This window comes from Dasania sp. GY-MA-18 (genome assembly GCF_024734385.1).
Lineage (GTDB): Bacteria > Pseudomonadota > Gammaproteobacteria > Pseudomonadales > Dasaniaceae > Dasania > Dasania phycosphaerae.
In genome coordinates this window covers 115,344-230,686 of the sequence record NZ_JANHAP010000002.1, presented here as the reverse complement: position 1 = coordinate 230,686, position 115,343 = coordinate 115,344, and the positions used below count along the sequence as shown (strand labels likewise).

General features: G+C 48.2%; 100 protein-coding genes, 1 tRNA gene and 1 other RNA gene (2 of these 102 cut by a window edge). 36 read left to right on the top strand and 66 right to left on the bottom strand.

The annotated features are described in order from the left end of the window. From purB to NO559_RS03480, 4 genes are all read left to right on the top strand, one after another. On the top strand, positions 1-724 hold the 3' portion of the coding sequence (gene purB / locus NO559_RS03495; protein ID WP_258330403.1) for an adenylosuccinate lyase. It extends 641 nt beyond the left edge of the window; the window shows 724 of its 1,365 coding nt (coding positions 642-1,365); its start codon lies beyond the left edge, outside the window; its stop codon occupies positions 722-724. Positions 725-834: 110 nt separating this feature from the next. Next, positions 835-1,995, top strand: a complete 1,161-nt coding sequence (locus NO559_RS03490) for a cupin domain-containing protein (RefSeq protein ID WP_258330402.1) — start codon at positions 835-837, stop codon at positions 1,993-1,995. Further along, a complete protein-coding gene (locus tag NO559_RS03485; RefSeq protein ID WP_258330401.1) occupies positions 1,976-2,893 on the top strand; it encodes a GNAT family N-acetyltransferase in 918 nt (305 codons plus the stop codon). Before NO559_RS03490 ends, NO559_RS03485 begins: the two co-directional genes overlap by 20 nt. Positions 2,894-2,951: 58 nt before the next feature. Continuing rightward, on the top strand, positions 2,952-3,575 hold the full coding sequence (locus NO559_RS03480) for a hypothetical protein (protein WP_258330400.1): 624 nt from the start codon (positions 2,952-2,954) through the stop codon (positions 3,573-3,575). A gap of 3 nt (positions 3,576-3,578) precedes the next feature. On the opposite strand, the gene NO559_RS03475 is transcribed toward NO559_RS03480, so the two are convergent. Next, entirely contained in the window at positions 3,579-3,890 is a 312-nt protein-coding gene (locus NO559_RS03475; protein ID WP_258330399.1) for a Rieske (2Fe-2S) protein, read from the bottom strand. Positions 3,891-3,972: 82 nt separating this feature from the next. On the opposite strand from NO559_RS03475, the gene NO559_RS03470 reads away from it, so the two are divergent. Beyond that, positions 3,973-5,127, top strand: a complete 1,155-nt coding sequence (locus NO559_RS03470) for a patatin-like phospholipase family protein (RefSeq protein WP_258330398.1) — start codon at positions 3,973-3,975, stop codon at positions 5,125-5,127. Positions 5,128-5,130: 3 nt separating this feature from the next. Here the strand turns inward: NO559_RS03470 and NO559_RS03465 are convergent, their stop codons facing one another. Next, the gene (locus NO559_RS03465; RefSeq protein WP_258330397.1) at positions 5,131-6,210 is read right to left on the bottom strand and encodes a DUF2806 domain-containing protein; all 1,080 of its coding nucleotides are present in this window, start codon (positions 6,208-6,210) and stop codon (positions 5,131-5,133) included. Positions 6,211-6,558: 348 nt separating this feature from the next. Between NO559_RS03465 and NO559_RS03460 the strand changes: the two genes are divergently transcribed. Both NO559_RS03460 and ylqF read left to right on the top strand, forming a co-directional pair. Then, positions 6,559-8,994: an EAL domain-containing protein gene (locus NO559_RS03460; protein ID WP_258330396.1), complete on the top strand. Its 2,436-nt coding sequence runs from the start codon at positions 6,559-6,561 to the stop codon at positions 8,992-8,994. Positions 8,995-9,015: 21 nt separating this feature from the next. Continuing rightward, positions 9,016-9,948: a ribosome biogenesis GTPase YlqF gene (gene ylqF, locus NO559_RS03455; RefSeq protein WP_258330395.1), complete on the top strand. Its 933-nt coding sequence runs from the start codon at positions 9,016-9,018 to the stop codon at positions 9,946-9,948. Between the two features lie 36 nt (positions 9,949-9,984). Here ylqF and NO559_RS03450 read toward each other — a convergent pair whose 3' ends face one another. Together NO559_RS03450 and NO559_RS03445 are read right to left on the bottom strand one after the other, a co-directional pair. Beyond that, positions 9,985-11,184 (bottom strand): NAD(P)/FAD-dependent oxidoreductase, encoded by a 1,200-nt coding sequence (locus NO559_RS03450; protein ID WP_258330394.1) that lies wholly within the window; start codon positions 11,182-11,184, stop codon positions 9,985-9,987. 12 nt (positions 11,185-11,196) lie between these two features. Beyond that, complete coding sequence (locus NO559_RS03445; protein ID WP_258330393.1) at positions 11,197-12,495, bottom strand: DEAD/DEAH box helicase; 1,299 nt, start codon at positions 12,493-12,495, stop codon at positions 11,197-11,199. A 112-nt stretch (positions 12,496-12,607) separates the two neighbouring features. On the opposite strand from NO559_RS03445, the gene mtnA reads away from it, so the two are divergent. After that, positions 12,608-13,693, top strand: coding sequence for an S-methyl-5-thioribose-1-phosphate isomerase (gene mtnA / locus NO559_RS03440; protein WP_309149056.1), 1,086 nt, complete (start codon positions 12,608-12,610; stop codon positions 13,691-13,693). After that, positions 13,690-14,334 (top strand): class II aldolase/adducin family protein, encoded by a 645-nt coding sequence (locus NO559_RS03435; protein WP_258330392.1) that lies wholly within the window; start codon positions 13,690-13,692, stop codon positions 14,332-14,334. The genes mtnA and NO559_RS03435 overlap by 4 nt, the downstream gene beginning before the upstream one ends. Here the strand turns inward: NO559_RS03435 and NO559_RS03430 are convergent, their stop codons facing one another. Next, the gene (locus NO559_RS03430) at positions 14,335-14,637 is read right to left on the bottom strand and encodes a hypothetical protein (RefSeq protein ID WP_258330391.1); all 303 of its coding nucleotides are present in this window, start codon (positions 14,635-14,637) and stop codon (positions 14,335-14,337) included. It abuts the gene before it with no gap. Between the two features lie 124 nt (positions 14,638-14,761). Here NO559_RS03430 and gspD (NO559_RS03425) point away from each other — a divergent pair, with 124 nt between their 5' ends. Continuing rightward, entirely contained in the window at positions 14,762-16,585 is a 1,824-nt protein-coding gene (gene gspD, locus NO559_RS03425; protein WP_258330390.1) for a type II secretion system secretin GspD, read from the top strand. A 166-nt stretch (positions 16,586-16,751) separates the two neighbouring features. Here the strand turns inward: gspD (NO559_RS03425) and NO559_RS03420 are convergent, their stop codons facing one another. From NO559_RS03420 to gspE, 13 genes are all read right to left on the bottom strand, one after another. Next, complete coding sequence (locus NO559_RS03420; RefSeq protein WP_258330389.1) at positions 16,752-17,570, bottom strand: universal stress protein; 819 nt, start codon at positions 17,568-17,570, stop codon at positions 16,752-16,754. A 99-nt stretch (positions 17,571-17,669) separates the two neighbouring features. After that, the gene (locus NO559_RS03415; RefSeq protein WP_258330388.1) at positions 17,670-18,623 is read right to left on the bottom strand and encodes a D-2-hydroxyacid dehydrogenase; all 954 of its coding nucleotides are present in this window, start codon (positions 18,621-18,623) and stop codon (positions 17,670-17,672) included. A 74-nt stretch (positions 18,624-18,697) separates the two neighbouring features. Next, a complete protein-coding gene (locus NO559_RS03410; protein ID WP_258330387.1) occupies positions 18,698-19,267 on the bottom strand; it encodes a general secretion pathway protein GspB in 570 nt (189 codons plus the stop codon). Beyond that, complete coding sequence (locus tag NO559_RS03405; RefSeq protein WP_258330386.1) at positions 19,267-20,247, bottom strand: ExeA family protein; 981 nt, start codon at positions 20,245-20,247, stop codon at positions 19,267-19,269. The genes NO559_RS03410 and NO559_RS03405 overlap by 1 nt, the downstream gene beginning before the upstream one ends. A 2-nt stretch (positions 20,248-20,249) precedes the next feature. Beyond that, positions 20,250-20,750 carry a type II secretion system protein M gene (locus tag NO559_RS03400; protein ID WP_258330385.1) on the bottom strand — a complete coding sequence of 167 codons (501 nt, stop codon included), beginning with the start codon at positions 20,748-20,750 and terminating at the stop codon, positions 20,250-20,252. After that, on the bottom strand, positions 20,747-22,024 hold the full coding sequence (gene gspL / locus NO559_RS03395; RefSeq protein ID WP_258330384.1) for a type II secretion system protein GspL: 1,278 nt from the start codon (positions 22,022-22,024) through the stop codon (positions 20,747-20,749). Before gspL ends, NO559_RS03400 begins: the two co-directional genes overlap by 4 nt. Continuing rightward, positions 22,014-22,952: a type II secretion system minor pseudopilin GspK gene (gspK, locus tag NO559_RS03390; RefSeq protein WP_258330383.1), complete on the bottom strand. Its 939-nt coding sequence runs from the start codon at positions 22,950-22,952 to the stop codon at positions 22,014-22,016. Before gspK ends, gspL begins: the two co-directional genes overlap by 11 nt. Continuing rightward, positions 22,952-23,605 carry a type II secretion system minor pseudopilin GspJ gene (gspJ, locus tag NO559_RS03385; RefSeq protein WP_258330382.1) on the bottom strand — a complete coding sequence of 218 codons (654 nt, stop codon included), beginning with the start codon at positions 23,603-23,605 and terminating at the stop codon, positions 22,952-22,954. The genes gspK and gspJ overlap by 1 nt, the downstream gene beginning before the upstream one ends. Next, on the bottom strand, positions 23,605-23,970 hold the full coding sequence (gene gspI, locus NO559_RS03380) for a type II secretion system minor pseudopilin GspI (RefSeq protein WP_258330381.1): 366 nt from the start codon (positions 23,968-23,970) through the stop codon (positions 23,605-23,607). Before gspI ends, gspJ begins: the two co-directional genes overlap by 1 nt. Next, positions 23,967-24,527: a type II secretion system minor pseudopilin GspH gene (gene gspH, locus NO559_RS03375; protein ID WP_258330380.1), complete on the bottom strand. Its 561-nt coding sequence runs from the start codon at positions 24,525-24,527 to the stop codon at positions 23,967-23,969. Before gspH ends, gspI begins: the two co-directional genes overlap by 4 nt. Next, a complete protein-coding gene (gspG, locus tag NO559_RS03370) occupies positions 24,524-24,955 on the bottom strand; it encodes a type II secretion system major pseudopilin GspG (protein WP_258330379.1) in 432 nt (143 codons plus the stop codon). The genes gspH and gspG overlap by 4 nt, the downstream gene beginning before the upstream one ends. A 24-nt stretch (positions 24,956-24,979) precedes the next feature. Continuing rightward, entirely contained in the window at positions 24,980-26,194 is a 1,215-nt protein-coding gene (gspF, locus tag NO559_RS03365) for a type II secretion system inner membrane protein GspF (RefSeq protein ID WP_258330378.1), read from the bottom strand. A gap of 2 nt (positions 26,195-26,196) precedes the next feature. After that, entirely contained in the window at positions 26,197-27,684 is a 1,488-nt protein-coding gene (gene gspE / locus NO559_RS03360) for a type II secretion system ATPase GspE (RefSeq protein WP_258330377.1), read from the bottom strand. Positions 27,685-27,973: 289 nt separating this feature from the next. Here gspE and NO559_RS03355 point away from each other — a divergent pair, with 289 nt between their 5' ends. The 3 genes from NO559_RS03355 to NO559_RS03345 all read left to right on the top strand — a co-directional run bounded on the left by NO559_RS03355 (position 27,974) and on the right by NO559_RS03345 (position 31,391). After that, the gene (locus NO559_RS03355; RefSeq protein ID WP_258330376.1) at positions 27,974-28,582 is read left to right on the top strand and encodes a type II secretion system protein N; all 609 of its coding nucleotides are present in this window, start codon (positions 27,974-27,976) and stop codon (positions 28,580-28,582) included. 15 nt (positions 28,583-28,597) lie between these two features. After that, positions 28,598-30,460 carry a type II secretion system secretin GspD gene (gspD, locus tag NO559_RS03350; RefSeq protein WP_258330375.1) on the top strand — a complete coding sequence of 621 codons (1,863 nt, stop codon included), beginning with the start codon at positions 28,598-28,600 and terminating at the stop codon, positions 30,458-30,460. A gap of 139 nt (positions 30,461-30,599) precedes the next feature. Continuing rightward, positions 30,600-31,391, top strand: a complete 792-nt coding sequence (locus NO559_RS03345; protein WP_258330374.1) for an ABC transporter substrate-binding protein — start codon at positions 30,600-30,602, stop codon at positions 31,389-31,391. Between the two features lie 3 nt (positions 31,392-31,394). Here NO559_RS03345 and sohB read toward each other — a convergent pair whose 3' ends face one another. The 3 genes from sohB to NO559_RS03330 form a co-directional block, all read right to left on the bottom strand. Then, positions 31,395-32,435 carry a protease SohB gene (sohB, locus tag NO559_RS03340; RefSeq protein ID WP_258330373.1) on the bottom strand — a complete coding sequence of 347 codons (1,041 nt, stop codon included), beginning with the start codon at positions 32,433-32,435 and terminating at the stop codon, positions 31,395-31,397. 109 nt (positions 32,436-32,544) lie between these two features. Further along, positions 32,545-33,198, bottom strand: a complete 654-nt coding sequence (locus NO559_RS03335) for a cation/multidrug efflux pump (protein WP_258330372.1) — start codon at positions 33,196-33,198, stop codon at positions 32,545-32,547. Between the two features lie 49 nt (positions 33,199-33,247). Further along, positions 33,248-34,960, bottom strand: a complete 1,713-nt coding sequence (locus NO559_RS03330; protein WP_258330371.1) for a hypothetical protein — start codon at positions 34,958-34,960, stop codon at positions 33,248-33,250. A 398-nt stretch (positions 34,961-35,358) separates the two neighbouring features. On the opposite strand from NO559_RS03330, the gene nhaB reads away from it, so the two are divergent. Together nhaB and NO559_RS03320 are read left to right on the top strand one after the other, a co-directional pair. Beyond that, positions 35,359-36,861: a sodium/proton antiporter NhaB gene (gene nhaB / locus NO559_RS03325; protein WP_258330370.1), complete on the top strand. Its 1,503-nt coding sequence runs from the start codon at positions 35,359-35,361 to the stop codon at positions 36,859-36,861. A gap of 80 nt (positions 36,862-36,941) precedes the next feature. Beyond that, positions 36,942-39,197 (top strand): hypothetical protein, encoded by a 2,256-nt coding sequence (locus NO559_RS03320; RefSeq protein WP_258330369.1) that lies wholly within the window; start codon positions 36,942-36,944, stop codon positions 39,195-39,197. A gap of 25 nt (positions 39,198-39,222) precedes the next feature. Here the strand turns inward: NO559_RS03320 and dnaQ are convergent, their stop codons facing one another. The 3 genes from dnaQ to NO559_RS03305 are packed head-to-tail and all read right to left on the bottom strand — an operon-like array spanning position 39,223 to position 41,241. Beyond that, entirely contained in the window at positions 39,223-39,930 is a 708-nt protein-coding gene (dnaQ, locus tag NO559_RS03315) for a DNA polymerase III subunit epsilon (protein ID WP_258330368.1), read from the bottom strand. Between the two features lie 12 nt (positions 39,931-39,942). After that, positions 39,943-40,374 carry a ribonuclease HI gene (gene rnhA, locus NO559_RS03310; protein ID WP_258330367.1) on the bottom strand — a complete coding sequence of 144 codons (432 nt, stop codon included), beginning with the start codon at positions 40,372-40,374 and terminating at the stop codon, positions 39,943-39,945. A 27-nt stretch (positions 40,375-40,401) separates the two neighbouring features. Continuing rightward, positions 40,402-41,241, bottom strand: coding sequence for a class I SAM-dependent methyltransferase (locus tag NO559_RS03305; RefSeq protein WP_258330366.1), 840 nt, complete (start codon positions 41,239-41,241; stop codon positions 40,402-40,404). Positions 41,242-41,402: 161 nt separating this feature from the next. Between NO559_RS03305 and gloB the strand changes: the two genes are divergently transcribed. Continuing rightward, positions 41,403-42,182, top strand: a complete 780-nt coding sequence (gene gloB / locus NO559_RS03300) for a hydroxyacylglutathione hydrolase (RefSeq protein WP_258330365.1) — start codon at positions 41,403-41,405, stop codon at positions 42,180-42,182. Between the two features lie 141 nt (positions 42,183-42,323). Further along, a complete protein-coding gene (locus NO559_RS03295) occupies positions 42,324-43,925 on the top strand; it encodes a LysM peptidoglycan-binding domain-containing protein (protein WP_258330364.1) in 1,602 nt (533 codons plus the stop codon). Here the strand turns inward: NO559_RS03295 and NO559_RS03290 are convergent. Continuing rightward, positions 43,922-45,460, bottom strand: a complete 1,539-nt coding sequence (locus NO559_RS03290; protein WP_258330363.1) for an HDOD domain-containing protein — start codon at positions 45,458-45,460, stop codon at positions 43,922-43,924. The genes NO559_RS03295 and NO559_RS03290 overlap by 4 nt on opposite strands. 200 nt (positions 45,461-45,660) lie before the next feature. On the opposite strand from NO559_RS03290, the gene NO559_RS03285 reads away from it, so the two are divergent. From NO559_RS03285 to NO559_RS03255, 7 genes are all read left to right on the top strand, one after another. Then, entirely contained in the window at positions 45,661-47,511 is a 1,851-nt protein-coding gene (locus NO559_RS03285; protein ID WP_258330362.1) for an extracellular solute-binding protein, read from the top strand. Next, on the top strand, positions 47,511-48,572 hold the full coding sequence (locus NO559_RS03280; protein WP_258330361.1) for a microcin C ABC transporter permease YejB: 1,062 nt from the start codon (positions 47,511-47,513) through the stop codon (positions 48,570-48,572). The genes NO559_RS03285 and NO559_RS03280 overlap by 1 nt, the downstream gene beginning before the upstream one ends. Positions 48,573-48,584: 12 nt before the next feature. Continuing rightward, positions 48,585-49,622, top strand: coding sequence for an ABC transporter permease (locus tag NO559_RS03275; RefSeq protein ID WP_258330360.1), 1,038 nt, complete (start codon positions 48,585-48,587; stop codon positions 49,620-49,622). Further along, on the top strand, positions 49,619-51,205 hold the full coding sequence (locus NO559_RS03270) for an ABC transporter ATP-binding protein (protein ID WP_258330359.1): 1,587 nt from the start codon (positions 49,619-49,621) through the stop codon (positions 51,203-51,205). The genes NO559_RS03275 and NO559_RS03270 overlap by 4 nt, the downstream gene beginning before the upstream one ends. Positions 51,206-51,207: 2 nt before the next feature. Continuing rightward, a complete protein-coding gene (locus NO559_RS03265) occupies positions 51,208-52,362 on the top strand; it encodes a methyltransferase (protein WP_258330358.1) in 1,155 nt (384 codons plus the stop codon). A gap of 146 nt (positions 52,363-52,508) precedes the next feature. Then, positions 52,509-53,036 carry a hypothetical protein gene (locus tag NO559_RS03260; RefSeq protein WP_258330357.1) on the top strand — a complete coding sequence of 176 codons (528 nt, stop codon included), beginning with the start codon at positions 52,509-52,511 and terminating at the stop codon, positions 53,034-53,036. Positions 53,037-53,122: 86 nt separating this feature from the next. Further along, positions 53,123-53,308 (top strand): hypothetical protein, encoded by a 186-nt coding sequence (locus tag NO559_RS03255; protein ID WP_258330356.1) that lies wholly within the window; start codon positions 53,123-53,125, stop codon positions 53,306-53,308. Between the two features lie 69 nt (positions 53,309-53,377). Here NO559_RS03255 and rlmD read toward each other — a convergent pair whose 3' ends face one another. The 4 genes from rlmD to NO559_RS03235 are packed head-to-tail and all read right to left on the bottom strand — an operon-like array spanning position 53,378 to position 61,180. Continuing rightward, the gene (gene rlmD / locus NO559_RS03250) at positions 53,378-54,724 is read right to left on the bottom strand and encodes a 23S rRNA (uracil(1939)-C(5))-methyltransferase RlmD (protein WP_258330355.1); all 1,347 of its coding nucleotides are present in this window, start codon (positions 54,722-54,724) and stop codon (positions 53,378-53,380) included. 8 nt (positions 54,725-54,732) lie between these two features. Next, positions 54,733-54,990 (bottom strand): hypothetical protein, encoded by a 258-nt coding sequence (locus NO559_RS03245; RefSeq protein WP_258330354.1) that lies wholly within the window; start codon positions 54,988-54,990, stop codon positions 54,733-54,735. Next, positions 54,990-58,412 carry an exodeoxyribonuclease V subunit beta gene (locus tag NO559_RS03240; protein WP_258330353.1) on the bottom strand — a complete coding sequence of 1,141 codons (3,423 nt, stop codon included), beginning with the start codon at positions 58,410-58,412 and terminating at the stop codon, positions 54,990-54,992. Before NO559_RS03240 ends, NO559_RS03245 begins: the two co-directional genes overlap by 1 nt. After that, positions 58,409-61,180 carry a PD-(D/E)XK nuclease family protein gene (locus NO559_RS03235; RefSeq protein ID WP_258330352.1) on the bottom strand — a complete coding sequence of 924 codons (2,772 nt, stop codon included), beginning with the start codon at positions 61,178-61,180 and terminating at the stop codon, positions 58,409-58,411. The genes NO559_RS03240 and NO559_RS03235 overlap by 4 nt, the downstream gene beginning before the upstream one ends. Positions 61,181-61,450: 270 nt before the next feature. Between NO559_RS03235 and NO559_RS03230 the strand changes: the two genes are divergently transcribed. Next, positions 61,451-62,524 carry a 3-deoxy-7-phosphoheptulonate synthase gene (locus tag NO559_RS03230; RefSeq protein ID WP_258330351.1) on the top strand — a complete coding sequence of 358 codons (1,074 nt, stop codon included), beginning with the start codon at positions 61,451-61,453 and terminating at the stop codon, positions 62,522-62,524. 882 nt (positions 62,525-63,406) lie between these two features. Here the strand turns inward: NO559_RS03230 and nfuA are convergent. Beyond that, a complete protein-coding gene (gene nfuA, locus NO559_RS03225; RefSeq protein WP_258330350.1) occupies positions 63,407-64,021 on the bottom strand; it encodes a Fe-S biogenesis protein NfuA in 615 nt (204 codons plus the stop codon). Positions 64,022-64,206: 185 nt separating this feature from the next. Between nfuA and metH the strand changes: the two genes are divergently transcribed. From metH to NO559_RS03210, 3 genes are all read left to right on the top strand, one after another. After that, the gene (metH, locus tag NO559_RS03220; RefSeq protein ID WP_258330349.1) at positions 64,207-67,902 is read left to right on the top strand and encodes a methionine synthase; all 3,696 of its coding nucleotides are present in this window, start codon (positions 64,207-64,209) and stop codon (positions 67,900-67,902) included. Between the two features lie 16 nt (positions 67,903-67,918). Further along, a complete protein-coding gene (locus NO559_RS03215; RefSeq protein ID WP_258330348.1) occupies positions 67,919-68,158 on the top strand; it encodes a DUF2970 domain-containing protein in 240 nt (79 codons plus the stop codon). A 340-nt stretch (positions 68,159-68,498) separates the two neighbouring features. Further along, positions 68,499-69,668: a cation:proton antiporter gene (locus NO559_RS03210; protein WP_258330347.1), complete on the top strand. Its 1,170-nt coding sequence runs from the start codon at positions 68,499-68,501 to the stop codon at positions 69,666-69,668. A gap of 854 nt (positions 69,669-70,522) precedes the next feature. Here NO559_RS03210 and NO559_RS03205 read toward each other — a convergent pair. Beyond that, positions 70,523-71,452 carry an electron transfer flavoprotein subunit alpha/FixB family protein gene (locus tag NO559_RS03205; protein WP_258330346.1) on the bottom strand — a complete coding sequence of 310 codons (930 nt, stop codon included), beginning with the start codon at positions 71,450-71,452 and terminating at the stop codon, positions 70,523-70,525. Then, complete coding sequence (locus tag NO559_RS03200; protein ID WP_258330345.1) at positions 71,452-72,201, bottom strand: electron transfer flavoprotein subunit beta/FixA family protein; 750 nt, start codon at positions 72,199-72,201, stop codon at positions 71,452-71,454. The genes NO559_RS03205 and NO559_RS03200 overlap by 1 nt, the downstream gene beginning before the upstream one ends. Before the next feature lie 290 nt (positions 72,202-72,491). On the opposite strand from NO559_RS03200, the gene NO559_RS03195 reads away from it, so the two are divergent. Further along, a complete protein-coding gene (locus NO559_RS03195; RefSeq protein ID WP_258330344.1) occupies positions 72,492-74,147 on the top strand; it encodes an electron transfer flavoprotein-ubiquinone oxidoreductase in 1,656 nt (551 codons plus the stop codon). Between the two features lie 1,044 nt (positions 74,148-75,191). Here the strand turns inward: NO559_RS03195 and NO559_RS03190 are convergent. From NO559_RS03190 to NO559_RS03170, 5 genes are all read right to left on the bottom strand, one after another. Beyond that, complete coding sequence (locus NO559_RS03190; protein WP_258330343.1) at positions 75,192-75,443, bottom strand: hypothetical protein; 252 nt, start codon at positions 75,441-75,443, stop codon at positions 75,192-75,194. A 56-nt stretch (positions 75,444-75,499) separates the two neighbouring features. Further along, positions 75,500-75,997, bottom strand: a complete 498-nt coding sequence (locus NO559_RS03185) for a DUF6586 family protein (protein ID WP_258330342.1) — start codon at positions 75,995-75,997, stop codon at positions 75,500-75,502. Between the two features lie 3 nt (positions 75,998-76,000). Then, positions 76,001-78,655, bottom strand: a complete 2,655-nt coding sequence (gene topA, locus NO559_RS03180; RefSeq protein ID WP_258330341.1) for a type I DNA topoisomerase — start codon at positions 78,653-78,655, stop codon at positions 76,001-76,003. Positions 78,656-78,817: 162 nt separating this feature from the next. Further along, positions 78,818-79,057, bottom strand: a complete 240-nt coding sequence (locus tag NO559_RS03175) for a DUF1653 domain-containing protein (RefSeq protein WP_258330340.1) — start codon at positions 79,055-79,057, stop codon at positions 78,818-78,820. Next, positions 79,054-79,566, bottom strand: coding sequence for a hypothetical protein (locus NO559_RS03170; RefSeq protein WP_258330339.1), 513 nt, complete (start codon positions 79,564-79,566; stop codon positions 79,054-79,056). The genes NO559_RS03175 and NO559_RS03170 overlap by 4 nt, the downstream gene beginning before the upstream one ends. A 108-nt stretch (positions 79,567-79,674) precedes the next feature. Here NO559_RS03170 and NO559_RS03165 point away from each other — a divergent pair, with 108 nt between their 5' ends. Beyond that, positions 79,675-80,112 (top strand): universal stress protein, encoded by a 438-nt coding sequence (locus NO559_RS03165; protein ID WP_258330338.1) that lies wholly within the window; start codon positions 79,675-79,677, stop codon positions 80,110-80,112. On the opposite strand, the gene NO559_RS03160 is transcribed toward NO559_RS03165, so the two are convergent. Continuing rightward, positions 80,109-82,010, bottom strand: coding sequence for an ATP-binding cassette domain-containing protein (locus tag NO559_RS03160; RefSeq protein ID WP_258330337.1), 1,902 nt, complete (start codon positions 82,008-82,010; stop codon positions 80,109-80,111). The two genes, NO559_RS03165 and NO559_RS03160, sit on opposite strands and share 4 nt — an antisense overlap. Before the next feature lie 186 nt (positions 82,011-82,196). Here NO559_RS03160 and NO559_RS03155 point away from each other — a divergent pair, with 186 nt between their 5' ends. Further along, entirely contained in the window at positions 82,197-84,221 is a 2,025-nt protein-coding gene (locus NO559_RS03155; RefSeq protein WP_258330336.1) for a transglycosylase SLT domain-containing protein, read from the top strand. Position 84,222: 1 nt separating this feature from the next. Here the strand turns inward: NO559_RS03155 and NO559_RS03150 are convergent, their stop codons facing one another. After that, positions 84,223-85,164 (bottom strand): chemotaxis protein CheV, encoded by a 942-nt coding sequence (locus tag NO559_RS03150; protein ID WP_258330335.1) that lies wholly within the window; start codon positions 85,162-85,164, stop codon positions 84,223-84,225. A 226-nt stretch (positions 85,165-85,390) separates the two neighbouring features. Between NO559_RS03150 and NO559_RS03145 the strand changes: the two genes are divergently transcribed. Next, positions 85,391-86,248, top strand: a complete 858-nt coding sequence (locus tag NO559_RS03145) for a TatD family hydrolase (protein WP_258330334.1) — start codon at positions 85,391-85,393, stop codon at positions 86,246-86,248. On the opposite strand, the gene NO559_RS03140 is transcribed toward NO559_RS03145, so the two are convergent. Both NO559_RS03140 and NO559_RS03135 read right to left on the bottom strand, forming a co-directional pair. Next, positions 86,229-86,480, bottom strand: a complete 252-nt coding sequence (locus NO559_RS03140; RefSeq protein ID WP_258330333.1) for a glutaredoxin family protein — start codon at positions 86,478-86,480, stop codon at positions 86,229-86,231. The two genes, NO559_RS03145 and NO559_RS03140, sit on opposite strands and share 20 nt — an antisense overlap. 8 nt (positions 86,481-86,488) lie before the next feature. Beyond that, positions 86,489-87,055, bottom strand: coding sequence for a YjaG family protein (locus tag NO559_RS03135; protein WP_258330332.1), 567 nt, complete (start codon positions 87,053-87,055; stop codon positions 86,489-86,491). Positions 87,056-87,193: 138 nt separating this feature from the next. Between NO559_RS03135 and NO559_RS03130 the strand changes: the two genes are divergently transcribed. The 3 genes from NO559_RS03130 to NO559_RS03120 are packed head-to-tail and all read left to right on the top strand — an operon-like array spanning position 87,194 to position 90,344. Continuing rightward, positions 87,194-88,837, top strand: a complete 1,644-nt coding sequence (locus tag NO559_RS03130) for a tetratricopeptide repeat-containing response regulator (RefSeq protein ID WP_258330331.1) — start codon at positions 87,194-87,196, stop codon at positions 88,835-88,837. Between the two features lie 13 nt (positions 88,838-88,850). Further along, positions 88,851-89,528 carry a sensor histidine kinase KdpD gene (locus NO559_RS03125; RefSeq protein ID WP_258330330.1) on the top strand — a complete coding sequence of 226 codons (678 nt, stop codon included), beginning with the start codon at positions 88,851-88,853 and terminating at the stop codon, positions 89,526-89,528. A 30-nt stretch (positions 89,529-89,558) separates the two neighbouring features. Beyond that, complete coding sequence (locus tag NO559_RS03120) at positions 89,559-90,344, top strand: RNA methyltransferase (protein WP_258330329.1); 786 nt, start codon at positions 89,559-89,561, stop codon at positions 90,342-90,344. A gap of 69 nt (positions 90,345-90,413) precedes the next feature. On the opposite strand, the gene NO559_RS03115 is transcribed toward NO559_RS03120, so the two are convergent. From NO559_RS03115 to NO559_RS03045, 15 genes are all read right to left on the bottom strand, one after another. Further along, positions 90,414-90,944, bottom strand: coding sequence for a PEP-CTERM sorting domain-containing protein (locus NO559_RS03115; protein WP_258330328.1), 531 nt, complete (start codon positions 90,942-90,944; stop codon positions 90,414-90,416). A 162-nt stretch (positions 90,945-91,106) separates the two neighbouring features. After that, positions 91,107-92,282 carry a VWA domain-containing protein gene (locus NO559_RS03110; protein ID WP_258330327.1) on the bottom strand — a complete coding sequence of 392 codons (1,176 nt, stop codon included), beginning with the start codon at positions 92,280-92,282 and terminating at the stop codon, positions 91,107-91,109. Beyond that, the gene (locus NO559_RS03105; protein ID WP_258330326.1) at positions 92,282-93,127 is read right to left on the bottom strand and encodes a MoxR family ATPase; all 846 of its coding nucleotides are present in this window, start codon (positions 93,125-93,127) and stop codon (positions 92,282-92,284) included. Before NO559_RS03105 ends, NO559_RS03110 begins: the two co-directional genes overlap by 1 nt. Positions 93,128-93,273: 146 nt before the next feature. Continuing rightward, complete coding sequence (locus NO559_RS03100; protein ID WP_258330325.1) at positions 93,274-95,421, bottom strand: VWA domain-containing protein; 2,148 nt, start codon at positions 95,419-95,421, stop codon at positions 93,274-93,276. A 152-nt stretch (positions 95,422-95,573) separates the two neighbouring features. Next, the gene (locus tag NO559_RS03095) at positions 95,574-95,918 is read right to left on the bottom strand and encodes a hypothetical protein (RefSeq protein ID WP_258330324.1); all 345 of its coding nucleotides are present in this window, start codon (positions 95,916-95,918) and stop codon (positions 95,574-95,576) included. Between the two features lie 28 nt (positions 95,919-95,946). Further along, entirely contained in the window at positions 95,947-96,390 is a 444-nt protein-coding gene (locus tag NO559_RS03090; protein ID WP_258330323.1) for a YcgN family cysteine cluster protein, read from the bottom strand. Beyond that, entirely contained in the window at positions 96,390-96,683 is a 294-nt protein-coding gene (locus NO559_RS03085) for a YcgL domain-containing protein (protein WP_258330322.1), read from the bottom strand. The genes NO559_RS03090 and NO559_RS03085 overlap by 1 nt, the downstream gene beginning before the upstream one ends. 14 nt (positions 96,684-96,697) lie before the next feature. Continuing rightward, complete coding sequence (gene rnd / locus NO559_RS03080) at positions 96,698-97,819, bottom strand: ribonuclease D (protein ID WP_258330321.1); 1,122 nt, start codon at positions 97,817-97,819, stop codon at positions 96,698-96,700. A 1-nt stretch (position 97,820) separates the two neighbouring features. After that, positions 97,821-98,420 (bottom strand): recombination mediator RecR, encoded by a 600-nt coding sequence (gene recR, locus NO559_RS03075; protein WP_258330320.1) that lies wholly within the window; start codon positions 98,418-98,420, stop codon positions 97,821-97,823. Between the two features lie 5 nt (positions 98,421-98,425). Beyond that, entirely contained in the window at positions 98,426-98,746 is a 321-nt protein-coding gene (locus tag NO559_RS03070; RefSeq protein ID WP_258330319.1) for a YbaB/EbfC family nucleoid-associated protein, read from the bottom strand. 49 nt (positions 98,747-98,795) lie between these two features. Beyond that, positions 98,796-100,964, bottom strand: a complete 2,169-nt coding sequence (gene dnaX, locus NO559_RS03065) for a DNA polymerase III subunit gamma/tau (protein WP_258330318.1) — start codon at positions 100,962-100,964, stop codon at positions 98,796-98,798. Between the two features lie 164 nt (positions 100,965-101,128). Continuing rightward, positions 101,129-101,225: signal recognition particle sRNA small type (gene ffs / locus NO559_RS03060), an RNA gene on the bottom strand. A gap of 73 nt (positions 101,226-101,298) precedes the next feature. Next, complete coding sequence (locus tag NO559_RS03055) at positions 101,299-101,862, bottom strand: DUF4136 domain-containing protein (RefSeq protein WP_258330317.1); 564 nt, start codon at positions 101,860-101,862, stop codon at positions 101,299-101,301. Positions 101,863-101,943: 81 nt separating this feature from the next. Next, a complete protein-coding gene (locus NO559_RS03050) occupies positions 101,944-102,996 on the bottom strand; it encodes a hypothetical protein (RefSeq protein ID WP_258330316.1) in 1,053 nt (350 codons plus the stop codon). Between the two features lie 57 nt (positions 102,997-103,053). After that, a complete protein-coding gene (locus NO559_RS03045; protein WP_309149055.1) occupies positions 103,054-103,719 on the bottom strand; it encodes an MBL fold metallo-hydrolase in 666 nt (221 codons plus the stop codon). A gap of 162 nt (positions 103,720-103,881) precedes the next feature. Between NO559_RS03045 and NO559_RS03040 the strand changes: the two genes are divergently transcribed. Further along, positions 103,882-103,967: transfer RNA gene (locus NO559_RS03040), tRNA-Ser, on the top strand. Between the two features lie 421 nt (positions 103,968-104,388). Here NO559_RS03040 and NO559_RS03035 read toward each other — a convergent pair. The 10 genes from NO559_RS03035 to accD form a co-directional block, all read right to left on the bottom strand. Then, positions 104,389-105,267 carry a DMT family transporter gene (locus NO559_RS03035; RefSeq protein ID WP_258330315.1) on the bottom strand — a complete coding sequence of 293 codons (879 nt, stop codon included), beginning with the start codon at positions 105,265-105,267 and terminating at the stop codon, positions 104,389-104,391. Positions 105,268-105,431: 164 nt separating this feature from the next. Further along, on the bottom strand, positions 105,432-107,459 hold the full coding sequence (locus NO559_RS03030; protein WP_258330314.1) for a DUF3488 and transglutaminase-like domain-containing protein: 2,028 nt from the start codon (positions 107,457-107,459) through the stop codon (positions 105,432-105,434). Continuing rightward, complete coding sequence (locus tag NO559_RS03025) at positions 107,449-108,426, bottom strand: DUF58 domain-containing protein (protein ID WP_258330313.1); 978 nt, start codon at positions 108,424-108,426, stop codon at positions 107,449-107,451. Before NO559_RS03025 ends, NO559_RS03030 begins: the two co-directional genes overlap by 11 nt. Before the next feature lie 54 nt (positions 108,427-108,480). Beyond that, positions 108,481-109,398 carry a MoxR family ATPase gene (locus NO559_RS03020; protein ID WP_258330312.1) on the bottom strand — a complete coding sequence of 306 codons (918 nt, stop codon included), beginning with the start codon at positions 109,396-109,398 and terminating at the stop codon, positions 108,481-108,483. A gap of 50 nt (positions 109,399-109,448) precedes the next feature. Then, entirely contained in the window at positions 109,449-110,654 is a 1,206-nt protein-coding gene (locus tag NO559_RS03015) for an O-succinylhomoserine sulfhydrylase (RefSeq protein WP_258330311.1), read from the bottom strand. 42 nt (positions 110,655-110,696) lie between these two features. Beyond that, positions 110,697-112,220 carry an amidophosphoribosyltransferase gene (gene purF / locus NO559_RS03010; RefSeq protein ID WP_258330310.1) on the bottom strand — a complete coding sequence of 508 codons (1,524 nt, stop codon included), beginning with the start codon at positions 112,218-112,220 and terminating at the stop codon, positions 110,697-110,699. Positions 112,221-112,310: 90 nt separating this feature from the next. Then, the gene (locus NO559_RS03005) at positions 112,311-112,820 is read right to left on the bottom strand and encodes a CvpA family protein (RefSeq protein WP_258330309.1); all 510 of its coding nucleotides are present in this window, start codon (positions 112,818-112,820) and stop codon (positions 112,311-112,313) included. 30 nt (positions 112,821-112,850) lie between these two features. Next, the gene (locus NO559_RS03000) at positions 112,851-113,435 is read right to left on the bottom strand and encodes an SPOR domain-containing protein (protein WP_258330308.1); all 585 of its coding nucleotides are present in this window, start codon (positions 113,433-113,435) and stop codon (positions 112,851-112,853) included. After that, positions 113,435-114,733 (bottom strand): bifunctional tetrahydrofolate synthase/dihydrofolate synthase, encoded by a 1,299-nt coding sequence (gene folC, locus NO559_RS02995; RefSeq protein WP_258330307.1) that lies wholly within the window; start codon positions 114,731-114,733, stop codon positions 113,435-113,437. Before folC ends, NO559_RS03000 begins: the two co-directional genes overlap by 1 nt. A 21-nt stretch (positions 114,734-114,754) precedes the next feature. Continuing rightward, a protein-coding gene (gene accD, locus NO559_RS02990; RefSeq protein ID WP_258330306.1) for an acetyl-CoA carboxylase, carboxyltransferase subunit beta crosses the window boundary here: on the bottom strand, positions 114,755-115,343 show its 3' portion. The gene runs 275 nt beyond the window's last position; the window shows 589 of its 864 coding nt (coding positions 276-864); its start codon lies off the right edge, out of view; it ends in the stop codon at positions 114,755-114,757.

Genomic DNA, 115,343 nt, shown 5'->3' with positions numbered 1-115,343 from the left:
CGCCCACCTTTCCGCCTACCCCGATATAGACTGGGAAGAAAACGCCAAAAGCTTTATCGAAAGCCTAGGCCTAAGCTTCAACCCCTATACCACCCAAATCGAGCCACACGATTATATCGCCGAGCTATTTGATGCCCAGGCTCGCTTTAACACTATATTAATTGACTTGGATCGCGACATTTGGGGCTACATCTCTTTAGGTTACTTCAAGCAAAAAGTAGTAGCCGGTGAAGTAGGCTCATCCACTATGCCGCACAAAGTTAACCCCATAGATTTTGAAAACTCAGAGGGCAACCTAGGCCTAGCCAACGCCATGCTGTCACATATGGCTAGCAAACTGCCCATCTCGCGCTGGCAGCGCGACCTTACCGACTCTACCGTATTGCGCAATATGGGGGTAGGTATGGCTTACAGCCTTATCGCCTATGCCGCCACCTTAAAAGGCCTGGGCAAACTAGAACTTAACGCCCAACGCCTAGCAGAAGACCTGGAAAACAGCTGGGAAATTTTAGCCGAACCCATACAAACCGTCATGCGCCGCTACAACATAGAAGAACCTTATGAAAAGCTAAAAGCGCTAACCCGCGGCCAGGCTATCAACCAGCAAACCATAGCCGCCTTTATAGAAACACTGGATATGCCCGAAGAAGCCAAAGCTGGCCTACGCGCATTAACCCCGGCCAACTATATAGGCAACGCCATAGCCCAGGCAGAGCGCATTTAATAACGCATTATCTTTTTCAGCCTCGCATAGCGGGGCTTTTTTTTAAATGACTTTTTTAAGTGACTTGTTAGCTTACTTTTTTTAGATTATTTGTTCACGAAGCCACCACTATGACGCTAAGCAATTTTGACAAAGACGACTTCTTAAAAAACTACTGGCAAAAAAAGCCCTTGCTCATACGCAATGCCCTGCCAGATTTTCACAGCCCGCTCTCACCTGATGAGCTGGCGGGCCTGGCTTGCGAAGAAGACATAGAGTCACGCTTAATCGTAGGCGCCGATCAACAGTGGCAGCTCACCCACGGCCCCTTAGAGGACCATCATTTTGAAGCACTGCCCGAGCGCGAGTGGACATTACTGGTACAGGCGGTAGATCACTGGATGCCCGAGGTGGCCAGCTTGATTGATAACTTTAATTTTATCCCCTACTGGCGCATAGACGACATCATGGTCAGCTATGCTGCCGATGGCGGCTCGGTAGGCCCACACTACGACAACTACGATGTTTTTTTAGTGCAGGGCTTAGGGCAAAGGCGCTGGCAGCTGGGTCAATACTGCCATGACAGTGAAGCCCATATCCCCCATGAACAACTCAAAATCCTGCAACACTTTGATAGCCAACAAGAGTGGCTGCTCAACCCTGGCGATATACTCTATGTACCTCCGCGCTACGCGCACTGGGGTGTGGGAGCAGGTGAAGACTGCATGACTTACTCGGTGGGCTTTCGCGCCCCCAGCCACAGCGAAATACTGTCGCATTTTTGCGATTTTCAATTAGCTCAGCTCAACCAGCAGCAGCGTTTTCAAGATCCAGCCATAGCCTCCAACCAGCCGCCCGGTGAAATCAATGCTGCCAGCATTGAATATATACAGGCAGTGTTGCAGCAACAACTTAACAACCCCGCCGCCATCGCTCAGTGGTTTGGCCAGTATATGACTGAACCCAAATACCCACAGCTGCACGAAGACGAAAGCCTGGACCTGAGCCTCAGCGAATTAAATAACCAGCTAACTACTCAGCCCTACGCCTACAAAAACCCAGCCTCTAGGCTGGCCTATACCAGTACCGCGCAGGGCTTAGCGTTTTTTGTCGATGGCAAGCATATTGCCAGCAGCCCAGCCAGCGCCGAGTTAATACAGCTGCTGTGTAATCAACAGCACTACCCCAGCAGCAGCCTCAGCGATATGCTGAACAGCGAAGAAAATAAAGCTTTAATATTGTCACTTTTTAATAGCGGCGTATTATATTTTTATGACGACGATACTGATTAAACAAGTCAGCTGGCAACAACATCAGCCCGAGCTACAAGCACTGCGCCAGCAAGTATTTGTAGTCGAACAAAAAGTGCCTGCAGAGTTAGAGTGGCAAGCTGATGACGAAGACGCTTATCACTGGTTAGCCTACGGCCCACAACAACAAGTATTAGGCTGCGCCCGCCTGCTCAAAACCGGCACCCTAGGGCGCATGGCCATTGCTAAAACTGCCCGCGGGCAAAATATTGGTTTGCGACTATTACAAGCCGCTATGGATTTTGCCCAACAACAACTGGGCCTTGCCGAAGTACATTTATCTGCACAAACCCACGCCTTGGGCTTTTACCAAAAAGCGGGGTTTGTCAGCGAGGGGGCCGAATACCACGAGGCGGGCATCCCCCACATCCACATGCGCAAAAAGCTTAGCCCGCAGCCGCAGCTGGGTATCAGTAACGGTAAATTTTTTGTGTCGCAACACAAAAACACCGTGCTCACTATGGCTCAGCAGTGCCGCAGGCAGCTACGAATTTTGGATTACAACTTAAATCCCGCCGTTTTTGACAACCAAGCCTTGGTCGATGCCGTCTCTGCGCTGGCTCGCCGGCACCGTAACAGCAGCATCAAACTTTTACTGATAGATAGCCAAGCTGTAATTAAACGTGGCCACGGTTTATTAAAACTGCAGCGTAAACTATCCTCATCCATAGCTATTAAACAGCTCAGCGATGATACGGGCGTCAGTGATAATTTAGTGCTGGCCGATGACTGCGGGGTGATAGTCCAATCGCTGGTAAACCCCGAAACGATTTGGGCTGACTTTAATAATAAGCCGGTTGCGCAAAGCAAAATTGACCACTTTGAAATACTATGGGGGCAGGCCAATGCCAATAACGACTTTAGATTGTTGGATTTATAAAGCCGCTAGGCTGAACCACCTTATAGTTATTGCCCTATTGCTATGCAACCAATGGGTGATGGCTGCAAGCACAACCGTCATCTACGAGCCCCAACACAGCCATGCGCAACAGCTGCAACAACGCATAGAGCAACTCTACCCGCAAGCACGGGTTAGCAGCCAGCAACAACAGCTAGTGGTACGCGCTGCCAGCGCAGAGCAAGCCAGCGAAATAGCTGAACTACTGGCCATTATGGATAAACCCATACAACAATTTATCGTCACCCTTAGCAGCAGCCCACAACAAGCCAATCACAGCAGTTACTCCACCCGCAGCAATAAGCTCGCCCAGCGCTATAGCTTGGCCAGCGATGAAACCTTGACCGTTGAGTATGCTCAGCAACACCGAGATGTGGTGGCAGTACACCGCTATTACGGCGCTTTACACGGGGCTCATCTGGCAAACCAAGACCATAAGCATCACAGCCTCAGCATACAGCTGCGCAGCTTGGGCCCACAGCAGGTACAGTTAGACTACAAGCTCTACCAATTACAAAACGGTGAGCGTAGCCGTATCAGCAACAGCCGTATTGTCAATTTAGATGAGTGGTTGGCTTTAGAAGGGCAACACGCGCAACAGCCGGGCACCATCAGCACACGCAGCGGCAACGCTATCTACATACTGATACAAAATGCTAACTAATGCCTACAGCCAAACCCCCAACTCATTACCTTGATGGCTAAGCTCATAGGTTTTTAACGCCCTACAAGGCTCTTCACTGTAGTGCAGTAACCGCCCCCCGGCGATGGCAAACTCATAACCATGTAAGGGGCAGCGTATTTTATCGGTACTGATATCCGACTCCGATAAGGGGTGGCCGCGATGCGGACATAGGCTCTCTAACAAATAGACCGTGCCAGCATTTTGTATTAACAGCAGATTATGATGGTCGATTTTTATTTGTTTTCTATAACCGTCATGCAAGTTAATAAGTTTTTCTAAGGAGTAAAATTGCATAGAGCAGCACTCAAATTCATGGCAAACTGGTTAATTATTAGTACACTGTTAGTCATAATCAGAATTAAACCGAGTATAGTCTTTGCCCAAATCAATTAACACCAAACAAACTGCCCTATTAATGCCCGGTGGCGGTGCCCGTGCGGCTTATCAAGTGGGCGTAATCAAAGCACTGGCCACCATCATACCGACCAGCCAAAGCCGCGACCCCTTTCCCATCTTATGTGGCACCAGTGCTGGGGCACTTAATGCCATAGGTCTAGCCAGCAGAACCGACGGCTTTGTTAATGCCAGTGCCTGGTTGGAAAACTTATGGTTAGAGCTAAGCCATCAACATGTATACCGCAGCGACCTCATCGGCTTAAGCTTTAATGCCTGGCGCCTGGCCTTATCCCTATTCAACGCCGGTATCGCCGTGGGTAGGCCTGTAGCGCTATTGGATAATGCCCCGCTGCGTAAACTGCTAAAAAGAAAAATCAATTTCGCCGGCATCAGCGAAAATATCCACCAGGGTAATATTACCGCCGCCTGCGTAACCGCCATGAATTATACCGAGGGCAGCTCCGATAGTTTTTTCCAAGGTGGACCCGCCAATTGCGAATGGCAGCGCTGGCGCCGCCAGGGTATACCCACCCCACTGCAGCTACCACACTTGCTAGCCTCCTCAGCCATACCCACCATATTCCCTCCGCAGCGTATACGCCGCAATTACTATGGTGATGGTGCGCTACGGCAAATGAACCCTATCAGCCCGGCGCTGCATTTAGGCGCCGATAAAATATTGATTATTTCCGCCAATGGCCATAAAAAAATCTATGACAAGCCACCTAGGCGCGTGCACTCACCCGCTTTTGGCCAAGTGCTAGGCCACTTACTTAACAGCGCTTTTGTGGATAGTTTAGAGAACGATATAGAAAACCTAGAGACCATCAACCGCCTAGTGGATAACTGCAGCGACGCCCGCGGCCATTCGCCCGAGCATAAACTAAGAAAAGTGAGATCCTTTGTTATCTCGCCCTCACAAGATATAGACGCCATGGCTACAGAGCATATTAATGAGCTACCGGCAACAGTGCGCTTTTTTCTTAAGATGTCGGGCAGTGGCAGGAATGATGGCGGCGTCAATATTGCGAGCTATTTATTATTTACTGAGCAGTTTTCCCGCGACTTAATCAAAATGGGCTTTAAGGACACGCTGGATCAAGCCGATAAGGTGTTAAACTTTTTAAACGATTAGACTTTACAGGGGCATTTTTTCATCAAAATGCTCACCACTGCGATCAACCTTCCACTCCCCCAGGGCCACAGTAAAGCCCTGGCGCTTGATAAAAGCTGCCACTTCAAATAAGTAGGCTAAATCGGTAGTCGTAGAGTGCAATGACATCAGCTCCCTACCTGCGCGGCTAACCTTAAAGATAGGTAAAGACAAACTTTTATCAGCCTGCTCGGCCTGCACCCGCATAGCTTTGTTACCACAGGGTAAAAAAGCCTCAAAATAATGGGGGCTTTGTGATTTGACCTGTTTCAGCATGGGCTCCATGCCATAACCTGAAATCAAGCCCAAATCGTCCATACTCTCCAGTAGTTTATGGTATAGCTCGGCGTCAAAATAGCCTTGCGAGGCGTTAAAGATAAACTGGCCAAAACTAAACTTACTCAATATGGCCAGCATTTCCAAATCATCGGCATTGAGCTGACGTAGCATATAAATACTGCTCATAGCGTAGCTGTTGGGCTGAGCAATTTCCTGTATTAGCATGCGTGCTAGGATAGTTTGCATCTCGGGGTTGAATACATCTTGAGCGATGCTTTTCCAACAAATCATCCACTCTGCCGAAACACTAAACTGACTAACAGGCCGATCATCGGCCGCATAGATTTCAGCCTCAGCTAGCAATATGATTTTGCGCAGGTTCAAGGCGCGCTCCAAATCCCTGATACCCACCTCTTTGGCGGCGGACTCCAACATGGAGGCAGATGACTGCTTACCCACATCGGTAAACTCATCTATGCTACTATTTTCTATAATTGAGTGAGTAGCCACCGTATCAATACGCGGGGTATCGATGAGCTTGCCGCGGCTATCAATACACTTTAGGCCTTGATGAATTAAGTTTACATCTTGCTCGGCCTCAAAAATGGCCGCCATCTCCAACTTTCTCACCTCATGTCTATTGCGATGTTCACGCCGGATCTGGCCAGGACTAAGCAGTCCGCTATCCTCGCCATCAAACAAATGCTGCCAGAGCTTATCCAGCCACTGCTGTTTGATACGGCCACTAATAACATCGGTTTGCATAGAAAGTTCTGGCTGCATCATAGTTATCACATGCTTATTAACTGGGTAGGCTAACAACTAAACAAACGTGGTAGTTCATAGGACTTATTAGCCCCGGCAACCACAGGCGGTTTATTGATCACCCAGGCTTTAGTACCGGCTAATTTGGCCGACAAATACTAGTTTTATTATAGCGCTTAGCGAGTAAACGATTGATCAGCTAAAGCTTACTGCGTATTTCTACTATAAACAAATACTTAAGCAATACTTTAAAACTGAATAATTAGCTTTTATCGTCTATAATCGCTGTAGCTATACCAGCATACACCCAATAATACAGCATCAGTGGCCGCCCACGTGATAACTAAAACTAGCCTGTAGTATCATTGAATGAAGCGACTAAATTTTATTAACAACCAGCCGCTAGCGGTCAAACTTACTGCAGCCTGCCTAACGACCAGTATTATTAGCCTAATCATCGCTATGATTGCGCTTAATATTTACGACAAAAACACCTATAAATCATTACTGCGTGATGAAGTCAGCTTACTAGCCTCGGTGATTAGCAACCGCAGTGTAGAATCGGTTTTATTTAACGACAAGCAATCTGCCCTAAACAATCTCAACCCACTATCCTATCGCAGCAGTATTATAGGTGCCTGTATTTATCGGGTTAATACCCCTCCTCAACCCGCCACCAGCACCCTAGCCAGCTACCCCAATGACAAAATTTTTTGCCCTAGCACACAACCCAAGGCCATTAAAATTATTGAGCCCAGCCACGGCCGCTTTATAGACTTTATTCACCCAATTAAAGCCGATAAAGAGATAATTGGTTATCTGTATGTCAAAACGTCACTATCTGAGCTAAGCACCAGAACCCAACAGAGCTTTAAAGTATTTCTAGTGATTATTATTGTCGCCAGTTTTATCGCTTTGTGGCTGTCCAAAATTATTTCTTTCAAACTTATTAGCCCCTTGCGCGACCTGGGGCTTACTGCCAGAAAAGTTGCCCAAGTTGATGATTACTCTTTGCGGGCAAAAAAAATTAATGACGATGAAATTGGCGGCGTAGTCGACTCCTTTAACCATATGCTCAATGTTATTGAACATGAGCACGATAGACTGCGCGAGAGTGAAGAAAAGTTTCGGCTAATCAGCGCCTCATCAAAAGTAGGTATTTTTCAGCTCAACCCACAGGGCGAATGCACCTTTGCCAACGAAGAAATGTCTTACATCACCGGCCTGCCCATTACCCAAATATTAAAAGAATCCTGGTTATCGGTGGTTGAACCTGAAGACCGTGCAGCCTTAAAAGCACAATTCAACACCATGATGAGCACCCATATTCCCATTAATATTAACTGCAGCATCAATGGCATAGAAAAAAAATGGATTAGCGGCCATGTCGGTGTGTTACGCGGCAACAGTGATGAGATTTTAGGCTATTTAGGCTCTATCAATGATGTAACAGAGATACGGCAGGCACAAACTCAATTAGAACACATGGCCTTTTATGACACCCTTACAGGCCTAGCTAATAGACGTTTATTTAGAAACCGTTTAGAACATGTTTTAAACAATCTGTCGCGCAGTAAGCACAGCCTAGGCTTGATCCTACTAGACCTTGATCACTTCAAAGAGATTAACGACTCTATGGGGCACGACGCTGGTGATAGGCTACTAACTATTATTTCCGAGCGCTTACAACAGTGCGTTAGGTCCAGTGATACGGTCGCGCGCCTAGGCGGCGATGAGTTCGCTATTATTTTACCCATAGTGCACGACAGCATAGTCATTTCTACTATTGCCGAGAAAATTATTGAGGCTATACACCGCCCCATACAGCTACAAGAAAACGAGTTTAGAATTTCTGCCAGCTTGGGTATAGCTATGGCCCCGGACGATAGCAGCCAAGCTGAAGAACTCATCAAACAGGCCGATATGGCCCTGTACAAAGCCAAGGATACCGGCAGGAACAATTACCAGTTCTTTACCGATGATATTAATCAAAAATTAGTCACTCACTTGGATTTAGTACGCGACCTGCGCTTAGCCATTAGCAATGAAGAATTCCACCTAGTGTTTCAGCCTCAACTCTGCCTTAACAGCTATAAGTTAACAGGTTTTGAAGCGCTAATACGCTGGACCTGCCCCAAGCGCGGCTTTGTCCCCCCCGACCAGTTTATCAACACCGCAGAAGATACCGGCTTAATTATCCCCATAGGCCGCTTAGTGATTAGCAAAGCCTGTGAGCAATTAAAAAGCCTAATACAGGAGCAGCTGGTTGCTGACAATGTAGTCATGACGGTTAATATTTCCGCCAAGCAATTTCAAGACGAAAGCCTCATCAGCCATATAAAAGATGAACTGCAGCGCAACAATATACCAGCCCATCAGTTTGAAATAGAACTAACCGAGTCCATCTTAATGGAGAACATTGATGAGGTAATCATCAAGCTCAAGCAAATCCAACAGCTAGGCATACTGATCTCCATAGATGACTTTGGCACTGGTTATTCTTCGCTGGGCTACCTTAAGCAGCTGCCGGTTAATATCATCAAAGTCGATCGCTCCTTTGTCTCTGATATACCCGAAAGCAAAGACGATATGGAAATTACCGCCGCAGTGATTGCTATGGCGCATAAACTTAATTATCTCGTGGTCGCCGAGGGCGTAGAAACCCAGGAACAACTAAACTTTTTACGCAGTTGTAAATGCAATTACGGTCAAGGCTACTTATTCAGCAAGCCTCTGGCCAGCCAAGACCTGCTAGCGTTTTGCAAAAACTATAGCGCCACCAGTATTAGCCAGCAATACAGCTAACCCCTAATCTTAGAGTTATTTATGTCTATACATTGGTACCCCGGTCACATGCACAAAGCCAGTAAAGAAATGGCCGAAGTGCTACCGCAGGTGGATATTATTATTGAGCTACTCGATGCTCGCATCCCCTATAGCAGCTCCAATCCCACCATAGAAAGTCTGCGTAAAGATAAACCCTCAATAAAACTATTGAGCAAAAGCGACCTGGCGGATCCAGAAATCACCCAGCAATGGCAAAACTACTACGAGGCCCAAGAGCAAACTAAAACCTTAGCCATCAGCACTGAGCAGCTAGATAGAAATCAACAAATTATTAATCTCTGCCGCAAGTTAGCTCCTCACAAAGAGCACAAAGCCAAAGATATATTGGCCATGATTACCGGCATACCCAATGTGGGTAAATCCACTTTAATTAATAGCCTAGCAGGCCGCGCCGTCGCCAAAACCGGCAACGAACCCGCCATCACCAAAGGTCAGCAGCGTATCAACCTACGCAATGGCATTATGCTATTAGATACCCCAGGTATACTGTGGCCCAAAGTTGACAATGAAAACAGCAGCTACAGGTTGGCAACCACAGGCGCGATTAAAGACACCGCCATGAGCTACGATGACGTAGCTTTTTTTGCCGCCGATTATTTAATCAAACACTATCCCGACAGGCTGCTAGAGCGCTATAAACTAAAACAAGTGCCCAGTTCCGAGCTGGATTTTCTAGAACAGCTAGGCGCCCAACGCGGCTGCTTACGAGCTGGTGGCCAAGTTGACCTAGAGCGCGTCTCTACTATTTTTCTCAATGAATTACGGGCTGGCACACTGGGGGGCATCAGCTTAGAAACGCCTACTATGGTAGAACAAGAAAAGCTACAGGTTCAGGCTATGTTAGCAGCCAAAGCGGCCAAGAAAAAACAACGGCTGGAAGAGAGTAAAAATAAAAGAAAACGAAAACGCTAAGTGATACTTTTAGCGATTACTGTTATTTAAATAGCACTATAAATACTGGGCCGCGGCATAGGCCGAAGCCCAGGCCCACTGAAAGTTAAAGCCCCCCAAATGCCCGGTCACATCCACTACCTCACCTATAAAAAATAAGCCCGGCTGATTTTTACTGGCCATGGTTTTAGACGACAACTCATCGGTGTTAACACCACCCAAAGTTACTTCAGCGGTACGGTAGCCCTCGGTGCCTGAGGGCTTTAACTGCCAAGCGGATAAGTTTTCAGCTACCGTTTTTAATACCGCATCGGGTATTTCCGCCATAGCTGTATCAGCATATTGCGGCCAAAACAAGGTCTGCAGCTCGGCCACCAAGGCTTTGGCTAAATGCTGAGATAATAAATTGCGCAATAAGCTTTTAGCATGCTGGCTTTTATAGTTCAGCAATAAAGCCGCTATATCGCTATCCGGCAATAAGTTCATAGTAATAAGCGCGCCGGGCTGCCAGTAGTTGGACAACTGTAAAACCACCGGGCCACTTAAACCACGGTGTGTAAACAACACATTTTCTCTAAAACTGGTATTGGCCGTAGATAATTCCACGTCAACAGCCAAACCCGACAGGCGCTCAGAAATACCTTTAATATGATCGCTAAAAGTAAAAGGCACCAGTCCTGCGGTTCGGGGTAATAAGCTGTGACCAAACTGCTGGGCCAGCTCATAGCCAAAGCCCGTTGCTCCCATGGTTGGTATAGATAAACCGCCGCTGGCTACTACCAGCGATTTGGCGCTAAATGAACCTAGCGATGTGACTAAGTTAAAACCCTGCTCAGACTGATGACTTACCGTATTAATAGTGCAGCGAGTTTTAATAGCCACCTGCCCCAACTCACATTCGGCCAAGAGCATATTCAGTATGTCTTTAGCGCTATCATCACAAAATAATTCACCGTGCTTGCGTTCGTGATAAGGGATTTGATAACGCTCTACCAGCTCTATAAATTGCCACTGGTTATAGCTAGACAAAGCCGACTTGGGAAAATGCGGGTTTTGGCATAAATAATTATCGGGCGTGACGTATAAATTAGTGAAGTTACAGCGGCCACCGCCAGACATCAGAATTTTTTTGCCCACTTTATTGCTGCTATCAAGCACCAATACCCGTAAGCCACGCTGACCCGCCAAGCCCGCACAAAACAGCCCCGAGGCGCCGCCACCAATAATTATGGCATCGTAATGATTAACTAGACTCACAACTAGACGCGCTTATTTTTTCTTTTTCATGGGCGCAAAACCGTCCATAGGTTTTGATGGCCTGGGACCGGTTTTTTTCTTCTTCTTTTTCTTTTTGGGGTCGGCAGCCTTGGTTTTAGTGCGCTTAGTGGTGCTGGCGATTTTACCCGAGCTTTTTAATTTTTTAGGCCCTTTGTACTTGCCCGCCAGGGGCTTAATAGTACGTTTTTCAAAGCTCACCGTAATATAACGCTCTATAGCCGCCATAAGATTCCACTCACGGGCGGTGATAAAACTAATCGCTAAACCTTTTTGCTCTACCCTACCGGTGCGACCTATGCGGTGTATATAGTCATCGCCGTTGCGAGCCATATCAAAATTAATCACTAGGTCTATATCGTTAATATCTATGCCCCGCGAGGCCACATCGGTAGCGACTAAAATTTGGGTGGCACCACTGCGAAAGCTGGTCATGGTTGCCGTTCTATCTTCCTGCGACATATCGCTGTTAATCGACGCGGCGCGGTATTTTTTACCACGTAAAAAACCTCTAACACGATTAGAGTCGGTTTTGGTATTGGTAAACACCAGCGCCTTGCCATAGGTTTCATTACTCAGCAACCAGTGCAATAAGTTCTTTTTATGATCGTAATCATCCGCCAAAATCACTTGCTGCTGAATATTTTTATGCTGCTGCCTATGGCTGTCTACCTGTATAGTTTCAGGCTCAGACAAAATATCGGCAGATAGCTCAGCTATGCCTCGGCGCTCTAGCGTAGCTGAAAATAACAAGGTTTGACGCTGCTCACTGCTGTGGCCTGCGATAGCAGTAACATCATCAAAAAAGCCCAGCTCTAGCATTTTGTCGGCTTCGTCCAGCACTAAAAACTCTAGCTGTGATAATAGCGCCGAACCTTTTTGCAAATGCTCTAATAAGCGTCCCGGTGTGGCGATGATAATTTCCGGGTCCTTGCGCAGTAAGGCTTGTTGATATTTAAAGTCTTCACCACCAATAATTAGCGCCGTTTTTAAATAGCTATAACGACACAGGCTTTTACAGGTTTTAAAAATTTGCTTGGCCAGCTCGCGGGTAGGCGCCAAAATCACGCAACGGCTGCCCTCGCTAATAGCCGCCTTGCCCTCAAACATGGGCTGTAATACTGGCACCAAAAAGGCAATGGTTTTGCCCGTGCCTGTTGCTGCACTCACCCGTAAATCTTTACCAGCCAAAGCGGCAGGTATGGCCTGCTGCTGCACTTCGGTAGGAGTTTTTATGTTTAGCTCTTGTAACGCTCTTAATAAACGCTCATTTAATGGCATTGCTGAGAACATAGGGACGTAAAACCTGAGATAATAAGGTGAGTTCGTCTAGGCACTGCTGCCATATTGACGAAAACGCGGATATTAACAAAAATATCAGGCCATGGCTTGTTAAGAGGTTTTTATTATTACTGCCCCCACCGTTCACTCTGGCGCTACCACGCTAGATTATGACCCCAGTAGCCAATCGGTATGGATTATCGATCAAACCCTGCTGCCCCACCACTACCAACGCGTACAGCTGTTAGAGCTAGAGGATTTTTGCCTAGCTATTGCCAGCATGCAGGTACGTGGCGCACCGCTAATAGGCATTACCGCAGCCTTTGGCTTGGCTTTATCGCTCAACCGCCCCCAGGCCAATGCTGAACAGGCCTATCAAGCACTACTGGCCACCCGCCCTACAGCTATTAACCTGCAATGGGCCTTAGATAAGGTCATGCAGGCCATTACAGCGCAGCCCGCGACCGCTTTTGCTGCCGCCCTAGCTATGGCCCAGAGCCTGCGCGAGCAAGACATAGCCCACTGCTCAACTATAGGCGAGCACGGTGTGGCGCTGATTCAACAGCAGTATCAGCAAAAACAGCGCTGCATCAATATACTCACCCACTGCAACGCCGGCTGGCTGGCCACCATACAATGGGGCACCGCCCTAGCGCCTATTTATAAGGCTCAGCAACTAGGTATACCCGTACATGTATGGGTGGATGAAACCCGCCCCCGCAATCAGGGAGCGCATCTCACCGCTTGGGAGCTGCAGCAAGCGGGTATAGCCCACACTATTATTTGCGACAATACCGGCGGCCACCTAATGCAACAGGGCATGGTCGATATGTGTATAGTAGGTAGCGACCGCACCAGCGCCAATGGCGATGTGTGTAATAAAATAGGCACCTACCTCAAAGCCTTGGCCGCCCACGATAACCACATCCCCTTTTATGCCGCGGTACCCAGCTCCACCATAGACTGGCAAATCGACGATGGTGTTCAACAAATTCCCATAGAGCAACGCGATAGTGCTGAGGTGTTAAGTATTAGCGGCCTGGATGAGCAAGGTATTAGCCGCACAGTTACTGTTAATAGACACTCACCCGCCGCCAACTATGGCTTTGATGTCACCCCGGCTCGGCTGGTCAGCGCCATTATCACTGAGCTAGGCGTTGTGCAGGCCAACAGCAAGGCCTTAGCCAGCTTGCGGGAGCAATTACCATGAGTGAAACAGAGCAACGTCAACAGCTGCTGCACTACGCCCAGCAGCTCAACAGTAGCGGCCTCAGCCTAGGTAAATCGGGTAATATCAGCCTGCGTTGCGAGCAGGGCTTGCTAATCACCCCCTCAGCTGTGGCCTATGATCAGTTGCAGCCACAAGACTTAGTAAAAATTGATTATCAGGGGCAGGCTATAGGCAACAATAACTATCCACCCTCTTCAGAATGGCATTTTCATGCCGCACTGTATCAGCAACGGCCTGAGCATAAGGCTATAGTCCACGCCCACCCCAGTTACTGCACCGCATTAGCCTGCACCCAACGCAACATCCCCGCCTTTCACTATATGGTGGCCATTGCCGGGGGTAGTGAAATCCCCTTAGTGCCTTACGCCCTATTTGGCAGCGAGCAACTGGCGCAACAAATATTGGCAGGTATGCAGCACTACCGTGCCTGCCTATTAGCCAACCATGGCATGATAGCCTGCGGTGAAAACTTAAGCTCGGCGTTTGCCTTAGCCATAGAGGTGGAAGCACTAGCTCAACAATATGTGCTGGCGCTGAGTATAGGTGAGGTAAATTATCTAACCGAGCAACAAATAGCTGCCGCCATAGAGCAATTTAAAAGCTATGGCAAAAGGGATTAACTACAGCGGCTGGGCAAACTCCGCTTCGATTTTATCTTGCAGCTGTTTTCTGCTGGTACCCTGTAATTTCAAGGAAGCTTTCAGGCTGCTGGCACGTTTAGCCTGCCTGGCCAGACGCAAGCAGTGCTGAAACCAGCGCACATCCCGTTGCCCGGCGATCAAGCCCTTAATTAAATCCAGCTCTATACCGGTGCGGTAGGCTATGCGAACGGGGTGTATGCGGTAAACATGAAACTCAGCAACGACTGCGATTTGCTCACGCAAAGGCTTATCACATTGTTTTGCTGCAAGTGGCGCCGACATAGATTAAACCTTGATTAACTAACTTTAATAAACAATGACTAATACAAAAACCCCTGCAATAATAACAACAGCTATAACGATAAATAAAGCGGCCCACAGCATTAACTGATAAACACCCAGCCTTATGAACCCACGCTACTACCGGTTGTTAGTTTTTATTTGCCTTATCACCCTGTGCAATTACAGTACAGCGCAAGATACTGTGGCTGATAACAACAGCCCGGCAGCCAACAGCGATCAGCTGATCACCCTCAATATGCGCGAGGCAGAGATAGTCTCGGTAATACAGTGGATGGCTGAACAGACCCAAAAAAAAATCATTATCGACCCAAGAGTTAGCGGCAAGGTAAGTATATTAGCCAATGTACCCATGAGCCTAGAGCAGGCCTACCATGTGTTTTTAGCCATGCTCAATGTTTATGGCTACGCTGCCGTCGAAAGCGGTGGCATTGTTCGCATTATTCCCAGCGCCGCCGCAAAAACCACAGCGGGCAGTGTTATTAGTAATTTTCAAAATAACCAAGGCAGCCAACAGGCTTTATATGTATACCAAAGCCAAGCACTAAACAGCGAGAAACTACAAAACGCCCTGCGCCCCTTGGTTAGCAGTAGCGGTCACCTTAGCGCCATACCCGGCAGCAACAAGCTGATTATTGCCGATGCCTACGACAACATACACCGCTTAGTGGCCTTGATACAGCAACTCGATCAAGACCAAGAGCTGCAAATACAAACCTTAAAATTACAATACGCCTCGGCCAATACCGTGGCCGCGGTAATCAACTCGCTAATTGCCAGTGACAATAACAGCAGCTTTACCATAGCCAGCGACCAGCGCTCTAATAGCATTTTAATGACCGGTGATCCACTTATTGAAAAACGCGTTAAACAACTGATCGCCCAACTAGACAAACCGATTAGCAGCACCGATAACACCAAGGTTATATACCTGCATTACACCGATGCCGATGAAATGCTGCCCATATTACAAAATATGGCCAAGGCCTTAGCAACCGATAATAAAAATCACAATATCCAAGGCCAAACCATCAATGTCGCAGCCAGTGCCACCACCAACGCTTTAATCGTCACCGCGCCGCCCGATATTTTATACGCTATGGAAAAAGTGGTAGCGCAAATTGACATACGCCGCGCCCAAGTCTTAGTAGAGGCCATTATTGTTGAAGTCAGTGAAGATGTTTCACAAAGGCTAGGCGTAGAGTGGAACACCAGCTTTGACGCCGGTACTGGCACCGAAGCCGCCACCAGTTTTGGTTTAAAACAGTTAAATATAAGCACCGGTGAGGTCTTATTATCAGGTGGGCTATCCGTAGGCTACTACAGCGGCGGCAGCTTGCGCGCCTTAATCAATGCGCTAGCCTCAGAGGTAGATGCCAATATACTCTCCACCCCATCACTAGTGACTCTGGACAACCAAGAGGCCGAGGTATTGGTAGGCTCTAACGTGCCTTTTATTACCGGCCAGGCACTCACCAACAATAATACTAGCGACAACCCCTTCACCACTATAGAAAGGCAAGACATAGGCCTGAGCCTAAAAGTCACCCCACAAATTAACAACGGCAACACCGTTACTCTGGATATAGTGCAAGAGTTAGAAACCATTAGTGACAGCAGCTCAGCAGCCACCGATATAGTCACCAATAAACGCAGTATTAAAACCAAAGTACAAGTACAAAACGACGGCATCTTGGTTTTAGGTGGTTTGATTAGTGATGAGCAAACCGAAAGAGTAGATAAAGTACCTTTACTGGGTGACCTACCCATATTAGGTGCCCTGTTTACCAGCACCAGCACCCAAACACTGCAGCGCAATTTAATGATTTTTATACACCCTAAAATCCTCGCTAATGATATAGAGAGTGAGGCGTTGTCTGGGGAAAAATATCAGCAGATGCAGGATTTGCGAGAACAGTATAAAAGGTAACGGGGATAGTTTTAACACCGCCTATTTGCTGGATATGACAAGCAAGCTAGCTGTTTACGGCGCGTCTTAGCAATAACGGCCTTGCTCCCCACCCAAAACGAACCCATTAACAAGAAAACAAAAAGGGGCGATAAAATCGCCCCTTTTGATCATTTCATTCACAATATTAGTTAACCACAATAGTATCCACATCCAAGTTAGCAATAACCCGCTCTGCGGTATTACCGCGGCGAGTTTTCACCTTACCTGTTTGCCCTAGCGTACCCATCACCACCACATCGGCGTTAACCTTGGTCGCTACCTCGGCAACCACCTCATCGGTGTAACCTTGTAGCACATGTATTTTATCGCTAGCCACACCTGATTTTTTCACCAAATTACCACGGTCAGGGTACTTCATAGAATCTCTATAACCGTTCACCAAGTGCAGGTTGGCGCCATAGGATTCAGCTATCCACTTAGCCCTTTCGATAATGCGAGCATTAAGCGCTTTGTGATCTTCATCTTCAGCTTGGAAATTAACCGCAGCCAATACCACCTTGCGCTCAGTTTTAGCATCAGGACGCACTAACACCACTGGGCAGTTAGCCGTTTTTAACAAGTCCCACTTGTTTTCACTAAAAGTGAAACGACGCTTATTGGTTTTTTTCTGCACTGGCAAATAAATAGTTTCGGCACCAAAATGCTTAGCCTCTTGCAAGATGGACTCTTGCCACTCTAAAGACCAAGAAAAAGACACGCTATAGCTTAAACCAGCAGCCTCTAGCGGCTCTTTGATCGTTTCTATATACCAATTTTGATCGCGGTGCAGGTTGTCGTTATTAGCACGCATATTGGCCGACTCAGAATCCACGCCAACAAACACCTGAATTTGTACCGCATCTTTATCTCTGTAGTGAGAGGTGATAATAGCCCGCTCTAACGCCACCTGCTTATCAATACTGGGGTCTACCACCACAAACACTTTAGTAATACTGCTGGACATAACACACTCCTGTTAACAAGCCGGTAAGAAAGAATAGCAGTGTAAAACAATACCCCTAAAAAAGTGCTGACACAAATCAATTTCTCAATGATTCATAAGCTAAACCTGCTGTATAGGGTCACCCGCTTTATAGGCACTGACTATAGCGGCCAACTGATCAACCAAACGCTGCCTAGAGCCCCGGCTGGCCCAAGCACTATGTGGTGTAATAATCAGATTGGGTATATCTTTTTGCAGTAAAACACTATCTTCCGCAGGAGGCTCGGTGGCCAATACATCCATGGCCGCGCCTGCTATAACACCGCTTTTAAGTGCCTGCGCCAAAGCGGACTCGTCGACTATGCCACCTCTAGCGGTGTTGATTAATAAGGCTGTGCTTTTCATTAGCGCCAGCTGCTGGTCAGTGATCAAATTGCGGGTATGTTCACTCAAAGGACAATGCAAGCTAATGATATCGGCCTGCGCCAATACCGTATTGAGCGGCAACCTGCCGGGCTGGCTTTTATCGCCGGTTAAACTCTCGGCTATGATAATCTCCATATCAAAGGCCTGGGCTATAGCTGCAACTTTTTTCGCCAAGTTACCATAGCCGATTAGCCCCAAGGTTTTACCAGCCAACTCCTGTATGGGGTAATCCAATAAACAAAAGAAGTGGTTTTTAGACCAAGCCCCCTGCTGCACAGCCTGATGGTAATCCAATAAACGGGTACTTAGGGCCAGCATTAAGGTGATAGTGTGTTGCGCCACACTGGCGGTGGAATAAGCACGGGCATTGCAAACCACTATGCCCTGGGCCTTGGCCTGTGCTACCGCAATATGGTCAGTGCCAGTAGCCATAGCCGCTATGAGTTTTAATTGCGGATTTTGCTTTATCGTCTCAGCATCGAGTCTTACCTTATTGCTCAACACCACCTCGGCTGCCGCTATGCGCTCTTGCACTTGCTCGGGACTGGTACTGGGGTAAATTGACCAATCATCCAACTGCGCCATTAACTCACTTAACTGCAAATCCTCTGCGGCTAGCGTATCAAAATCTAGAATTACGCCTTTCATAACAACTCATCAACTGTAAAAAATAAAAAGAACTAGCTCGGCTTAGTAAAGGCCGCAGCAACATCACGAGTGGTTTACCAGGATTCAACCACATCAATACTAAATCGTACTCGGTTTTGCCAAATTAACACCACACCCTGTGGTGTAATCTCTTCTAACTGCAAATCTTTTTCCACCAAGGCCCCCTCCTTGACCCGACGGTTATTAATAATAATCGTGCGCAGGCTGGGGTTGTCGGAATAAACATGAAAAGAAAAGGTTAACCCAGGTATGGCTGTACGGGTATTAGCATCCAAGTCATTAAAGCGTATAGCCGATGCGTTTAAAGACGTAACCGGAGGCTGCTCAACCACGGCCACCGTTTCAGCCTGGGGTAGCGGGCTACTGGCAACCGAGGGCTTTGCCGCTGGCTCACTCACAGCCTGCGGATCAAGTACGGCCATAGACTTATTGGCATAGAAAAAATACCAAGCACCAGCCACCGCCAGCGCAAACAGCAATAACAGCAGTAAAGACAGTATCAACTTGAGTAAGGGGCTGTCGCTGCTGACCAACACAGGGCGATGTATGGTTTGCAAGCTAGGGCCTGCACCCTGCTGGCGCTGCTGATCAGATTTTTTTAAGGCATCTAAAATATACGACATTATAAAGCCTCAACCTGTTCGCTAGGCTGAGGGTTGGCCACAGCGTTGCTTAAGCTAGCATTACCCACACTAACCGCCAGATAGTTGTTTTTGATGAGAAAGGTCAATAGCAAAATCATTAGCGCCATTACCGAGGCGTACACTAAAGGCCTAGGCCACGATTTTTTTAGCCTGTGATGGCTGAAGATTTCATTGGCCGCTTTGTTAACCACCTTGCCATCCACTATTGCCGCATTGCTGGAATACACACCCAGCATACAGCGATCACAGATTAAATTAATTAAGCGTGGCACCCCACCGCTAAACTTATAGATTTTTTTTATGGCTGCCGCCGAAAAAATCTCACTATGGCACTTCGCCACAGATAAGCGGTGCTGTATATATTCGGCCACTTCCGTTTTAGATAAGGGTGATAAATGATGCCTAGCCGTAATGCGTTGCGCTAACTGACGCATATCGTCGCGAGCGAGAATATCGTTTAACTCAGGCTGACCCAATAACACTAGCTGCAGTAATTTTTTTTCATCAGTTTCTAAATTAGTCAGCAGGCGCAGCTGCTCTAATATATCTACTGCCAGGTTTTGCGCCTCATCAATAATTAAAATAGTGTTGCGGCCTTCGGCATGGGCACCCAGCAAATAGGCATTAAGCCTATCTATCATGGCCTTGCTGGTCATACCTTCGCGATAGGGAATGCTAAGTTCTGAAAAAATCGACTGCAGCAACTGATTAATGCTTTGCCGCGGATTGATTATAAAAGCGATATTAGCGTTCTCTGGCAACTGCTGTAACACCGAGCGGCACACCGTGGTTTTACCGGTGCCCACCTCGCCGGTTAGCACTACAAAACCACCCTGGTCACCCACCCCGTAAATTAAATGCGCCAGCGCTTCTCTATGCTTGTCGCTCATATAGAGGTAGCTGGGGTCAGGCGCTATAGAAAATGGCAGCTCGCTTAGGCCAAAATACTCTTTATACATAGCTAACCTTTAATCACCACGCGGGCATTAACATAGGCGGGGTTGCCCTGCTGCTCTATATTAATATTGGACAAACTAATACCGTGTTGTTTTTCTAAATACTCTAACCACAGCACTAAGTTTTTAAACAACACCCGCTCTATATTGATGCGCAGGGTATTTTCATCCTGTGCATCGTAGCGCTGAAACTCTATATAATATTTTTTAGCACTGGAACTGGCTATGCCCAAAATAGACTCGTTGGGATTACGGCGGGGTGCGGTAGCTAAATTGGCAGGGGTGTTGGTTTTCATCCACTGTAAATCGGCTTGCGCTTGCTGATACTGTTGTTTAGCGCTGGCGCTATAGTCTATGCAGGGAACTATCACCCCGTAAACTATTACAATAATAAATAAGAAAACGCTTAATATTTTTACTGCCAGCTGATCTCGCTCTGATAATTGCTGGTAGCGATGCATGCAGGCTTGCACTAGCGGCAGGCTATACCAATCTGCAAGGTTCATGGCTGTGCCTCCACCGTCATATTACTGATCACCGTATTTTCTTGCGCACGGGCGGAACCTATTACCGCTTTAATGCCTATAGCGGATAACTGCTGCTTTAAGCTATCCAGCTGCTCTATGGTTTGGCTACTTAATTCAAAGCGCAATAAATGATTATCCTGTGTATAGGCCAATTGTTTTACTGCAATCTGTCCAGTCTGAGTATAGGGTTTGAATTCTGCTGAGATGGCAGCCAGGGTAGACAAAAAAGCCCCGCCCTCGCCGCTGCTAATTAAACGCAAATGGTTTTGCAATTGCCGTTTAGGGCTAACCACCCGCCGCTCGTTAGGGAATAATTGCTTATAGTAACTAATGCTTTCTTGGCGCAATTGCTCAGCCTGCCAGGAAAAATACCAGGCGCTGGCTAAATGACTGATAACAAACAACAGCAAGCTGGCTGCCGCCGCGATAAATGTAGGCCGCCACAATTCAAAGCCCCCACTCTCTTGTTTGCCCTGCTTATAACCGCCCTGCAATAAATTAATCTGTTCAGCACCCTGCTTAAGTAAATTAGCGGCTAAAATTTCACTAGCCGCCTCTTTATAAAAGCTTTCTTTAACAGCGCCTTGATAGTTTAGGCTAGCCTCTGCTTCAGACTCTGCCTGACTGTAAACACACTGTAAAACAGGTGCGTTATCTTCAGTAAAATTTTCTGCGATTAGCTGGCTATAGATAGCATTAAAGCTGGCTCTTTCGCAGCTCACACCATGGTATAAACCTAAACGTAACAAAACCTGCTCGCCATCGATTAACACGCTGTGCTGTTGCGGCTCTATAGGCACACAAAGCGTGTCTATCACCATGGTTTGTGGGCTGAGCTGATGATGGTGCAATAAATCCAACCATGAAATTAACAGGCTGTGCTCAATAATAGCTACATCTATTTGCTCATGGCTGGGGTCCAGCTGCTGCGGCATAGCCATATGCACTTTTTCTAAGTCTTGGGCGATAAACTCTTCTATGGCAAACGGTAGGGCTTGTTTAATATGGCGCTGGTTGCGGCTGGGTATATTCACCCTCGCCAACAACACGGCATCATTGGGCACTATCACATGTATGGCAACCTCGGCCCTAATCGCAGCGGGCAAGGCTTCCTTGATAGACGCCAAAGCATCACAACCTTTTTGTATTAACTGCTGTGAGTGATCAAATAAAAACCACTGCAACTCACTATCTTGATTTATAGCGAGTGTGGTGATGCGTATGATCAGGCTATGCTGAGAATTATTGATCATGGTGACGTTTCATTATGCGAATTTCGCTCTTATTAGCATTGCGATGTAGCGTTGTGCTTAGCAGGGCAACCCGTCCATCATAAAGGCTTTTTACCCTGACCTCAAAGTACTCACTGCTCACCGAAAACAAGCTTGCCTGGCTTTTAAGTTTGGCAGCAAAAGGCTTATTGAACCATGCCGCTGTGCTCTCTAGACCACCTTGATTTTGTAATTGTTCTATCTGGCTCAGTTCGCTGGCACTTAATGCCGGAACCAAGGCTTTTAACACCGTACCAGTCACCGTATTGAGATTAATTTTACTACCCTGCGGTAACACACTGACATGTTCGGCCAATTCATTATAGGCCTCATAGCTTAAGCCCTCTAACAGGAGCAGCTCGGTTTTATCGTAAAGCGCTCGATTAGCGGCCAAATAGGGCCTAGTCTTATTGCTATAGGCTAAATCTTCAGCGCCGCCAGCACTTAGCTGCTGATTACTATCCAACCAATCCACCAACGCTGGCGCGATGCTGGGCTGAGTGTCTAGTTGATCCTGCAGCTGCTTAAAAGCCTGTAAATAAACGGGGTCAGCCGCATCGTTACTGCTCAGCAAATTATTAATATTAAAACGGCTTTGTAAATCGATAATCTCTATGGTCATCGTGCCCTCGTTAATATTATAACTCTCCAATGGCTGCGCCCAGGTATCTTTAAAGCCATCACTTTTATTAGTACTGCTGGCCATATCTCGGTATAGCAACTGCCTGGCCAGTGACTCCCCACCCAGCGCATAATAATAGGCCTGCTTACTGCTGAATTGATGCTGTGTTTTTTTAATGTCGCGATAATTTACCGCCAATATTTCACTGGCAATCACAGTGATTAAGGCAAACACCAATAACACGCTGACCAGGGCTACCCCCTGCTGTTGAGCCACCCGCCTAGCCATTAGTTAAACCTGTAGACGCGAGATAATAACGCCGTATCTTTCAGTGTAATGCTCATCGCTAAGCCTTTAAGCTCAGGTACATCTTGGGACTGACTGTTTAGCTTTATAGGCCATTGTTTGTGGCTGCCCTGATCGCTAATCGCCTGAGCATCAAAAGCAATTACATTAGCCATTAACAGCTGGGTAATGGGCGATTGGCTGCGCTCTACCCTATCTAAGTGAGGCCAATAATGGCGACGTAAATAGCGCACATTGCTCTGATAATGAGGGCTGCTAGCATCATCGCGCTGCGGGTGATAGCCCACATCATAAGCCACGCGCTGTAACTGGCTGCGCTCTAACATCAGGGGGTTACGCCAGCCCGCACGGGTTAATTCCAAACTATAATCCTCGGCCAAAACCAAGCTGGCCAATTGATCAGCCCCGGCGCGTATGGGCCTATCAGCAAAAAATTGTAAATCGCGGTCTATCACGCTCATGCTGCGCTGCAAGCTGGCCAGCTGCTGCGAGTGCTCTTGGTTTATTTGTTGTGAGCTTATGACTGTACTCAGTAAACGCCCAGAGCCCAGCCCGATTAAAGCGAATATGCTTAAGGCAATAAGCACCTCGATTAACGTCAGGCCTTGCTGACCCAGCTTTAACCGCGCCCGCATTAGTAGCGGCCTCTATAGGCGACCAAGCTAACTAAATCGCCAGCCTTGCCCGCCATGCGTATCTTGATATTTATTTGCCGCAACCAGGGCTCCGAGGTAGCGGCCACCTCACGCTCTAGCTGCCAATCCAAACCGCCCCATTGCAGGGTATTTTCTTCGCGCCCCAGTGCTGGCCAATGTTCGCTCAGCATCAGCGTGGCCAATTCATTCTCGGCAATTATCATGGCGGTCGTTTTATAGGCCAGTTGTTGCTGATGACTGTGGCCATTAGCTATTTGCCTACTAATAGCCATGGCCGAGATGGCTAATATAGCCAAGGCCACTAACACCTCTAATAAGGTAAAACCGCGCCAGCGCAACCTCATCGCAACGCCACTCCATTAAAGCCATCACTATAAACAATACTTTCGCTATTGATGGCAGCCGAGCTTAGGCGCAACTCAAAGGCAGTGATTTCGCCACTGCTTAACAACACAATGACCGGGACAGGCAGCTCATTGCGCTGCTGTTTTTTTAGTTTTTGTAATTGCTGGCGCTCAGTATCGCTAAGGGCTTGGTCCTGTAAACTTAGCTGCAAACTTATAGCACTGGGTAGTTGATAGGCCTTAAATGCCTTATCTTCCAAGGCCTGCCATGCTGATTTTTGCGGGTTAAACCCCAGTATTTGATAGCCCTGCTCGGGCAGCGCTAAGGCCAGTTCCTGGCCTTGCATAACCGCCTCATCAGCTGCAAATTGCAACACGGCCTGTAGCCGTTTGGCTTCGCGATTTAGTTGCTGTTGCGGGCTGGGGCTTAAGTTGGCGCTAAACAAGCCCAGTAGTATACCCAGCAGGGCCAATACTAATAAGATTTCGATTAAGCTAAAGCCCTGCGACTTTTGGCTAATGCCGACGCTATGCCTCACTGGCGCGAGCTGGCTCACGGCGTATCCCAATTCCCTATATCAGCATCATAACCCTCACCGCCCTCTCTGCCATCGGCACCGTGGGAATACAGGTCATAGGCTCCGCTGCTACCGGGGCTAAGATATTGATACTCACCGCCCCAGGGGTCTTGCGGCAACTGCGATTTTTTTAAGTAACCCTCAGGCCGCCAAGACTTAGCCTGAGGCTCACCGCTGGGTTTAACCACTAATGCCTGCAAGCCTTGGTCGGTACTGGGGTAATGGTGGTTATCTAATTTATACATATCTAAGGCCTGCTCCAAGGTGGCGATATCGGCCCTGGCAGCGGTCACCCGAGCTTCATCCACCCGCCCTAAAATATTAGGCGCGACCAGACCTATCAGCACGCTGATGATCACCACTACCACCATGATTTCTATTAATGTAAAACCCTTTTGTAAGCCCACAGGCCACCTCCGCGATGTGTAACGCTAAATCAAAGTATTGAGATCAAAAATAGGCTGCAGTATAGCGACGACTATCAATAACACCGCACAGCCCATAAACAACAACATGGCAGGCTCAAAAAAGCCCACCAAGGTGGCGATTAAATTATCCAGCTCTTTTTGCTGATGCTCTGCCACCCGGCCCAGCATAGTGTCCAGCTCACCACTAAGCTCACCACTGGCTATCATATGCACCATCATAGGAGGGAAATAGCCGCACTGCTCCAAGGCCCGGTGCAAACTGCCCCCTTCGCGCACCTGCTGGGCCGCAGCCACCACCCGCTGCTTTAAAAAACTATTGGCCATAACCTGCGCCGCAATTTGCATGGCCTCTACCAAGGGCACACCGCTGGTGGTTAATATCGATAAAGTGCTGGCATAGCGCGCACAGTTACCGCCGCGGGTTAGCCGCCCCAGCAATGGCAGATGCAGCAATTGCTTATCTACCCACAGGCGAAAACCAGCGTTATTCAACGCAGCTTTGAAAGCTATGATCGCCGCGATCAGCGCCACTAGCATGAACAAACCGTAGTCCACCACAAAATTACTGCAGGCAATTAAGCCGCTAGTAAGTGCAGGCAGCGCCTGCCCCTGGCCGACAAACACCTCTACTACATCGGGCACCACAAAGGCCATTAGCCCCGCCACTATGGCTACCGCCATAATAAATAGCAGTATGGGGTATAGCAGCGCCAACATGGCTTTTTGCCTAGAGGCATAGCTGTTTTCACAATAATCAGCCAGTTTATTTAACACCAGATCTAAATGTCCGGCATGCTCACCGGCCGCGATGGTGGCGCGAAACAAAGCGGGGAAGGCATTGGGGAACTCCGCCATGCTGGAAGCTAAGTTATGGCCCTCTAACACTTTTGAGCGCACCGATAAAATAATGCCCCGCACCTTGGCACGCTCACTTTGCTTGGCAACGGTATTGAGCGCCTCTTCTAACGGTAAGCTGGCCTGCACCAGGGTGGCTAGCTGCCTAGTCAGCATGGCCAAATCCGCGACGCTGAGTTTAGGGCTGCGGCTCAGCCTTTTGGCGGGGGTTGCAGTGTTATCGTTTACCAGCGGTTTAACCTCTAAGGGGGTTAACTGCTGCTCACGCAGTTGCTGGCGAATTTGCCTGGTACTATCGCCCTCTAATACGCCTTTAGATTGCTTGCCTTGCGGAGTTAATGCCAGATAGGAAAAGGCCGCCATGCTTATTCCTCGTGGGTGACGCGAATCACTTCTTCTACGGTGGTAATACCTGCCAACACCCGCTGGCGACCGTCGCTGCGTATGCTGGGTGAGTGCTGGCGCAGCTGCTTAATCAGCTCTGATTCGTTGGCATCGGCGTGTATCAGTTCGCGCAGAGCCTCATCCACTACCAATAATTCATAGATACCTTGGCGGCCACTGTAGCCCAAATGATTACATTCATCGCAACCTACAGGCGCATATAAAATGGTGTCGGGGGTTAATAACTCCCCCAAAAACTCACGCTCTAACACGCTGGGTTGTTGCTGCTGCTTGCAGTGTGGGCACAGCACCCGCACCAGGCGCTGCGAGATAACCCCCACTAAGCTCGAGGCCAACAGAAAAGACTCTATGCCCATATCCCGCAGCCGGGTAATCGCCCCTACGGCGGTATTGGTGTGCAAAGTAGAGAGCACTAAGTGGCCGGTAAGACTGGCCTGCACAGCTATTTCGGCAGTCTCTAGATCGCGTATCTCACCCACCATCACTACGTCTGGGTCTTGCCGCAGCATGGCACGCAGGCCGCGAGCAAAAGTCATATCGGCTTTAACATTTACCTGGGTTTGGCCTATGCCCTCCAGGTTGTATTCTATGGGGTCTTCGACGGTGAGTATGTTGCGAGAGGCATCGTTAATCTCGGCCAGACCCGCGTACAAGGTGGTGGTTTTACCGGAACCGGTAGGCCCCGTCACCAAGATAATGCCGTGAGGCTTACGCAATAAGTGGGCGGTATTTTTGTGTAAATATTTAGGCATGCCCAAGGATTTTAAATTTAAGCGCCCGGCTTGCTTGTCCAGTAAACGCAGCACGACTCGCTCGCCATTGCTGGAGGGCATGGTGGATACCCGCACATCTATCTCGCGGCCACCTACTCGCAACGAGATGCGACCATCCTGGGGGATGCGCTTCTCGGCTATATCTAGCTTGGCCATAACCTTTAAGCGCGACACCAACAACGGGGCCAATTCTCGTTTCGGCTCGACCGCTTCGCGCAGCACACCGTCTATGCGAAAACGTATCACTAAACGTTTTTCAAAACTCTCTATATGAATATCAGAGGCATTTTCTTTCACCGCCTCGGCCAGCACTGCGTTAATGAGGCGAATAATAGGGGCATCACCTTCCTGCTCAAGCAAATCCTCAGCCTCGGGCACGGCATCGGCTATGCTGGCCAAGTCTATCTCGTCACCCAGGTTCTCAACCATTTGCATGGCTTCGGAGGAGTCGCGCTCATAGGCGGCTGCTAATTGCTGATCAAAATCGGCACTATTGAGCAAGGTAGATTGAAAGCTGCCGCCAAAATAACGCCGCAGCTCAGCGTAAACCATTAAGGGCAAAGGATTTTTATGACAAACCTGAGCTTGCTGGCCAGCCCCGGCCTTAACAAAAACAGCATTCTTTTTTGCATAGGCAAAGGGGATGTTTTGAAAAGCCGAATTCTGATCTGCCATGTTTTGTTCCCATGTCACAGTATTACGTGGACATGCTGGTTAAAATTTAAGGTTATTGTTAGCGTAACCGTTAAGGCAACTGCTACTACATTGTGACCGATAATAAAGATAGTTCAACAAGCTGTAAAATACGTTAAGAAACTTCGCTAAGTCACTGCTACAATTAACAACATTAATACCCATACAAGCATGCCACTGGCCAGCGCTTTGGGGTATAGTGGCTACATAATAATAGCGCTGGGTATAGCCAGTTATGCACATGATCAGGCAACAAGGTGGTTTAACCGCTGTGAACATCAAACTTCAACATTACCTAGCCAGTATCAACCAAAAAACCTTGGCTAGATACTGCGCAGGCCTATTGTTGCTACTGGCCCTATTAGCCATGGGGCTCGAGGCATACAGCGCCCTGCAGTTGACTAAGCCCAGCACTGCTAACAACACGCCAGTAAAACCCAGTAAACCGTTAAGCCTAACTAACTATAGCGCCTATATTGTGGATGCTGCCTTGTTTGGCAGCAGCAACGCTACTCAGCTTAGCGATATAGAGCTACCTAAAACCAAACTGCAGCTGGTTTTAAGAGGTGCATTTACCGCCAGCGACCCCAGTAAGGCGTCCGCCATTATTGAAGGCGTCGATCAAAAAGCCAAGCACTATAAAATTGGCAGTGTATTATTTGGCCAAACCGAATTAAAAGCGGTGTACAGTGACAGGGTGATACTCTCTACCAATGACAATCTTGAAACCCTGTATTTTCCCAGCAGCGCTACTGACAGCCTAAGCTCTACCACGACAGCGGCCACCGAGCAGAACAACAGCACACAGCTTAGTGACGAAAAAAGAAAGCAATTAATACAACAAAGGCTACAAGAATTACGCAAACGCGTAAGCCGATAAGGAATAGCTACCCCCATGTTTAATTACCGCTCACAGCTCTATGCCCTGCTTTGCTGCCTACTAATGATTAACAGCAGCTGGGCAGACGACAAGTTGCGCATGAATATGCGAGACGCCGATATACGTGCATTAATCCAATGGGTTGCTGACAATACCGGCAAAAACATCGTGGTGCACAAAGAAGTACAGGGCAATGTGACGGTTATCTCGCCGGAACCGCTATCGCGCAAAGACGCCTATCAGGTTTTTTTATCGGTGCTGGACGTGCATGGCTACGCCGCAATAGAGACCGAGCAGGCGCTAAAGATCATCCCTAAAAATATTGCCACCAGCGGCTTAACGCTGGCCAAAAACAGCGGCCAAAATGCCGACATGGTGGTGAGCGTCGTCAAAGTCCAACATATATCCGCGCAAAAGCTAGTCGCTAACCTACGGCCATTAATCAGCAAAGAGGCAGTGCTCAGCGCCAACCCCGAAAGTAACAGCCTGATTATTGCCGACCGCTACAACAATATTAATCACATACGAAAACTCATCACCGAATTAGACCAATCCGGCGACAGTGAAATTGAATTAATCAAACTCAAGTACGCCAACGCTGCCGATATATTAAATAGCCTGCAAAGCTTAATCCCAGCCAATAGCGGCAACGACAGCCAGCAGCTGAGCCTGTCTATGGATGAGCGCAGCAACAGTTTGTTAGTCGCTGGCGAGGCCAGTAAACGTGCGCAAATTAAAAAATTGGTGGCCCAACTTGATACCGAATTAATGGGTGATGGCAATACTCAGGTTATTTACCTGCATTATGTCGACGCCAAGGAATTAGTGCCCATATTAAAAAGCCTATCCAGCAGCATACAAAGTGACAAAAAAGAAACCACCTCCGCTATCAGCATAGAGTCTAGCGCCACCACCAATGCGCTGATTATCAATGCGCCCCCCGCCATGCTTAACACCATGAAGCGAGTTATCCAGCAAGTAGACATACGCCGCGCCCAGGTATTGGTTGAGGCGCTGGTAGTAGAAGTGAGCGGTGATGTAGGTGAAGATCTGGGCATCTCTTGGGTAAGCGAAGATTTAAGCAATGTCGGTGACGGTGTAGCTGGCGCCGTGAATACGCTGGGGGATTTAACCGCCGGTGGCGAAATCGATGGCCAGTTTGTTCCCGGCCGTGGTTTAACTTTCGGCTATTTTGATAATGGCGACTTACAGGCCGCCATACGTGCACTAGACGCCACCACTAAAGCCAATATTTTATCCACCCCTACCGTGGTGGCTATAGATAACGAAGAGGCCTCGTTGTTAGTAGGTCAAAACGTGCCTTTTATTACCGGCCAGGCTACTGGTAGCTCCTCTTCCACTAATGACCCCTTTACCACCATAGAGCGTCAAGATGTGGGGATCTCATTAGTGGTTACACCGCGAATTAACCGCGGTGACTCCATCACCCTAGAGATCAAACAAAAAACTGAAAGCATAGCCCCTTCCTTGGCTACCGCCTCAGACCTTATTACCAATAAACGTGAAATCATTACCAAGGCACTGATTAAAGACGGCCAAATGCTGGTGCTGGGAGGCTTAATCAGCGATGAACTCACCGAAAAAGAAGAAAGAGTACCTGTGCTGGGCAGCATCCCCATCTTGGGCGCACTGTTTAGCAGCAGTAGTACCGATCATGTTAAAAAGAATTTGATGGTGTTTATACACCCCATTATTTTAAAAGATGATCAGCACATCAACGAAGTTACCCAGCGCCGTTATCAGTTTATGCAGGAGCTCAGAGCCCGCTCACAAAAACAACAATGGCAGCATGAAATAAAGAGCAACACCAAGATGGAAGACTATTCCACCTATACCCCCGCCGCCGCAACTATGTAAGGGCAAATACCTATGCTATTCCCTGCCTCCAAAGGCTAGGATGAGCGGCTAATCGCACTAATAATGACAATAACCGTGAATTACCCCATTGCTCAACAGCAGCTGAGCCATGAGACTTATTTACCGAGATAAAAACTCGATGCGAAAACAGCGTCTCCCAATCATACTACTGCTAGCCTATAGCTTAATGGCCGTAGGCGGCGTAGCTGATGAGGTTACAATCGTCTCTGACCGCTGGTACCCCTTCAACGGCATACCCAATGCCCCTGACCCCGGCTACATGATAGAAATGGCACGCTATGGACTAGAGCAAGGCGGCCACAGCCTCAACTACCAAATTATGTCCTGGCAACACTCCATAGACCTAGTACGCCAAGGCAAAAAAAATTGTATAGTGGGCGCCTATAAGAGTGATGCCCCGGATTTTATTTTTTCAGACCAGCATCACGCCGTCGATCAAATGGCTTTTTATACCCGTATAAACGAGCCCTGGCGCTATCAGCATGTGGACTCATTGGCGCAGCAGCGCCTAGGCGTAATCAACGGCTACGCTTATAAAAATGATATTGATGCTTATATTAAAGCCAATAGAACTAGCGACCGGGTGATCGCCGCAAAAGGTAAATATGCCCTGGAGAATAACCTTTTAGCATTAATGCAGGGCAAACTTGATGTGGTATTAGGCTCACGTACCGTGATTACGCAAGTACTAGCCAAGCAACAATGGCAAGATAAGTTGCAAATAGCAGGTTACGCCAACACTATGAGCAAAATATATATTGCCTGTTCCCCTAACAACCCCAAGTCTATACAGTACATAACATTAATTAACGCTGGCATAGAACAACTAAGAAAAACTGGCCAGCTACAGGCGCTGTTAGACAAATATCAAGTGGCCGACTGGCAACATATAGAAGCGGTTGATAACTAAACCCTAACGCTGCTGGTTAGGGTTAGCATGGCTCCACAATTTCATCAACGTCCTATCAACTACCGCCTCAGCCGCTAAACCTAGCTTTTCTTGCAAGGTCTTTTTGTGAGTGAAGTTAATCTCATAAATATCACAATCATTACGCAGCGACAGTAAGTACTCGTCACTGGTTTGCAAACTATCGACTAAATTACGCTCTAGCGCCCGGCTGCCATACCAGATTTCACCGGTAGCAACATCATCTATAGCCACTTGTGGGCGATTGTCGGCAACAAAGCTTTTAAACAAGGCGTGGGTATCTTCCAGCTCTTCAGTAAACTTGGCCTTACCCTTCTCGGTATTTTCACCAAACATAGTGACTGTGCGTTTATGCTCACCGGCGGTGAACAACTCAAAATCTATATCGTTTTTCTTGAGTAAGCGATGAAAATTGGGCAGCTGCGCCAGTACCCCTATAGAACCAATCACCGCAAAAGGCGCCGCTAATATTTTATCGCCTACGCAGGCCATCATATAGCCGCCACTGGCTGCCACTGAATCAACAGCAATGGTCAAGGGTATGGATTTGTTTTTAATACGCATTAATTGCGAGGCCGCCAAGCCATAGCTGTGCACCAAACCGCCAGGGCTTTCTAAACGCAGCACCACTTCATCTTCGGGTTTGGCCATAGTCAACAGAGCAGTAATTTCTTCCCTGAGGTTTTCCACCGCAGAGGCTTTCATATCACCGTCGAAATTAAGCACGTAGACTCGTTTTTTAGTATCAGCCTCGGGGTTTTTCTTGCGCGCCTTGGCCTGCTCTTTATCGATTTTCTTTTGTGCTTTATGCTCAGCCTTAAGCTGATCGTGGCTTAACACTGCCTCTTTGATAATTTCTTCCATATCATCAAAGCTATCATTTAAAGCCTCGACCTCTATAGAGCCGCTGGCTTCTTTTTTGCTTTTGCTGCTAATCGCAATCAGCCCTGCCACTGCAATCAATAACAACACCACAAAGGTAACTGATTTTGCCAGGAATAGTCCGTAACTGGTTAAAAACTCCAAAAAACACCTCTATATACTAGATAATAAAAAGGCCCGCCTAGCGAGCCTGGGTAGTGTGTCTGCGGTGCTGCGGCAAGTCAAGATAGTATTTCAACCGCTTTGCTAGCCGCTATTGCCAGTTGGCTATAGCCTGTTTGGCCCTGTCATTTAAGGGGCTGGCGGCCAAGCCATTAGGGGTAAGTTTGACAGCATATAAGGCACCATCCTTCATAGGCAAATAGGTGGCGCTGCCGTAACTACTTTCCAGCAATGAGAAATTCTTGCCGTATTCATGTAACAAGGCCCATACATCCAAACCTGAATCACTTTGCCATAGCGAATGCACGGTTCTTGGCGAGAACTTCTCTTCCTCTAGCGAAACGTAACGGCCACTTAAGCGGTCTAAGCGGTAGCCCGGCAGTAAGCCCATGCGCGCAAAAGTTTTAGACCAAGTTAATAAGCGCACATCCAGCTGCCAAAGATCACCTCTCAATTCATAGCTGTGCTCTACCCCATCATCCCCTATCAGTGAGGCCTTGAAATGCTGAGGCGCTAACTCGCTAAAACTAACATTGGCAATCGCTTTATTCTTTTCGTATTGACGGTAGCTGTATATATCTAATGCCGACAACACCATAAGCGCAGCTAGCAGCAGCAATAGCAAACCACCACTGCCGCGCAACCAACCCAGTAACCAGCTGCGTTTAAACAGGGTCTTAGCTGCGATAACGGCAATGGTGATCGCAATAATCACTATGCCTGCCGTTAATGCCATATAAACCATATAGATTCCTAATCGCTATTTATTGTTGTTATTTTACCGCCGCCAGCAGCTATGAAACGGCTTCTACTTCGAAACCCAAAGCCGCCAAGCTCTCTTCGGCCACGCTTAATATTTTATCATTAACCTTGTGGCCACTGGCCACCTCTCCCAAATAGTATTCCATACTGATCAAGGCATCCGCCAGAGTTTCCAGCAGCTGGTGCCGGTGAGCACTGGCGTTTTTATTGTGTATATGGCTATCAATAAACGCGCCACAGCTTTTTAATATGGCAGCTGCGCGGCTGTAGTTTAATACCAACAAGCCTCCACGCACAGTATTGAGGGTAACAGCTATATTGGCGATATGGCCGGCGTCAAAATTGGACTCCACATAAGAACTAATGGCTCGCTTAGACAAAGCTATTCCAGCCTCGGCCTCTTCCAATACCACGCGCTGCGCCTCTGCTAAATGGCTTTCGGCAATAATTTTTTTGCGGGTATCGTCACCGGCATTATTTAACTCGTCAACAGTAATTTCCCGCCGCTCTAAGCTGGATAAAGCCCCTTCGATAAATAACAAGGTATCGGCGGTATTGTGAAAAGCTGCACTCTCGCCACCATCAGACTGCTGCGACCAGCTCTTAATATGCTCTAGCTCCTGCTGCAGTAACGCCCTGGGACCGGAGAGGTTTAACATACTCAGGGTGTCGGCAATACGCGTGACTAGCTCTTGCAAACTTTGGTGGTCATCTGGCTGAATGGCGTGATTTTGTGAGGCGATTTCCAGTATATCCTTGGTGTGCCTGATTTCCTCCTTAATAACTTTAACCACCGACTCCATAGTGTCTAAGCTGGGGCCGTACATGCGCTCACGCTGCTCAGCAAGCTGGGCATTACTCATGGTCATGGCTGGCAAAGCATAGGCCTGCTTAATCGCCTGCACGCAGGCATCATCCGTGTCCGTGTTGGCTATGATAAACAGCAAGTCTTTTTTCAACTGGGCGTTATCCTGGCTTAGCGCCTCTTCGCCCTTGGCAAGCAATTGCCTGAACTGCCCTTCTATGGCTGACAGTATTCGTTTTCTATTGAGGGTTGGCTCTAGCGGGCTGGCCGCCCAACAGCTGGCAAAGCCCTTGGCTAAATACCATAATTCACGCCCTTGATGCCCTACTAACATGGCATCCACACGGGATAGAGCGCGCAATATTAACTGGGCAAAATAAGGGCTGGGGCGCTTTTCGCTGATTAAGCCCAGGAACCCTACCTGATACATATGGCGTAAACGCGCTATAGAATTAAACAATAAGCTTAACTGGGGGTCACCCTCGCCTAAATCGGGGCTAGCCGAAACCTCAAAGCCCACAAAGTGATATTCAGGTAACAGCGCGTCTTTGCGCACCATGCGCAGCTCATTGATATAGGGGATTAATAAACTGGGCAGTGCAGCTTTGCGTATGCCTATGTACTCTATGTAACGTGGCAGCACAAATAAATTGTGGGTGATAGCCCCCAGCACCGCCTCGTTACTTTTTATTTTACCGTCTATCAGTGCGCTTAAGGTGGTGGCCATTTCGTCAGCCAGTAGCGCCGCCCCGGGAAACTCCAGCAGCCTAAACGTACCCGCAACCTGCTGTATCGCTGTTAGCGCCTGTTCGGCATGAGCTGGTTCATCGTCATTGGCTAGAAAAGCCTCAAACTCGGTACTGGCATGTGCCAGGGTATTGCCCAGCTCTTCTTTAACCAGTTTCAGCGAATTAAGATTTATTGCTACATCCAGAGACACACTTGCTCCTTAAGAAAGAACCCTGTTGGAAAGTTAGGGCTTATAACTGCTATACACGAATTAGGTTTTAAGCTACCCGATGCTAGGTGTAAGGCTTAGCACCGAACTGTTATTGTTAGCTGCCTAGTATAGCGCCATTTTGCTAATTAACCTGTCTTTTTACTGCTAATCTGTGCGCTAAGTCTTTGTTATGTTTGCAATAAGACCTTTTTAAAAACAGAAAATCAAGAGACTAGTTACAGCAAGGTCAATTAACAGCCAATTTTCACCCCTAAGAGTAGTTTTTATGACCAAACTATTAAATTACACTGCAAAGTGCTAGAAAAGTATTATATTTCAATGTATTAATGACGCCTGCTAATATTTAGCTCGCAACCTATAAGACTAAAGGAGCCACTATGGCACACACTATGCCACAAGCATTTATGCAAAATTTTCTGGGGCAATCACCCAGTTGGTACAAGCTGACCATTATTGCATTCCTCGTAGCCAACCCCTTTTTACTCTATACCGTAGGTCCTTTTGTGACCGGGTGGATATTGATACTGGAGTTTATTTTCACCCTGGCTTTAGCACTAAAGTGCTACCCCCTACAGCCTGGTGGTTTACTAGCTATAGAGGCAATTGCCTTAGGCATGGCCAGCCCCTCAGCGGTTTATGAAGAAGTTGCCGCCAACCTGCAGGTTATTTTGCTGCTGGTATTTATGGTCGCCGGTATTTACTTTATGCAAAAGCTACTGCTCTTTGTATTCACTAAAATACTGTTGGGCGTGCGCTCCAAAATAGTACTATCCCTACTCTTTTCTATTGCAGCTGCGGTACTAAGTGCTTTCTTAGACGCCTTAACTGTCACCGCGGTACTGATCACCGTGGGTGTGGGCTTTTACTCGGTATACCACAAGGTCGCTTCGGGCAAACCCGCACACAGCAAGCACGATCACAGCCATGATGAAGGCGTGATTGAATACCACCGCGAAGACTTAGAGCAATTCCGTTCCTTTTTACGCAGCCTGTTAATGCATGGCGCAGTAGGTACAGCCTTAGGTGGCGTTTGTACGTTGGTAGGTGAACCACAAAACCTGTTAATTGCCCAACGCGCAGGTTGGAGCTTTGTAGAATTCTTCCTAGTTATGGCACCGGTGACCATGCCAGTATTGGCGGCCGGTCTAATCTGCTGCTTACTACTAGAGATTACCGGCAAGTTTGGCTATGGTGCTCAGCTGCCCTCATCAGTACGCTCAGTACTAGAAGAGTTTGCTCAAGAAGAAGAAAGCAAGCGCACTAAACGCGACACCGCGAGCCTAGTTATACAAGCTGTGGTGGCCTTGTTTTTAGTTCTGGCCCTGGCCTTTCATATTGCTGAAGTGGGTATCATAGGCCTGTGCATTATCGTGCTACTCACCGCCTTTAACGGCATTATTGAAGAGCATCAAATTGGCCACGCCTTTGAAGAGTCACTCCCCTTCACCGCTTTATTGGTCGTATTTTTCGCCATTGTTGCGGTTATCCATAGCCAGCACTTGTTCAGCCCTATTATTGATTATGTACTGGCCATGGACGCTGCGGTAAGGCCTAGTATGTTCTTCCTAGCTAACGGCATACTGTCTATGATTAGTGACAATGTGTTTGTGGCTACGGTCTACATCAACGAAGTGAAAGCTGCATTAGATGCTGGCACTATTACCCGCGAAGAATTTAATATGCTCGCGGTAGCAATAAATACGGGCACCAACCTGCCCAGCGTAGCCACCCCTAACGGCCAGGCTGCCTTTTTATTCTTGCTAACCTCAGCACTGGCACCTTTAATTCGCCTGTCCTATGGCAAGATGGTATGGATGGCACTGCCCTATACATTTGTACTGGGCGGCGTAGGTCTTTACGCTGTAGCCTACTTACTGTAGTAAGCGCATCAGGGCCTGTAAGCATTGCTTACAGGCCTTTTTTTTAACACCCCTGTCTCACTACCCTATGACACCTCCCCATGACCAAGCCCAGCAATCACACCGGTAACACCAGTAAAAACGCTGAGCCAGCTAAGTCACAGTCTCCCCCTAGTAATCAGCTGATTATAGAAACTGCGGAAATTACCGCCGAAAATACCACCGCCCTCACGGCCGCCACCGATAAATATTCGGACTATGAAATTGCCGTAGAAGGGAAAGAGTTTTATGAGGACGCCTTATTTAGCAGTGAGGATGAGCTCGATCAAGCATTAATCCAAACGCAGGCCAATAAAAAGCTAAGCGCTAGCGATGAATCGCAGGCCCCCAATGCAATTGCTTCTAAAACAGAATCCGAACCGCCCCCTGAACCACCGGCAAAAACCTATAATAAACCCGCGGCTATAGAGCTAAATGACTTTATCAGCCCTCATAGCCAGCAACAAAAATTTCAAGCAGGACATCACCTGTTCAGTAAAGACGGCAAGCAACTGCCCTACTTAAGCAGGCCTAAACTTAATCCAAGCACGCTATTGTCACAGCAACTCACGGCAGCACAATCATTTACCTCCACCCTGCCAGTAGCGCAACGCCCAGCACTGCCCAGCGGTAAAAAAAATGCCCAACAACTTTGGCTATGCTGCCAGCTGCTAGGAAAATACCAATGGCAAAAATTAGCCATCCGCCTTAATGAATATTTTGGCCGCAGCTTACCGCAACGCAGCATAGAGCTAGATTACAAGGCCTTAAAACTAAAACCCAAAAGCCAGTTCGAGCCCATACTCAGCCCCTATGAGATTAAAAAACGCTTTAGCAGCAAAGGTATCAGTAATGATCAGCTCTTCAACACCGCCAGCGTAGAGCTCAATAAAATTGCAAAATGCGCATTAGCTAGGGGCAAAAAACAACAACTCACCGAAAGCTACAGCCTAGTATTAGCCCCTTTATTTAAAAGCTATATTGAAAGCTGCCACAAGCAACCTGCAGCCAACAAAAACACTTCGCAGAATGAGCAACTCGAAGCCATCAAAAGCATTACTAAAAGCATGATTGCGCTTTATAAACAGCTTTATATGCCCCTGTACCAAGCCAGCAACCTGATTTATGGGCCGCAACGCAGCAAAGCCAATGCGCTGGCTTATAGCTTGATCGACTGGCTATGCTTAGAGCAGTGGCTATACAGCGCCATGCTTGCCCCGCTGCCCAGCAGCTCTATAAAAACCCTCAACAGCCTGTTTTATGCGCTGAGCTGCTACGAGCCTGAGCTTATAGAGCAGCCGCAAACCAGCCTCTGCAGCAACAGCCCTAGCAGCCTCAAAACGCTATACCGGCGCTACCAGCTAATGCTGCTAGTAGATTTTGGCAGTATCAACACCCGGCTACACCAAGAGGTGATCGACCAGTTACTGGCTGCACTGCAGCAAATCAGTTTATTCCAACTCAGTGCTCAGCCACACAAGCCAGTGCAGGACTGCCACTTTATCCCCAGCCATCACAGCGCAGCTATGCAGTTTACGCCAGCTACCCAATTGCAGGGCGCTGAGGGCATAGGTTTAGATTTAGCCAAGTTTACCGCCGCCATCAAGGCAGACTACCTACAACAATTAAAACGACTAGGCACTACCAACAGCAAACAACCAGCTAATGCTAGCTTTGCCGCGCAGAGCGCCTTATTCAGCCAACTAGCGGCCTACTCAAAGCAACAAACGTTAGGCTATTACTCTCTCTATCAGCCCCTTAACATTTCCTTATTCTGCGGCTTTAACGATTGCTTTAGCCACAACCTTTTTAGCTACAAGCAAAACCTTAAAAGCCAGCAAACTAGCGCTGACATTGAATTGCCTCAGCCTCCCAAGGCCAGCTCATGCCCTTGGGCTGCCGCTGTCGACGATGACGAGCAGCTCTGCCTGCAAACAGCAGCCGCCAAATTGACGGCCAAACTCAATATAGGCCAGCCAGTTATTATTAGTCGCCAGCAAGAAGGACAAGCGCAGCCTGAATCACAACTGGCAGTTGTCACTAGAATCACCCGCAGCCAGCCTAAGCTGATAGAGCTAGCACTTAGCAAACTGGCCCAGCACTTTACCGGCGCCACTATTAACGAGGCGTTACCGCCTCATAACAAAGCACTACTTTATTGCCACGATAAACAATATTTTTTATTGACGCAGAACAGCGAGCCCTGCTGGAAAGGAAAAACCCTGGCGCTAACACTACATAACGAGCAGAGCACGGTGGTTTGTATTAAGGGCTTAAGCCAAGACTTTGGCCAGCATCGTATATATCAATTGTTTTAATAGGCATTCAAAATAGTTAAGCCACTTAGCTGCGCCACAGGCAGCCATCCTCACTTTTTTTCTCCACCTCATCCAAGCGCTGTTCGTGCATAGCCAGCTCCTGCTCGGAGGCCATAATCACTTTTAGGGGCGCACGGTCTGCGGCTATGGGCCGTATCTCAGCTGTCCCTCCCGACTCTTTATTATTTTCTTCGTCGGCCAGTAATAAATTCGTTTGGCCACCGGTAATCAGTAAATAAACATCCGCCAGGATTTCCGAATCCAATAAAGCGCCGTGTAAATCACGTTGGGAGTTATCCACCCCATAGCGCGAACATAAAGCATCCAGGGTATTGCGCTGGCCGGGGTGTTTTTTTCTAGCTAGGGCTAGGGTATCTAACACACCACAGTACTGCTCTAACTGCCCCAGGCTTTTATCAAAAAGGCTAAGCTCGTGATTTAAAAATCCCATATCAAAAGGCGCGTTGTGTATAACCAGCTCCGCACCTTTTACAAAGTCTAAAAATTCGTGGGCGATTTGCGCAAACTGCGGTTTATCTACCAAAAACTCATTGGTAATACCGTGTACTTCTATAGCCTGCTGCTCAACCTCGCGATTGGGATTAATGTATTGATGATAGTGCCTGCCGGTAAGCTTTCTATCCACCAGTTCCACGCAACCGATTTCTATAATCCTGTGGCCCTCGCGATATTCAAGGCCGGTGGTTTCAGTATCTAATACAACTTGTCGCATGCTTATTAACCCTTACAGCTCTTCAATGCCACGGTTGGCTAATTGGTCGGCAATTTCATTTTCTCTATGTCCGCTATGGCCTTTCACCCAATGCCACTCTATTTGATGCTGATTGGCTTCGGCATCCAGGGCCTGCCATAAATCAACATTTTTTACTGGTTTTTTGCTAGCGGTTAGCCAGTTGCGTTTTTTCCAGTTCTGCATCCACTCACTAATGCCTTTGCGTACATATTGGGAGTCAGTGGTTAGCTGCACCTGGCAGGGCTCTTTTAAAGACTTTAGCGCCTCTATGGCCGCCATTAATTCCATTCTATTATTGGTGGTGTTTTTTTCACCACCCCATAGCGCTTTTTCATTGCCTTGGTAACGCAATAACGCCCCCCAACCACCTGGGCCTGGGTTTCCTTTACAGGCGCCATCGGTAAATATTTCTATTTTTTTCAAACTAAAACCTTAATGAATTAATTATGCTTATGTTTTTTTAAAGGGGATAACCTTACCTTGCCGTATATTGGCCTTGGGCCGCAAGCTGGTAAAACCCGTGCTAGCTGTGCGCCAGCGGCTATGATCTGGGGTCATGGCCGCCTCTTGTTTCACCGACGTTATACAGTAAAAACTGCCCAAGGGTAATTTTTTTGTCGCCACTATTAAACAGCGATTAATAAAGCGCCAAAACTTACTGCGCGATTTTTTTCGGTTGCCAGCAAAGCGATGGTAACCAAATTGGCGCTGGGTAACCTGAAAGCCCAATAGCGATAACCAATCCTCCATGCGGTAATGGCTAAAGGTTTTATTATGCCAAATACTACGCGGGAAATAACGGCTAAGTGCACTCTGTAAGCCCATCAGCGAATACGGGTTAAAGCCCACCACGATTAAGTGGCCCCCATTAACCATCACCCGCTCCACTTCGCGCAGCAACTGCTGCGGTTTAGCCGCAAACTCATGGCTGTGATGCAGCACTACCGCATCCACACTGCCACTGGCAAAGGGCAGCTGCTGTATATCACTAACCACATCCACCCGCTGCCCCAGTTTGTTACCCGCTACGGGGTATACGCAAAATTTATGCTGCACCCTGGCGGTGCTGCACAGTGAACGCTGCCGCGTCACACTCATTTGCAAGATATGGTAGCCAAAGCAGGTGTTTAATGAGCGTTTGATTAAGTATTGCTCAGCGCAGAGTAAAGCCTGGCCTTCCTCTGACTCAAACCAGTGCTCTACCGCAGGAAACACCAGCTCCATAGGCGGTGCCTTGCTGCTTTTAGCCCCCAAAATATACTGACAAGCCGATAACATACTGCGTAACATTTGTTTACCTAATTCGTTCAGTTTGATATTGCTAAGCCTAGCAATACTAATGAATTTGACCTATCAAACACTTTTGCCACTCTCTTGTTGACCCCACTACAAGCTGGTGTAGCATAGTCTCTAACCTGTACACAGCGCCTAACGAAAAAGCCAGCGATCATATGTTAACCATAGAAGCAATTCCCGCCTTTGACGACAATTATATTTGGTGTTTATACCACAGCGTATCCAAACAGGCGCTAGTGGTAGACCCCGGCGAGGCCTTGCCAGTAATGGACTTTTTAGAGCAGCACCAGCTGCAGCTCAGCCATATACTCATTACTCACCATCATTACGACCACGTCAACGGCCTAGCTCTATTAAAAAGCCACTACCATGCCCAGGTGTACGGGCCTCATAACCCCAATATTGACGGTATAGACCACTACCTCAACGCAGGCGATCAACTGCAACTGCTAGGGCTAAGCTTTGAGATTCTCGCGGTACCGGGCCACACCCTGGATCACATTGCCTACTTCTGCCCTGAGTTAGCGCAGCAACCACGGCTGTTTTGCGGCGACACCTTATTCGCCGGCGGCTGTGGCCGCATATTTGAAGGTGATGCCGCCATGCTGCAAAACTCACTGGCACAACTGGCCGCACTGCCGCCAGCCACCCTAGTGTACTGCGCCCATGAATACACTATGGCCAACCTCGCCTTTGCCAAAGCACTAGAGCCCAACAACCCCCAGCTGCTAGCTCGCATAGCGTCTGATAGCAGCAAGCGCCAGGCCGGCTTACCCACCCTGCCCAGCACCATCGCCACCGAGCTGGCCAGCAACCCTTTTTTACGCTGCCACAGCCCTGAACTACGCCAGAGCGCGCAACAACACAGCGGCCACAATGAATTAAGCGAGGCCGAAACCTTTGCCGTGATACGCGAGTGGAAAAATCACTTTTAATCGCCGTCGTTGACCCTGCCACAGGCACTACATACAATAGTAGGCGACAGTCGCGCTAACAGAAAATAAGATAACAAAATCAATATGTTAAAAACAATTCCTCAAATCACATTGAGTATTTGCATGCTAACTGGCTGTCAAATGCTAGCCGATAAGCCGCAATCTAAGCCAGCTGCACAGCCCGAGCCCATAGACTATAGCCAACTAGCACTACCCGAGCGGCAGCTATATACCAACTATCACGCCGCCCAGCGTTGCGAGCACAGCGCCAGCCAGCCTGACAATGAGCAACCCTACTGGATAGAGCCCAGCACCGTCTGGCAGCGCATCCCTCTGGGTTATCAATTAGCGCGGCCAGAAAAACCGCGCCTGCAAGCTGAATTTAACTGGTATAAGCGCCACCCCAGCTATATGGCCAGAGTTAGCGAGCGTGCTGAACGCTATGCCCACTATATTATTGAGCAAGTGGAACAGCGCGGCATGCCCAGCGAAATCGCCTTGCTACCCATAGTAGAAAGCGCCTTCGACCCCTTTGCCTATTCCCATGGCCGCGCCTCCGGTATGTGGCAGTTTATCCCCGGCACCGCCAAGATGTTTAAGCTAAAAAGTAACTGGTGGTATGACGGCAGGCGCGACACCCTCGATTCTACCCAAGCAGCACTGGACTATTTAGAGTATTTAGCCAATAGCTACGATGGCGATTGGCTGCTGGCCTTGGCGGCCTATAACTCTGGCCAAGGCACGGTCAACAAAGCGATTAGAAAAAACCGCAAAAAAGGCAAGGCTACCGATTTTTGGGCGCTGGACCTGCCCCGCGAAACCCGCAGCTATGTGCCCAAGCTACTGGCACTAGCCAAATTGATAGAGCACCCACAACGCTATGGCCTCAAATTACACCCGGTTGCCAACCAGCCCTATTTTGCAGTGGTGGAAGTAGGCTCGCAAATTGATTTAGCCCAAGCGGCAGAAATGGCGGAAGTAGATATAGAGGAAATTTATAAACTCAACCCCGGTTTTAATCGCTGGGCCACCGACCCAGAGGGTCCCCATCGCTTATTAGTGCCTACTGGCAGTGCCAGCGCTTTTAGCGACAAGGTTAGCCAGCTCAGCAAAACAGAACGCCTACACTGGCAGCGCTACACGGTAAAAAGTGGTGACTCTTTATTGCTGTTGGCCAAACGCTTTAACACCGGCGTGGAAACCATACGCCAGGTTAACGATATCAAAGGCAATATTATACGTAGCGGCCAAAAGCTGATGATCCCCATGGCCTCACAGCAAAGCCACCACTATGCCTATAGCGCCAAACAAAGAAGTGAAAAAATTAAAACCAGCCGTAAAGGTGCAGCCGGTACCGTACAGATATTTCACCAAGTACAAAACGGTGAAAGCCTGTGGACCATTGCCCGCAAACACGGGGTAAGCAGCAAACAAATTGCCCACTGGAACGGCTTTGCCCCCAAGGATTTAATTCGCCCCGGGCAAAAGCTCAGCCTATGGGTAAAAGCTAAACCGGCGGCAGAAAAAGTCGCCAGCCTGGCTCTGGCCAAAGCCCAGCAACGTGAAGCGGTGATGAAAAAACTAGGCTATACCGTGCGCAGTGGTGACTCACTGGCAGGTATAGCTGACAAGTTTAAAGTCAAACTGGAAGATATTATTACTTGGAATAGCGTTAACCCTAAAAAGTACTTACAGCCAGGGCAACGCTTAACCTTGTATGTAGATGTGATGAATCGCCACTAACGCTTAGACTTTGCCGCCAACATTGCCAAAGAACTATTGGCCTGCTGCACAAAATGTGAGTAGCTATCAAACTGCTCTTGGGTAATATCGGGGCCTTTAATACCCCTGTCGGCCAATAGCAAACCTATGGTGCGCTTGCCGGTATAAATAGCGGCAATAACACAATTGTCGGTATCGATAAGGTTTTGCATGCGCTTATTCACTAAGTGCTCCAAGCCACAGCTGCTGCGACGCTTCATCCACACCGTTACCTGCTTGTGCAAGCAATAAGCAAATAAATTATCTTGCTGCGCCTTAACCGGCATTTTTAAGTCTTCACGCCAAATATCGGTTTTTTCACCCAAGATATATTTGGCCGTCATCATAGTGACCTTTGGGTCTATCAAGCACAGCGCCACGCGCTCAAAGCCTACCCCTTTATGTATGCCTTCCGTCAGCATGGTAAACAAGGTATTGACGTCTATGTTGTGCTCTACCATATTGCCCATTTCGCGCAATATCTCTAGTTGCAGCTTGGCATCGGCATGTACCCCGTCATTGACAGGTGCGGTAGCCACAACAGCTGCCTCTTCTGTAGTGGCAGACGCTTGCGGCGCAGATGCTGTCGCATCTACCTTGGGAATATAACGAGTAATACTTTCGGCACCATAGGTATTGGCCACCCCTGCAGCGCGCTCAGCCCCCTGAGTGATCTTGGCCCGCATATCCTGCAGCCCCACACCGGTAAACATAGAGGCATCAACTAATACGTCGGTAAATTCTGGTGAATCCCAGCCCTTCTCGGCGGCCGCACTGATTTTCTCACCTAATAGCACGGCTTGGGTACGCAGGCTGGGCTTATGGCCCGGGCTAAGCACTTCTTTTAAGTCTTCCCCTAAATTCCATTTATCGGCTAGGGCTACCCCTACCTCTTTTAAGGTAGTGCCCAACACTTTTTGCTCTAGCTTGGGGTTGGAAAACTCCCCGCAATTGTCTAAGGCGCCATCTAAGAGCTTGGCATGCTCGCCCTTCATGCTCCAAAAAGCCATGTCGCCAACATGCAATAATAAAGCGGTGATAAACACTTCTTCGTCAGCTTGATTATCAACTTGCTGCATCAGGTTTTCGGCCTGTACTGCGGTGTGAAAGCCGCGCGCCATCCACTGCATCATGCGCTCTTTATCTTTATTTTTTAGCAGCGAGTCCACCAGCATAATGGACAGAGAAATCGCTTTAATCCCCTTAAACCCCAACTGCACTACAGCGCGGCTTATGGTATTGATTTTATTGCTGCCTCGGGTATTGGTAACACTATTGGCTAAACGTAGAACTTTGGCGGTAAGCGCAGAGTCGCGCATAATTAACTCAGATAGCTGCTCGGCTGAGGATTCACTGCATTGCGTAACCGCATTAATCTCCTGCATCACGCCAGACAGCACCGGCAGCTGTACATTATTTAGCTGCCGCACCCAATACTCTGTGTCTTTGCTCTCCACACCTACCCCTAATACCATAAATCTTGGATTATTGTTGTTGTCGTTATTTAATGGCCACATATTATAGCGTGAACCCTTCCATAGCTAACAACTTCTTGATAACTTTGTTATACCGCAAGGCAATAAGTGCATAAAAATCAAACAATTTTAAGACTATGAGCCAACAATAAGTGCGCTATTACTCTTTACTCTGCAATTTAGCAGCCCAGTAATCGCCTGACCCATTGTTCACCAACGCAAACAGCCGTTAAGTATCATCCATGAGCCCATATTGCCCCTACTTTAACTGCAGGCAGATTATTGTACTGCTAAGCCTAATATTCTGCTGCCAGCTCAGCTATAGCAGCACAGACCAGCAAACGATTATCCACAGCCATGCTATCGCCATGCATGGTGAGGCCAAATACCCCTCGGGCTTTAGTCGTTTTGATTACAGCTCCAGCCTAGCCGTAAAAGGTGGTGAACTGCGCCTAGGCCAGCAAGGTGGCTATGACAGCCTCAACCCCTTTATTGCCAAGGGCAATAGCGCGGCCTATTTGGGCCTTATTTATGACACGCTTACCGTCAGCTCTAAAGACGAGGCCTTTACCCAATACGGCTTGCTGGCTGAAAGCATGGAATACCCTGAGGATAGATCCTGGATAATATTCAACTTGCATCCGCATGCTACTTTCCATGATGGTGTTGCAGTCACGGCCGACGATGTGGTGTTCACCTTTAATACCCTAATGGAAAAAGGTAACCCCTTTTATCAAAGCCTATACGGCGATGTAGAGTCAGTCGTTGCCCTGAGCAACAAACGAGTGCGTTTTAATTTTAAAAACAAGCTCAATCAAGAGCTGGCCCTAATCGTGGGGCAACTGGCCATTTTGCCTAAACATTATTGGCAAGATAAAGATTTCGCCAGCAGTAGTTTAGAGCCCCCCTTGGGCAGCGGCCCCTATAAATTGGACAGCATAGATCCAGGCAGAAGCATAAGCTATCAACGTGTATCCGATTACTGGGGCAAAGATTTAGCGGTCAATGCTGGCCATTATAATTTTGATCGCATCATTATTGATTATTATAAAGATGGCAATGTGCTATTAGAGGGTTTAAAAGCCAAGCAATACGATTTTCGGGTGGAATACTCATCCAAACAATGGGCTACCGGCTATACCGGTGAGGCACTAACAAAACGAGAGTTGATACAGGAAGAAATCCCCCATCAACTACCCAAAGGCATGCAGGCTTTTTTAATGAATTTGCGTAAGCCTTTATTTCAGGATATGCGCGTCAGGCAAGCCTTAGGCCTGGCTTTTAATTTTGAGTGGAGTAATAAAAACTTATTTTACAATGCCTATACCCGCAGCCAGAGTTATTTTTCTAACTCTGAGTTAGCCGCCACTGGCCTACCCTCCGCAGCTGAACTTGCCATACTTACACCTTATAAAGATCAGCTACCTAGCAGCGTTTTTAACCAGCCCTACAAAGCACCAGTATCCGATGGCGATAAATATAATCGCAAAAATTTAATTCGCGCCATGCATTTGCTCAAAGAGGCGGGTTGGCGCGTGGTCGACAATCAATTAGTCGATAGCAATAACCAGCCCTTTAGCTTTGAAATCACCCTGGTACAACCTAGCTTTGAGCGCATCGTTAACCCCTATATCAAGGCCTTAAAAAAACTGGGTATCACAGCCCATATACGCCACAGTGAGGTGTCACAGTATATCAATCGATTGCGTAATTTTGACTACGATATGATCGTGGGTGGTTTTGGACAATCGCTTTCACCAGGCAATGAACAAAAAGAGTACTGGCACTCCAGTACCGCCGATACTCCAGCTAGCCGTAATTTGATCGGCATTAAAAATCCTGTGATAGATGACTTAGTGGATCTAGTCATTAACGCCCCCGACAGGGCCAGCCTAGTCACAAGAACCCGAGCATTGGATCGAGTGCTATTGCATAACCACTATGTTATCCCACAATATTATATAGCCAGCCACCGCATCGCCTATTGGAACAAATTTCAGCGGCCGGCCATTAGCGCAAAATATGATTACGGCTATCAAAACAGCATACTGACTTGGTGGCTTAAACCTGAATATCTTAAGGGCCAGCGCTAATGCTCAATTATTTTTTAAAGCGTATAGCGCTTATTATCCCCACTTTATTAGGCATTATGCTGCTTAATTTTATTATTATTCAAGCTGCCCCTGGCGGCCCTGTGGACCAAATGATAGCCAAGCTACAAGGTCTGGGCGATAGCGCCACCGCAAGGGTGAGTAATGCCAGTGATGGTGAAACTCAAAACTACAGCAGCCACGGCCTATCAGCTGAAACGCTGGCCAAAATCGAGCAAATGTATGGTTTTGACAAACCCGCCCACAGCCGTTTTATCGACATGCTGGTGGACTATAGCCAATTGAATTTTGGCGAAAGTTTTTATAGAAACAGCTCTGTTATTGATTTAATTAAAGAAAAACTCCCCGTTTCTATCTCACTGGGTTTATGGAGCACCTTATTGGTGTATTTAATTTCCATACCCCTGGGCATTAAAAAAGCCATTAGCCACAACAGCCGCTTCGATATTATTAGCAGTGCTATTATTACCGTGAGCTACGCCATACCCGGATTTTTGTTAGCGATATTTTTAATTGTGATTTTTGCCGGCGGCAGTTTTTTAGATTGGTTCCCTCTACGCGGCTTGCATTCTAACGATTATCAACAACTCAGCCTCTGGGGGCAAATCAAAGATTATTTTTGGCACCTGGCGTTGCCGCTTACCGCTTACACCATAGGCGGCTTTGCCACCTTGACTATGCTCACTAAAAACTCCTTTTTAGATGAAATTAATAAGCAATATGTCATCACCGCCAGAGCCAAGGGCTTAACCGAGCAAAAAATATTATACGGCCATGTATTTCGCAATGGCATGTTAATTATTATTGCGGGCTTTCCAGCTGCTTTTTTAAGCATGTTCTTTACCGGTTCTATGTTAATAGAGGTAATTTTTTCGCTAGACGGTTTGGGCCTACTGGGATATGAATCGGTAATTAACCGCGACTACCCAGTTATTTTTGCCACCCTATTTATTTTTAGCCTACTGGGCTTATTGCTCAAACTAATTAGTGACCTTACCTATATCTTGGTAGACCCACGCATCAACTTTAACGCGCAACGCTAACAGGCTTAAGACGTGACTAAACTTTCAACACTAAGCCCTATTAACCAACGCCGCTGGGCTATATTCCGCGCTCACCGCCGAGGCTTTTACAGCCTTATAATTTTTAGCCTGCTGTTTGGCCTCAGTTTATTTGCTGAACTAATCGCCAATGACAAGCCTTTTATTCTTAGCCATAAGGGTGAGCTGTATGCGCCTGCGCTATTTTCCTACCCGGAAACAACCTTTGGTGGTGTATTTGAAACCGAAGCTGACTACAGCGACCCCTATGTAGTGGATTTATTAGAAAGTAACGGTTGGGTGCTGTGGCCACTAATCCCCTATAGCTACGACACCCACATAGATCAACTGAGCAGCCCAGCCCCATCTGCCCCCGACAGCAACAACTGGCTAGGCACCGATGATCAAGCCAGGGATGTATTAGCTCGTATAATTTATGGTTTTAGAATTTCCGTACTGTTTGCTCTTAGCCTCAGCCTGGGCAGTTCACTAATAGGTGTAGCAGCGGGTGCACTGCAAGGTTATTTTGGCGGCAAGGTGGATTTACTAGGCCAGCGCTTTATTGAAATATGGTCTGGCCTGCCGGTACTGTTTTTACTGATCATACTGGCCAGCATGATTACCCCCAGCATTTGGTGGCTGCTGGGCATCATGCTGCTATTTAGTTGGACTCAATTAGTGGATGTGGTGCGGGCAGAGTTTTTACGCGGCCGTAACCTAGATTACGTGAAAGCCGCTAGAGCCATGGGAGTAAATAACAGAACCATTATGCTGCGTCATATTTTACCCAATGCCATGGTTGCCACCCTCACCTATATGCCTTTTATTATTACTGCCGCCATCACTACCTTAACTTCACTGGACTTTTTAGGCTTTGGTCTCCCTCCGGGATCAGCTTCCTTAGGAGAGCTAGTAGCGCAGGCCAAAGCTAATTTGCACGCGCCCTGGCTAGGCCTCAGTGCCTTTATCGTACTCGCCGCCATGCTGAGCTTACTGGTGTTTATTGGTGAAGCCGTACGCGATGCCCTGGACCCAAGGTTAAACAGTCTATGAGCCACCCCTTACTCAACATAGAAGAGCTATCCATCACCTTTAACAACCAGGCTGATTGCACGGTGAACAAGCTCAACCTCAGTATTAATGCCGGTGAAACTGTCGCACTAGTGGGCGAGAGCGGTTCGGGGAAATCGATCACCGCCCATGCCATTATGCGTTTGCTGCCCTACCCCTTAGCCAGCCACCCCAGTGGCAAAATAATGTTTGAGGGCACAGATATTTTAAGCCTGCCCCAAAAGCAATTACGAGCACTGCGTGGTAATGACATCGCCATGATTTTTCAAGAGCCGCTCACCGCCTTAAACCCCTTGCAGACCATAGGCAAGCAAATTGCCGAAGTGATTAGCCTGCATCAACAGCATCGCCGCGATTTACAACAACAGACAGTAGAGCTATTAAACAGGGTCAAAATAAAAGATGCTCAGAGTAAAATAAATAGCTACCCCCATGAGCTATCCGGCGGTCAACGCCAGCGGGTAATGATAGCCATGGCCATTGCCAATAAACCCAAGTTGCTGATTGCCGATGAGCCCACCACGGCCTTAGACGTGACCGTGCAAAGTGAGATATTAGACTTACTGCTAGAAATACAAAATGAGATGGGCATGGCTATATTATTAATCAGCCATGATTTACGTATAGTAAAAAAAATGGCACAGCGCAGCTATGTCATCCATCAAGGCGAAATTGTAGAAACACAAACTACCCAGCAATTATTTAGCCAGCCCCAACACCCCTGCACCCAACATTTATTACAGGCACAGCCTGACTTAAATCCCGTTGCTATTACCAATGCGAATCTGCCCGCACTGCTTAGCACTAAGCAATTAGCGGTTGATTACCCTATTGCTAAATCTTGGTTTTTTAGCCGCCAACAATACTTCAGCGCTTTACAAGCTATAGACTTGCAACTATACCCCGGGCAAACCCTAGGCATAGTCGGTGAAAGTGGCTCAGGTAAAAGCACTTTGGCTATGGCCTTACTAAAACTACAGCAAGCCAGTGGCCAGATTTACTACCAAGGCCAAGAGATTAATACTCTATCCGAACGCGCCTTTAGGCCGCTGCGACAAGAGATACAGGTAGTGTTTCAAGATCCTTTTAGCAGCCTTAGCCCTAGGCAATCCATAGCCGAAATTATCAGTGAAGGCTTAAAGGTGTTTCAAAAACTAACACCGCAGCAATGCGAACAACAAGTTATAGCGGTATTACAAGAAGTTAAGCTAGACCCAGAGTTGCGCCACCGCTACCCCCATGAATGTTCGGGGGGGCAGCGCCAGCGTATAGCCATAGCGCGGGCAATTATACTTAAACCTAAAATTATTATTTTGGACGAACCCACTTCGGCATTGGATAGATCAGTGCAAATTCAGATCTTAGATTTATTAAAAGATTTACAGCGCCGCCACCAGCTTAGCTATGTATTTATTAGCCACGATTTAACCGTAGTACGCTCTATCAGCCATCAACTGATAGTGATGAAAGAAGGCGCCGTGGTAGAAGCCGGCACTAGCGCCAGCCTGTTTAACCAACCGCAACACCCCTACACCCAACAATTACTACAGGCCGGATTAAATTAAATTTGAACACAGAAATATTTAACAACGCCCTAGCCCGCGTACAACTTCAGCGCCTGCCCTTACAGCATCACCAAAGCTTAAGAGCTTGGGATGCTGCCGATGAATTATTGCTTAAGCATATTGCCCAACAACAACTAGCACAGCCACACAGCAAAGTGCTAGTTATCAATGATCACTTTGGTGCCTTAAGTGTTAGCTTAGCCGCAGCCAGCATTGAACAGCTTAGCCATTGGGGCGACTCACATATTAGCCAGTTAGCCACGGCGCATAATTTAAAACTCAATCAGTTAACTACGCCAATTCATTATCTTAGCTCGGTACAATCACTTAGTGACTGCTACGATTTGATAGTGATTAAGCTACCCAAAGTGAGCGCCTTACTTGAAACACAGCTAAACGGCTTAGCGGCACAGCTGACAGCTAAGGGCCAAATCATTGCGGCAGGTATGTGCAAGCATATGCCTATGTCTAGCTACCGTATTTTCGAACGCTTAGTAGGCCCCACCACCACATCCAAAGCCGAAAAAAAAGCGCGCCTAATTTTCCCCCAGGCCGTGCATCAACAAGCGCAACCCCTGCCCTACCCAATAACTTTTACCGAGCCCAGCCTAGGGCTAACGCTAAGCAATCACGCCAATGTTTTTTCTAAAGAAAGCTTAGATATAGGTGCTCGTTTTTTTATCCAGCACTTCAAGCAGTTACCCAGTGCCGAACATATTATCGACTTGGGCTGTGGTAATGGCGTGCTGGGCATTATGGCCAGGCGCTTTATGCAGCAACAAGGGGTAAACAGTCAGATACATTTTGTAGATGAGTCCTATATGGCTGTTGCTTCAGCACAGCTTAACTACCAACAGGCTTATCACAACCTGGACAACTGCAGCTTTCACCACAGTGAATGCCTGAGCCAACTAGCCGACATAAGCGCTGATTTAATACTGTGCAACCCGCCTTTTCACCAGCAGCATACGGTTGGTGACTACCTAGCCAAGCGCATGTTTAAACACAGCTATAGCAGCCTCAAGCCACAGGGCCAGCTGTGGGTAGTAGCCAACAAGCAACTGCCCTATGCCCCCTATTTAAAGAATCTTTTTGGCCACTGCACCAAGATTGCCAGCAATAAGAAATTTGTGATCTATCAAGCCATAAAACAATAAACATGACTTATAAACAGCGCAGAAGCACTGATAATAAGCATTTCAGCACTGCGCATAAGCGCAAATGCGTATAGCAAAATCCTAGTTTTCGGCTACTATTCAGGGAAATGGAATACTTTCTCGAAGTATGTACTAAGGATGGAACCATGTCGCGTCCCCCTACCAGCACCACCAGCCCAGCAGCCAGCAGCGCAGATTTACAGCAGTTCGCAAACATCACCCAAAAGCTGGGCGAGGCCTATGCCCATTTACATCCTACTTTTTTTACCAACCCAATTTGTCTGCTTGCCAAAATAGACATACATACAGCTAATGGTCGCTCACTACTAGACAACCCCAGCTTATATGCCGATGTGCTACAAACCGAGCACTTTGTACCGGTCACACTGCCGTCTTATAAAAAAGAGCAATCAGGCTGCCGACTACAATATATTTTTAATGACCCCAGCCTACAGTATGCCTGTAAGGACTTTGAATTAAGCGCCAGTTTTGGCACCAGCTATATCAGCCTGCAACTACAAAGTGCAGCAGATTTAAGCAAAATGGCCCTGGCTATAGACTATGCCCTGCAGGTCATAGACAAACTGTATGAGCGTATCAATCGAGTCACCACCGCTAACGCCATCAAAAAACTTCATAGCATAACGCAGCCTCATAAACGCAAAACCGGTTGAGCTAAAGTTTGCAAGCAAACGGCCGATATACTAGCTAGAGCTATATCATTAGCGCATATATTATTTCGCAGTAAAGAGGTCATAGCATGGAAATAGGTTCATCAACTAGCAGCCAGCTAGTCACAAACAGCCAAGAACTAGTAGGCGCTAAACTCGCCAAAAAACAGCAGGTCGCCGAAGGTGAAGCCGCCTTAAAACTACTAGAGTCAGCCAGCATTGACAGCCCCGCCGCCACAGGCAACCTAGGCGCACATATCAACATCAAAGCCTAAGCAATAGCGCTTATAGCGACTAATAATCGCAGTAAGCATGTTCTAGCAATAGCCGCTAAGCCATAGCGGCTATGTTTTTTCCAGCAATACCATGCACTCCATATGCTTGGTCTGTGGGAACATATCAATTAATGCCGCCCGGCTTAGCACATAGCCCCCCTGCTGTAATAACTCCGCATCTCTGGCTAAGGTGGCTGGATTGCAGGAAATATACAGCAACTTATCCGCCTTTTGCTGCGCCAATAATTCGCACAATTGCTTGGCACCCGCACGGGGTGGGTCCAGCACAATTTTATTAGCTGTACGGACTGGCGATAGTTGTGGGGAAAATAAATCGGCACAGATAAATTCGATATTAGTTAAACCATTGGCCACAGCATTAGCGCTAGCCTTAGCCACCATGGATTCCACTAACTCATAGGCCTGCACCTGCTGGCAACCCGCCGCCATAGGCAAGCTTAAGTTACCTATACCACAAAAATAATCTGCTACCACATCTTGGCCGCTGAGTTGCAGCCAAGCGATTAACTGCTTAATCATTTGCTGGTTGATAGCGCTATTAACCTGAGTAAAGTCACCGGCTTGATACTCTATACTCATGGCCTCGTTTAAATAATACCGCCGTGTTTGCTCCGGCGAGCTAAACAGTGCCGCGGCATAGGGCTGCTCACTATGCACCACAGTAACCGCCATAGCCTGCCGCTGAGAAAAATCCTGCAGCTGCTGGTAATCTTGCTCGGGCAAATCCGCCTTGGCGCTAAGCAGCATAGAGAGTTTGTTTTGCGCATCCACCGCAATGGCACACTCAACTAGCAGTGATCGTTTACTTAAACCACTAAGTAAAATTTTTACCGCAGCTAAACTGCGATTAATGGCCTGATCTGCGATAGCGCAGCTATCCACAGCAATAACATCATGGCTCCCCGCCTGCCTGAACCCCAAACTAAACTGCTTACCTTTGGCCTGAATCGCAAAGCGCACTCTGTGACGGTAGTGATAGGCTTCGGCAACTAGCGGTGGCTGCCAAGCTATAGCCTGCCCTTGGCGTTGTTCGTGCGGTTTAAAAAGTTGCTGCAATTGCTGCTGCTTGGCGCTAACTTGACCCTGATAATGAAAATGCTGAAAGCTGCAACCACCACAGCTGCCATAATATTCACAGGCTGGCTGTACCCTATCCGGTGATGTCTGCAATACCTTTAGGCATGCAGCCTCATCATAGTTTTTACGGCTGGCAGTAAAACGTGCCAACACTTGTTCACCCGGTAACGCGCCGCTAACAAATACCGTTTTACCGTTAAACTTGGCGATACCGCGGCCATCGCTGCTAATACTGCTAATCGTCAGCTCATGCTTACCCGGTACTGCAAGGCGTTGTTTGGGTTTAAAAACTCTAAGATTGGCGCTTGGTTTAGGCATGTCAGCTCTTAGCTTAGCGGCTTGGGTAAAAATGCTTTATAGCGGTTAACACATTGAGATTTTCGTTTTGCCAGTAGTAACTCTTCACTGCGGGAATGAAATACCTCTTTATTAATGCGCTCGCAGGGCACGGCCTTAAAGTATTCCCAATCTCTGTCTATGGCTCGCATCTTGGGCTGCGGCTGTTCATCTGTGGTTACAGGCTGTGCGCTAATTTGCGCACTAAAACCAACAGCTAACAAACATAAAATACTTTGCTTACTCATCACAACTCCTGCCAATGCGGTATGGCGGGGAAGTACAGCGCCGTTTTAACCGGCATGTCCAAGCCCGCATCCTGATTTAAAGCCTGCATTAATAGTTGGTACTGCTGTAGCTGTGGGCTATAAAGCGCTAACTCTTTGGCAATAAAATCGGCCAGCGGCTCACCGTGCAGAGGCGCAGAAGTTTTATAATCCACAATCCAGCGCGTCCCTTCTTCGTCGACAAAAGATCTATCAATCACCCGTTTCGAGACCGTATCTGCACTGCAACTGAGCAGCGCATACTCCACATCAGAGCGTTTATGTTGCGAGGATAACAACCAACGTGCCTTGGGGTCATTGCTTATATTTGTCATCATATTATCTATATAAACATTAACATCGCCCCAGCGATCCTTACTCACTCCTTCGCTGTGACATAAACGCCTTACCCATAACACTTTTTGCTCATCCGATAATCTATCCACATAGCTGACGCCCGCGGCTACGCAGTGTTCCAAAATGGCGTGGGCAATATTGCCTAGCTGCCTGGGGAAATGATCTTCAAAAAAATCCGGGATATTATTATCCCCTTCGGCAGATTGTTTAATATAAAAATCCGCCAAAGGGTTAGCAAAAGACCAATGCGGCGGCCGCCAATCATCAGCCAAGCGGAAATTAGCTGAGCCTTGATCAACCTGATCAAAGGCAATCATTAATTGATCATCATCGCCGTGCTCGTGATGCACCGAATAAATAGCTTCGTCTTTAACACTGGCCCATATGCTATTTAATAAAGATTGTTTACTGGGTGCTTTAACCGACTCGGGCTCGTACACCCCAGCCTGGCTGAAAGTAATATATAAAGTATCTATGGCTCTAGTGGCCGCCACGTAAAGCAAACGAGTGTTTTCTAGGCGGCGGCTTTCGTCTTGCTCATAACGTAAATAATCGTAAATAGCATCACTGCTGCCAGTGGCTGATAAGGGCGACATTAGCAAACAGTTATCGCCTGCTGCCGACAGGTATTCACGCCACATCAGCAGTGATTTATCATCGGAGCGCGGCCGCCGCTCTAAGGCGGGCAAAATAACCGTATCAAATTCCAAGCCCTTGGATTTATGTATGGTCATAACCTGCAGGCAACTATCATTAACTAAGGGCGCGGCATATAAGCGCGCCACCGCCGCCTCGAACTGTTTTATAGACGGCAGCAAACCCGATTGCTCATGCTGCTCTAATAAATTTAGATAATCATCTACCGCCAAATATTCCGCCGAGTCCGCCACACAGGCTGGACCGCCCAAGGCCATCCACACGCCATGCACTTGCACCCGTAAGGACTGCCTGCCGCGCTGTAGCTCTACCGCCCGTAAAATAGCCCTAACCGTAGCCATGCGCTGCTGGCCATAGCGAGACAGGCATTTGCATAAGTCCGTATTATTAATCGCCTGCTTAACGGTAACCTGTCTTTGCTGTTCACCCAATAAAATATGCAGGTCGCTGTTATCTAAGCCTATAAAAGGAGCCCGCAATAAAGCCGCCCAAGCTATGCGGTCGGCACTATTTAATAGCGCTTTAGTTAGCGATAATAAATCGATAATAGTGCCATTTTTAGATAAGGGATTAATATCTGTGGCCTGCCACTCTATGCCCGCGGCAAATAAAGCTGGCAAAATATCATTGAGGTGATTGCGCGTGCGCACCAGTATCGCAATGCTGGCCTTGGGCTTATCAGTCATATGCTGCTGCACCAGTTCTACAACTTTTAATGCCTCTTGCTGCCTAACGTCATCACCTAATAGCCCAAACGCTTTTACTTGCGAACTATCGCTAGCCTCTTGGTAAGCGCTGGAGTTTTCATAGCGCACCGCGCCACGGCCTAAGTTTTCAGTTTGCGGAAATGCCTGCTTAAAAGTTTTATTAACCCAATCGACTATCGCAGGGGTTGACCTAAAATTCACCTGCAACGACAAAGCCTGCAAGGGCAACTTGTTTACCCCCTGCCGTCTGGCCTCTAAAAACAGCCCCACATTGGCCTCGCGAAAGCCATAAATGGACTGCATACCATCACCCACAATAAACAAGGTGTTAGGTGTTTCTGGGTTAGCCTGGTTATGTTCCTGCCAGCCCTCTAGCAAAGATTTAAGCAATTCAAATTGGGTGGAGGCGGTATCTTGAAATTCATCAATTAAAATATGCTTGAGCTGATAATCCAATTTTAAACGCAACTCAGTGGGGTTAAGGCTATCACCTAAAGACTGTATTGCTGCCAAGGCAATTTGTGAGTGATCAACCTCACCTGCATGTTGAAACTCCAACATCAGCTCGGCAACCAAATACGGCAGCAAGCTGGTTAGCGCCGCTAGAAAATGCCATTGCTCGTCCGGATAGTGTAGTGCGGGCATACTGCGCAACTCATGCAGTAAGGTGGGCAGAGCTGTATCTTCTGCCAGCTGAGCCAGTAATTGCAGCATAGCCTCTTTGCGCTGCTTGGCTTCAGCCTTATCGCCAGTGGCTGTTTGTGCCGGGAAACCGGTATTTTTATTAACGGTTTTACGAAACTCACCTTTGGCAGTTAGTAGCAATTCCGCTACCGCTTGCCAAGCCGCTAAGTCATCCCCTTTAGGGCCAGGCAAAGCTGTACAGCCAGCTAGTTGCGCAACAATGGAGTCACTATGTTCTTGCTGCAAACTATGGCCAGCATAATCCAGTAATGGCGCCAACTCTGCAGCCCAAGGCAATAAGCTATGCTGTAACTTTGTTAGATGATCCTGCACTACCGCTTGCAAGCCCGATTCTAAAATATCTCTGGGTTGCTCCTGCTGATGGATAAATATATGAAACAACCACTGATCGCGGCAGCGCAATAAATCCATTAATAGCTTTTCGGTTTTGCTCCAATCGTTATCAACATGGCGCAGCAGCGCTTCTAAATGCTGGGCCAGTTCACTGTCTGTTTCTAAGTATTTTAATAAATTGGCCACCGCGCGTTGGTATAGTGGCTCGGCATTATCGGTGATTTTAGGTTGAGCACCAAAGCTGGCCAGCAAAGGCATTTGCCGGGTTAAGCTGGCACATAGGCTATCGATGGTTTGGATTTTTAAGCGGCTGGTATTAACCAACAAATTCCACTCGCAGGCTTTATCGCGTGCTAAAGCTGCTCGCGCTAAACGCCAGGTTAGCTGCTTGTACTCTTCTTCGGGTTCGTCGTTATCTCTGGCAAATAACAGCGCCTGAATAATACGGTGATGCATTTCAGCCGCAGCTTTGCGGGTAAAAGTAATCGCCAAGATTTCTTCTGGCTTATCCACCCTGGCTAACAGCGTTAATACACGCTGGCTTAGTAATTCTGTTTTTCCCGAACCGGCAGGTGCGGTAACACAGGCCGATTGCAATGGATCTAATGCGGCAATACGTTGCGCCTGATCTATAGGCGCGCTCATTCCGACAACTCCATAGCGTTACTGCCTTGATGATTAATACGGCATACGCTGGCCAAGTCGCAGTACTGACAGCTTTTTACTTTATCTTTAGGATCTACCAAGGATTTACCTGCTATAAAATCTTGCGCCAAGGCGGTTAAGGTTTGTTGCCAGTGCTGTTTTAATTGTGGCCAATCTATGGCCCCGCTGCTGCTTTGTATTTTACTATTCCATTGCAGTGTAGGCTGGGGGCACTCTTGCCCACCTACGCCTTTTAACTCGCAGCCATCTATATGCACCTGGGCAAAGCATACTGCCGAGACCTCGCGCCCTTCTTGCTCTAACAAGGAACTATATAAAGGTAATTGCGGCTGCTCCGGCCTGTCACCCCACCAACTGTTGATGGAGCTCTTACCCGTTTTGTAATCGATAACTAACTGCGAGCCATCGCTTAATTGATCCACCCTATCAACCCTGGCTACCAACTCTAACTGCGAAAAGCGAAACACTTTACGCTCCTCTCTGGAAACCACAGTAAACGCAGCGCGCTCACGCTCCACTGCCAGCCAAGCTGATAACAAGGCGGATAATCTGTCGCGCTCTATGCGCAACTGCCTGGGGCCTATGCTATTGCCTTGGCGATGATTCATTTCATTAAGAGCATACTCAGCATAATCCTGGCAGAGTTTGCTCTGCTCATCCTGAGTTAAATCGATTAATGCCTGCGAATGCTCCAGCTGCTTCCAAATTAATTCCAACGCCCTATGCAGCAAATTACCACGGCTGGCATGATCCAAACCCAGTACCGGCTCAGCCAAGGCCACTAACGCTAAACGATGGGTGGCAAAAGCCTTAAAGGGGCAAGCCGCCTGATTGGCAAATAAAGAGCTCCCCCCTTTTACCAGCTCTTCGGCTGATAACGGCCGTGTTTTATAAGCCTCGTAAGGTTGTAGTTTTTTCTGGCTAAAATAACGGCGGCGCAACTCACTATGAGGTAGTAAAACATCTATGCTTTTTTTCAATAATTGTTCGGGTGAGCACTGCTCAAACTCTGCAAATAAACCACTAACACTGGCGGGGTTATCATCAATTACCTTGGCATAGCTTACGCACAAGTTATCTGTGCTATGAATAAAGCCCTGGCTCAATAAACGGGCATATTCCAGCTCGCCTTCGGCGGTAGCATTGGGCATGGCATAGGCACGCTGCAAACTAATAGGCAACAAGGGGTTGGGCGCTGGCGCTGCCGGCCACTCTTTAGAGGACATGCCACTTAGCCATAGATAATCAAAATGCAAACCCGCTGCCTCTAAGGCACCCAGTATTTGTATGGGGGAATCAACCGTTTGCGCCTGGAATACCGTGCCAGCCAATTGCTGCTTAAACAGGTTTAGCGCATCGTTAAAATCCACATTACCTAACACCCCGCTTTGGCTAACAAAAAGCTGTAAGGCCTGCTGCCATTGTTTTAAGGCCTGATACTCTATGCTGTCTATTTTTCGCCGCCCCGGCCAAGCTAGGGCAAACAGTGATTGTTTAAAAAACACTGCCCACTCACTCAGCGGCTGTTTTTTGCTAAGGCCCATGGCGCGGGCTAAATTAGCCTGCTCTATCAAAGCGCTTAACAATGGCCAAGGGCTATCTTCCGCAAAAAACTCGGCACTAACCTTTTCAACTAATTGGCGCACTCTGGCGCTGCTAATCGTGGCGCGCTGCTCTTCGCGCAACAAACTAATTAAGCGCGCTAACGCGTTTTCATCTTGCTCGCTTAATAAAAAAAACGGTGACAGCAAGCAGTTAATAATTTGATCGCAATCTAACTGTGCTGCGTTCATTGCCAAAGCTAAAAAGCTGGCAGCAATAATAGGCTCATCGCCTAAAGGACTACCGGCAGAAATATTAAAAGGCAGATTATTGCGCTGGTAATTAGGGTTTTGAAACTCGGGGCAAAACACCTCTTGAAAAATACGCACCACTTTATCGCGCTGCTGACCTAGGCTAGGTATCACTATGGCTATAGTGGGTAGCTGATTGGGGTTGATGGCATTTTTTAATTGCTGCTTGGCCCACAGGGCGGCAACTACAATTTCTTGCTCACTATTCTCACAGGCAACGGCCACCTGCTGCGCAGCAGCGGGCCTGTTATTATCAATTACGCGCCAATGCTCACAGGCGCTATTGATTAATTTTTTTTGCAGAGGTGTAGGCTTATCTAAAGCAACACTGGCTATGGTCTGTTGTTTTTTTAACACCCCAGCCTCAAAGGCCGCTATTACTATGTGGTGTTGCTGTATGGGGGCTAAATAGGCTTTTTGCTGGCAGTAATCATCAAACTGCTGAAACCATTGCAATAAAATTTGCGCGTCATCGCCAGAAAAATATTGTTGTATTTCTGAGCTCTGTTTATCCAGCAACCAGTGCTGAAAACTATCATAAGCATTGACAACATGTTGAGCGGTTGCCCTAGGCCTAAGCAACTGCTGGCCCTGCTCTGACTCACTAATGATACGTTCAACAATTATCAGCTGCTCTGCCGAACTCAGCAACTGCCGCTCTATCGCTGGCGGATAAGCTGCCAGTAGCAGTTGTTGCCAGCTAGCCGCTAACCATTGGTTAATAGATTGTATATTGGGCGCTGCCACCACTGGGTGATGGTTATCGCGGCAAAAAATCGCATAGGCATTGCTCATGCGGCTAGCCAAACGCTGATTGGGGGTAAGCAATAATTCGCCACTGGCTAAATCGGCGGCTAGGGGGGCTATATCGTATAAAGAAATCAGCTGGGTCATGGGGTGGCGGGGTCGTCCAGTTTCATTATTAGGGCTAGGCTAATTGCAATCTCATCCTAACTGCGGCCCCATTCTAACTGCTCAATAGCCACTAAGAAATGTATCGCGGCCTAAATAATTAAGATTTTGCTGCCACAGCCTATAGATACACATTTAACAGTGGAATTAAGCTACAATCTCTGGTCAAATTATTAACGCATACCATAACATCTATTTAGTACTCTGCATTTCGCACCTCGCATGAAGTACGGCACATTTTAGGATTGAGCAATGAGCAGCAAGGCAGTAGACAACATCAATGTTGAATCTCAGGAGATTCTGATCACACCTGAGCAACTAAAAGCCGCCACCCCTATGTCTGAAGCGGCTACCAACACCGTCGCCGAAAGCCGTGAGGTGATACGCAATATTTTAGATGGCAAAGACCACCGTTTATTTGTGGTGATAGGCCCCTGCTCTATACATGATGTTGATGCCGCCTTGGACTATGCACAACGCCTAAAACAACTATCCGACAAAGTCGCCGACACCCTCTACATAGTCATGCGCGTGTACTTTGAAAAGCCGCGCACCACGGTGGGCTGGAAAGGCTTAATTAACGATCCCTACCTCAATGACACCTTTAAAATTGAAGAGGGTTTAAGCATAGGCCGCAAACTGTTACTACAAATAGCTGAAATGGGCCTACCCACCTCTACCGAGGCATTGGACCCAATCTCACCACAATACATACAAGACTGTATTTCCTGGTCAGCCATAGGCGCACGCACTACCGAATCACAAACCCACCGCGAAATGGCCAGCGGCCTATCCTCATCGGTAGGTTTTAAAAATGGCACCGACGGCGGCCTGGAAGTAGCGACCAACGCCATTAAATCAGCTGCCAAGCCACACCGCTTTTTAGGTATTAACGGCCAAGGCCAGGTATCCATCATTCAAACCAAGGGCAATGCTTACGCTCACATGGTATTGCGCGGCGGCTCTAACGGCCCCAATTACGACTCTGTGCACATAGCCCTGTGTGAAGCTGCGCTCGAAAAAGCAGGCATTAGCAAAAACATTATGGTGGATTGCTCGCACGCTAACTCCAATAAAGACCCTAGCCTACAACCACTGGTTATGGATAACGTAGCCAACCAAATTTTAGAAGGCAACAAGTCTATTGTTGGCCTAATGGTTGAAAGCAACATCCATGAAGGCAACCAAAGCATCCCCGCCGACCTTAGCCAATTACAATACGGCGTTTCGGTTACCGATGGCTGTATCAGCTGGGAAACCACCGAAGCCGCCATATTATCCATGCATGAAAAATTAAAAAGCGTGCTACCGGGCAGACGCTCTTAAAGCTTTGCAGGTTAGGTAATACCGGCAACAACTCCAGTAAGGCAGCTCCTAGAGCTGCCTTAGCTCTCGCCTCACCTCAACATCCCTCCCCTACCCGACGACCTAAAGACTGGCACGATGCCAGAGGGGTGAGCCGGGTGCTGTCGCGAAATATAAGAGGGCTGGCCGGGGTAGCGGATGAGACAGCGTAGCGCCTTAAGGCTCAGTAGCGGACGCGGGTACCCCGGAGGGGACAGACCATGTAGCGGCGGCATCCGGCTCAGCCATCGGGGTTAGTAAGCCGCTGTTTTGACCTAAGCTTCTCGCAGTAAAAAAGAAGCTTACCCGTTGGCATAGTTAGAAGCTTTAAATCTGGCAATGGCACAAGGTCATTGCTCCATGATGGCGGCCTTCCAGGCTGCCTTCACTCCCGCCTGAGCCCGACACCCCTGCGGGGAAAGCAGCCGGTCTCAGGCGCTCACTCAGCGCTCATCTTTTATATTCCGCAATAACCTTCTGCCATCACCTGCCTACCGTAGTACATCAAAGTACATATTTTTTTATCAGCAAAACTAAAATCTAGCACGATGCGAGAGGGCTGGGCCGGGTGATGTCGCGAAATATAAAAGGGCTGGCCGTGGTAGCGGATGAGACAGCGCAGCGCTTTAAGGCTCAGTAGCGGACACGGGCACCCCGGAGAGGCCAGACCATGTAGCGACAGCATCCGGCTCAGCCGTCGATGCAAGTAAACCAAACTTACCGCTAGAGCCTTTCACCAAGCAATAAAAAAGCCCTCACCAAGGCAAGAGCTTCATCATCGCTACGCGATCCAAACCTTGCATTCAATAAACAACAGCCAATCGCAGCGCCGTTAATAAATGCATAATGTGATAGCCAGACTTATTACTTAAAATAAGCCTGCGAAGTATCGGTATGGTCCGTCATATCACGCACTGCCGCCAAACCCGGCACCTGCTCTAATAAAGACTTCTCCACCCCGTCTTTTAAGGTCATATCAACCATACCGCAGCCTTGGCAACCACCACCAAAACGCAATACCGCGATTTTTTTATCGTCCTCTTCGGCCACTTCCACCAGCGACACTTCACCGCCGTGCGCGGCTAACGAAGGATTGACCTCGTTATACAACACATAGTTGATTTGATCTTCTATAGAACTGTTTTCATTAACTTTAGGCAACTTGGCATTGGGCGCTTTAATAGTCAGCTGGCCACCCATACGATCTTTAGCATAGTCGACAAAAGCATCTTCTAAAAATGGCACACTGCGCAACTCTACGCGGGCCAATAGATTTTCGTACTGAACAATAATATCGTCGTCCTGCTCATCATCCTCACGGCAATAAGCAATGCAGGTTTCGGCCTTAGGCGTACCCGGCTGGCTAATAAATAAACGTATACCCTTTACCTCTTCATCCTGGCCGGCCAATAGCTCCGCCAAGTAGGCCTGCGCCGATTCGGTAATGGTTAACTTTAATTCAGGGTTTGCTTCCGACATCTATTACTACAACCTTATAATGGCCCTACCCGATAAAATAGAGCTGAATTTATCGCCTTTTCACTGCATTAGTACCGCAGCGCAGCGTCAAGTTTGTTACAATTCGCCAATTTACCACAAGTTAAAGCCCAACTGCCACAGTCAAGTATTAGTTGGCCAACATTTAGACAGTACTCGGAACCAATATGACGGATAGAAGCACTAGAATTAACGCCCTGCAACAAGCCCTACAAGAGAGAATTTTAATTCTTGATGGCGCCATGGGCACCATGATTCAGTCTTATAAGCTACAAGAAGCCGATTACCGCGGTGAGCGCTTTAGCAATTACCACATGGATATTAAGGGTAATAATGATTTACTGGCTATTACCCAGCCCAAAATCATCAAGGACATACACACCGCCTACCTCAAGGCGGGTGCCGACATACTGGAAACCAACACCTTTAATGCCACCAAAGTCTCGCAAAGCGACTACGACCTGCAGTCTATCGCCTATGAAATCAACGTAGCAGGTGCCCGCGTCGCCCGTGAGGCGGCCGATGCCATGACCGCCCTCACCCCGGAAAAACCCCGTTTTGTTGCCGGTGTTATAGGCCCCACTAGCCGCACTGCCACCATCTCACCGGATGTTAACGACCCCGGCTACCGCAACGTGACCTTTGATCAGCTGGTAGAAGATTACTCTGAATCGGTTAAAGGCTTAATCGAAGGCGGCTCAGATATTATCCTGATAGAAACCAGTTTCGACACCCTCAACGCCAAAGCGGCGATTTTCGCCACCCAAGGCGTGTTTGAAGAGCTGGACGTAGAACTGCCCATTATGATTTCGGGCACCATCACCGATGCCAGTGGCCGCACCCTGTCGGGGCAAACCACCGAGGCCTTCTGGTACTCCGTGGCCCACGCCAAGCCCATTAGCGTAGGCCTAAACTGTGCTCTAGGCGCGCAAGAGCTACGCCCCTATGTACAAGCACTGGCCAACTGCACCAACACCCACGTCAGCGCCCACCCCAATGCAGGCCTGCCCAATGAGTTTGGCGAATACGACCAAACCCCCGAAGAAATGGCAGTCATTATTAAAGAGTTTGCTGAAAGCGGCTTTTTAAATATTGTTGGCGGCTGCTGTGGCACCTCCCCTGAGCACATCAAAGCTATTGCCGATATCGTGGCCGATATTAAGCCCCGTATCATCCCCGAGCAAAAGCCCGCCTGTCGCCTAAGCGGCCTAGAGCCTTTTGTTATAGACGATGACTCGCTGTTTGTTAACGTAGGCGAGCGCTGTAACATCACCGGTTCGGCCCGTTTTAAACGGCTAATCTTAGAAGAAGATTACGACACCGCTTTAGAGGTAGCCCTGCAGCAGGTGCAAAACGGCGCGCAGATTATAGATATCAACATGGATGAAGGCATGCTGGATTCGGAAGCCGCCATGGTGCGCTTCCTCAATCTTATTGCCTCCGAGCCTGAAATTTCCCGCGTGCCTATTATGGTGGACTCCTCTAAATGGGAAGTCATGGAAGCAGGCTTAAAATGCATACAAGGCAAGTCAGTCGTTAACTCCATCAGCCTAAAAGAAGGCGAGCAGGAGTTTATAGACAAGGCCAAATTATGCATGCGTTATGGTGCGGCCGTAGTGGTTATGGCCTTTGATGAAGATGGTCAAGCCGATACCGTGGCACGCAAAAATGAAATTTGTAAACGCTCCTATGATATTTTGGTTGATGTGGTGGGCTTCCCGCCCCAGGACATTATTTTCGACCCCAATATTTTTGCCATCGCCACCGGCATAGAGGAACACAACAACTACGCGGTAGATTTTATTGAATCCTGCCGTTATATACGCGAACAACTGCCCTACGCCAAAATTTCTGGCGGCGTGAGTAATGTTAGCTTCTCCTTCCGCGGTAACGATGCCGTGCGTGAAGCCATACACGCGGTATTTTTATACCACGCCATCAACGCAGGCCTAAGCATGGGCATAGTCAATGCTGGCCAGCTGGCAATATACGACGACATCCCAGAAAAATTACGCGAAGGCGTTGAAGATATAGTCTTAAACCGCCGCGAAGATGCCACCGAGCGCATGCTGGATATCGCCGCAGAATTTGCCGGTAAAGGCTCGCAAAACCAAGAGGAAGATTTAAGCTGGCGCGAGCTGGATGTTAACAAACGCTTAGAGTATTCACTGGTTAAAGGCATCAACGCCTATATACAAGAAGACACCGAAGCCGCACGCCTACAAGCCGATCAACCCATAGAGGTGATTGAAGGCCCGCTCATGGATGGCATGAACGTAGTGGGTGATTTATTTGGCAGCGGCAAAATGTTTTTACCCCAGGTGGTAAAAAGCGCCCGCGTTATGAAACAAGCAGTAGCCTATTTAACGCCCTATATAGAGGCCAGCAACTCCGGCGTCAGTAAAAGTAACGGCAAGGTGATTATGGCCACCGTTAAAGGCGACGTGCATGACATAGGTAAAAACATCGTCGGTGTAGTTCTACAATGTAATAATTTTGAAGTTGTAGACCTAGGTGTGATGGTGGCCTGCCAGGATATTTTAAACGCCGCCAAAGAGCACAACGCTGACATTATAGGTTTGAGTGGGTTGATTACACCTTCACTAGACGAAATGGTTTACGTGGGCCGTGAAATGCAGCGCCAGGGCTTTAACCTACCCTTATTAATTGGTGGTGCTACTACCTCAAAAGCACATACGGCCGTTAAGGTAGAGCCGCAATATAAAAACGCCCCTACGGTGTATGTGGCCGATGCCTCGCGCAGTGTTTCGGTGGTTGCCGATTTGGTACACCCCGAGCACAGGCAAACACTGTGGAATGATCGTAAAGAAGAATACGAAAAAATCCGCGTGCGCAATGCCAACCGCAAACCCAAAACCAAACCCATTAGCTATAGTAACGCGATTAGCCGTGGCCTAAAGTTTGACTGGAATACTTACCAAGCACCCAAGCCCAGCTTTACCGGCGTAAAAGTGTTTAACGAGTACCCGCTGCAAACCTTAGTCGACACTATAGATTGGACGCCGTTTTTTATCTCTTGGGATTTAGCGGGTAAATACCCCAAAATTCTCGACGATGAAACCGTAGGCGAAGCGGCTAGAGCCTTGTTTGCTGACGCGCAGAAACTATTGCAAAAAATTGTTGATGAAAAACTATTAACCGCCAATGCAGTAGTCGGTTTCTGGCCTGCCGCCCGTGTTAATAGCGATGATATAGAGGTTTATGACGAGCAAGGGCAAGCTATAGCCTTGTTGCACCACATACGCCAACAAATAGATAAGCCCAACGGCAAAGCCAATATGAGCTTGGCAGACTTTATCGCCCCTAAAGAAAGCCTATGCCAAGATTATATAGGCGGCTTTACTGTCACCGCAGGCTTGGGTGCCGATGAGCTAGCCAAACAATACCAGGACAACGGCGATGACTATAACGCCATCATGATAAAAGCGCTGGCAGACCGCCTGGCTGAATCCTTTGCCGAGCATATGCACTTGCGCGTACGCAAAGAGCTATGGGGCTACGACAGCGACGAACAACTAAGCAACGAAGAGCTTATTAAAGAGCGCTATCGCGGCATACGCCCAGCCCCCGGCTACCCCGCCTGCCCCGATCACACGGAAAAGGCCACCTTGTTTAAACTGCTAAACAGCGAAGAAAACATAGGGGTAGAGCTGACTGAGCATTTTGCTATGTCACCTGCGGCCTCGGTGAGTGGTTTCTACTTTTCTCACCCTGAGTCCAGTTATTTTGCCACCGGCAAAATCAGCAAAGACCAAGTAGAGTCCCTAGCCGAACGTAAAGCTATGACCCTGCCAGAGCTAGAGCGCTGGCTAATGCCAGTATTGGATTATGACCCTGCGTAAACATTGAGGAATAAGGATGGCAGAGCAAGAGCATAATAATGATAAGCCCGCTGATAAAAAGCCCAGCATAGGCCAAGTTACGGCCAGTGTAATGGCAGCCTTTTTTGGTGTGCAAAGCAGTAAAAATAAAGAGCGGGATTTTAAACACGGTAACCACAAGGTCTTTATTATTATGGGACTGGTGGCCACGGCGGTGTTTATAGGCTCTATCGCCTTGCTTGTGCAGTTTGTTTTACATATAACAAAGGCGGGATAACCCGCCTTTTTGCTAAAACTCTTACTTAAATTACTGGCCGCTTAACCAAAATACCACGGTAAATACCACCAAGGCCACTACCGCCGTTGCTGCTATGGCATCGGCCAAGCTATCGTTGTACTGCGCTTTGTGCTGGCTATTGTCTGACATGGTTATTCCTCTTTTAATTTATTATTAACGGTTACTATCTGGTATCTTAAGACTCACTTGGAAACAATTTGTTCACATACTATCCATAAAATTAGCTAATATCTATACACCTATAACAAAAAATCACCATATTCCAGCCACCATGGCCTGAAATAGCCCCCAAAAACTAGCCAGTAGGACCATCTATACAATGGATGCCAGCAGTATCACCTTTTCCTTCTTTTTGATTTTTACCGGTGCAGCTATTTTAGCCACCCTAGCCCTGTACTCCCGGCAGCCTCTGCTGATCGCTTATATTGCTCTAGGCGCTATCATCGGCCCCTACGGCCTGAATTTTGTTAATGACTTGGCCTTACTCTCTGATATCTCCCATGTAGGTATTATCTTTTTATTATTTTTACTGGGGCTGGATATGCAACCCCAAGCGCTAGTTAGCACCATGAAAAAAGCCACGCCTATAGCCATCATCAGCTCATTGGCATTTATGGGCATAGGCTATGTAGTCAGCATCGCTTTTGGCTTTAGCCAAGCTGAGTCAATTATTATTGGTGCCGCCATGATGTTTTCCAGCACCATCATAGGCATAAAATTATTACCCACCACCATACTGCACCACCGCCATATGGGCGAGATGATGATCAGCTTATTATTGCTGCAAGATGTGATCGCCATTTTTGTTTTATTGGTGTTATTAAGTGGTGACGTGGGCCAGTTTGACATCACCATGATGTTAAAAACCATTGCTGCACTACCGGTATTTATCGCCCTATCCATGCTATTTGTTAAGTACGGGCTGCTTAAACTCATACAAAAATTTGACCGCTTTCATGAATACATTTTCTTATTAGCGCTGGGCTGGTGCCTAGGCTTGGCCGAGGCCGCCCACCAAGTTGGCCTCTCTGCCGAAATAGGCGCTTTTATTGCCGGTATTTCTTTAGCTACCAGCCCCATCTCGCAATATATTGCAGTTAACTTAAAGCCACTGCGGGATTTTTTCTTGATCTTGTTTTTCTTTTCGCTGGGGGCACGCTTTGACTTAGCACTGCTCGCCGACATTATTATTCCTGCTGTAGTATTGGCCGCTTTAATGCTGACTTTAAAGCCGGTGATTTTTCAGTTTTTATTACGCAACGCCAGCGAGAAAAAAGTATTAGCCTGGGATATAGGCTTCCGCCTGGGCTCCATTAGCGAGTTCTCACTGCTTATCGCCTTTGTTGCTTTTGACGCCGCACTACTGGGCAAAAATGCCTCTCACTTGATACAGGCCACAGCCATTATCACTTTCTTAATTTCTTCTTATATAGTGATATTTAACTACCCCACCCCTATCGCCTTAAACGACAAACTACGGCGGGATTAAACGGTAGTAATGGTAAAGCCCTTATATCTAGGTGAGGGCTTTTTTTTGAAACGGCATGTATTGTTTGTTAGCCCCGATGGCTGAGCCGGATACTGTCGCTACATGGTCTGTCCCCTCCCCCCTTTATCTAAAAAGACGCCCGTGTCCGCTACTGAGCCTTAAAGCGCTGCGCTGTCTCATCCGCTACCACGGCCAGCCCTCTTATATTCCGCGACAGCACCCGGCTCAGCCCTCTGGCATCGTGCTAATTATTATTTTTTCAGTTAAGAAAACTTCACTCTAATGCCACCGCGATAGGCAGGTAATGGCAGAAGGTTATTGCGGAATATAAAAGATGAGCGCTGAGTGAGCTCCTGAGACCGACTGTTTTCACCGCAGGGGAGACGGGCTCAGGCGGGAGTGAAGGCAGCCCGGAGGGCCGCCATCATGGAGCAATGACCTTGTGCCATTGCCGGATTAAGAACTTCTAACTATCCCAGCAGCTAAGCTTCCGGTTTTGTTTTTTCTGGGAACGTTCTAGACCAGCACAGTGGCTTACTAACTCCGACGGCTGATCCGGATGCCGCCGCTGCATGGTCTGGCCCCTCCCCCCCTTTATCTAAAAAGACGCCCGTGTCCGCTACTGAGCCTTAAGGCGCTACGCTGTCTCATCCGCTACCCCGGCCAGCCCTCTTATATTTCGCGACAGCACCCGGCCCAGCCCTCTCGCATCGTGCTATTTTTTAAGATTATTAAAATAAATATGCACTACGAAGCGCGTAATCACAGAGGATTATTAGATTTAAAACCCACAAACAAAAACCGCCCAGCTTTTGTTAAAAGCTGGGCGGTTTTTTTAAACAGTAAACCAAAGCTTATAAAGCGTTGTTTAACTCAGGCACTGCCTCAAATAAATCAGCCACTAAACCGTAATCGGCTACCTGAAAAATCGGTGCATCTTCATCTTTATTGATAGCAACAATCACCTTGCTGTCTTTCATACCGGCTAAATGTTGAATAGCACCAGAGATACCTACAGCAATATACAGATTAGGCGCCACGATTTTACCGGTTTGGCCAACTTGCATATCGTTAGGTACAAAGCCTGCGTCTACTGCTGCGCGTGAAGCACCTACCGCAGCACCAAGCTTATCAGCAACCGACTCTAGCAGCGCAAAGTTTTCGCCATTTTGCATACCGCGACCGCCGGAAATAACGATAGAGGCCGCTGTTAATTCTGGCCTATCGCTAACCGCTAACTCTTCACCCACAAAGCTAGAAATACCGGCATCGTGAACTGCAGATAAACTCTCTACACTGGCAGAGCCGCCTTCAGCAGCTACCGCATCAAAGGCTGTACCGCGTACGGTTAAGACCTTAATCGCATCGGCAGACTGTACCGTCTCTATCATATTGCCCGCATAAATGGGGTGCTTAAACGTATCGGCACTAACTACGCCAGTAACATCGGATATTTGTGCCACATCCAGTAAAGCCGCAACGCGAGGCAAAATGTTTTTACCTGTAGTGGTGGCTGCCGCTAATACGTAGCCATAATCTTTGGCAACTTCAGCCATTAACAGGCTGACGTTTTCTGCTAATTGATGTGCATAGGCAGCATTGTCAGCCACTAACACTTTAGCTACGCCGTTAATTTTTGCCGCTTGCTCGGCCGCCGCGCCGCAATCAGCACCGGCAACCAATAAAGTAATATCACCACCGATTTGTTGCGCACAGGCAACAGTATTTAAAGTGGCCGCATTAATAGAAGCGTTATCGTGTTCAGCTAAGATTAAAATACTCATTAGATCACCTTCGCCTCATTTTTTAATTTATCAACCAATTCAGCCACAGACTCTACCTTAATACCGGCAGCGCGCTCGGCAGGTGGCTCAACTTTAACCGTGGTTAAACGTGGTGCTACATCAACTGCCAACTCTTCAGGGGTTAACACATCCAAAGGCTTCTTTTTCGCCTTCATGATATTAGGTAGCTTAGCGTAACGGGGCTCGTTTAAACGCAGGTCGGTAGTCACTATGGCTGGCAGCGTTAAGCTCAAGGTTTGCAAGCCGCCGTCTATTTCACGGGTAACGGCTACCTTACCATCGGCAATATTCACCTCAGAGGCAAAAGTACCCTGCGGCATATTCGCCAAGGCACCTAGCATTTGACCCGTTTGGTTGTTATCACCATCGATGGCCTGCTTGCCCATAAGCACCAGCTCGGGCTGCTCTTTATCAACCACGGCTTTTAGTAATTTGGCTATGGCTAAAGGCTGCAGTGTCTCGCTGCTTTCAACATGTATACCGCGGTCAGCACCTAAGGCTAAAGCAGTGCGGATTTGCTCCTGACAGGCTTTATCACCTATAGAAACTGCGACCACCTCAGTGGCTATACCCTTTTCCTTTAAGCGTACCGCTTCTTCAACTGCGATTTCACAAAAAGGGTTAATCGCCATTTTCACATTGTTAAGGTCTGCACCTGTGCCGTCGGCTTTTGGCCTAACCTTAACGTTGTAGTCTGCTACTCGTTTGACAGCAACAAGAACCTTCATAGACTCACCGTTTTATTCGTTATGGATTTGTGACTATAGCAAGCATAGATTAACTTTTGCTATACCCCCAACGAGGGGCAGCCATAGTGACCATTATTGAATATGGGGTCAATAGTCCAATCTGCCCACGCCTATTAACATTTATGCCCATTGTGACAATTAGGCTAAAACATAGGCAAATCAAGGGGTTTTAGCATTGCGGTTTCATTTTCACCCGCTATATAATCGAGCGCTATTAAATCGCTGACAGCATTGTAGCGCCCCCCATGTGTAAGCAAGAGGACTATTTCGTGGAAAGAGAATCAATGGAGTTCGACGTTGTCATCGTCGGCGCAGGCCCTGCTGGCCTATCAGCAGCCTGCCGCATACGCCAGCTTAGCTTAGAGACCGGCAACGATATTAGCGTTTGCGTGGTTGAGAAAGGTTCAGAGGTTGGTGCCCATATACTCTCTGGTGCGGTCTTTGAACCCACAGCCCTCAATGAACTATTCCCTGACTGGAGCGACAAAGGCGCGCCCTTGCACACCAAGGTCAGCCACGACGAAATTTGCTATATGACCAGCGCCGAGAAAAGCATAGGCGTACCGGGCTGGGCCGTACCCAAAACCATGCACAATGAAGGCAATTATATTATCAGCCTGGGTAACCTCTGCCGCTGGCTGGCAGAACAAGCCGAAGAGCTGGGTGCCGAGATTTACCCCGGCTTTGCCGCCGCCGAGGTGCTCTACCACGAAGATGGCCGCGTTAAAGGTATAGCCACCGGCGATATGGGCGTAGCCGAAGATGGCAGCCATAAAGACAGCTACACCGAAGGCATGGAACTACACGCCAAATACACCCTATTCTCCGAAGGCTGCCGAGGCCATTTAGGCAAGCAAATCATTGAGCAGTTTCAGCTAGATGCCGGCAAAGACCCCCAGCACTACGGCCTAGGCATTAAAGAGATCTGGAAAATAGCGGACGACAAACACCAGCAAGGTAAGGTGTTTCACTCCACCGGCTGGCCACTCACCGAAAGCGGTAGTTTTGGTGGCGGCTTTCTCTACCACGTAGAAGACAATCAGGTCTCGCTAGGCCTAATCACCGATTTAGGTTATAGCAATCCCCATGTTAGCCCTTTCGAAGAGTTTCAGCGCTTTAAGCAGCACCCTGCGGTTAAGAGCATTTTGGAGGGCGGCGAACGGCTATCTTATGGCGCCAGAGCCATCGCCAAGGGCGGCCTGCAGTCGCTACCCAAGATGACTTTTCCCGGCGGCTTATTAATTGGCTGTGACGCTGGCACATTGAATTTCGCCAAAATCAAAGGCAGCCACACCGCCATGAAATCAGGCATGATTGCTGCGGAAACTGTACACGCAGCCATCACCCAAGAGCAAAAAGACGGCCAAGAATTGACCGAATACACCCAAGCTTTTGAAAGCTCTTGGCTGTATAAAGAGCTCAAAGCCCAGCGCAACTTTGGCCCCGCTCAGCACAAATGGGGTAATTTAGTCGGTTCGGCTTACGCTTTTATCGACATCAACCTGTTTAACGGCAGCCTGCCCTGGACCCTGTCAGACAGCAAGCCTGACCACGAACAGATGAAGCCCGCAGCCCAGAGCAAAAAAATCGATTACCCCAAACCCGATGGCGTCATTAGCTTTGACCGCTTAAGCTCGGTGTTTTTGTCCAACACCAACCACGAAGAAGACCAGCCCTGCCATCTAACCTTAAAAGATGCCAGCATACCCATTAGCTATAACCTGCCCTTATACGACGAGCCTGCGCAGCGCTACTGCCCGGCCGGCGTCTATGAGGTAGTGAGTGACGACAATGGCGAACAGCGTTTTCAGATCAACGGCCAAAACTGCGTACACTGCAAGACCTGCGATATTAAAGACCCTAGTCAAAATATCGTATGGGTAACCCCCGAAGGCCTAGGCGGCCCCAATTACCCTAATATGTAAGCTCAATCTTGATGAAGCCCTTACTTAGCTAAGGGCTTTTTTTGCTTGGAAATCTTTGCTTAATAAGTGGTTTACTTGCACCGATGGCTGAGCCGGATGCCGCCGCTACATAGCCTGGCCCCTCCGCCCTTTATCTAAAAAGACGCCCGCGTCCGCTACTGAGCCTTAAGGCGCTACGCTGTCTCATCCGCTACCCCGGCCAGCCCTCTTATATTTCGCGACAGCACCCGGCTCAACCCTCGTGCATCGTGCTAGCGTTTACTGCTTCCGGTAAAAAATATGTACTTTGATGTACTACGATAGGCAGGTAATGGCAGAAGGTTATTGCGGAATATAAAAGATGAGCGCTGAAGGAGCGCCTGAGACCGACTGCTTTCCCCGCAGGGGAGACGGGCTCAGGCGGGAGTGAAGGTAGCCTGGAAGGCCGCCATCATGGAGCAATGACCTTGTGCCATTGCCGGATTTAAAACTTCTAATTATGCCAACAGGTAAGATTCTTTTTTGCCAAGAACAACTTAAGCCACACAATAGTTTATTAACCTCCGATGGCTGAGCCGGATACTGTCGCTACATGGTCTGGCCCCTCCGGGGTACCCGTGTCCGCTACTGAGCCTTAAAGCACTACGCTGTCTCATCCGCTACCACGGCCAGCCCTCTTATATTTCGCGACAGCACCCGGCTCAGCCCTCTGCTATCGTGCGAATTCTGACTCTGCAGTTAAGAAAACTGTACTCTAATACCATGCGATAGGCAGATAATGGCTGAAGGTTATTGCGGAATATAAAAGATGAGCGCTGAGTGAGCGACTGAGACCGGCTGCTTTCCCCTCAGGGGAGACGGGCTCAGGTGGGAGTGAGGGTAGCCCGCCACCTGCAGAACAGCGCCGCCATCATGGAGCAATGAGCTTGTGGCATTGCCGGATTTAAAACTTCTAATAATGCCAACGCGGAAACGTCTTTGTTTAATACCCGCAAAATCGCGCTAACTAAAGAAGATGATTTAGGAATAACCAAGAATTTAATAGCTGCACAGCAGCTAAAAGCGTCAGTGCAAAGTGTGCTCTGCACTATCAATAATTTCAGCCTTGGCCACGCCACGTTCATCTGCTATGGCTGAGGCGGCCTCTATGCCAGCCTGTATCATAGCTTTGGCCACGTCTATAGTGCCATCGTCTATAAATGCTTTGGCCTCGTCGGAAAATCGTATAGTTACTAAAGCATCATCGCCATGTTCTGCGCGCTTTAAGACTATATCGCCGTTGGCTAATTCAATAATTTCTAATACGGATGAGGGCACGATAACAAACCTAACACTGTGAATCTGCCGTCTATGGTAACAGCCAGACCCTCAGACTACCACTCTTGCGTCAAGCTGCGCTGACCTTCAATTAGCTGTCTTAAGGACTCATAGGCCGTTTGCAAGGCCTCTAAATCCAGCATACTGGGCTCCAAGGCTGTTAGCCTTATCTGCGCAGGGGGCTGCTGCTTGACCTCTGCAGGAGCGCTCACAGGCCCCGCTGCCGCCAATAAGGCCGACAACCAGCTAGCCGCGTCAGACTCCAGCTCACAGAGCTGGGTAATTTCAGCCGCGCTAATCCCCTGCGCGGCCATTAATGCTGCTAAGGACTGAGCACTACAGCAGCCAGCGGCGCTGACATTATAAGCCTGGCCCAGCTCTAACAGATAAGCTTGGTAGCAGCGTTGTAAGTGTATGCAGGCCGCCTCCCCCGCTAAATGACGAATCACAGTAAGGGGCAGCTCGGCGGCGTTAAGATATTGCTGATATTGCTCTAATTGCAGGCGACAACAATAAAGCCGTAAATTAACCTCATCGCGCAGCGTATTAGCCATAATTTATTTCTTTTTAGTCGCAGCTTTGCGTTTAGCCGGGGGCTCTTCTACTTGCCATTTGCCCTTGCTGTAAAAAGCCTTCCAACCAGTGGCCTTGCCATCGACTTCGGATTGCACATATTGCTCTTTGGTTTTACGGCTAAAGCGCACGACGGTTTTAATGCCATTATTATCTTCAGTAGGCGCTTTCATAATATGCGCGTACTTAATATCAATTTCGTCTTTATGAGGTATTAGTTCTTCCACTAAAGGCGCACGGGTTTCGCGATTTTTAGGGAAATTACTGGCGGCTAAAAACAAGCCAGAAGCACCGTCGCGCAAAATATAATGGTCGTCTACTTTCACGCACTTTAGCTCTGGCATAGGCACGGGGTCCATTTTTGGTGGCGCCGCTTCACCGTTGCGCAATAATTTGCGGGTGTTTTTACACTCTTCATTGGTGCAACCAAAGTACTTACCAAAGCGGCCGGTTTTTAATTGCATCTCGGCAGAGCACTTATCACACTCCAGCACCGGACCTTCATAGCCTTTAATTTTAAAGGAGCCCGTTTCTACTTCGTAGCCAGCGCAATCGGGGTTATTACCACACACATGCAGCTTGCGACTCTCATCAATTAAATAGCTATCCATGGCGGTATTACAAATACCACAGCGGCGCTTATTAATCAGTAAGCGGGATTCAGCTTCGTCATCATTATCATCGGCACTAACGACCTCATCGCCAGACACCAAATTAATCGTGCTTTTACAGCGCTCTTTAGGTGGCAGGGAATAACCCGAACAACCTAAAAACACCCCCGTACTAGCCGTGCGTACTTGCATATGACGGCCACACTTGGGGCATTCTATATTCGTTTCGGTGGGGGCGTTTTCGCGCATACCACCTTCGGCACTACTGGCCAGCTCTAGCTTAGCTTTAAAGCCATCATAAAATTGATTTAACAGGGCTATCCAATCGGTTTCGCCTTCGGCCACTTTATCTAGCGACTCTTCCATAGTAGCGGTAAAGCTGTAATCCAATAAATCGTCAAAGCTTTCTACCAAACGCTCGGTAACAATATCGCCCATTTTTTCAGCGTAAAAACGCCGGTTCTCTACCCGCACATAGCCCCTATCTTGGATAGTAGAAATAATCGAGGCGTAAGTAGAAGGTCTACCTATACCACGCTTCTCCAGCTCTTTTACCAAGCTGGCTTCGCCATAGCGGGCAGTAGGTTTAGTAAAATGTTGGCTGGGCTCTATTTTTTTAACAGCCAGTACGTCCTGCACTTTTACATCGGGAATGATGACATCTTCGTCTTTTTTCGCTGCTGGCGGCTGTGCTTTTAAAAAGCCATCAAAGCGCAAAATTCTACCACGAGTACGCAGCTCGAATTCACCCGCCTTAACAATAATGCTAGTACTGGTGAATTCAGCGGGAGTCATTTGGCAGGCTACAAACTGACGCCAAATAAGTTCATATAGGCGCTCGGCATCGCGCTCCATATTTTTAAGGTTTTTGGTTTCTACGCTTACATCGGAGGGGCGTATCGCTTCGTGCGCCTCTTGCGCGCCCTCTTTGCTGCTATAAGAAATAGCCGCATCGGGTAAATAACGCTTGCCGTAACGTTCGCCTATATAGTCGCGGCAATTGGCAACTGCTTCAGCGCTGAGGTTGGTCGAGTCTGTACGCATATAGGTGATGTAACCCGCCTCGTATAAACGCTGCGCCATCATCATGGTTTTCTTAACGCCAAAGCCTAAACGGGTACTGGCCGCCTGTTGCAAGGTAGAGGTAATATAGGGGGCACTGGGTTTTGAAGTGGTAGGCTTATCATTGCGCTGCGCTACTACAAAGTCATGCTGCTTTAATAAAGCTAAAGCCTCGTTAGTTTGCTGCTCGCTATTAGGGCGGAAATTATTATCGCCTTGTTTTTTTAATTCCAGGCACAACTCACCGGCTTTAGCTTCAGCATCGACAAAGACCTGCCAATACTCTTCAGGCACAAAGGCGCGTATCTCTTGCTCACGCTCTACCACCAAACGCGTGGCCACCGATTGCACACGGCCCGCCGATAGGCCTCTGGCGACTTTTGCCCATAATAAGGGCGATACCATATAGCCAACTACACGATCTAAAAAGCGTCTGGCCTGCTGGGCATTAACCCGGCTAATGTCCAAAGCGCCGGGCTTTTCAAAGGCCTCTTGTATGGCCTTTTTGGTAATTTCATTAAACACTACGCGGCGGTAACGGCTTTCGTCGCCACCTATAGCTTCACGCAAATGCCAGGCTATGGCCTCTCCCTCGCGGTCCAAATCGGTTGCGAGATAGATGTGATCGGCGTCTTTCGCTAATTGTTTTAATTCGTTAACCACCTTTTCTTTGCCAGGCAATATTTCATAATGCGCCTCCCAGTTTTGTTCTGGGTTAATACCCATGCGCTTAATTAATTGCTCGGTGGCCTTCTTCTTTTTATAAGTTTCTTTGGCCTTGGGGGTCATTTTGCGGGTTTTAGCCGCTTGTTTAGCCCGCTCTTTAGGATCAGATTTGCTGCTGCCCGCGGTGGGTAAATCCCGTATATGACCCACACTGGATTTAACGACGAAGTCCTTTCCTAGGTACTTATTAATCGTTTTTGCTTTAGCCGGCGACTCAACTATTACTAATGACTTTGCCATACTGTCCTTCTGTAGGGGGGATAACGGGAATGTTTAATTGCGACATATATAAGTGCTGAAAGCACAAGGGTCAAGAAGAAGATTTTATTTTTTATAATTCTGCCGCGCAAAATCACCCTGCCTGCGAACGATTCTGCGCAAAAAACAGCCTACTTTTTAAGCTTATAATTGCTGGGCCTCTGCTTCACTAGCGGCCAGCCAGGCAAAGCGTGGCAGGCTCTTGCCCTCTATGCAAACCGTTTCTGTAAACATAGTCAAGGGCCTTACCCATAGGGCCTTATCACCGTACAGCGGTCGATAAACCACCAAGAGCTCTTCGGTTTCTGAATGGGTAGCCACTTCATAGACCTGATAGTTTTGACCTTTATAATGCCGATAGATGCCGGGTTTTATTGTTTTCACGGGCTAACCTTAAGTTGTTTTAATTGCTTTCGTAATTGCTGTAACGCCACTTTAATTTGCTCAACAGCAGCCTCGCCGCCACGCTCTTGCCAATAACAGCCCACCCCTGCGGCACTGTATTCAATGGCTACGGCAGTACGCGGGCACTGCTGCAAGGCCTCAGTAAACCACGTCTCGGCCTCGTTTAAGGGTTGGCCCTGCCACTCATAATCGGTGCTTTGCGGCTCCTGCACATCATCTATTATGCCTCGGCTTAAACAATAAACTTGCGACATGACCAGTGGCCTATCCTGCTGTAGTGGCAAACGATAAACCACCCCTTGCTTAACAGGCTCTTTACGAACACGCTGCCGGTGGCTTTGTGGTAGGTCAGTCACTTTAATCGTAAAGCCCTGCGCCAAAGCATATTGCCTAACGGCCATTTGCTGACGTTGCCTAGCACTGGGCATCATCCACATAATGGGGCCTATAACCACGGCCATAATGATAACAATAATCAGGTAGTTCATAGTTTAAGCTCGGCGCTATCGCGCACTTTTTTGACCCATATCACTAGACGAAACTGCAATTTTATACCTTAATTACACCAGCAAACGCCCAAACTAGAAGGACTAGCAATGAGCCATTATAAAAATATACTGTTAGCAGTCGATCTCACCGATGAAGCTGAACAGGTAATAACCAAAGCCCAGAGCATACAAACTGAAGGCAGCACCTTGCACATGATACATGTGGTGGAACCCATCAGTTTTGCCTATGGCGGTGATATCCCTATGGATTTTTCCACCATCCAGGACGACATACAGCAACAGGCCAAACAACAGCTTAGCGAGCTGGGCCAGCGCCATAACATAGCCGCCAGCCACCAACACATAGTGATGGGCCGCCCTGAAACCGAAATCCACAACGCCGCCGAAGAGCTTAATGCCGATGTTATCGTGATAGGCAGCCACGGCCGCCACGGTTTAGCCCTGCTGCTGGGCTCCACTGCCAACAGCGTGTTGCACGGCGCAAAATGTGATGTGCTAGCCGTGCGTGTAGGCCGTGAGGATTAATCGGCCAATTCTTCCCAGCGCTGGTAGGCCTGCTGCAAGCGCTGATCTAAATCGGCTAGCTGTTGTAATTTAGCCGCCACCTCTGTTTTATCTTGCTGGTAAAAATCCGCCGAGCCGGTTATCGCTTGCAGCTCTTGCTGTTGCGTTTCCAGGCCTTCTATTAGCTCCGGTAACTCGTCCAACTCGCGCTGTAATTTATAACTCAGCTTTTTCGGCTTGCTCTCGCTAACAGCAGCGGCCTTTTGCTCTGCGGCTTGTTTTTCTTGTAGGCGTTTTTGCTGCTGCGCGCGTTTTTCGCGTATGGCAGCAAAGCCTCCGGTTTGCCTAATCCAATCTTCGTAGCCGCCTATATAGTCGTTCACCACGCCGTCGCCTTCGAAGACCAGGGTGCTGCTAACCACATTATCCATAAACTCCCTATCGTGGCTGACCAATAAAATAGTGCCGCCAAAATCAATAAAGATGGACTCTAATAATTCCAGCGTTTCCACATCCAGGTCGTTAGTGGGCTCATCCAACACCAAAATATTAGCGGGTTGGCTAAACAAACAAGCCAGCTGCACCCGATTGCGCTCGCCCCCTGACAACGCTTTTAAAGGAGTGCGCGCACGCTCTGGCGAAAACAAAAAGTCGCTGAGGTAGCTCATAATATGGCGATCTTTGCCATTAATGGTAATGCTGTCGCGGCCTTGGCCTACGGTGTCGACGATGGTTTTATCATCTTCCAAGTGATCGCGCATTTGGTCGAAGTAAACCACATCTTGCTTGGTGCCTAATTGCACCTTGCCGCTAGTGGCTTCTAGTTCACCTAAGATGATTTTTAACAAGGTGGTTTTACCCACTCCGTTAGGACCTATAAGGCCTATTTTGTCACCGCGCATCACGCGGGTGCTCACGTGCTCAAACAGTTTTTTGTCGCCGTAACCAAAGCTAACATCCGTCAGCTCTGCCACAATTTTGCCCGACAGGCTGGATTGCTCTACTTGTATATTGGCTGACCCCACCCGCTCGCGGCGCTGTGAACGTTCTTCGCGCAATCTTTTTAAAGCCCTTACCCGGCCCTCGTTACGGGTGCGCCTAGCTTTAATGCCCTGCCTTATCCACACCTCTTCCTGCGCCAAGCGCTTATCAAACAAGGCATTTTGCTGCTCTTCTACCTCTAGCTGATGCTCTTTTTCAGTAAGGTAGTTATCGTAATCGGAGGGGAATAGCTGCAAGTTGCCCCTATCTAGCTCTACCACCTTGGTGGCCAAGCGTCTTACTAAGGATCTATCGTGGGTGATAAACAGTATCGCGCCGTTAAATTCTAATAAGTGCTTTTCCAGCCACTCTATGGTTTCTATATCCAGGTGGTTGGTAGGCTCGTCCAGCAACAGTATGTCGGGGTTGGTCACTAGCGCCTGCCCTAAGGCTACCCGGCGACGCCAGCCGCCCGATAGAGCATCCATACGCTGCTCGCTGGGCAGTCCTAAGCGAGTGATAACCTCGTCTACCTTTTGCTGTAGCGACCAGCCATCCACCGCCTCTAGCTGGTGCTGTAGGCGGGCTAGGCGCTCCAGGCTTTTTTCATCCATGGCCTGGCTGGCCAAGGTATCGTACTGTTCCAGCAAGGCAGCTGTTTCGGCCAAGCCCTCGCTAACAAACTCTAGCACTGTGCGGTGATCCGCCGGCGGTAACTCCTGCTCTAAGCGCGCAATTTTAATACCGGGGCGAAACCAAATAGAGCCCGCATCGGGCTGTATTTGCTGGGCCACCAGCTTCATCAATGTCGACTTACCCGCTCCATTGCGGCCGATTAAACAAACTCTATCGCCTTTGTATAACTGTAAATTAGCGTCTTCGAGTATCACATGGGGGCCAAAGGACAGGCCCAAGTTATCTATCCGTATTAACGGCATATACCACCTTAAAACGTGCGACTAAACGCACAAAAACTGATCTTAAAACAAGATGTTGCTTGTATATAACAATAAAAACTAGTCTTGAATGGGGGCTGGATTATACTACAGAGCAGGGCTGGAATAGCAGCACATACTGTACTGCACAGCATTTTTTCACCCACATCAGGATTTAGGCTGCCGATTATGGCTCAGCGTCTAGCGTTATTGTCGCTAAACAGGATTAAAGTCAAACACTGGATAAGTCTAGCCAGCGGCGCTTTGCTCTTAGGCTTAAGCAGCGGCAGCTATGCCAGCCCTGTAGCAGCCAGCCCAGACGTCAAAGCCGAATTAGCTCCCGCGCAAATCCAACTTTACCAAGACACCTTAATCGCAATACGCAAAGGCCAGCTCAAACAGGCTGAAAAAGGCCTGTACCAACTAAAAGATTTCCCCCTAGCGCCCTATATAGAAAAACACCTGCTTTATAAGCGCATGCATCAGCTCTCTAGCACTCAGGCCTTAAGCTTTTTAAATCGCCATCAGGGCTCGGTGGTAGCCCAGCAATTTCGTCAGAAATGGCTAAGCCATTTAGCCAAACAACAGCGCTGGCAGGATTTTTTATCCTTTTATGTGCCCACGCAAAGCTCCACCGCCCTGCACTGCCAATACCTCAGCGCCTTACATCATAGCGGCAAGCAAGATACAGCCCTGCAACAAACCCAGCCGCTATGGTTAAGCGCCCGTTCTTTACCCGATGCCTGTGACCTACCGCTGCAACGCTGGCAACAGGCGGGGCTGTTAACAGATGATCTTATGTGGCAGCGGATTATCTTGGCGATTAAGCATGATAATCACAGCTTGGTAAATTATTTACACCGCCGCGCCAACCCAGGCTTACAAGCGGTGGTCCAGCAATTACGCCATATCCACAGGCAACCTCAAGACTTAGCAATATTACAGGCCAATGCAAAGCTGGAATTACATTATCAGCAAGCTATAGCTCTGTACGGCATCGAACGCTTAGCGGATAAAAATTTAGCGCTGGTGCTTAAACACTGGCCTAGCTATCAACAACAATTTGTATTTAATACCCAGCAACAGCAACAACTAAAACAAATTATTGCCCGCCAGCTGATCGCCAGCGGCGACAGCCAGGCCCTGAGCTGGTTAATTAAAAATGACCCCAATGGTGACGATGTATTTTTATTAGAATGGCGCATATTACTGGCTATAAAAAACCAACAGTGGCAGCAGGCGCAACGCTGGCTAGGCTTATTACCCAGCGAACATCAGCAACAACCACAATGGCAATACTGGCAGGCACGTGCGGCAATAAAATTACAAAACAATCAGTACAACAGCTTAGAAAAACTACAAGCCTTATCCCAACAGCGCCACTATTATGGTTTTTTAGCGGCCGAATTACTGGGCCAGCCCTACGTTTTTGAGCATAACCGAACCCCCAGCCATATAGACACCCACGACTTGCAACAACGGCCCGCTATACAACGCGCTAAGGTTTTTTATTTATTGGGTGAATCCATAGCCGCCAGACGCGAATGGCACCACGCTACCCGCCACTTCACGCCCCAGCAACATATCAACGCCAGCTTACTGGCTCACCAATGGGGCTGGCATCAACAAGCCATAATGTCAGCAGCAAAGTCTGATTATAAAGATGACTTAGAACTGCGTTTTCCCATGGCTTATCAACAAACTATTATGCCTGTCGCCAAAGCCACCGCCGTGCAACCTGCTTGGATTTATGCAGTGACCAGGCAAGAAAGCGCCTTTGCCGCAGACGCAACCTCCAGCGCAGGCGCCAAAGGCCTAATGCAATTGCGGCCGGGTACAGCCAAAGATGTGGCACAGCTGGCGGGCTTAAGCTTTAAACGTAAAGATCTATACCAAGCTGATACCAATCTTCTATTAGGCAGCCACTACCTGCAGCAACTACTGGATACTTTTGAGGGAAATAAAATTTTAGCTACAGCCGCCTTTAACGCCGGGCCTTATAGAGTGAAACGCTGGCTAAACCAGCAGGTAGAAGCAATGGACTACGATATTTGGATAGATACTCTGCCCTATTATGAAACTCGCAACTATATAAAAAATGTTTTAGCTTCATCACTAATCTACAGCCACCTTATGGGTAACAGCCGCAGTTTAGTAGATAGCCACGAACAAAAAATTGCACTGCCCAGCAATGCAGCCAGCACTGCACTATAGGCTACTGCTGCATAAGCATTTTAACGCGCTCTTGTACTTCTTCGGCTAATTTATCAGGTTGAAATTTTGATAAGAAGCCATCGCAACCTACTTTTTTAACCATGGCGTGATTAAAGTTACCACTTAAAGAAGTATGTAATACCACAAATAAATCTTTCAATGCTGGGTCACGTTTAATCTCTGTAGTTAAACGATAGCCATCCATTTCTGGCATTTCGGCATCAGTAATCACCATTAAAAGTTTTTTAGTCACATCTATGCCTTGGTCACGCCAACTCTGTAGGCGACGCAAAGCTTTTAAGCCGTCCATTTCAACAATAACTTCCAGGCCTAGCTGCCGCAATGTGGTAGAGGCCTGCTCTATAGCTAAGCGCGAATCATCGACTAGCAGCACTTCCATACCCTTAGCGAACTCCAATACCTCTTGTTGTAGCACCTCTTCAGAAACATGAGTATCAAAATTCACCACCGTGGCCAATACTTTCTCCACATCGATGATTTCTACAATTTTTCCGTCAACACGCGTAATGGCCGTTAAGAAATTGTCCCTGCCTGAGGCTGCTGGCGGCGGCATAACTTCTTCCCAGTTTAAGTTAACAATTCTATCTACCGATCCCACCACAAAAGCCTGCAATGTGCGGTTGTACTCCGTCACTATCATGGCGGCATTGCCGTCTAAAGGGATAGCACTACGCCCTATAGCCAAGCTCAAATCAATCACCGGGATGGTTTGACCACGTACCGTTGTCACACCCACAACCACGGGGTTACTTTTAGGCAAGGAGGTAAAACGGGGTACCTTTTGTATTTCTTGTACTTCCTGCACCTTAAACACATTAATAGCAAAAAGCTGCGAACCTTTAAGCCTAAACGTTAGCAACTCTAGGCGGTTGCGGCCTACAAGATTAGTACGTGAATCAACATTTTTTAAAAGATCAGACATAAACCTTACCGCTTTACCAAAGGGAGTATGAATAAAGGTTATCCATTAGTGCTATGGGCAGTGTAATAGAAGATTCTATAGATAGGAAAATAATTCTCCCATGGGCACTACTACACCGGCTATACATAATCAGCCTAGCCCGCAGCTGCACTAAAAGCGAAACAAGATTACTTTCAAACAGTTGCAGCGATATACTAGCAAGCTTACCACTAACACGACAGCCGCTATGACTCAGCCCTTAGCCCAAACTCTGCACGCCAGTATAGATATAGGCGCCAACCTTACTCACGCACGCTTTGCCAAAGACCTAGCACAAGTGATCAGCCGGGCGCAGCAGGCCCATATCAGCCATATCGTGGTCACTGGCACCAGCATAGCGGAGTCCACCGCCGCTATCGCCCTATGCCAGCAGTACCCCCATTACCTCTACTGCACCGCGGGTATACATCCCCATGACGCCAGCCAGTTTGACGCCCATAACTATGAACAACTCAAACAACTGGCCAGCCAGCCCTGTGTGCGGGCCATAGGTGAAACGGGGCTAGATTTTAACCGTAATTTTTCCAGCCCCCAGCAACAAATACATGCCTTTGAGCAGCAAATAGCCCTGGCTATAGAGCTACAGCCACCCTTATTTTTGCACGAGCGCGACGCCCACGAGAAGCAACTAGACATACTCAAATACTACCGCCCCCAGCTGGTAAACGCGGTAATACACTGCTTCACCGGCGATAAGCAGCAATGCTTTAACTATCTGGATTTAGATTTACATATAGGTGTTACTGGCTGGATCTGCGATGAACAACGTGGCCAGGCCTTGCGGGAGTGTGTAGCAGCCATCCCCCCGCACAGGCTGATGATAGAAACCGACGCCCCTTATCTTAGCCCCAAGACTCAACCCAAGCCCAAGCTAGCTCGCAAGGGCCGTAACGAGCCCTGCACGCTCAACTACGTAGCGGAAGCTGTGGCGCGCTGTAGCCAACGAGAAATTGATGAGGTAATACAACAAACCGCAGCCACGAGTAGACTGTTTTTTGGTTTGGGCTTGCAGGCCAAGGCTGAGGCTAAGCCTCTGCGGACATAAAGGCCTGTAATAAGGCCTCATCAAAAGGCCAATCCAGCTCCAGCTGTAAATCAGGCCGGTACAGCACCGGTATACGCAGCGCATACAGCGACATTAGCTCAGCGGACTCGCTAATATCTAACTCTTGCAAGACATAGCCATCGGCCGGCAAGCCAGCAATTACCATGGCCTTGGCCTGCTCACACAAATGGCAGCCCAAAGTGCCGTATAGCTGTAAAGTGGTTTTTTGCATAAATCGACCTATTGCGTTGCTATGCCTATATTGCTCACCGCAATGCTGCCAGCAAAGCTCTTCAAGGCCTTTACACTATCTTTTTGCGGTAGCGCATCCTCCGCCAAGCGCTGCCGTAACTCAGCAAAATAAGCCTCGGCATCGACCATAAGCTCATGCTGCTGAGCTTGCTCGGCATTGAGTTCAGGTTGGACAAACTCTAAGTAGGCCATAATGGTTGAGCAATATAGCTTTTCAAAAGCTTCTGTCTCTAGCGGCTGATTGCCCGCACAGCAATCAAATAACATGGCCAAAGCCACACAGGCATCAGCAGCGGGCCTAACACCAAAGAACTCGCAGTTTTCGCTATCTGGCATTACTGGCTCTAACTTTTCTAGCTGCTTATTAAAATCAACGGTTTGCTCGTGGCCGGCACAACTGGCCCACAGCGTATCCAAGCCATTTCTTAGTACCTTGGCATCACCGCTTTCGGTTAGCTCAGAAAACAAACAATAATTGGGGTACATGCGCTCTAACAAGGCCGTACAATAGGCGATATCGCGCCAGCTAGTAGCTAATAAGTTCTCAAATTTCATCAAATTTCACGCTCTTAGCCAGCGGCTAATAATAAATTACAGTAAAATACCCAAACTAAACTATACTATCAGCTTAATTAAGTAACATATTGATCAATAACGATATTATTTATCTCACAGTGAGACATATACAACAGCATGGTTTCCCCTCAGCTCGCCCTTTTTAAACTGTTTAAACAAAAAACAGCACTTATCATTGATGATTACCCGGATATGCGGGGGTCTATCAGGCGTATGCTGGTTAACTTTGGCGTGGAGAGTATAGACACTGCATCCAATGGCGATGAAGCCATACTTAAATGCGACGACAATCGCTACGACATTATACTGGCCGATTACAACTTAGGCGATGGCAAATCAGGCCAACAAATTTTGGAAGAAATGCGCTACAAAGGCACATTAAAACAAACCAGCCTGTATATGATGATTACTGCCGAAACCACCAAAAGCATGGTATTTGGCGCCTTGGAATACCAGCCCGACGATTACCTCACCAAACCCTTCACCCAAAGTGTTTTGCAAAAACGCCTGGGCCGCATGGTATTAGAAAAAGAAGCCTTGCACGAAATATACAAAGCTATGGACATGCTGGATTTTGATTTAGCCATAGAGCTATGCAAAAACCGCATTGCCCTGCACGACAAATATGAAAGCCGCTGCCACCGCATTATGGGCAGCTGTTTTTACAAAAAACATAAATACAGCCAAGCCAAAGAGCTGTATAAAAATGTTTTATCTGAGCGTGATGTGGAATGGGCTAGCATAGGCCTAGGCAAAAGCCTAATGGCCTTAAACGAACTGGAAGAAGCTGAAGAAATTTTTGGCAAACTCATCGATAACGGCTGCCAATGCTTAGAAATTTATGATTGCATGGCCGATATTAAAGTACGTAAAGGTGAAGCCGAGCAGGCCCAGTTACTGCTGGAAAAAGCCGCCGCTATATCCCCTAACGCCATACTCAGGCAAGAAAAAATCGCCGAGCTAGCCGAAGCCAACCACGATTGGGCCAGCGCCGAAGCCGCCCACAAAAAAGTTATTCGACTAGGCAATAATTCAGTATACGAAACCCCCGAACACCATTTTAATTTAGCCCGCTGTATCTCAGCTGAACTTAAACACAGCAAAGATAAACCCGCACAACGGATAAAAGACGCCCAAGAAATATTACGCCGCGCACGCCGTAAATATAAAAATCACGACAACATCCATTTACAGTCAGACATTATAGAAGCCGGTGTATACGCCGACGCAGGTGACGAGCAAAAAGCCAAGGAAAAAGTAGCCGCCAGCCAAGCACGTATAGAACAAGCGGAAAACAAATCTGTACAGCTCAGCCTAGACATGGCCAAAACCTTTAAAGCCATAGGCGACGACAAAAAATCCATGGAGCTATTGACTGATCTAGCTAAGAAATATGCTGACGACCCCGACATTTGCATGAAAATTGATGCCATGTCTGATGAGCCTATTACCGAGCACGGCAAGCGCAAAGCCATAGAACTTAACCAAACCGGCAAAAAACTCTTTGGCAACAAAGAGTTTAATAAAGCCATACAACTATTTAGCCAGGCGCTAATGCACTACCCCAATAATGCAGGCCTAAACCTTAACCTGATGCTGGCACTAGTGAAAAAAATGAATGTAGATGGCGTCAGCCCTAAAGGCATTAGCCGTGGCCGTGAAGCAGCTTCAAAACTGGAGCACTTAGAAAGCGATCACGTGTTATACGATCGCTTTCAAGCGGTAAATGCCCACTTAGAAAAACTGGCGCAAAATAGCTAAACAAGGAAACCCAGTGTCTAATAATAAAATTGACTTTCCTATGTTACTGGCCTCTTCGGTACACGACATAAAAAATTCATTAGGCATGCTACTCAACTCATTGGAAAGCATGATAGACATTAATGATAGCGATACTGAAAAGCGCCATCAGTTTAGTGTTTTACACGGTGAAGCCTCTCGTATTAACCACTCACTAATACATTTACTTGGTCTATATAGGCTGGATAACAATCAGCTTTCTATCAACAACCAAGAAGTCTACTTAGAGGACTTTTTAGAAGAGCAAGCCGCCAGTCAGCAACTACTGTTCGACATCAACAATATAAAGCTAAACATACACTGCGACCCTAATCTCAGTGGCTATTTTGATGAGAACTTAATCGCAGGCGTAGTAGGCAATATTTTAGTGAACTGTGCAAAATACACTCAAGACCGTATAGATATTTATTGCGACAAAGTCGATGCAGGCATAGTTATACAAATCAAAGACAATGGCTCGGGCTATCCGCAAAGCATTATTGACAAGCTATCCAATAACGAGCGCAGCTTAGATTTTAATACCGGCAGCACCAACCTGGGCTTATTTTTTGCCGCAGAAATCGCCAAACTGCACCGCTGCAAGGAAAAAACCGGTTCCATCAGCCTATCAAACCACGACAACGGCGGCTGCTTTACTTTATCATTGCCGTAATTATCCCTAACCTAGGTCTCCCTACCTGCAATGAAGCCAGCAGCCGAACATACTCAAGACTCTGAACAATACAAAAAAAAGCAGCGTTTTTTTAAAAGCCTACTGACCATTTACGGCCGCAAGCCCGTACTCGAAGCACTGCAAAATCCACAGTTGCGTTTTTTCAAACTACACCTAGCTGACTCTAACAAACCCCAGGGCATTATTGCCGAAATCATCGCCATAGCTGAACAGCGCGGCATAGAAATACAGTATCACGATAAAAAAGCCTTATCGCGCATCTCTAAAAACGCCAAGCAAGATCAAGGGGTCGCCGCCGACATACAGCTCAAACAATATATTTCGGTGGAAGAATTTATTAGTAATAAACCCCAAGGCAACTGCTCGCTAATAGCCCTAGACCGCATTACCAACCCACAGAACCTGGGCATGATTATACGCTCGGTTTGTGCAGGCTATATAGACGGCTTAATACTGCCGCAAAAAGGCTGCGCCGCCCTATCACCCTTAGTGATTAAAGCCAGTACCGGCACAGTCTTTAAAACACCGCTAATCTATAGCGACAGCATAGAACAGGCGCTGGAGTTATTAAGCAACACCGGCGCAACTATTTGCACCTTATCCTCCCACGCCAGCACATCACTGTTTGATTACCAGGCTAAAGGCACCACAGTCTACGTACTAGGCAACGAAACCGAAGGGGTTAGCCCAGCGGTGCAGGCTTTGTCCCAGCACCAACTTTGCATCCCTATGAATAATGAGGTGGAGTCTTTAAATGTGGCCATTACCGCAGCTTTAATTGCCTTTAAGCACTAACTTTTTCAATGCCCATAAAAAAGTGAGGCTGCCTAGCAACCTCGCTTTTATAACCCTCGGCCAACTAAACTATTGTTGACGTCGTCTAGAGAAGCCCAACCCCATCAAGCCCAAAGCTAATAAAGACAAAGTGGCTGGCTCTGCTACCGAAGTAGTGAACACCATACTGCCATCATTACCACTAGCCCAACGAAGGCTGGCATCAAATGTATCGATAGTGAAAGCCACTCCCTGACTAAAGCCATAGCTTGCCAAGGTTGCTAAATCTAGGGTGACATCCAACACCAGCTGAGCAGAGAAATCATCCAAATTAAAGCCACCGCCAGCACTTACGCCATCTGCGGCCGCTCTTTTGGCATCCCAGGCAGCATCGGAAATGCCATATTCATTATCAAAGCTAACAGCATTGCCATTAAGCAAAAAGCCAGTACCCGCACCAGCAGCAGAACCATGCACAATCGTCATGGCACTGAAAGTGAAAGTATTATCTAGATTGTCTTCAAAAATATACTCTACCGGATGAGCAAACGCTGATATTGATGACAGAGCAAGTAACGCCCCCGCCACAGCATTGGTTATTACAGTTTTGACTGAAATCATTGACCTCTTCCCCTTATAATAAACAATTAAAAATCACAAAATAATAGTGTTTAATACAAGAGCAAATTCCAGACCAACAAAACAAACTGACCAAAAATCAACCAGCTGAAAAAACAAACAATATCAGCTGCCCATATTGTGTAAGAAAACCCAACACCCAAGCTAGGCTGAAAGATATCGCATAGCCCGCTCTAAACCATTTACGGTTAGCGGGTACATATGGCCCTCTACCAGCTGCTGGCAATAAGCTATAGTTTGGGTGTAGCGCCAAGATTTTTCCGCTACGGGGTTGAGCCAAACGACTTTATCGTAAACGGCTGTGAGCCGCTTAAAATAAGCTTCGCCCGCCTCTTCATTCCAGTGCTCTATGCTGCCGCCTGGGTAGCTGATTTCGTAAGGCGACATAGAGGCATCCCCTACGATAATCACTTTATAGTCGCTGCCGTATTTATGCAGTATATCGTTTAAGTCTGTACGCTGGTCGCGGCGGCGCTGGTTATCATCCCACAGCGACTCATAAATAAAATTATGGAAATAAAAATATTCCATATGCTTAAATTCTGAACGCGCTGCTGAAAATAGCTCTTCACAGTTTTTAATATAAAAATCCATAGAGCCGCCCACATCAAAAAACAGCAACACTTTCACTGCATTGTGGCGTTCAGGCACCATTTTAATATCTAATAAGCCGGCATTATTGGCGGTGCTGCGTATGGTGTCGTTTAAATCCAGTTCTTCACTGGCTCCGGTGCGGGCAAATTGTCGCAGCCGCCGCAGTGCCACTTTAATATTACGGGTACCTAGCTCTACGTCATCATCTAGGTTTTTAAACTCGCGCTTTTCCCATACTTTAACAGCACTTTTGTTGCGGCTTTCACCGCCTATTCTTATGCCCTCGGGATTATAGCCACTGTGGCCAAAGGGTGAGGTGCCGCCGGTGCCTATCCATTTATTACCACCTTGGTGGCGTTTTTTTTGCTCTTCCATGCGCTCCTTAAAGGCTTTGATTAACTCTTCTAGACCACCTAGCGACTGTATCTTCTTTTTATCTTCTTCGCTCAGTGTTTTTTCAAACTCTTTACGCAGCCACTCCTCGGGGATTAGGGCGTCGATAATATCGTCTATATTTTCCAGTTGCTGAAAGTACAGGGCAAATGAGCGATCAAAACGATCGTAGTGTTTTTCATCTTTAACCAAAACTGCACGGCTTAAGTAATAAAACTCATCCATATCAGCAAAAGCCAGATGATTTTTTAAAGCCAAAATTAAATCCAGCAACTCTTTGGTTGAAACCGGTACACCTTGGCTTTTTAGTAACTGAAAAAAATTAATCAGCATTAACGCTGTTCCCGGCGCTGTAAAAAGGCCAAGCGCTCTAACATATGCACATCTTGCTCATTTTTTAACAGCGCACCATACAGTGGAGGTATGGCCTTACTGCTATCGTGATTTTTTAAAATTTCATCAGGCATATCATCAGCCATCAATAACTTTAACCAATCAATCAGCTCCGAGGTGGAAGGTTTTTTTCTTAAGCCCGGTATATCCCGCACCTCAAAAAACATATCCATGGCTTGGTTGACTAAATCCAGCTGCACATTAGGGAAATGTACGTCTACGATACGCTTCATGGTTTCCCTGTCGGGGAAGCTAATAAAATGAAAAAAGCAGCGCCTTAAAAAAGCGTCCGGCAATTCTTTTTCATTATTACTGGTGATAATAATAATGGGACGGTGCTTGGCTTTAATGGTTTGCCCGGTTTCATAAACAAAGAACTCCATCTTATCCAGCTCCACCAATAAATCATTGGGAAACTCTATATCGGCCTTATCCACTTCATCAATTAGCAGAACCACTTGCTGCTCAGCTTCAAAAGCCTGCCACAGCTTACCTTTGCGTATGTAATGCTTAATATCATGCACACGCTCATCGCCTAGCTGTGAGTCGCGTAAACGCGAAACCGCATCGTATTCGTATAAGCCCTGCTGCGCCTTAGTGGTAGATTTTATATGCCACTGAATAAGCTCTAAACCTAAAGACTCGGCCACCTGCTCGGCCAATAGGGTTTTGCCTGTACCCGGCTCACCTTTAATTAATAAAGGGCGTTGCAGAGTCACAGCGGCGTTAACGGCAGTTTGCAAATCATCGGTGGCAATATAAGTATTTGTGCCTTGAAATTTCATACAGCTATCCAACAGTTTATTGATTAGCACCAGCCTAACCATTCCTCTTAGGGCTGGCAACATTTTGCTTTAACACAAGCTAAAACGCCCCAGCTATAGTGCTTATTTAATAAGCTTTATAACTGGGGCGTAACGAGGCTGCGCGATTATTTTTTATCGGGTTCTATATCTATGGCCTCATCGGGCAGGTCCAAGATGTCATCAACGTCGGCCAAATCTTCTAGGTCTTCATCATCCAGCTCTATTTCGCTTTCTAAATCTACCTCTATGCCAGCCTCTTCAGCTGCTGGCTCGGGCTCTGCAGCATCGGCAGGGGCCTCTTCTAAATCGGCGGGTTCACCTAGGTCTAAGTCCATATCACCAGTATCGGGCTCAGGGCTAGCTTGCGGTTCTGGTTCTGGTTCTGGTTCTGATTCTGGCTCCACGGCGGGCTCCGGCTCACTTGGGCTCTCTTGCTCGGCTGTGGCCTCTGGCTCTATATCATCGGATTGGCCCAACACTTCGGACTTGTCTGCCCCCATCACCATTTTATAAGCAAAATAACCCAGCGCTATGGTGATGATATTACCCAGTGCTATGCCTACATACAGTAATATATCCGCCATGCTAAGCCCTTGCTCAGCTGGAGGTTGCTGGTCTACAACCGGTGTTTCTGGTTTGACGGGCTCTGGTTCTGGCTCGGGTTCAGGCTCTACTACAGGCTCAGGTGCTGCTAGGAGTGGTGAACCGGGCACGGTATGCACAATTTCTATGACATCTGAGGCATAGTCAAAACGACCACCGGTTTTATACTGCCCCGTTGCCTCGAAGTTAACCCAATAACTACCTGACTGCTCAACACCAACCAGATCCAATTGCCAAGTACGGTCTTTAATCACCTTAACGGCCTTAAGCGCAGTACTGCCATCAGGGCTTTTAACCTTGGCTAATACGGTAGAGCCTTCAGTATCTATTGCGGGGTTTTGGGCAAATAAGCTCACACTATGATTGGGCGGCATATCATCGCTGGTCAGCTGCCGTATATCAAAGGTTTCCCTAACGGCTATGGTTTGTTTTTGCTCACGCTGAAAACTTTTGCCATCGGCCCGTACGCTAATATCGTACACCCCTGCCTCGGCCAGCATGGCCAACTCCCGGCTAAATAAGCCGTTATTGGGGGCGCCGTTATCGCTTAAGGATAACTGCCAAGATTGCTCATCATCGCGGCGTTTAATATTTACCTCTACATCCACTAGCGATAACAGGTTGGGGTCCATAATAGTTTTACCCTGCTCCTGTAACAGCACGGATAGCTCGCTATCAGTGCCCACAAACATACTGGCAGGCAAACGCGACACCACCAAGCTGAGATTGCTCACTATGGTGACGCGGCTGCCGGGCTCTAAATCTGCCGCCAACTGCCACTCACCTTCATAGGGCGATTTCACAGTGATTAATTCGTAGTTTTTATCGCTAAACCAGCTGGTATCACTGTCGTGCTTGGCCTCAGTGCTGCGCTTATTATCGGGTGCCACTAAGATGGCGGGGTCACTGCCCGGCTTTTTAAAAATCAGCGCGGTAAACTCTTCTATGCTGGAATCCACCATAAAGCGATTGCCCTCTAAGGGCAGTTGCTCTGCAGGGGCGGCGGCATCAAAGGCCTGTAAAAATACCGCCATCAACTCTTCAGCGGTTTCAGCTACTGCGGTAAGGCCGTTGGTTTCTACCGCCAGGCGCTCCATCAACTCGCTATCGGCATTTTTAGACAGGGCCACGGTGTGTATGGTGATACCGGCATCGCGCAGCTTGGGTAAAATCTCATTAATGATTTTATCCCTAGCGGCTAGGTTTTCTTGCTTGGACTTAGACACATCCACCATACCATCGGTAAGCAGTATCATATGGGTGGCGTAGTTAGGGTCTAGCTTAGTGAGGTCCATAGCCGCTTTTTCTAGGGCTAGGGGGATATTAGTATGCAGCGCTACTGAGTTGATTTTTTGCGCCGCCAAAATAGCATTATCGCGCCATTTATCATCCACCTGGCCATGCTTAACCAGCATGTTGACCCACTGGCCAAAGGTCCAGACACCGGCTTTAGCCTGCTCGGGGAATAATTTGACCAATAACTCTAAGGCAGGCCTGCGCAGGTTTTCGGGATCATTGCTTTTCATGCTGCCCGATATATCTATTACCACCCGCACGTCGGGGGCTTTGGCAGCATCGGCTAGGGCTGCCTCCATGCTTTGCGCATTAACCGCCAGGTTAACGCCCAATAAAATCCATAAAGTGATTAAGCCGCGTGCAATCGCCATCATGTTGTAAGCTCTAAATAGAATGTTTGAGCGAGCTAGGCAGCCCACCCAATTAGAAAATTTGTTTTATTAACAAACATTTATAGCAGGTTTCTGACAATTAACAACAGGCTTTTATGATTATAATCAAGGCCTTAAGTACGCCAAATGCAGTTTTACTTTGGCGTAGCCGCCGATTTTTGCCTATGCCGCAACACTCGGGCAATGAGTGAAAGCACTACCAATAGCAGCATCACAATAAGAATAGGCCATAAACGCTTAATACCGGCCTCAGCCCCTATAGTCACCGCATCAATTAACGCCGCCATAAAAGCGGGGGCCCAATACGCCGAGCCCGGCTCTACCGGCACCGGGGTAAATAACAGCGCCGCAGCCAATATCACTAAAATAATACGCAGGTCGATAAGCTTAATCGCCGCCGTCATACGCCATAACAACAGCAACAGCAGCAAAGCCGCGGTAACATAGCTGCCCCACGCCAATAAATAATCACCCGCCATAAGATCTCCTACTCGTTATTGTCGGCATTTATTCCACCCAGTGAATAATATGCTCTTCGTAGCCATCGGGGTGCACAAACTCCTCGCTCAGCGCCCGCCCCTTAATCGACACCCCAGCCTCATGCACAGACTCGGCATTACCGCTAACCAAAGGGTGCCACTGCGGCAAGGGCTGGCCCTCATACACCAAGCGATAAGCGCAGGTGGAAGGCAGCCAGTGAAAGCTCTCTACATCTTCAGGCCTAAGCCACACACAGTTGGGCACCAACTCGTTGCGGCGCTGGTATTCGGTACAGCGGCAATCATCATCCATATAACGGCACACCACCTTGGTGTAATAAACCTGGCCGTCATCTTCGTCCTCTAGCTTGTGCAGGCAACACTTGGCACAGCCATCACACAGCGACTCCCACTGCTCGCGGCTCATTTCAGCCAGGGGTACGGTTTCCCAAAAGGGTTTTACGGCAGTCATCAGCCACCCATTTTACTGTTTTTTTGGTGTATGGATTTCATATACTCATCCTCTGAAGTGCTTGGCGGCAACTGCAGAAAAAAACCATTTTCACCTATTTCATTGAGCACTTTTTTTACATCTACCCGCGCCAATTCACGCTCGGGGTGCAGCACCAGCACCATGGCATGCTCGGGCTTGCCGAATTGTTTTAATAAAGCCTCGGGCACACGGGTTAAATCTTCAGCCTTATCAACATACAAGTACATGCCCTCTTTTTTGGGGCTGCGATAAATAGTACAAATCTTTTTCATGCTTAACTCGCCGGCTAGCTCTTAGTGAGCAGCTTTAATAATGCATCGCCGATAACGGCTTTGCGCCAACCTAATAAAGAAGCAGGTAATTGATAGGGCTGACCTGACATACCCGAACGCAACAAGCTTTCGTAGTCGCGTTTTTTGACTAAAATTTCGCTGGCCACATCCAAGTCTTGCGCCACTTGTTTTACCAGCGCCTTTAATTGTTTTAATACCGTACCCGTTTGCATAGGCAGGGGCTTAGGCAAGGCCGCAGGCAGCTCGCTAGCGGTTTTGGCTTCAGCTACCAAAGCCAATATTGTTTCGCCATCGACTCGTAGGGTTTTAGGGCCTAACTCACTGACTTTAGCTAGCTGATTAAGTTGCTCAGGCATTATGCTGGCAATTTCAAAACAGCTTTTATCTTTAACCACCCTACCCCTGGGCACATTGCGCTGGCGCGCCTGTTGCTCGCGCCAGCTCGTTAACACAGCTAACACTTGCAATTGTTTAGGGGCCAACTTCCATGCCGACTTCACTTTTTTGTAATAGGGCTCGCCATTATTAAAACCAGAAATTTGCTCGGCACATTCCTGTTGCAGCCACGTTAGGCGCCCTTTGGCCACTAAGCTGTCGTGCATTTGTTGATAAATTTCGGGTAAATACTCCACATCCAAAGCCGCATAATGGCATTGCGATGGGCTTAAGGGGCGCCGTAACCAGTTGGATCGCGTCTCGCCCTTTTCCACATGTATATCTAAAATTGCGGCCACCAAGTTTTGATAGCTCAAGCTAAAACCATAGCCCAACATGGCAGCGGCTAACTGGGTATCAAATAACGGCGCAGGCAACACCCCAAACAATCTATCGAAAACCTCTAGGTCCTCACTGCAGGAGTGCAACACCTTCACAATACTAGGCTGCTGCAGTAAAGCCACCAAGGGTTGCCAGTCATCTATGCTTAAAGGGTCGATTAAATAGTTCTCTTCACCGGCTGAAAGCTGCAGCAAACCCGCTATAGGGTAAAAGGTATCGGTGCGGATAAACTCGGTATCTAAGGCTAAAAAACTTGCGCTTTGCCACTGCTGGCAACGCTGCGCCAACTGTTCATTACTCGCTATATAAATATAATTATCGGTGGTGCTGCTAGTCATATTAGGCAATTACCTGGCGGCCTTCTAAAGCGTGAGCAAGTGTGCCCACATCGACAAACTCCAGCTCGCCACCTAAGGGCACGCCATGAGCAATACGTGAAACGGTAACACCCAAGGCTTTTAACTGGGCGGTAATATAATAAGCGGTGGCCTCGCCCTCAACCGTAGGGTTGGTTGCTAGTATCACCTCTTTAACTTGTTGCTGTTGTATGCGGGTTAATAAATGGCTGACACCAATTTCTTCGGGGCCTATGCCATCTATAGGCGAGAGTTTACCCATCAATACAAAATAGGTACCGCGGTACTGCCCTGACTGTTCCAAGGCCACCACATCGCTGGGAGCCTCAACCACACAAATGGTTTCATGATCGCGCTTAGTATTGGCGCAAATTGCGCACTTAGGCTGTTCGGTTAAGGTGCGGCACTGCTCGCAGCGGTTAACCCCTTGCATGGCCTGCTCTAAATGCTGGGCCAGCTTAAAACCACCTTCGCGGTCGCGCTCTAATAAATGAAAGGCCATGCGCTGCGCAGACTTGGGGCCTACGCCAGGCAGGCAACGCAGGGCATCGACTAACTGATCAATTAAGGGACTATAAGCCATAGTAATTAAAACGGCATTTTAAAACCGGGGATATCTAAACCGCCGGTCATATTTTTCATGGCTTGCTGATTGCTGGCTTCAACTTTGCGCACCGCATCGTTCACCGCAGCGGCTAATAAATCTTCTAAAATTTCTTTGCTCTCTGACATCAAGCTGTCATCTATACTGACGCGGCGCACATCGTGGCGGCCATTCATTAACACTTTTACTAAGCCTGCGCCTGACTCGCCTTCAACTTCTGCCTTGGCTAAATCTTCTTGCGCCTGCTTCATTTTTTCCTGCATTTGCTGCGCTTGCTTCATAAGATCATTTAAATTGGGAGTCATAATATTTCTCTATCGCGTTGCTTACCTGTTTAGCTGGGGTGCTGAATAATTAATGCACCGCGCTCACAGAATCTAAATCTAAACTGGCACCAAAATCTTCCACTAACAAACGCACATTGGGGTCGTTTTGTAAGGCTCTGGTGGCCTGCTGTTTTTGCTCATTACGGCATTTGTGGCTATAGCTGGCGGGAGTTTCACCGGCCACCTGCGTCACCATTACCGATACCTTTACCGGGCAATTGAGCGTTACCGTTAGGTGCTGCTGCATCCTATCGGCATAGCCCTCATTATAAAGGCTGGCATTGTTTTCATCTAAAACAAATGACAGCTGCTCGCCATTGCGTTCTACCAGGGCGCAATGCGCGGCAATATTGCCCACTACCCCACCAAAACCTAAACGTGGATACAGCGCTGGCCAATTGCTAACGTTAATATCCTCTATGCGCAGGGGCTGCTGCTCATCAGTATTGGCGGTAGGCGCTGCAGGTGTTGGATTGGCATCTACAACGCTAAGCTCTGGGGCTGGCTCAGGGCTGGCCGCCGGATTAGCTACCGGACTGGCCGCTTTAGCCGCAGGGTTAAGCAATTCGGCCTTGGCCGCAGCTAAGGCCATATTGACTGGCCGCTGTTGCGACTCAGCCTCGGGTGCTTCAACCTCAACCGCAACCTCTGCTTCACCTACAACTGGCAGTTCAGGGCTGGGCGCGGCGGCTGCCGGGCTGGTTAAGCTTGCTTTTGCCGCTGCCAGCCCAGCGGTTTCAGGCTTTTTTACCGGTTCTGCTGCCTCTGGCTGTGCTTCGGCCTGTGGCTGCACTTGAGCTGGCTGCTGTGGCGCTGCCGCTTGCTGAGCTGGTGCTGGCGGCGGGCTTTGCGGCGCGGCCTGCGGCTGTAAATTGGGCGCTGCTGCTTGATTAGCCTGCGGGGCCATGCCCTGCTGGGGCTGCCCTTGTGCGGCCATGGCAGCTTGTGCCGCGCTATTTGCCTGCGGCGCTGGGTCAGCCTGCGGCGATGCTGCTTGCGCTGGGGCAGCAGGCGACACTTGCTCCATAGCTGGTGCAGGCGCAGCACTGGCGGCTGGCTGGGCAGCGGCCACCGGGCTATTTTGCAACTGTATATCACCTACCTGAGGCACACCGGCGGGTTTAAAGGCCAGCATGCGCAACATCAGCATTTCAAAGCCACTGCGCGGGTCAGGGCTTAGCGATAAATCCCTGCGCCCCACCAAGGCCATTTGGTAAAACAATTGGGCATCTTCACCGGTAATTGCCCGCGCCAGCTCGCCTATTAATTCGGCATCGCCGTAGCTGTTATCTATGGCATCGGGCACCACTTGCGCTATGGCTATGCGGTGCAACAGGGTGAGCATCTCTTCCAGCGCACCGCTGTAATCAGGGGCAAATTGTGAGAGCTTATCTACCGAGGCCAGCACTTGGGCGCCATCGTGGGCCATGAGGCCGCGCAATACATCCACCACAAAATGCTGATCTATAGTGCCCAGCATTTGCCTAACATCGGTTTCGCTAAGGCTACCCGAACCAAAGGCTATGGCCTGATCCGTTAAACTCAAGGCATCGCGCATACTGCCGTCGGCGGCGCGACCTAATTGCCACAGGGCAGGCTCTTCAAACTCTACCAGCTCTTGCTGCAGCACATTTTGCAAATGGCCTACGATGCGCTCGGGGCTCATGTTTTTTAAATTAAACTGCAAGCAGCGCGACAATACCGTGGCCGGTAGTTTTTGGGGATCGGTAGTGGCCAATAAAAACTTAACGTGGGGCGGCGGCTCTTCTAAGGTTTTTAACAGCGCGTTAAACGAGCTGTTAGAGAGCATGTGCACCTCATCGATAAGATACACTTTATAACGCCCAGCGGTAGGCGCGTACTGCACGTTCTCTAGCAGCTCGCGGGTGTCCTCTACCTTGGTGCGCGAGGCCGCATCCACTTCGATTAAATCGACAAAGCGGCCCTCGTTAATTTCATTACAGGCCGAGCACTGGCCGCAAGGCACCGAGCTAACTCCCACCTCGCAATTAAGGCACTTGGCCAAAATCCGTGCAATAGTGGTTTTACCCACCCCACGGGTGCCGGTAAATAGGTAGGCATGGTGCAGCCGGTTGTGATCTAAGGCATTAATTAGGGCTTTAAGCACATGCTCTTGGCCTACCATTTCCCTAAAGGTTTTGGGGCGCCATTTACGGGCCAACACCTGGTAACTCATTCACTAAGCCTGTTATTAAGTTAAGTGGCAATAAGGCCGCAATATGCTGAGCCTAAATGCAGAGATCATACACTAGCCGCCGCTGTACATAAACTGCTGTAAAAGCTGCAAAGGGCTGGTGTTTAGTAAAAGAGATTGAAAATAAGAGGAGATTAAGGTGGCAGTCCAACCAGCCACATCCCGGCACACGAGTTGATAACTACCGTTGCTCCCTTCCGGGCCTGGCGGAGTTTGCTATCTATCGTTGCGGGAGGACCGGAAGGACCACCATAACGTCTTTGAGGGCTTGCTCAAAGGCCGCGTATTGTGCTGAAAAAGTTCAGCACTTGCAAGCCTATTTAGGCGGAAAACGATTAATTATCGCGGTAACCGTTTCATTCACAAACTGATCGCGCTGCTGCGGTGTAACCTCGCCGGGCAGACGTCGCTCGCTAATGCCACGCCATAATAACTCACGTTTTGTAGGCTCAATTACATCGATCATAAAAGAACCAGAACGATATTGTTTTACCTCTACATCATTGCCGTGATGAAAGCCGCCATGAAAACTATTAAAGCAATGATGGCAGGGGTAGTAACCAAAATGATTGTGATAGCTTTTTACCGATAGCTTTTCGTTAGAGCTTAAATGATAAGTGATTAAAACATCCGCCTTTTCAAACGCCACTTTTTCATAACCCTGGGCCGCCATTTGCTGATCCACTGCTCTATGCAAACGCTGATGCATTAGGCTGTTATCCATGTGCGGGTCTGGTGTTTTTTTATCGGTGTCTGGCAACCATGCGTAAGTTTTAACTGCGGCAAAGCCATAGCTCACATCATAATCGGTGGCCACCCGCAACTGCGTACTACAGGCCGCCATCGTTATTAATAACACTAACCCTGATAAGATTTTCATCACTGCATTCTCCCTATAGTTACAGCCTATTCGCACATGCCCATGTTGCGGCGCTAGTATTTTAGCGCCGCCTATGCCCATTTATAAGTATGGGCATAGCTGTATATTTCTGGCGGTGGTACTACCCACAATCACCTGCGACCCCCATTTAACTGCCGAACTCATGGCTGATTGCTCAAAGCCTAGGCTGGTCATTTTGACCACCGGTTGCGCCAAAAGGTCATTGTTGGTGGCAATATAATACAGCTCGCTGGCCGATGATTTTTGCCCTTTGCTCATTAGGTGGCGCAGGTAATCCAACGGCCTTAATGCCCCCACCACCCATAGGCCGCCCTGCTCATCCAGTTGCAGCTGCTCAGGCGCTGCTGCCAGCGCTACCGTTTGACTATAGCTTAGCTCACCGCTTAGCAAATCGCGCTGGTAGCTCATCACGCTGCGGCCCTTTGCATTGGCAAGGTAAACACTGTGGCCGTTGGCGGTAGCTGCCACCGAGCTTAAAAAGCTATGGCCCTCAACCACGGTTTTAATGCTCCCCCTATCAAAGTAGCGCAACGTCGATTTAGCACCAAAACCCAGCATGGCCTTATAGCGGGCAATTGCCGAGCTGGGTGCAGGACCGGTGAGCACATAAAACTGATCATAGCCCACCGCTGCCACGTCTATGGCACCTTGGAATAAGTCGCTTTTAAGGGTTTTCTCAAACACCAGCTGATTACCTGGCGCTACGCTGAGCACCTCTATGGTGTCTTGGCCGGTGGCGCGGTTATTGACTACATACAAGCGCCCCTGGCCTTTGGCATTAACATGTAAGCTAATGCCAGCGGGTTTAAAGTCGGTCAGCCCCTCTCGGTTTTTAATGGTATAACTGCCCGGCAGCTGCTGAGTATCCAACACCACAATATCGCCATTTGCTTGATTATCGCCCTGCAGGCCGCCCAAACGGTCATACACCGACATATAGCCCACGCCACTGCGGTAATTGAAGGCCATATCCGCCGCCGCCCCTACACCGTTGATTATCTGGCAGGAGCCTGCCACCTTAGGTGTCACCGAGCGAAAGCCGTCCAACTGCCAGTAACTCCAAGCCGCCAATAAAGCGAACAATAACAGCGCCAGTAGCAATAACTTTTTCATAAACCATCCTTCTTTATTATTGGTTATATTTTTAACGATTCAGGGGCTAGCAGCTTACTAGCCGTAATGTTTATCGGCCACAAAGGGGTTGCTGCGCCGCTCCTCGCCAAAGGTAGAGCTGGGGCCGTGGCCGGGCACAAAAGTCACCGCATCCCCCAAGGGCCAAAGCTTGGTTTTAATGGCGGCCAGCAAATCCTCACGATTGCCGCGCGGAAAATCCGTGCGGCCTATAGAGCCTTTAAACAACACATCCCCCACCCAGGCCAACTGGCTTTCGGCATGGTAAAACACCACATGGCCCGGCGTGTGGCCGGGGCAATGCAGCACCTGCAACTGCTGCTCACCAAAACTCACCGTATCGCCCTGCTGCAACCAGCGGTCGGGGCTAAACACCTGCCCTGGCGGAAAACCCACCTTTTCGCACCACTGGGGCAGCTGATCCAACCAAAACTGGTCGTCTTTATGGGGCCCCTCTATAGGCACCGCAAACTGCTGGCGTATATCGTCGGCAATAGCACAATGATCCATATGGGCGTGAGTGAGAAAAACTTTTTCCAGCGTCAGCTGATGCTGCTGCAACACCGCCACTATGCGCGCCAGATCACCGCCAGGGTCTACCACCGCCGCCTTGCCGGTGGCCTCACAAATAAGCACCGAACAATTTTGCTGGTAATGAGTAACAGGGACGACAACACACTTGATAGCTGATGCTTTTTTATTCAATGACAACTCTCTAGGCTGAGCACAAAACGCTATCATAGCAAGGCGATAATAAATGTCAGTAAAAAAGCCTAAAGCCACCTAAAACAAGCCCTTAGAGTTGCCAAGCGCCACGTTCTCATATACATTAGCGCCCCTCTTGGCTTAGCGGCCAAAACAGTCATAGGTGAGGTGTCCGAGTGGCTGAAGGAGCACGCCTGGAAAGTGTGTATACGCAAGTATCGAGGGTTCGAATCCCTCCCTCACCGCCATAAATAAAAAACCCGGCTAAATGCCGGGTTTTTTATTTATACGGTTACTGGACGGACGAGAACCCGAGCCGGTTCGACAAAATGCGCATAGCATTTTGATACGAGTCGCGCAGCGACGAAGCCCGAAGGGTCAGAATAGCCTAAAGCTATTCTGATTAATCCCTCCCGGATTCAACAAACAAAACCACCAGCACCCAATGCACCGCTTTTTTATTGACACCTTACCGGACGGACGAGAACCCGAGCCGGTTCGACAAAATGCGCATAGCATTTTGCTACGAGTCGCGCAGCGACGAAGCCCGAAGGGTCAGAATAGCCTAAAGCTATTCTGATTAATCCCTCACGAATTCAACAAACAAAACCACCAGCACCCAATGCACCGTTTTTTTATTAATACCGTAGGATGGACAAAACCCACCACCTAAGACCCACGATACCGCCAAGCCTTAATTTGACTAAGCTGATAAATAATAATAGCCAAAAAAATAAGCCCACAACCCAACCACTGATTAAGCGCCAGCGTTTCCGATAAGTAATAAGCCCCAATAATCGTAACCCACACAGGCTCCAACACCATCAGCATACCGGCATGCGTAGCCGTGCTTAACGACAAGGCATAAGTTTGCAGGCTAAACCGCAGTAGCGAAGCAATTAAGCCGCTGGCTAACACCCAACCCCAAATATCGGCACTCCAATTAAAAGCAACCGGCTCGGTCAACAGCGCAACGATAAAAGCGACTATGCCAACTGTCATCATTTGCACCGCCGCCAAGGTGAGCGGCGGCATTTTAGCCGCATGCGAGGCCGTCACCACAAACTGCAAAGCAAAAAAGACTGCCGCCAGTAACAAGTACAACTGAGAGCGCTCAAAACTCACCTTACCCTCAAGAGTAAGTGCAGCAAGCCCCAACACAGCCAACAACAGCGGCAGCAACAAGGTTTTAGAAATACTATGGCCATACACCACTCGCCCCATAACCGGAATTGCAATCACCGCCAAACTCGCAATAAAAGCCGCCTCACCCAGATGAGTACTATGGAACAAACCCAAAATCCACAACAATAAAGCCACAGCAAACAACAAGCCGGTTTTAATCGCCGACCACCACTGCAAGCCACTAAGCTGAGCTAAGCGACGGCGACTAAATAACATCAATAAACAGCCCGCCAACAAAAAGCGTACCGCAATAAACAAAAAAGGTGGCACCACCGCCAAGGCATTTTTAGAAAAAAGCCATCCGGCAGCGGCAATCAAGGTAACAATCACTAACAGTAAATCACCACGCAGGCGATGAGGCATTAGGCACTCCAACTCTACAAGCAACAGGGGGCTAAACTTGGTCAGTTTAACGGATAGTTTGAATGGGCGGCAATGATGAATTAAAAGAAGCCGGTGACAAATGAGAATCAGTTACCCCCCTAAACCACCTCTGCTGATGGCTTAACTTCTACCTTTAGCGCCAGTTAAAAATGAGAATGTATCATCCCCTTCAAAACCCCAAGCTCCGCCCGCAACTGTTTAGCTAATAGCGCCGCACTCTCACCACCTTGTGGCTCATAAGCCAAAGCCACATATAAACGGGTAGCGGCTAAAAACTTTTGCTTTATGGCTGCGCTAGGTCCATTAGCGGCTTGCTCTACTCTTTGGGCAAAGGCTATGGGGCCCTCATTGGGCTGCCGGTGTAAATCATAACGCCCCATTAACTGGCAGAGTTTTTGATAATCGGCATCCTGTGGTTTTAGTGTTTGCGCACTGCGGTTTTGTAATATTGACCATAGCAACCACAGTACTACGGGCAGGCTAACCAACAACAATAGAAAAGCAATACGAGTAAAAGTAATAGCGCCCAGCCATTTTTCTATAAATGCAAACTGGCGCTCGCCTTTGTATTGCAATACCCAACTGGCCCAGCGGTATTCCATGGCATCCAGCTCTAGCCGTAATTTGTTAAAAAAAGCTATGTGTTTAAAACGCATCACCGACAGGCCCGATTGGCTTAAATAATCGGCTTGAGTAGCGGGTAAGTCTTGCACGCTATTTTCTATTCTATCGGGGGCCACTTGTAAGGTAGGATCAAAGCGCTGCCAGCCCTTACCCGGCAGCCATACCTCTGCCCAGGCATGGGCGTCAAATTGATGTACTAATACACTGCCGGTGAGGGGATTGTATTCACCACCTTGGTAGCCACCTATCACTCGCGCAGGTATACCTGCAGCGCGTATTAAAAAAGCAAAACTGCTGGCATAGTGACCACAAAAACCGCGCCGGCTATCTAATAAAAATTCGTCTATATTATTTTCGCCCAATAAGGGTGGCATTAAGGTGTAGAAAAAATTTTGCTGGGCAAAATAATTGAGCACTGCTTGTATATAAGCTTGGTCGCTAGCACTTTGTTGATATAGCCGCGCGGCCAAAGCCCTAGCTCGTGGATTATTATCGCCATTTAACAAGGTTTCTTTGTGCCGTTGCACGGTACTTAATGTGCTGGCCATTATGGCCTGGCTGTTCGTTTCTACTTGGTAAGCTATACGTTCGACAATATCTTCCCGGTATTGCAACCTATAATCGCTGGTAGCCAATACCTTGGGAGTCTTGCTAGAGGCGACAGCCAAGGTATACAGCCAGGGCCGGTAATTGGGCTCTTGAATAATACTGTATTGATAGCTCTTTGCCGGTTCATTATTGTTAACCAACTCTATCGTATTACTACCGTGAAATTTTTTTTGAAAAGTACCTTGATGCCATGCCCTGCCATCAAAATAGGATAACACCACCCCGCGCCAATACAGCTCTGAACGCGGCGGCCGTTCGCCGACAAAGTTAGCCCTAAAAGCCAGCGAGTCATCTTTACTTAACTGGCTGATATCGCCGGGGGATAACACATCCCCCACCCCAGTTTTGGCTTGATGGCTGGGTAATTTGATTTGCCAAAAAGGCTCAAAACGAGGAAACAGAAAAAACAGTAATAGCGTTAAGGGCAAAGCTTGCGCGAAAATAATGCTGATTTTTTTTAAGGGCAACCACGCCTGCGCCTTATGCGGGGGAAACTGCAAGCTGACCAAAGCCGCACTCAGTAATAATAAGGTGACTAAAACATAGAGCGAGGTTAACAGGCCTTGATTAAATAAAAACACCGTCGCTAGGGTGAAATAGCCTATAAAAATAAACCGCATGCAATCGCGCTGGCTGTAACTTTCTAATAGCTTAAAAGCAAAACCAGCCATTAACAGCGACACCATAGGCTCTAACCCTAAAAGGCTGCGATAGCTGGCATAAATACCAGCAAACACCGCAAGAATAATACCCGCCTTCACCAAAGTTTTGGGTGCCGACCAGGCGCCGCTATAAATTTGATAACGCCACAACACACAGCCGCCATAAGCACACAGCAACCATAATGGCAGCCTGCCAACATGGCCCAGCACCACTAGCAATTGTGCCGCCAACATCCAAATCATGGCGGGCCTAGGTAACTGCCAATCAGTGGCCATGCTTACCCCCGCTAGTAGCTGGGTATAGCGCAAGTAGCTGCAATAGCTGTAACTTAAAAGCCTCGCCCGTACCCGGCCCATAATGGCCATTGGGCAAGCGGACGCTAAACAGACTTTGCTGCTGACTAAACTGCAACACCCAATAACAAATGGCGCTAAGCCGCTGCTCGTTGCTGCCACTAAAGCTAGCCCAGTCTATAAGCTGAGCATGGCTGCTATACGCCGCAAACTCTTTGGTTTGCAAAGGCTGGCCCTTGGCATAACTGGGCCAGTGCACATGTTTGAGCGAGTGGCCCGGCTGGTAGTGTTTAAAGCCGTAAAAATCATCACTGCCGGGCACCGTGCTGGCCTCGCCCTCATCACCACTATCGCCAACGGCGTCTTTAAGCTGGCAGGCCAGTGGCGCAGGATAGATTAATGCCTGTACATCTATAGCCAACCACGACCAACAGCGAAACAAGCCCAGCGGATAATAACTCTCCACCAATAAACGCGGCGGCTGCAACCAGCCGCGCTGTTGTGCTTTTAGATGTAAGCTAACTAACTGCTCTGCTCCGGCCTCAACATTAAGCTGGGCGCTGCTCTGCGACCACTGGCAGTGCAGGCCGTAATGGCTCTGCCCCGCCCCGCCTTTAAGCTGCAAAGTAACTGGCACGCTATCGCCCACAAAGCTGTTAGCCGCATGCTGATAACTCAGCTGTAAGCCCGACATATTTTTATAGGAGTGCAGCAAGGCCACCGACAATAGGCCAAACAATAAAAATAGCAGCGCAAACACCATATTATTTTGGTAGTTGACCGCTATTACAAACAGTAAGATTAATAAGCCGCAAAAACCGTAACCGGCGGGCGATAAAAAAATAAAAATATTATGGCGCTGTAAACGCACATCACGGCTGGGGGGGATACGCCTAGCTAACCAGCGCTGAAAACGTTGCTGCAGTTTTTGTTGTAATGCTTGCAACATAAATCACTCTAAAAGTTGATGATCAATAGCAGGCGTTTAACTATTCGTTTAGCGCTAATTGAGGACGGCCACCTCGGCCAACATAAGCTGCGACAAACCCGCTGCATCAGCGCGAAAATCTGCCGCATGTTCCAACCTGTGCTCCACCACTGAAGGCAATACCACTTGTATATCTTCGGGCACAACATGGCCACGGCCCTGCATTAAGGCCCAGGCTTTGGCACAGCGCAGCAAAGCCAGCGCACCACGGGGTGACAGGCCACAGGCTATTTCTTTGTGCTTGCGGCTAAAGGCTATTAGCCGTTGCAGGTAATCTAATAAATCTTCTGAGCAGTGTATTTCTTTTACCGCTTTTTGTAGGGCAAATAATTGATCTTTGCTGACGCACTGTTTTAACAAGGGTAGCTTTTGCCTGCTGTCATCACCCAACAGCAATTTGCGCTCGGCAGCAAGGCTGGGGTAGCCCAAACTGATACGCATTAAAAATCTATCCAACTGCGACTCGGGCAAAGGGTAAGTGCCGGATTGGCTGCTGGGGTTTTGAGTGGCGATAACGAAAAAAGGTGTGGGCAAGCTGCGGGTTTGGCCCTCTATACTGACTTGGCCTTCTTCCATGGCCTCTAGTAAGGCGCTTTGGGTTTTGGGGGTACTGCGATTAATTTCATCAGCTAATAATAACTGTGAAAAAATAGGCCCAGGCATAAATTGAAAGCCACCGGCCTGCCTATCAAAAATAGAAACGCCTAATACATCGGCGGGTAATAAATCGCTGGTAAATTGCACCCGCTGGTAATCCAAACCTAACACTCGGGCTAAGGCATTGGATAAGATGGTTTTGCCCATGCCGGGCAAATCTTCTATCAGTAAATGGCCCTGTGCAATTAGGCAGCACAGCGCCAAGCGCACCTGCTGCTCCTTGCCTAATAACACTGTACCAACTTCTGCGACTGCCTGATCTACCAGCTTATGCATAGTAACGCCTTGTTATTGTGCCGAATCGAACGCTGCTGTGGCTATTAGGGTTATAGCGCGGCCAAACCTCTGGCCATATCGGCTTTTAAGTCCTTGATATCTTCCAGCCCTACCGCTACCCGAATTAGGTTTTCGCTAATACCGGCCTCGGCTCTTTGCTCATCGGTTAAACGGCCGTGAGTAGTAGTGGCAGGATGCACGATAGTGGTTTTTACATCGCCCAGGTTTGCGGTAAGCGAACAGATGGCGGTGGCATCAATAAAACGCCAGGCCTCGGCGCGCTGGCCGCTAACTTGAAACGATAATACCCCGCCAAATGCGCGCTGCTGTTTAGCGGCTAAGGCATGCTGCGGGTGGCTGGGCAGGCCCGCATAGTACACTTTTTCTATACCGGACTGTTGCTCTAGCCACTGCGCCAACGCTAATGCGTTAGCACTGTGGGCATCCATACGCAGGCGCAGGGTCTCTAAACCTTTTAAAAATATCCAGGCATTAAAGGGGCTCATGGTAGGGCCGCAGGAGCGTAAAAAACCGACGATTTCGCTAATGACGGCTTTGTCACCCACTACTACGCCACCCATGCAACGGCCTTGGCCATCCAGGTATTTAGTGGCGGAGTGTATGATTAAATCCGCACCTAGCTCTAAAGGCTTTTGTAAAGCCGGGGTGCAAAAACAATTATCCACCGCCAACAAACTATTATTTTGCTTGGCCAGTGCCGCCAGCGCGGCTATATCGGCCACTTCTGCCAAAGGGTTGGAAGGTGTTTCGGTAAATAATAAGCGGGTATTAGGCTGTATTGCTGCGCGCCAAGCCTTTATATCCAGCGGCGAGACAAAGGTCACTTCCACCCCAAACTTAGCTAAGTAACGGGTGAATAAAGCGGTAGTAGTGCCAAAGATGCTGCGCGAAGACAATATGTGGTCGCCAGACTTAAGCAAGGCCATGCAGGTGCTTAATATAGCCGCCATGCCTGAGGCTGTGGCCACGGCCGCCTCGCCACCTTCCATGGCCGCGATACGCTGTTCAAAAGTGCGCACGGTGGGGTTGGTGTAACGCGAGTAAACGTTGCCCTCTTCTTCGCCTGAAAATCTGGCCGCCGCATGGGCAGCCGATTCAAATACATAGCTGGAGGTAGTGACTATAGACTCGCAGTGCTCACCTTCGGCACTGCGTGACTGGCCAGCGCGTATGGCTAAGGTATCCAGCTCTGCCTCTAATAAGGCTTGTTGTAATTGTTGCTCTCTGTCTGCCATGCCTAACCTAGCCCTTAATAAACCTATGCTTAATATTTGTATTTAAGGCGCAGCTTCATCGTTGTGCAGGCCTATGATTTCATCCGATATGGGTGTGAGTTTAGACTTTTTAGAGGCATCGCTTCTGGCCGCTTCTAAAGCACCTAAATAATCCTCATCAACATCCCCGGTTATATATTCGCCGTTAAACACAGAACAATCAAATTGCTCTATTTCGGGGTTACCCTCGGCGCAACTTTCTATCAAATCATCCAAGTCTTGATACAGTAACCAATCGGCCCCTATTAATTCGCACACTTCCTCAGTGCTGCGGCCGTGAGCAATAAGCTCGTGGGCTGAAGGCATATCTATACCGTAAACATTGGGGTAACGTACCGCTGGAGCTGCTGAGGCAAAATACACTTTTGCCGCGCCTGCATCCCTAGCCATTTGAATAATTTGTTGGCAGGTGGTGCCGCGCACGATGGAATCGTCCACCAGCATCACGTTTTTATCTTTAAACTCTAGCTCTATGGCATTAAGTTTTTGGCGCACGGATTTTTTGCGCTGGCTTTGGCCGGGCATAATAAAGGTGCGGCCTATGTAACGGTTTTTCACCAAGCCTTCACGGAATTTTACCCCCAAGGCGCTGGCCATAGATTGCGCCGCTATACGGCTGGAATCGGGGATGGGAATAATGACATCTATATCGTGGTCGGGGCGCTCGCGTTTAACTTTTTCGGCTAGCTTATCGCCTTGACGTAAGCGCGACTTATAAACCGACACGCCATCCATAATCGAATCGGGTCTAGCAAAATACACATGTTCAAAAATACAGGGGCTAAGCTTAACGTCATCGGCACATTGCTGGGTATAAACATCGCCATCAACATTAATAAACACTGCTTCACCGGCACCTAAATCGCGGGTGAGATCAAAGCCCAATACATCTAGAGCGACACTCTCAGAAGCCACCATATACTCTTTGCCGGCCTCAGTATCACGCTCACCAAACACTATGGGGCGTATACCGTGTGGATCTCTAAAGGCCACCAGACCGTAGTTAGCCACCATGGCGATAACGGCATAACCACCTTTACAACGTCTGTGCACACCTCTAACAGCTGTAAAAATATCGTCGGCTGAGGGATTAAGTTTGCCCAGCTTTTGTAGCTCATGGGCAAAAATATTTAATAATACTTCCGAGTCTGAATCGGTATTTAAGTGACGTAAATCTTCTTGATAAATAGCTTTAGCTAATTCGGCGGTGTTGGTTAGGTTACCGTTGTGCGCCAAGCTAATGCCGTAGGGGGAGTTAACATAAAAAGGCTGTGCCAATGCCGGGCTGGAGCTACCCGCTGTGGGGTAACGCACATGGCCTACGCCCATATTACCCTGCAGGTGCTTCATGTGGCGTAAGTGAAACACATCTTTCACCAAACCATTGGCCTTACGTTGATTAAGACGCCCACCTTCGCAGGTAACTATACCTGCTGCATCTTGACCGCGATGTTGTAAAACCGTTAATGCATCATATAACGCTTGGTTTACATTGGACTTTGCGACTATACCGGCTATGCCACACATTGCCCTGACTCCAGATAATTAAAAAATGTAAAGAAACATCCTGAACGACTCACCCCGCCAATCCTTGCAGAATAATTAAAAACACTCGCGCTATAGCAAACTAGACAACCAGCCAGTCAGTTGCGCAAAGGTTTCGCGCGACCAGGTTTCCATTAATAAAAATTGCGGAATCAGCAATGACTCATTCCACCAAGCATCTTGCTTTACCGGTACTAACATGGGGGTAAATATCAATATAGCCATGACTATGATGACGCCTCTGGCTAGGCCAAATACTACGCCTAGCGCCCTATCGGTGCCCGATAAACCAGTCATTTTAACCAGCTCGGAAAATAGGTAGTTCACCATAGAGCCAACAATAAGGGTAGCGCCAAACAACACACCAAAAGCCACCAAGTAACGTATGGATACGGTGCTAATAGAGTTTTGCAGCAATACCGCCAACTGCTCATGAAAAGTCACTGCCACAAAAAACGCTAAGGCCCATATCCCTAAGGAGATAGCCTCTTTAAAAAAACCGCGTTTAATGCTTATTAAGCAAGACAGCCCAATAATGCCTACTAATACCCAATCGGCCCAGTTCATCATAGCGTCGCTCATTATAAATAATCCCTAAACATCAGTCGCCTATTATCTTGGTGAAAACTGCACTAAAAGGGATTGCACTTTAAACTCTTTATCGATAGCAGGTTTAATTTTTTCCAGTACCGACTTATCAAGCTTGGGCCCGACATAAACCCGTATCCTTTCACCCTTGGCGGTTTTAACAGTTTGCATATCCACCTTATAGCCTTTAGCTAATAAGGCCTGTTTAAGCCTATCGGCCTTGTCTTGCTGGCTAAAGCTGGCTAACTGCAAGGCCCAATACACCGGCAAGCCCTGCTCGGTGAAACTGGGCTTTTGCGGTAATGATTTATCTGCACTGGCATCGGGCTGAGCTGCGGCAGGGGTCTTGCTCTGCTCTGCCAGGGCTTTGCTGCTGGGCTTTAAGTTATCATCGGCTGACTCAGCCTGATAATGCATAACTTCGCTGACATTGACCGGTTTTACTGGCTCTTTAATTTCGTATTTTTCAAAGGCGGGGATGGGAGGGATTTGGCTGCGTCTATCCAACACGGGATTGACGTTTTTAGAAAACAACACCGGCCACAAAATAGCCGCTAGGCAGATCAGCACAAACGCACCGACTAAACGTTGACGTACCCCTGACTGCATCAAGCCTCTCCTCTGCGTTGCTGATTACTGAGTTGCGAATCATCCATTAATTTGACTACCTCAGCAACCGTGAAAAAAGAGCCGAAGACAATTAACCTATCCCCTGCCTGCATCTGCGTCATGGCGGCCTGTAAGGCCTGCGCCATATCCACCTTTTGATGCACTGGCGCGGCATCGGCCGCGGCTATACGCTCCGCCAAAGCACTGGCCTTTAAGGCCCGCGGGTTAGCTTGTAAATCGGCCACATACCATGCTGCAAAACTACCCGCTAAAGGCGATAGTATTGCATTGATATCTTTATCGGCCATCATAGCTAGCAGCGCATAATTACTGCCCGCTATGGCTTCGCTAGCCAAACGCTGGGCCAAATGCGCAGCGGCGGCGGGGTTATGGGCCACATCTAACACGATTTGTTTACCCTGATAGCTGCACTGCTGAAATCGGCCGGTAAGCTGCAACTGGGCTAAATCTTGATAAAAATCACTGCTACTGGGCAGGCCTAGTAACTGGCAGGCCTGTATCGCCACCACCACACTATCAAAGGGTAAGTGACTCACCGCCAGGCCAGTAATCAGCTGCTGCTGGCCCTGAGCATTTAAACCCTGCCAATCAAACTGCTTACCCTGCAACTGCACGGTAAAATCTTTATCACGCTGATAAAATATCGCCCCCAACTCTTGGGCCACGGTCTGCACCGAGCTGGGCGGTTGCGGGTCACCGCATAGAGCAATTTTACCGGCGCGGAATATACCGGCCTTTTCCCGGCCTATCACCTCTTTATCACTGCCCAGCCAATCGACATGGTCTATGTCTATATTGGTGACTATGGCGATATCGGCATCGACAATATTACTGGCGTCTAAACGGCCACCCAGCCCCACTTCCATAATGACTATATCTAATTGCTGGTGAGAAAATATATCCAGCGCGGCCAAGGTGCCGTATTCAAAATAGGTCAGGGAAATATCGCCCCGCAGCTGATCGATATTGTCGAAGCTGTGTATCAGCGCAGCGTCATCCACCTGCTGGCCGTTGATTTTTATGCGCTCGTTGTAACGTATAAAATGCGGCGAGGTATAACAGCCCACGCTTAAACCGGCCTTTAGCAATAAATGCTCTAACGCAGCCACACAGGAGCCTTTGCCATTGGTACCGGCTACGGTAATAATTTTGCTATTGGAAAAATCGGTTTTTAAGCGCTGAAAAACTTGGCCCATGCGCTCTAGGCCAAGCTCTATTTCGGAGGGGTGGCAGGACTCTATCCACGATAGCCAGCCCTGCAAGGTATCAAAACGCATTAGTGTTTGTTACGCCAACCGTTAGTGTAAGTTTTGACGGGTCATTTTCGCCAATAAATTAGCTAGCTCATCACGCATATCTTTGCGCGCCACTATCATATCGATTGCGCCGTGTGACAATAAAAACTCACTGCGCTGGAAACCTTCAGGCAGTTTTTGCCTAATGGTTTGCTCTATGATTTGTGGGCCAGCAAAACCGGCGCGAGCATCGGGCTCGGCCACGTTAACATCACCCAACAATGCCAAGCTGGCCGACACACCACCGTAGATGGGGTCAGTCATTACCGAAATGTAAGGCACGCCCTGCTGGCGCATGCGCTCTATTACGGCGCTGGTTTTGGCCATTTGCATTAACGAGATCAAGGCCTCTTGCATGCGCGCACCACCAGAGGCAGAAAAACATACCAAGGGGATATTTTCTTTTAAAGCGATATTGGCCGCCTGGGTGAATTTTTCACCCACAGCCGACCCCATAGAGCCGCCGTGGAAATTAAATTCAAAAGCAACCGCCACTAAAGGCATGCCCTTTAAAGTGCCCTGCATGGCTATCAGCGCGTCTTTTTCGCCGGTGGCTTTTTGCGCTGTGGCTAGGCGATCTTTGTATTTCTTT

Excerpts from the sequence above, each read along its gene's own strand:
- NO559_RS03490 (WP_258330402.1), top strand. The coding sequence starts at position 835 with ATGACGCTAAGCAATTTTGACAAAGACGACTTCTTAAAAAACTACTGG.
- NO559_RS03485 (WP_258330401.1), top strand. The coding sequence starts at position 1,976 with ATGACGACGATACTGATTAAACAAGTCAGCTGGCAACAACATCAGCCC.
- NO559_RS03480 (WP_258330400.1), top strand. The coding sequence starts at position 2,952 with ATGGCTGCAAGCACAACCGTCATCTACGAGCCCCAACACAGCCATGCG.
- NO559_RS03475 (WP_258330399.1), bottom strand. The coding sequence starts at position 3,890 with ATGCAATTTTACTCCTTAGAAAAACTTATTAACTTGCATGACGGTTAT.
- NO559_RS03465 (WP_258330397.1), bottom strand. The coding sequence starts at position 6,210 with ATGATGCAGCCAGAACTTTCTATGCAAACCGATGTTATTAGTGGCCGT.
- NO559_RS03460 (WP_258330396.1), top strand. The coding sequence starts at position 6,559 with ATGAAGCGACTAAATTTTATTAACAACCAGCCGCTAGCGGTCAAACTT.
- ylqF (WP_258330395.1), top strand. The coding sequence starts at position 9,016 with ATGTCTATACATTGGTACCCCGGTCACATGCACAAAGCCAGTAAAGAA.
- NO559_RS03445 (WP_258330393.1), bottom strand. The coding sequence starts at position 12,495 with ATGTTCTCAGCAATGCCATTAAATGAGCGTTTATTAAGAGCGTTACAA.
- NO559_RS03435 (WP_258330392.1), top strand. The coding sequence starts at position 13,690 with ATGAGTGAAACAGAGCAACGTCAACAGCTGCTGCACTACGCCCAGCAG.
- NO559_RS03430 (WP_258330391.1), bottom strand. The coding sequence starts at position 14,637 with ATGTCGGCGCCACTTGCAGCAAAACAATGTGATAAGCCTTTGCGTGAG.
- gspD (WP_258330390.1), top strand. The coding sequence starts at position 14,762 with ATGAACCCACGCTACTACCGGTTGTTAGTTTTTATTTGCCTTATCACC.
- NO559_RS03420 (WP_258330389.1), bottom strand. The coding sequence starts at position 17,570 with ATGTCCAGCAGTATTACTAAAGTGTTTGTGGTGGTAGACCCCAGTATT.
- NO559_RS03415 (WP_258330388.1), bottom strand. The coding sequence starts at position 18,623 with ATGAAAGGCGTAATTCTAGATTTTGATACGCTAGCCGCAGAGGATTTG.
- NO559_RS03410 (WP_258330387.1), bottom strand. The coding sequence starts at position 19,267 with ATGTCGTATATTTTAGATGCCTTAAAAAAATCTGATCAGCAGCGCCAG.
- NO559_RS03405 (WP_258330386.1), bottom strand. The coding sequence starts at position 20,247 with ATGTATAAAGAGTATTTTGGCCTAAGCGAGCTGCCATTTTCTATAGCG.
- NO559_RS03400 (WP_258330385.1), bottom strand. The coding sequence starts at position 20,750 with ATGAACCTTGCAGATTGGTATAGCCTGCCGCTAGTGCAAGCCTGCATG.
- gspL (WP_258330384.1), bottom strand. The coding sequence starts at position 22,024 with ATGATCAATAATTCTCAGCATAGCCTGATCATACGCATCACCACACTC.
- gspK (WP_258330383.1), bottom strand. The coding sequence starts at position 22,952 with ATGGCTAGGCGGGTGGCTCAACAGCAGGGGGTAGCCCTGGTCAGCGTG.
- gspJ (WP_258330382.1), bottom strand. The coding sequence starts at position 23,605 with ATGCGGGCGCGGTTAAAGCTGGGTCAGCAAGGCCTGACGTTAATCGAG.
- gspI (WP_258330381.1), bottom strand. The coding sequence starts at position 23,970 with ATGAGGTTGCGCTGGCGCGGTTTTACCTTATTAGAGGTGTTAGTGGCC.
- gspF (WP_258330378.1), bottom strand. The coding sequence starts at position 26,194 with ATGGCGGCCTTTTCCTATCTGGCATTAACTCCGCAAGGCAAGCAATCT.
- gspE (WP_258330377.1), bottom strand. The coding sequence starts at position 27,684 with ATGGCAGATCAGAATTCGGCTTTTCAAAACATCCCCTTTGCCTATGCA.
- gspD (WP_258330375.1), top strand. The coding sequence starts at position 28,598 with ATGTTTAATTACCGCTCACAGCTCTATGCCCTGCTTTGCTGCCTACTA.
- NO559_RS03345 (WP_258330374.1), top strand. The coding sequence starts at position 30,600 with ATGCGAAAACAGCGTCTCCCAATCATACTACTGCTAGCCTATAGCTTA.
- NO559_RS03335 (WP_258330372.1), bottom strand. The coding sequence starts at position 33,198 with ATGGTTTATATGGCATTAACGGCAGGCATAGTGATTATTGCGATCACC.
- nhaB (WP_258330370.1), top strand. The coding sequence starts at position 35,359 with ATGGCACACACTATGCCACAAGCATTTATGCAAAATTTTCTGGGGCAA.
- NO559_RS03320 (WP_258330369.1), top strand. The coding sequence starts at position 36,942 with ATGACCAAGCCCAGCAATCACACCGGTAACACCAGTAAAAACGCTGAG.
- dnaQ (WP_258330368.1), bottom strand. The coding sequence starts at position 39,930 with ATGCGACAAGTTGTATTAGATACTGAAACCACCGGCCTTGAATATCGC.
- NO559_RS03305 (WP_258330366.1), bottom strand. The coding sequence starts at position 41,241 with ATGTTACGCAGTATGTTATCGGCTTGTCAGTATATTTTGGGGGCTAAA.
- gloB (WP_258330365.1), top strand. The coding sequence starts at position 41,403 with ATGTTAACCATAGAAGCAATTCCCGCCTTTGACGACAATTATATTTGG.
- NO559_RS03295 (WP_258330364.1), top strand. The coding sequence starts at position 42,324 with ATGCTAGCCGATAAGCCGCAATCTAAGCCAGCTGCACAGCCCGAGCCC.
- NO559_RS03290 (WP_258330363.1), bottom strand. The coding sequence starts at position 45,460 with ATGTGGCCATTAAATAACGACAACAACAATAATCCAAGATTTATGGTA.
- NO559_RS03285 (WP_258330362.1), top strand. The coding sequence starts at position 45,661 with ATGAGCCCATATTGCCCCTACTTTAACTGCAGGCAGATTATTGTACTG.
- NO559_RS03280 (WP_258330361.1), top strand. The coding sequence starts at position 47,511 with ATGCTCAATTATTTTTTAAAGCGTATAGCGCTTATTATCCCCACTTTA.
- NO559_RS03270 (WP_258330359.1), top strand. The coding sequence starts at position 49,619 with ATGAGCCACCCCTTACTCAACATAGAAGAGCTATCCATCACCTTTAAC.
- NO559_RS03260 (WP_258330357.1), top strand. The coding sequence starts at position 52,509 with ATGTCGCGTCCCCCTACCAGCACCACCAGCCCAGCAGCCAGCAGCGCA.
- NO559_RS03255 (WP_258330356.1), top strand. The coding sequence starts at position 53,123 with ATGGAAATAGGTTCATCAACTAGCAGCCAGCTAGTCACAAACAGCCAA.
- rlmD (WP_258330355.1), bottom strand. The coding sequence starts at position 54,724 with ATGCCTAAACCAAGCGCCAATCTTAGAGTTTTTAAACCCAAACAACGC.
- NO559_RS03245 (WP_258330354.1), bottom strand. The coding sequence starts at position 54,990 with ATGAGTAAGCAAAGTATTTTATGTTTGTTAGCTGTTGGTTTTAGTGCG.
- NO559_RS03240 (WP_258330353.1), bottom strand. The coding sequence starts at position 58,412 with ATGAGCGCGCCTATAGATCAGGCGCAACGTATTGCCGCATTAGATCCA.
- NO559_RS03235 (WP_258330352.1), bottom strand. The coding sequence starts at position 61,180 with ATGACCCAGCTGATTTCTTTATACGATATAGCCCCCCTAGCCGCCGAT.
- NO559_RS03230 (WP_258330351.1), top strand. The coding sequence starts at position 61,451 with ATGAGCAGCAAGGCAGTAGACAACATCAATGTTGAATCTCAGGAGATT.
- nfuA (WP_258330350.1), bottom strand. The coding sequence starts at position 64,021 with ATGTCGGAAGCAAACCCTGAATTAAAGTTAACCATTACCGAATCGGCG.
- metH (WP_258330349.1), top strand. The coding sequence starts at position 64,207 with ATGACGGATAGAAGCACTAGAATTAACGCCCTGCAACAAGCCCTACAA.
- NO559_RS03215 (WP_258330348.1), top strand. The coding sequence starts at position 67,919 with ATGGCAGAGCAAGAGCATAATAATGATAAGCCCGCTGATAAAAAGCCC.
- NO559_RS03210 (WP_258330347.1), top strand. The coding sequence starts at position 68,499 with ATGGATGCCAGCAGTATCACCTTTTCCTTCTTTTTGATTTTTACCGGT.
- NO559_RS03205 (WP_258330346.1), bottom strand. The coding sequence starts at position 71,452 with ATGAGTATTTTAATCTTAGCTGAACACGATAACGCTTCTATTAATGCG.
- NO559_RS03200 (WP_258330345.1), bottom strand. The coding sequence starts at position 72,201 with ATGAAGGTTCTTGTTGCTGTCAAACGAGTAGCAGACTACAACGTTAAG.
- NO559_RS03185 (WP_258330342.1), bottom strand. The coding sequence starts at position 75,997 with ATGGCTAATACGCTGCGCGATGAGGTTAATTTACGGCTTTATTGTTGT.
- topA (WP_258330341.1), bottom strand. The coding sequence starts at position 78,655 with ATGGCAAAGTCATTAGTAATAGTTGAGTCGCCGGCTAAAGCAAAAACG.
- NO559_RS03170 (WP_258330339.1), bottom strand. The coding sequence starts at position 79,566 with ATGAACTACCTGATTATTGTTATCATTATGGCCGTGGTTATAGGCCCC.
- NO559_RS03165 (WP_258330338.1), top strand. The coding sequence starts at position 79,675 with ATGAGCCATTATAAAAATATACTGTTAGCAGTCGATCTCACCGATGAA.
- NO559_RS03160 (WP_258330337.1), bottom strand. The coding sequence starts at position 82,010 with ATGCCGTTAATACGGATAGATAACTTGGGCCTGTCCTTTGGCCCCCAT.
- NO559_RS03155 (WP_258330336.1), top strand. The coding sequence starts at position 82,197 with ATGGCTCAGCGTCTAGCGTTATTGTCGCTAAACAGGATTAAAGTCAAA.
- NO559_RS03150 (WP_258330335.1), bottom strand. The coding sequence starts at position 85,164 with ATGTCTGATCTTTTAAAAAATGTTGATTCACGTACTAATCTTGTAGGC.
- NO559_RS03145 (WP_258330334.1), top strand. The coding sequence starts at position 85,391 with ATGACTCAGCCCTTAGCCCAAACTCTGCACGCCAGTATAGATATAGGC.
- NO559_RS03140 (WP_258330333.1), bottom strand. The coding sequence starts at position 86,480 with ATGCAAAAAACCACTTTACAGCTATACGGCACTTTGGGCTGCCATTTG.
- NO559_RS03135 (WP_258330332.1), bottom strand. The coding sequence starts at position 87,055 with ATGAAATTTGAGAACTTATTAGCTACTAGCTGGCGCGATATCGCCTAT.
- NO559_RS03130 (WP_258330331.1), top strand. The coding sequence starts at position 87,194 with ATGGTTTCCCCTCAGCTCGCCCTTTTTAAACTGTTTAAACAAAAAACA.
- NO559_RS03120 (WP_258330329.1), top strand. The coding sequence starts at position 89,559 with ATGAAGCCAGCAGCCGAACATACTCAAGACTCTGAACAATACAAAAAA.
- NO559_RS03115 (WP_258330328.1), bottom strand. The coding sequence starts at position 90,944 with ATGATTTCAGTCAAAACTGTAATAACCAATGCTGTGGCGGGGGCGTTA.
- NO559_RS03110 (WP_258330327.1), bottom strand. The coding sequence starts at position 92,282 with ATGCTGATTAATTTTTTTCAGTTACTAAAAAGCCAAGGTGTACCGGTT.
- NO559_RS03105 (WP_258330326.1), bottom strand. The coding sequence starts at position 93,127 with ATGAAATTTCAAGGCACAAATACTTATATTGCCACCGATGATTTGCAA.
- NO559_RS03100 (WP_258330325.1), bottom strand. The coding sequence starts at position 95,421 with ATGATGGCGATTGCACGCGGCTTAATCACTTTATGGATTTTATTGGGC.
- NO559_RS03095 (WP_258330324.1), bottom strand. The coding sequence starts at position 95,918 with ATGGCGGGTGATTATTTATTGGCGTGGGGCAGCTATGTTACCGCGGCT.
- NO559_RS03090 (WP_258330323.1), bottom strand. The coding sequence starts at position 96,390 with ATGACTGCCGTAAAACCCTTTTGGGAAACCGTACCCCTGGCTGAAATG.
- NO559_RS03085 (WP_258330322.1), bottom strand. The coding sequence starts at position 96,683 with ATGAAAAAGATTTGTACTATTTATCGCAGCCCCAAAAAAGAGGGCATG.
- rnd (WP_258330321.1), bottom strand. The coding sequence starts at position 97,819 with ATGACTAGCAGCACCACCGATAATTATATTTATATAGCGAGTAATGAA.
- recR (WP_258330320.1), bottom strand. The coding sequence starts at position 98,420 with ATGGCTTATAGTCCCTTAATTGATCAGTTAGTCGATGCCCTGCGTTGC.
- NO559_RS03070 (WP_258330319.1), bottom strand. The coding sequence starts at position 98,746 with ATGACTCCCAATTTAAATGATCTTATGAAGCAAGCGCAGCAAATGCAG.
- dnaX (WP_258330318.1), bottom strand. The coding sequence starts at position 100,964 with ATGAGTTACCAGGTGTTGGCCCGTAAATGGCGCCCCAAAACCTTTAGG.
- NO559_RS03055 (WP_258330317.1), bottom strand. The coding sequence starts at position 101,862 with ATGAAAATCTTATCAGGGTTAGTGTTATTAATAACGATGGCGGCCTGT.
- NO559_RS03050 (WP_258330316.1), bottom strand. The coding sequence starts at position 102,996 with ATGAAAAAGTTATTGCTACTGGCGCTGTTATTGTTCGCTTTATTGGCG.
- NO559_RS03035 (WP_258330315.1), bottom strand. The coding sequence starts at position 105,267 with ATGCCTCATCGCCTGCGTGGTGATTTACTGTTAGTGATTGTTACCTTG.
- NO559_RS03030 (WP_258330314.1), bottom strand. The coding sequence starts at position 107,459 with ATGGCCACTGATTGGCAGTTACCTAGGCCCGCCATGATTTGGATGTTG.
- NO559_RS03025 (WP_258330313.1), bottom strand. The coding sequence starts at position 108,426 with ATGTTGCAAGCATTACAACAAAAACTGCAGCAACGTTTTCAGCGCTGG.
- NO559_RS03020 (WP_258330312.1), bottom strand. The coding sequence starts at position 109,398 with ATGCATAAGCTGGTAGATCAGGCAGTCGCAGAAGTTGGTACAGTGTTA.
- NO559_RS03015 (WP_258330311.1), bottom strand. The coding sequence starts at position 110,654 with ATGGCAGACAGAGAGCAACAATTACAACAAGCCTTATTAGAGGCAGAG.
- purF (WP_258330310.1), bottom strand. The coding sequence starts at position 112,220 with ATGTGTGGCATAGCCGGTATAGTCGCAAAGTCCAATGTAAACCAAGCG.
- NO559_RS03005 (WP_258330309.1), bottom strand. The coding sequence starts at position 112,820 with ATGAGCGACGCTATGATGAACTGGGCCGATTGGGTATTAGTAGGCATT.
- NO559_RS03000 (WP_258330308.1), bottom strand. The coding sequence starts at position 113,435 with ATGCAGTCAGGGGTACGTCAACGTTTAGTCGGTGCGTTTGTGCTGATC.
- folC (WP_258330307.1), bottom strand. The coding sequence starts at position 114,733 with ATGCGTTTTGATACCTTGCAGGGCTGGCTATCGTGGATAGAGTCCTGC.